90 protein-coding genes, 2 pseudogenes and 1 CRISPR repeat array (2 of these 93 cut by a window edge) are annotated in these 115,343 nt (G+C 47.5%); of the genes and pseudogenes, 70 read left to right on the top strand and 22 right to left on the bottom strand.

Annotated elements, in window-relative coordinates; translation table 11 throughout:
- Both spoVAD and spoVAE read left to right on the top strand, forming a co-directional pair.
- Positions 1-992, top strand: the 3' portion of a protein-coding gene (gene spoVAD, locus LG211_RS03430; RefSeq protein ID WP_148396660.1) for a stage V sporulation protein AD. Its footprint begins 91 nt before the window's first position; 992 of the gene's 1,083 nt are visible here — the last part of the coding sequence; the start codon falls outside the window, past its left edge; its stop codon occupies positions 990-992.
- Position 993: 1 nt separating this feature from the next.
- Positions 994-1,347, top strand: a complete 354-nt coding sequence (spoVAE, locus tag LG211_RS03435) for a stage V sporulation protein AE (RefSeq protein WP_148396659.1) — start codon at positions 994-996, stop codon at positions 1,345-1,347.
- 51 nt (positions 1,348-1,398) lie between these two features.
- Here the strand turns inward: spoVAE and LG211_RS03440 are convergent, their stop codons facing one another.
- Positions 1,399-4,371 (bottom strand): transglycosylase domain-containing protein, encoded by a 2,973-nt coding sequence (locus LG211_RS03440; RefSeq protein ID WP_148396658.1) that lies wholly within the window; start codon positions 4,369-4,371, stop codon positions 1,399-1,401.
- A 204-nt stretch (positions 4,372-4,575) separates the two neighbouring features.
- Between LG211_RS03440 and LG211_RS03445 the strand changes: the two genes are divergently transcribed.
- The 24 genes and pseudogenes from LG211_RS03445 (at position 4,576) to LG211_RS03555 (ending at position 37,942) form a co-directional block, all read left to right on the top strand.
- The gene (locus LG211_RS03445) at positions 4,576-6,876 is read left to right on the top strand and encodes a DNA internalization-related competence protein ComEC/Rec2 (protein WP_148396657.1); all 2,301 of its coding nucleotides are present in this window, start codon (positions 4,576-4,578) and stop codon (positions 6,874-6,876) included.
- 8 nt (positions 6,877-6,884) lie between these two features.
- The gene (gene holA / locus LG211_RS03450) at positions 6,885-7,952 is read left to right on the top strand and encodes a DNA polymerase III subunit delta (protein ID WP_148396656.1); all 1,068 of its coding nucleotides are present in this window, start codon (positions 6,885-6,887) and stop codon (positions 7,950-7,952) included.
- A 19-nt stretch (positions 7,953-7,971) separates the two neighbouring features.
- Entirely contained in the window at positions 7,972-8,853 is an 882-nt protein-coding gene (locus tag LG211_RS03455; RefSeq protein WP_148396655.1) for a DMT family transporter, read from the top strand.
- A gap of 637 nt (positions 8,854-9,490) precedes the next feature.
- Positions 9,491-10,003: an NADH-quinone oxidoreductase subunit NuoE gene (nuoE, locus tag LG211_RS03460; protein WP_148396654.1), complete on the top strand. Its 513-nt coding sequence runs from the start codon at positions 9,491-9,493 to the stop codon at positions 10,001-10,003.
- Positions 10,004-10,018: 15 nt separating this feature from the next.
- On the top strand, positions 10,019-11,767 hold the full coding sequence (locus LG211_RS03465; protein WP_269476999.1) for an NADH-quinone oxidoreductase subunit NuoF: 1,749 nt from the start codon (positions 10,019-10,021) through the stop codon (positions 11,765-11,767).
- A gap of 18 nt (positions 11,768-11,785) precedes the next feature.
- Positions 11,786-15,286: an FAD-dependent oxidoreductase gene (locus LG211_RS03470; protein ID WP_148396652.1), complete on the top strand. Its 3,501-nt coding sequence runs from the start codon at positions 11,786-11,788 to the stop codon at positions 15,284-15,286.
- Positions 15,287-15,549: 263 nt separating this feature from the next.
- Positions 15,550-15,729, top strand: a pseudogene (locus LG211_RS20195) (helix-turn-helix transcriptional regulator); the annotation flags it as partial.
- 30 nt (positions 15,730-15,759) lie between these two features.
- Positions 15,760-15,981 carry an AbrB/MazE/SpoVT family DNA-binding domain-containing protein gene (locus tag LG211_RS20200; protein ID WP_465250776.1) on the top strand — a complete coding sequence of 74 codons (222 nt, stop codon included), beginning with the start codon at positions 15,760-15,762 and terminating at the stop codon, positions 15,979-15,981.
- A 12-nt stretch (positions 15,982-15,993) separates the two neighbouring features.
- Positions 15,994-16,728 (top strand): ABC transporter ATP-binding protein, encoded by a 735-nt coding sequence (locus LG211_RS03480; protein ID WP_148396650.1) that lies wholly within the window; start codon positions 15,994-15,996, stop codon positions 16,726-16,728.
- Entirely contained in the window at positions 16,725-17,456 is a 732-nt protein-coding gene (locus tag LG211_RS03485) for an ABC transporter permease (RefSeq protein ID WP_148396649.1), read from the top strand. The genes LG211_RS03480 and LG211_RS03485 overlap by 4 nt, the downstream gene beginning before the upstream one ends.
- 169 nt (positions 17,457-17,625) lie before the next feature.
- Positions 17,626-18,576, top strand: a complete 951-nt coding sequence (locus LG211_RS03490) for an RpnC/YadD family protein (RefSeq protein ID WP_269477000.1) — start codon at positions 17,626-17,628, stop codon at positions 18,574-18,576.
- An 83-nt stretch (positions 18,577-18,659) separates the two neighbouring features.
- Complete coding sequence (locus tag LG211_RS03495) at positions 18,660-20,060, top strand: sigma-54 interaction domain-containing protein (protein WP_253019379.1); 1,401 nt, start codon at positions 18,660-18,662, stop codon at positions 20,058-20,060.
- A gap of 173 nt (positions 20,061-20,233) precedes the next feature.
- Entirely contained in the window at positions 20,234-21,109 is an 876-nt protein-coding gene (locus LG211_RS03500) for a dimethylarginine dimethylaminohydrolase family protein (RefSeq protein ID WP_227754893.1), read from the top strand.
- 20 nt (positions 21,110-21,129) lie between these two features.
- The gene (locus tag LG211_RS03505) at positions 21,130-22,848 is read left to right on the top strand and encodes a M20/M25/M40 family metallo-hydrolase (protein ID WP_269477001.1); all 1,719 of its coding nucleotides are present in this window, start codon (positions 21,130-21,132) and stop codon (positions 22,846-22,848) included.
- Positions 22,845-24,326 (top strand): amino acid permease, encoded by a 1,482-nt coding sequence (locus LG211_RS03510; protein ID WP_148396644.1) that lies wholly within the window; start codon positions 22,845-22,847, stop codon positions 24,324-24,326. Before LG211_RS03505 ends, LG211_RS03510 begins: the two co-directional genes overlap by 4 nt.
- Positions 24,327-24,450: 124 nt before the next feature.
- Positions 24,451-25,881 (top strand): type I glutamate--ammonia ligase, encoded by a 1,431-nt coding sequence (gene glnA, locus LG211_RS03515; protein ID WP_227754895.1) that lies wholly within the window; start codon positions 24,451-24,453, stop codon positions 25,879-25,881.
- A 178-nt stretch (positions 25,882-26,059) separates the two neighbouring features.
- The gene (locus LG211_RS03520) at positions 26,060-27,910 is read left to right on the top strand and encodes an NAD(P)-binding protein (protein WP_148396642.1); all 1,851 of its coding nucleotides are present in this window, start codon (positions 26,060-26,062) and stop codon (positions 27,908-27,910) included.
- Positions 27,904-29,628 carry an NADH-dependent [FeFe] hydrogenase, group A6 gene (locus LG211_RS03525; protein ID WP_269477002.1) on the top strand — a complete coding sequence of 575 codons (1,725 nt, stop codon included), beginning with the start codon at positions 27,904-27,906 and terminating at the stop codon, positions 29,626-29,628. The genes LG211_RS03520 and LG211_RS03525 overlap by 7 nt, the downstream gene beginning before the upstream one ends.
- Positions 29,629-29,725: 97 nt before the next feature.
- Positions 29,726-30,502, top strand: a complete 777-nt coding sequence (locus LG211_RS03530) for an epoxyqueuosine reductase (RefSeq protein WP_269477003.1) — start codon at positions 29,726-29,728, stop codon at positions 30,500-30,502.
- Between the two features lie 41 nt (positions 30,503-30,543).
- Positions 30,544-31,503 carry a (2S)-3-sulfopropanediol dehydratase activating enzyme gene (hpfH, locus tag LG211_RS03535; protein ID WP_269477004.1) on the top strand — a complete coding sequence of 320 codons (960 nt, stop codon included), beginning with the start codon at positions 30,544-30,546 and terminating at the stop codon, positions 31,501-31,503.
- Between the two features lie 4 nt (positions 31,504-31,507).
- A complete protein-coding gene (gene hpfG / locus LG211_RS03540) occupies positions 31,508-34,018 on the top strand; it encodes a (2S)-3-sulfopropanediol dehydratase (RefSeq protein WP_269477005.1) in 2,511 nt (836 codons plus the stop codon).
- Positions 34,019-34,038: 20 nt separating this feature from the next.
- Positions 34,039-34,857: a LytR/AlgR family response regulator transcription factor gene (locus LG211_RS03545; RefSeq protein WP_269477006.1), complete on the top strand. Its 819-nt coding sequence runs from the start codon at positions 34,039-34,041 to the stop codon at positions 34,855-34,857.
- Positions 34,854-36,131 carry a GHKL domain-containing protein gene (locus tag LG211_RS03550; protein WP_269477007.1) on the top strand — a complete coding sequence of 426 codons (1,278 nt, stop codon included), beginning with the start codon at positions 34,854-34,856 and terminating at the stop codon, positions 36,129-36,131. The genes LG211_RS03545 and LG211_RS03550 overlap by 4 nt, the downstream gene beginning before the upstream one ends.
- Before the next feature lie 146 nt (positions 36,132-36,277).
- Complete coding sequence (locus tag LG211_RS03555; protein ID WP_253019384.1) at positions 36,278-37,942, top strand: APC family permease; 1,665 nt, start codon at positions 36,278-36,280, stop codon at positions 37,940-37,942.
- A gap of 67 nt (positions 37,943-38,009) precedes the next feature.
- Here the strand turns inward: LG211_RS03555 and LG211_RS03560 are convergent, their stop codons facing one another.
- Positions 38,010-38,933, bottom strand: coding sequence for an AEC family transporter (locus LG211_RS03560; protein WP_269477008.1), 924 nt, complete (start codon positions 38,931-38,933; stop codon positions 38,010-38,012).
- Positions 38,934-38,949: 16 nt separating this feature from the next.
- Complete coding sequence (locus LG211_RS03565) at positions 38,950-40,983, bottom strand: sigma-54-dependent Fis family transcriptional regulator (protein ID WP_148396634.1); 2,034 nt, start codon at positions 40,981-40,983, stop codon at positions 38,950-38,952.
- Positions 40,984-41,344: 361 nt separating this feature from the next.
- On the opposite strand from LG211_RS03565, the gene LG211_RS03570 reads away from it, so the two are divergent.
- The 8 genes and pseudogenes from LG211_RS03570 to LG211_RS03610 all read left to right on the top strand — a co-directional run bounded on the left by LG211_RS03570 (position 41,345) and on the right by LG211_RS03610 (position 51,158).
- On the top strand, positions 41,345-42,361 hold the full coding sequence (locus tag LG211_RS03570) for a Gfo/Idh/MocA family oxidoreductase (RefSeq protein ID WP_148396633.1): 1,017 nt from the start codon (positions 41,345-41,347) through the stop codon (positions 42,359-42,361).
- Positions 42,362-42,367: 6 nt separating this feature from the next.
- Positions 42,368-43,786: an MFS transporter gene (locus LG211_RS03575; protein ID WP_269477009.1), complete on the top strand. Its 1,419-nt coding sequence runs from the start codon at positions 42,368-42,370 to the stop codon at positions 43,784-43,786.
- Between the two features lie 211 nt (positions 43,787-43,997).
- Entirely contained in the window at positions 43,998-45,236 is a 1,239-nt protein-coding gene (locus LG211_RS03580) for a M24 family metallopeptidase (protein ID WP_148396632.1), read from the top strand.
- A gap of 23 nt (positions 45,237-45,259) precedes the next feature.
- Positions 45,260-46,141: an NAD(P)-dependent oxidoreductase gene (locus LG211_RS03585; protein WP_148396631.1), complete on the top strand. Its 882-nt coding sequence runs from the start codon at positions 45,260-45,262 to the stop codon at positions 46,139-46,141.
- A 57-nt stretch (positions 46,142-46,198) separates the two neighbouring features.
- A pseudogene (locus LG211_RS20095) lies at positions 46,199-46,962 on the top strand (SDR family NAD(P)-dependent oxidoreductase).
- 24 nt (positions 46,963-46,986) lie between these two features.
- Positions 46,987-47,826, top strand: a complete 840-nt coding sequence (locus LG211_RS03600; protein ID WP_269477012.1) for a sugar phosphate isomerase/epimerase family protein — start codon at positions 46,987-46,989, stop codon at positions 47,824-47,826.
- A gap of 64 nt (positions 47,827-47,890) precedes the next feature.
- On the top strand, positions 47,891-49,825 hold the full coding sequence (locus LG211_RS03605; RefSeq protein WP_269477013.1) for an oxidoreductase: 1,935 nt from the start codon (positions 47,891-47,893) through the stop codon (positions 49,823-49,825).
- A gap of 10 nt (positions 49,826-49,835) precedes the next feature.
- On the top strand, positions 49,836-51,158 hold the full coding sequence (locus LG211_RS03610; protein WP_269477014.1) for a uracil-xanthine permease family protein: 1,323 nt from the start codon (positions 49,836-49,838) through the stop codon (positions 51,156-51,158).
- Between the two features lie 26 nt (positions 51,159-51,184).
- Here LG211_RS03610 and LG211_RS03615 read toward each other — a convergent pair whose 3' ends face one another.
- Positions 51,185-53,230: a sigma-54-dependent Fis family transcriptional regulator gene (locus tag LG211_RS03615; RefSeq protein WP_227754904.1), complete on the bottom strand. Its 2,046-nt coding sequence runs from the start codon at positions 53,228-53,230 to the stop codon at positions 51,185-51,187.
- A gap of 337 nt (positions 53,231-53,567) precedes the next feature.
- On the opposite strand from LG211_RS03615, the gene LG211_RS03620 reads away from it, so the two are divergent.
- From LG211_RS03620 to LG211_RS03640, 5 genes are read left to right on the top strand one after another with little or no spacing between them, the layout of a single operon-like run.
- The gene (locus LG211_RS03620) at positions 53,568-54,557 is read left to right on the top strand and encodes a thiamine pyrophosphate-dependent dehydrogenase E1 component subunit alpha (protein WP_148396625.1); all 990 of its coding nucleotides are present in this window, start codon (positions 53,568-53,570) and stop codon (positions 54,555-54,557) included.
- A 26-nt stretch (positions 54,558-54,583) separates the two neighbouring features.
- The gene (locus tag LG211_RS03625; protein WP_253019395.1) at positions 54,584-55,558 is read left to right on the top strand and encodes an alpha-ketoacid dehydrogenase subunit beta; all 975 of its coding nucleotides are present in this window, start codon (positions 54,584-54,586) and stop codon (positions 55,556-55,558) included.
- Between the two features lie 19 nt (positions 55,559-55,577).
- Positions 55,578-56,987 (top strand): dihydrolipoamide acetyltransferase family protein, encoded by a 1,410-nt coding sequence (locus tag LG211_RS03630; protein WP_269477015.1) that lies wholly within the window; start codon positions 55,578-55,580, stop codon positions 56,985-56,987.
- A 35-nt stretch (positions 56,988-57,022) separates the two neighbouring features.
- Positions 57,023-58,765, top strand: coding sequence for a dihydrolipoyl dehydrogenase (gene lpdA, locus LG211_RS03635; RefSeq protein ID WP_269477016.1), 1,743 nt, complete (start codon positions 57,023-57,025; stop codon positions 58,763-58,765).
- 27 nt (positions 58,766-58,792) lie between these two features.
- Entirely contained in the window at positions 58,793-59,806 is a 1,014-nt protein-coding gene (locus LG211_RS03640) for a lipoate--protein ligase (protein WP_269477017.1), read from the top strand.
- A 117-nt stretch (positions 59,807-59,923) separates the two neighbouring features.
- Here the strand turns inward: LG211_RS03640 and LG211_RS03645 are convergent, their stop codons facing one another.
- Positions 59,924-60,700: an enoyl-CoA hydratase-related protein gene (locus LG211_RS03645; RefSeq protein ID WP_148396620.1), complete on the bottom strand. Its 777-nt coding sequence runs from the start codon at positions 60,698-60,700 to the stop codon at positions 59,924-59,926.
- A gap of 165 nt (positions 60,701-60,865) precedes the next feature.
- Between LG211_RS03645 and LG211_RS03650 the strand changes: the two genes are divergently transcribed.
- The gene (locus tag LG211_RS03650; protein WP_148396619.1) at positions 60,866-61,420 is read left to right on the top strand and encodes a putative ABC transporter permease; all 555 of its coding nucleotides are present in this window, start codon (positions 60,866-60,868) and stop codon (positions 61,418-61,420) included.
- 353 nt (positions 61,421-61,773) lie between these two features.
- On the opposite strand, the gene gdhA is transcribed toward LG211_RS03650, so the two are convergent.
- A complete protein-coding gene (gene gdhA, locus LG211_RS03655) occupies positions 61,774-63,117 on the bottom strand; it encodes an NADP-specific glutamate dehydrogenase (protein ID WP_148396618.1) in 1,344 nt (447 codons plus the stop codon).
- A gap of 390 nt (positions 63,118-63,507) precedes the next feature.
- Between gdhA and LG211_RS03660 the strand changes: the two genes are divergently transcribed.
- From LG211_RS03660 to LG211_RS03680, 5 genes are all read left to right on the top strand, one after another.
- Complete coding sequence (locus LG211_RS03660) at positions 63,508-68,235, top strand: hypothetical protein (protein WP_227754908.1); 4,728 nt, start codon at positions 63,508-63,510, stop codon at positions 68,233-68,235.
- A complete protein-coding gene (locus LG211_RS03665) occupies positions 68,232-69,224 on the top strand; it encodes a lactate dehydrogenase (protein WP_227754909.1) in 993 nt (330 codons plus the stop codon). Before LG211_RS03660 ends, LG211_RS03665 begins: the two co-directional genes overlap by 4 nt.
- Before the next feature lie 31 nt (positions 69,225-69,255).
- Positions 69,256-70,326, top strand: coding sequence for a flavodoxin family protein (locus LG211_RS03670; protein WP_227754910.1), 1,071 nt, complete (start codon positions 69,256-69,258; stop codon positions 70,324-70,326).
- 164 nt (positions 70,327-70,490) lie between these two features.
- Positions 70,491-71,903, top strand: coding sequence for a magnesium transporter (mgtE, locus tag LG211_RS03675; protein ID WP_148396615.1), 1,413 nt, complete (start codon positions 70,491-70,493; stop codon positions 71,901-71,903).
- 10 nt (positions 71,904-71,913) lie between these two features.
- The gene (locus LG211_RS03680) at positions 71,914-72,168 is read left to right on the top strand and encodes a hypothetical protein (protein ID WP_227754911.1); all 255 of its coding nucleotides are present in this window, start codon (positions 71,914-71,916) and stop codon (positions 72,166-72,168) included.
- Here LG211_RS03680 and LG211_RS03685 read toward each other — a convergent pair.
- The gene (locus LG211_RS03685; RefSeq protein WP_148396613.1) at positions 72,165-72,875 is read right to left on the bottom strand and encodes a response regulator transcription factor; all 711 of its coding nucleotides are present in this window, start codon (positions 72,873-72,875) and stop codon (positions 72,165-72,167) included. The two genes, LG211_RS03680 and LG211_RS03685, sit on opposite strands and share 4 nt — an antisense overlap.
- Positions 72,847-74,586 (bottom strand): sensor histidine kinase, encoded by a 1,740-nt coding sequence (locus LG211_RS03690; RefSeq protein ID WP_148396612.1) that lies wholly within the window; start codon positions 74,584-74,586, stop codon positions 72,847-72,849. The genes LG211_RS03685 and LG211_RS03690 overlap by 29 nt, the downstream gene beginning before the upstream one ends.
- A gap of 124 nt (positions 74,587-74,710) precedes the next feature.
- On the opposite strand from LG211_RS03690, the gene LG211_RS03695 reads away from it, so the two are divergent.
- The 5 genes from LG211_RS03695 to LG211_RS03715 all read left to right on the top strand — a co-directional run bounded on the left by LG211_RS03695 (position 74,711) and on the right by LG211_RS03715 (position 79,148).
- A complete protein-coding gene (locus LG211_RS03695) occupies positions 74,711-76,180 on the top strand; it encodes a sodium:solute symporter family protein (RefSeq protein ID WP_227754913.1) in 1,470 nt (489 codons plus the stop codon).
- 138 nt (positions 76,181-76,318) lie between these two features.
- Positions 76,319-76,489 (top strand): hypothetical protein, encoded by a 171-nt coding sequence (locus tag LG211_RS03700; protein ID WP_227754914.1) that lies wholly within the window; start codon positions 76,319-76,321, stop codon positions 76,487-76,489.
- Positions 76,486-78,078: a sodium/proline symporter gene (locus LG211_RS03705; protein ID WP_148396610.1), complete on the top strand. Its 1,593-nt coding sequence runs from the start codon at positions 76,486-76,488 to the stop codon at positions 78,076-78,078. The genes LG211_RS03700 and LG211_RS03705 overlap by 4 nt, the downstream gene beginning before the upstream one ends.
- The gene (locus LG211_RS03710; protein WP_148396609.1) at positions 78,072-78,569 is read left to right on the top strand and encodes a hypothetical protein; all 498 of its coding nucleotides are present in this window, start codon (positions 78,072-78,074) and stop codon (positions 78,567-78,569) included. Before LG211_RS03705 ends, LG211_RS03710 begins: the two co-directional genes overlap by 7 nt.
- A gap of 84 nt (positions 78,570-78,653) precedes the next feature.
- Positions 78,654-79,148 carry a hypothetical protein gene (locus LG211_RS03715; RefSeq protein ID WP_148396608.1) on the top strand — a complete coding sequence of 165 codons (495 nt, stop codon included), beginning with the start codon at positions 78,654-78,656 and terminating at the stop codon, positions 79,146-79,148.
- A 443-nt stretch (positions 79,149-79,591) separates the two neighbouring features.
- Here LG211_RS03715 and LG211_RS03720 read toward each other — a convergent pair whose 3' ends face one another.
- A complete protein-coding gene (locus LG211_RS03720) occupies positions 79,592-79,963 on the bottom strand; it encodes a winged helix-turn-helix transcriptional regulator (protein WP_148396607.1) in 372 nt (123 codons plus the stop codon).
- Positions 79,964-80,072: 109 nt separating this feature from the next.
- Here LG211_RS03720 and LG211_RS03725 point away from each other — a divergent pair, with 109 nt between their 5' ends.
- The 6 genes from LG211_RS03725 (at position 80,073) to LG211_RS03750 (ending at position 86,724) form a co-directional block, all read left to right on the top strand.
- Positions 80,073-80,681: a lactate utilization protein gene (locus tag LG211_RS03725; RefSeq protein WP_148396606.1), complete on the top strand. Its 609-nt coding sequence runs from the start codon at positions 80,073-80,075 to the stop codon at positions 80,679-80,681.
- 110 nt (positions 80,682-80,791) lie between these two features.
- A complete protein-coding gene (locus LG211_RS03730) occupies positions 80,792-81,238 on the top strand; it encodes a C-GCAxxG-C-C family protein (RefSeq protein ID WP_148396605.1) in 447 nt (148 codons plus the stop codon).
- A gap of 517 nt (positions 81,239-81,755) precedes the next feature.
- Positions 81,756-83,402 carry a SulP family inorganic anion transporter gene (locus tag LG211_RS03735; RefSeq protein WP_227754917.1) on the top strand — a complete coding sequence of 549 codons (1,647 nt, stop codon included), beginning with the start codon at positions 81,756-81,758 and terminating at the stop codon, positions 83,400-83,402.
- Positions 83,403-83,651: 249 nt separating this feature from the next.
- Positions 83,652-84,650, top strand: coding sequence for a zinc ribbon domain-containing protein (locus tag LG211_RS03740; RefSeq protein WP_269477018.1), 999 nt, complete (start codon positions 83,652-83,654; stop codon positions 84,648-84,650).
- 552 nt (positions 84,651-85,202) lie between these two features.
- Positions 85,203-86,480 (top strand): DNA polymerase Y family protein, encoded by a 1,278-nt coding sequence (locus LG211_RS03745; protein WP_227754919.1) that lies wholly within the window; start codon positions 85,203-85,205, stop codon positions 86,478-86,480.
- Complete coding sequence (locus LG211_RS03750) at positions 86,464-86,724, top strand: hypothetical protein (protein ID WP_148396602.1); 261 nt, start codon at positions 86,464-86,466, stop codon at positions 86,722-86,724. The genes LG211_RS03745 and LG211_RS03750 overlap by 17 nt, the downstream gene beginning before the upstream one ends.
- A gap of 368 nt (positions 86,725-87,092) precedes the next feature.
- A CRISPR array of direct repeats spans positions 87,093-88,284; the repeat unit is 34 nt; unit sequence GTCGCATCCCTGTATGGGGTGCGTGGATTGAAAT.
- Positions 88,285-88,778: 494 nt separating this feature from the next.
- Here LG211_RS03750 and LG211_RS03755 read toward each other — a convergent pair.
- Positions 88,779-90,008: a MalY/PatB family protein gene (locus tag LG211_RS03755; RefSeq protein WP_269477019.1), complete on the bottom strand. Its 1,230-nt coding sequence runs from the start codon at positions 90,006-90,008 to the stop codon at positions 88,779-88,781.
- A gap of 238 nt (positions 90,009-90,246) precedes the next feature.
- Here LG211_RS03755 and LG211_RS03760 point away from each other — a divergent pair, with 238 nt between their 5' ends.
- The gene (locus LG211_RS03760; RefSeq protein ID WP_227754921.1) at positions 90,247-90,984 is read left to right on the top strand and encodes a hypothetical protein; all 738 of its coding nucleotides are present in this window, start codon (positions 90,247-90,249) and stop codon (positions 90,982-90,984) included.
- Between the two features lie 68 nt (positions 90,985-91,052).
- On the top strand, positions 91,053-91,217 hold the full coding sequence (locus LG211_RS03765; RefSeq protein ID WP_227754922.1) for a hypothetical protein: 165 nt from the start codon (positions 91,053-91,055) through the stop codon (positions 91,215-91,217).
- On the opposite strand, the gene LG211_RS03770 is transcribed toward LG211_RS03765, so the two are convergent.
- Positions 91,214-92,092, bottom strand: coding sequence for an AraC family transcriptional regulator (locus LG211_RS03770; RefSeq protein ID WP_269477020.1), 879 nt, complete (start codon positions 92,090-92,092; stop codon positions 91,214-91,216). The genes LG211_RS03765 and LG211_RS03770 overlap by 4 nt on opposite strands.
- Positions 92,093-92,291: 199 nt before the next feature.
- Between LG211_RS03770 and LG211_RS03775 the strand changes: the two genes are divergently transcribed.
- From LG211_RS03775 to LG211_RS03790, 4 genes are all read left to right on the top strand, one after another.
- Complete coding sequence (locus tag LG211_RS03775) at positions 92,292-92,957, top strand: response regulator transcription factor (protein ID WP_253019404.1); 666 nt, start codon at positions 92,292-92,294, stop codon at positions 92,955-92,957.
- A gap of 90 nt (positions 92,958-93,047) precedes the next feature.
- Entirely contained in the window at positions 93,048-93,962 is a 915-nt protein-coding gene (locus tag LG211_RS03780) for an ABC transporter ATP-binding protein (protein ID WP_148396597.1), read from the top strand.
- Complete coding sequence (locus LG211_RS03785) at positions 93,955-94,776, top strand: ABC transporter permease (protein ID WP_148396596.1); 822 nt, start codon at positions 93,955-93,957, stop codon at positions 94,774-94,776. Before LG211_RS03780 ends, LG211_RS03785 begins: the two co-directional genes overlap by 8 nt.
- An 11-nt stretch (positions 94,777-94,787) precedes the next feature.
- On the top strand, positions 94,788-95,678 hold the full coding sequence (locus LG211_RS03790) for a sensor histidine kinase (RefSeq protein WP_269477021.1): 891 nt from the start codon (positions 94,788-94,790) through the stop codon (positions 95,676-95,678).
- Between the two features lie 296 nt (positions 95,679-95,974).
- Here LG211_RS03790 and LG211_RS03795 read toward each other — a convergent pair whose 3' ends face one another.
- The 5 genes from LG211_RS03795 to LG211_RS03815 form a co-directional block, all read right to left on the bottom strand.
- The gene (locus tag LG211_RS03795) at positions 95,975-96,571 is read right to left on the bottom strand and encodes a manganese catalase family protein (RefSeq protein WP_148396594.1); all 597 of its coding nucleotides are present in this window, start codon (positions 96,569-96,571) and stop codon (positions 95,975-95,977) included.
- 3 nt (positions 96,572-96,574) lie between these two features.
- Positions 96,575-96,829: a spore coat protein CotJB gene (locus tag LG211_RS03800; protein ID WP_148396593.1), complete on the bottom strand. Its 255-nt coding sequence runs from the start codon at positions 96,827-96,829 to the stop codon at positions 96,575-96,577.
- Positions 96,826-97,089 (bottom strand): spore coat associated protein CotJA, encoded by a 264-nt coding sequence (locus LG211_RS03805; protein ID WP_227754978.1) that lies wholly within the window; start codon positions 97,087-97,089, stop codon positions 96,826-96,828. The genes LG211_RS03800 and LG211_RS03805 overlap by 4 nt, the downstream gene beginning before the upstream one ends.
- An 80-nt stretch (positions 97,090-97,169) precedes the next feature.
- Positions 97,170-100,193: an EAL domain-containing protein gene (locus tag LG211_RS20020; protein WP_148396592.1), complete on the bottom strand. Its 3,024-nt coding sequence runs from the start codon at positions 100,191-100,193 to the stop codon at positions 97,170-97,172.
- Positions 100,194-100,206: 13 nt separating this feature from the next.
- A complete protein-coding gene (locus LG211_RS03815) occupies positions 100,207-101,646 on the bottom strand; it encodes an extracellular solute-binding protein (protein WP_148396591.1) in 1,440 nt (479 codons plus the stop codon).
- Positions 101,647-101,781: 135 nt separating this feature from the next.
- Between LG211_RS03815 and LG211_RS03820 the strand changes: the two genes are divergently transcribed.
- From LG211_RS03820 to LG211_RS03845, 6 genes are all read left to right on the top strand, one after another.
- Positions 101,782-102,456 (top strand): response regulator transcription factor, encoded by a 675-nt coding sequence (locus LG211_RS03820; RefSeq protein ID WP_148396590.1) that lies wholly within the window; start codon positions 101,782-101,784, stop codon positions 102,454-102,456.
- Positions 102,453-103,445, top strand: coding sequence for a sensor histidine kinase (locus tag LG211_RS03825; protein ID WP_148396589.1), 993 nt, complete (start codon positions 102,453-102,455; stop codon positions 103,443-103,445). The genes LG211_RS03820 and LG211_RS03825 overlap by 4 nt, the downstream gene beginning before the upstream one ends.
- A gap of 107 nt (positions 103,446-103,552) precedes the next feature.
- Positions 103,553-104,320 carry an ABC transporter ATP-binding protein gene (locus LG211_RS03830; RefSeq protein ID WP_148396588.1) on the top strand — a complete coding sequence of 256 codons (768 nt, stop codon included), beginning with the start codon at positions 103,553-103,555 and terminating at the stop codon, positions 104,318-104,320.
- Positions 104,313-106,268, top strand: a complete 1,956-nt coding sequence (locus LG211_RS03835; protein WP_269477022.1) for an ABC transporter permease — start codon at positions 104,313-104,315, stop codon at positions 106,266-106,268. Before LG211_RS03830 ends, LG211_RS03835 begins: the two co-directional genes overlap by 8 nt.
- A gap of 88 nt (positions 106,269-106,356) precedes the next feature.
- Complete coding sequence (locus LG211_RS03840) at positions 106,357-107,019, top strand: hypothetical protein (RefSeq protein ID WP_148396586.1); 663 nt, start codon at positions 106,357-106,359, stop codon at positions 107,017-107,019.
- Positions 107,020-107,260: 241 nt separating this feature from the next.
- Positions 107,261-107,824: a manganese efflux pump MntP gene (locus tag LG211_RS03845; RefSeq protein ID WP_148396585.1), complete on the top strand. Its 564-nt coding sequence runs from the start codon at positions 107,261-107,263 to the stop codon at positions 107,822-107,824.
- Between the two features lie 395 nt (positions 107,825-108,219).
- Here LG211_RS03845 and LG211_RS03850 read toward each other — a convergent pair whose 3' ends face one another.
- Genes LG211_RS03850 through LG211_RS03875 form a run of 6 tightly spaced genes read right to left on the bottom strand, consistent with a single transcriptional unit; the run spans position 108,220 to position 112,854 of the window.
- On the bottom strand, positions 108,220-108,633 hold the full coding sequence (locus LG211_RS03850; RefSeq protein WP_148396584.1) for a potassium channel family protein: 414 nt from the start codon (positions 108,631-108,633) through the stop codon (positions 108,220-108,222).
- 21 nt (positions 108,634-108,654) lie between these two features.
- Positions 108,655-109,683, bottom strand: coding sequence for a 1-aminocyclopropane-1-carboxylate deaminase/D-cysteine desulfhydrase (locus LG211_RS03855; protein ID WP_148396583.1), 1,029 nt, complete (start codon positions 109,681-109,683; stop codon positions 108,655-108,657).
- A 17-nt stretch (positions 109,684-109,700) separates the two neighbouring features.
- Complete coding sequence (locus tag LG211_RS03860) at positions 109,701-111,050, bottom strand: DUF711 family protein (protein WP_465250777.1); 1,350 nt, start codon at positions 111,048-111,050, stop codon at positions 109,701-109,703.
- 30 nt (positions 111,051-111,080) lie between these two features.
- Entirely contained in the window at positions 111,081-111,344 is a 264-nt protein-coding gene (locus LG211_RS03865) for an ACT domain-containing protein (protein WP_148396581.1), read from the bottom strand.
- A gap of 27 nt (positions 111,345-111,371) precedes the next feature.
- Positions 111,372-111,755, bottom strand: a complete 384-nt coding sequence (locus LG211_RS03870) for a GtrA family protein (RefSeq protein WP_148396580.1) — start codon at positions 111,753-111,755, stop codon at positions 111,372-111,374.
- Between the two features lie 7 nt (positions 111,756-111,762).
- Complete coding sequence (locus LG211_RS03875) at positions 111,763-112,854, bottom strand: elongator complex protein 3 (protein WP_148396579.1); 1,092 nt, start codon at positions 112,852-112,854, stop codon at positions 111,763-111,765.
- Positions 112,855-113,166: 312 nt separating this feature from the next.
- Between LG211_RS03875 and LG211_RS03880 the strand changes: the two genes are divergently transcribed.
- Both LG211_RS03880 and LG211_RS03885 read left to right on the top strand, forming a co-directional pair.
- Entirely contained in the window at positions 113,167-114,306 is a 1,140-nt protein-coding gene (locus LG211_RS03880; RefSeq protein ID WP_148396578.1) for a GGDEF domain-containing protein, read from the top strand.
- A gap of 22 nt (positions 114,307-114,328) precedes the next feature.
- Positions 114,329-115,343 carry the 5' portion of an immunoglobulin-like domain-containing protein gene (locus LG211_RS03885; RefSeq protein ID WP_148396577.1) on the top strand. 233 nt of this gene lie beyond the right edge of the window, so the window shows 1,015 of its 1,248 coding nt (coding positions 1-1,015); its start codon is at positions 114,329-114,331; its stop codon lies beyond the right edge, outside the window.

Genomic DNA, 115,343 nt, shown 5'->3' on the forward strand with positions numbered 1-115,343 from the left:
GGGAGGGGCCGCTTTCACAATGGTTTGATACGGTTCTTGAAGAGGACACATTCGGCGAGAAAACCTGGGAAAAATCAGAAAGCAAAATGCTTAAGACAGCAATGATGGAAGCCCTTCAAAAATCAGGCAGGTCCAAAGAGGATATTGGGGCTATGCTCAGCGGAGATTTACTAAATCAACTGATGTCATCTTCATTTATGGCCAGAGATTTGCACATTCCATTTTTAGGTATGTATGGAGCCTGTTCGACGATGACTGAATCTCTCATGCTGGGCTCTGTTTTGACAGATGGACAATACAGCGATAATGTAATTATCGGAGCATCCAGCCATTATTGTACGGCAGAACGGCAATTTCGAATGCCTCTGGAACATGGAAACCAAAGGCCGCCGTCCGCGCAGTGGACTGCAACGGCTGCCGGTGCTATGGTTATCTCTTCTGGAAAAAAAGAGGAAGAGGCGATGATCGCGGATGATGAAGGCAATACAAAGACACCAGCAGTGGTAAAAGTATGCTGCGGAACGATCGGCAAAGTGATCGACGCAGGAATAAAGGATGCAAATCAGATGGGAGCGGCCATGGCACCGGCGGCGGTAGATACGCTGCTCAATCATTTTGCCGATACAGGAAGAAAAATCAATTATTATGATTTGATTCTAACCGGAGACTTGGGTTATATCGGTAAAGATATTGCTAAAGATTTGCTGGTGGATGCTGGTTTGCCGAAGAAAGAAGTGGAGAGCCGTTATGATGACTGCGGAGCTATGATCTATGCGAAAGAACAAGATGTGCATGGAGGCGGAAGCGGCTGCGGCTGTTCGGCCAGTGTTTTTTCCAGCTATATTTATAAAAGAATGCAGAGAGGTGAACTGCACAAAGTTCTGATCGTTTCAACAGGAGCACTGCTTTCAACGATCAGTCCGTTTCAGGGGGAATCTATCCCAGGAATCGCACATGCTATTTCGCTTGAGATTGGACAGGAGGAACGCTAATATGGAGTATGTATATACATTTTTAATAGGCGGCGCTATCTGCGTCATCGGGCAGATCCTAATGGATGTGACCAAGCTGACAGCGCCGCGGGTTTTAGTTTTGTTAGTGGTGGCAGGGGCAGTCCTGCAGGGATTGCATCTATATGAACCTCTGGTTCAGTTGGCACAGACAGGGGCGAGAGTCCCGCTGCCCGGCTTTGGCTATGCGCTTGCAAAGGGCGCAATGGAAGGCGCTAAGGAAAGTTTTCTAGGAGCGATCACAGGCGGCGTGAAAGCAGCGTCCGGCGGCATAACGATCGCTATTGCATGGGGATATTTGATCGCCCTGATCTTCAATCCAAAGTCAATTCGATAACGGATTACAATAGAAAAGACTCCGCGCTGTGCGCGGAGTCTTGCTGTTCTTTTAATCTCCGTTGTTTTCGGTATTCGTCGTCGGAGCTTTGGTTGTTGGAGCTTGTGTTGTCGGTGCTTTCGTCGTCGGCGCCTGAGTTGCAGGCGGCTGAGTCGTGGCTCTCTCAACTTGTTTAGTAGTGCCTTTTTTCTTATCGGAGCTGGATGAAGATTCGCTCTCATCTGAGGTGGATTTTGGCTTTGCAACTCGGGAATAGGTGCCATCCGTATAGTATTCACCGCCAATCTTGCTTACATCATCCGGCTGGCTCGGGTATTTACCGCGAGGCTCTCCTGCGCATACCTGGCTCATAATCGTTCTCCACAGACGGGCCGCTGCTGCGGAGCCTTCCGCCAGTTCAATGTTAACATCGTTTCCAATCCAGACTGAAGCGGTGTACTGCGGGGTAAAGCCAACGAACCATGCGTCGAAGTTATCACTAGTGGTTCCAGTTTTGCCCGCTACCGGCTGTCCGCTGAAGGATGCGTTCGATCCCAGACCATTGGTGACAACGCTGCGCAGAATATCGGTCATAATGAATGCAACGCCTTTATCCAGTACCTGTTCTGTTTTCGGTGTCTTATCAAAGAGCACTTCGTCGTTGCTGTTGGTGATCTTGGTATAAGCAACTGGCTCTGTATAAGTTCCTTCATTAGGGAAGATGCCGTAGGCCGCAGCCATTTCAATTGGTTTGATTCCGCGAGTCATACCTCCAAGAGCAAGGGCGGCCGGATTCATATCATTGGTATTTCCATCTTCTACCAGAGTGGTAACACCCATCTTTTTCAGCTGGGAAGTCGGGAATTCCGGACCCATCTGCTGATAAACCTTAACCGCACACACGTTTACAGATTGCTGTACGGCTGAACGCAGCGTCATGTGTCCACGATATCCGGTATACCAGTTTTTCGGCCAGGTTCTGCCGTTTACCACCATCGGCGCATCGTTGATTACGCTGCCTGCGGTGATGTATTTTCCCCAGTTGCTTCCGTCCGAATTGGAAAGACTCATGCTCTCGCCTTTTTCAGCCGCATTATAGGAACTTTGCAGAGCGGATGAGTAAATGGCAATCGGTTTGATGGAGGAGCCCGGCTGACGAGGCTGTACAGCGCGGTTGTAAATCTGTTTTCCTTCGGTGCCCCGGCCGCCGACCATGGCTTTTACTCCGCCGGTCTTGTAATCCATAATAACGATTGCCGCCTGAGGCTGAACAACCTTTTGCTTTAAAGCACAGTTCTCGGAACTTACAATCAGCTTTCCATCTTTTTCTTTGAAAAATTTGGGATAATCCTTGAAGAACTTAGCGGAAATAATGCAGTTGCCGCTGGCGTCCTTGCTTTTGTATCCCTGCGGTACAGAGATGGCGCCGTCTTCGATAGTATAATACTTACCGTCCTTTTGCTGGTACATAGGCTTGAAGGTAAGACCGATGTCGCTCTTGCCGCTTACCGTTATATCGAAGAATTTTAACCGTTTATCTTTGTAGATGGTGATACTGCCGTCGCTGTTTTTCTTGTATTCATTCTTTTTGAGCACGAACTGATCTTTGCTGTTGAAATAATCGTCGTAATCATAAAGTACAATTTTTCCTGTTTTACTGTTGAGAATATTTCCGTCGCCGTCCTTTCGAACGTTGGTCACTCTCGGGAAATGGGAACTCTTTTCGAATTCCTTTTCAGCGATCTTTTGAGCACTCTTATTCATGGTCGTGTAGATCTTCAGGCCCCGTCGATAGATAAATTCTCTGGCTTCCGATTTGGGCCAACCATATTCTTCCATAATGTCAGCTGTAATCTGATCAATAGCATAATCGGTAAAATAGGAAGAGAAGCCGCTGCCTTTATCAGCAGAGATTTTCATGCTCTTCTTTAAATTTTCATCCAATGCTTTGTCTGCTTCCGCCTGGGTTATGTATCCTTGATCCACCATATTGCGCAGAGTTGCCTTACGCCGGTCACTGGACAAATCTCCATTGTATGCGTAGACGATACTGTCCGTTTCGGCCAAGATATTTTTCTTCTCTACTTCTACGGTGCCTACAGGATAGGATTTCACTAAAGCAAAAGCATCCGGTGATTGGGGGAGAGAAGCTAGTGCCGCGCATTCCAGCAGATCGAGCTTTTTCACACTCTTGCCAAAATAAGCCTGCGAAGCAGATTCTACACCATAGCAGTTGAAGCCCAGATAAATGGTGTTCAGGTAAGCCTCCACAATCTGTTCTTTAGACATACTCTTTTCGATCAGTACGGTATAATACGCCTCCAGAATCTTTCGATTGAGAGATCGTTTGCTCTTGGTCTCACTCAAATATACGTTTCGGGCAAGCTGCTGGCTGAGAGTACTGGTACCGCTGATCTGGCCGCCTCTGAAAACGCTGTCTTTAATGGCGCCCATAATTCGCACGAAGTTGAAACCGTGATGCTTCCAGAAGGTCTTATCTTCGATAGCCACGATGGCATTGACCAGATTTTCAGGCAGGTCTTCGTAAGCCACATTAGCCCGGTTACCCTCTTCAGAGAACACACTTTCAATCTCTTTGCCTTCATCGTCGTAGATGGTAGAACGCTGATAGAGGCGCGTATAAATATTATCAGCATCAATGCTGTGTGTTCCTGCGGTCAAAATGAGTGCGCCCACATAAATCACGCCAATCAGGATCAGAGCAAGAATCGCCAGTCCAATGATAGTAAAGACTTTTTTCTTTTTGCTCATGGGCTTTTTCTCTTTTTTCTTTCCTTTTTTCTTGCTTTTCTTTGATGATGCTTCGGAAGCTGCTTTTTCTTTGCTCCTTTTCGCACGGGAATTTTCCGCGGCGCGAGCGGTGCGCGAGGGAGCCGGTGTCGGTTCGCTTTCCGGGTTTTTCGGTTTTTCTGGTGTCTGCGGCTTTTGCGGCTGGGGATCAGCGGCCTCATCTACCTTATCAAACTCGGCGAAAAACTCGTTTATATCATCAGAGCTTGAATTTTTATTGAATTTATCTGCCAAAATCTTATCCTCCTGTAACCAATATATTCAGTCTGAATTATAACATAGAAGAAGGGAAAAGTTAAACGTTTTATCCGATTCTTTCGATTTCCGTAAGAGAAAATTAAGTTTATTGGGTTGTGAATTTCCATATTTTGTAATATAATAGGTCCTGTGTTACCGTAAGCAAAGAGTGAAGCCGAATGTCTTTGGGGGGAGAGACATTTGAGAAGACCGATGATTTTTATTGCCATCGCCTTCGGCAGCGGGATTGCAGCTGCCTTTTTTTCGCAAGCCCATCAGGCGATTTGGATCGGCATACTGGCCGCGGCCGCAGCGCTTGCGCAGGTGGGAAACCGGCTGCAGGTCCGCTTGCAGCTGACAAAGGTTTGTTTGTTCGTATGTGTGTTTTCCATGGGCGGATGGTGGAATCAGACCTGTGCAGACCAGCCTGACTCCATGGTGCAGCAGGTGGGAAGACAGGTCCGGATAGAGGGGCTGGTGACGGATATTCAGCAAAAGGACCAGGGGTATGCTATGACAGTAAAAACAGAGGACAGCCGCACCTTGGTTCACTATTATGGAAAGCTGGATGATTATCGGGATTTGACCGGGTCCTGGGCTGCATTTTGCGGCACGCCTGAATTGGCGCAGGAACGGAGGAATCCGGGATGCTTCGATTATAGACTATATCTTCAAAGCTGTGGGATTGGCACGGTTATGACGACTTCCAGTGTGGAACTGCTTGCGATAAAGTCGGCGGCGTTCCTGCGCCTTACGAGCCGGATCAAAGGCGGATTGGAATATAAACTGGAGCGCTTTACTGACCAGGAAGTAAAAGCAATGGCATTGGCCATGCTCTTCGGCGATCGTTCGGCTATGTCTGAGGATACTTATGAAGATTTTCAGAGAAACGGTACTGCTCACATTTTGGCGGTCAGCGGTCTGCACATTGGAGTTGTCTATGGATTTTTTGCATTTTTGTGGCGGGGGAGAAAAGGTGCTCTTTTCTATATTGGAGCATTGTTTTTCTTACTGTCTTATATGGCGCTGGCTAGTTTTTCGCCTTCCGTGGTGCGGGCAGGCACGATGATTATCCTTCATTTGGGGGCCGGGCTCCTCCACCGCCGGTACGATCTGCTTTCTGCGGCGTCCTTTACCTTTGTGCTGATGCTTTGTTATAATCCGATCCAGCTTTTTCATGTAGGCTTTCAATTGTCCTTCCTGGCCGTTGCCTCTCTGGGGGTAATCCTTCCTTTTGTTCAGCGGTTTTATCAGGGAGTGTTCCTTTCCTCGCTGGCCATTCAAGCGGGAATGGCTCCCTTTACGGCATATGTGTTCAACTATGTGTCTCTGGGGGCCCTTTTAGCCAACCTGCCGATTATTTTTCTGGCGGGAATCCTGCTGCCTGTGGGGATCGTCATGCTGGTTTTATCGGGCGTTTCGGACCGCATATTTGAATTCTGCGCCTTTTTCTTTGAACAGGGGTGCCGTCTGCTGGTATGGATCAACGACTTTTTTTACGCCGGAGGAAAGACTTCCTTTGATGTAGCAAGCCCGCCGGTCTTTCTTCTGGCATTCTATTATGGGATTTTGTTTTTCTTTGTTTGTGAAAAGGGCAGGATTCTGTTTATTCGAAGAAAGAAAGCCCGTCTTATAGCAGGCGCTGCGGTAATTCTTATTACAGCCATGACAGCGGCGGCAGCAGTGGATGACGGCTTTTCAAAAGCGCAGATTGTTTTTGTTGATGTAGGGCAGGGAGATTGCATCCATGTCCGTACACCGGAAGGGAAGAACTACCTTTTTGATGGAGGCGGGAGCATCCGTTATGATGTGGGGAAGAAGATTTTAAAACCCTATCTTCTCAAAAACGGCGTCAAAAAGGTAGATGCAGCTTTTGTGACCCATCTCCATGAGGACCATTATGGGGGAATCCGTTCTCTGGCAAGAGAGGGGCTGGTGGAGACCATCGGCGTTTTTGAAGGCAATCGCTTAAAAGAAAAAGAACTCAAACATGAAACCGGCGCCCGGATGCTTTATCTCTATGAGGGTCAGAGTGTAAAATTAGGCGAAGGCGTGTATGTGGATATTTTGGCGCCGGAGCGGGCCAGCGGGAAAGAATATGAAAAGCTGGCCGCTGATGAGGAAGACGAAAATGCTTCCAGTCTGATTATGAAGCTGCGATGGGGTCAGGTTTCCCTTCTCATAACCGGGGATATCGATCAGGAGGGAGAGCGCCTTTTGCTGGACCGTTATTCCGGCAGCACCACCCTTACCGCCACCATTTTAAAAGTGGCCCATCATGGCAGCAAATACAGCTCATCGGGTGATTTTCTTCAGGCCGTATCTCCGCGGGCTGCCGTGATTCAAGTGGGGAAAAATAATTTCGGCCACCCTGCGAAGGCTGTTATTGAAAAATGCGGGGAAAAGGATATAATGGTATATAGGAACGATACCTCCGGCGCCATTGGCATTTGCCTGGAAAAAGGCGGCAGGGGTATTTCTATACAAAAAATGATTGAATAGAGGGTGAAATGGCATATCAGAATTATAAGAAAAAAGAGCATGCTTTCCAGACGATCGGCAAGGATTTGAAAACGGGGGATATCCCCAATCTGGTGCTGCTGTGCGGAGAGGAGCAGTATCTGGTGCATTGGGCGACGGAACAGCTGCTGGAAAAATATATAAATAAGGCATGTCAAACGCTTGACTTTACCCGCCTGGAGCCGGAAAGCCTGACCATAGATTCGATTCGGGAAAGCTGCGAAACGCTGAGCATGATGTCTGAGCGGAGAGTGGTACTGATCCCGGAATTTCCGCCGGCCCTGGGGCAAAAGCTGAAGGGCTTTTCTGAAAGCGATGAAAAGGAACTGTTGGAATACCTGAAAAATATTCCCGATACCTGCCTGTTAATCATAACGGCAGGCGTACCCGACCCGAAGAATAAGAAAAAGAGCAAGCTTCTGACCGCTGCCGCTAAGCTGGGGCGGGTCTATGATTTCGGCCCTCTGAGCGGCGCCCAGCTCAAGTCGTTTATTGTGAAACGGTTCAAGGCGTCGGGAAAGCTTTGCCGCAATTCTGTGGTCGAGCTGCTGATCGAGGACAGCGGATACGGAAACAAAGAAATCGACTATAATTTATATAATCTAGAGAACGATATTAAAAAGATAATCGCCCACAGCAGCGGCGATGAGATTGTATCCGCAGATGTGGCCCTGACCATTTCCACCAATCTGGAGACCAATGTCTTTGCCATGCTGGATGCCATCAGCCGAAACCGCAAAGATGAAGCCTATCGCCTGCTGCACAATCTGCTGGTCAGCGGTGAAGGGGTCTATCGCTTGCTGGCTCTCATTTCTTCCCAGCTGGAGCTGATTTTGGAGGTGAAGGAAATGCGGGAGGAGGGCCTGGGCCTGGCTCAAATACAAAAACATCTGGGCATCCATGAATTTCGTATCAAGAAAGCCATGAGCGTGACAGAAAAGTATTCTACGGAAGGCCTGAAGCGGATTTTATCAAAGGCCTATGAGATCGATGGTAATATAAAAACCGGCCTTCTTGATCAGATGCTGGCTTTGGAGCTGTTTGTGGCTGAAATATGATGTATGGTGGGGAGTGGATATGACGAAGCAAGTAAAAGCGGACCTGATGCTGGTCCTGGTTACCCTGTGCTGGGGTGTTTCCTATTTTTTAATGGATCTGAGCCTGGGAGACTTAGGTCCTTTTACGTTGAACGCTTTTCGCTTTCTGGGCGCGTTTTTAATCGCCTTTGCCGCTGCGTTCCCGAGACTGAAAACGGTCAATAAAACGACATTGAAATACAGCTTGTTCATTGGGGTGGCGCTGGTGCTGGTTTACATAGGGGCAACTTTTGGTGTTATGCATACCAGTTTGTCCAACTCTGGCTTTCTGTGCGCGCTGACGGTGGTCTTTACTCCGGTTTTCGCTTTTTTCTTTAAAAAGCAGGTGCCGGATAAAAAGCTGGCGCTTGTGGTGGTCATGTGCCTCATCGGCATCGGCCTTTTGACGCTCAATGATCAGCTAAAGCCGGCGCTGGGCGATTTGCTGTGCATAATGTGCGCTGCCGCCTATGCGGTGGATCTGCTGCTCACGGAAACTGCTGTGGCAAAGGAAGAAGTAGATGCTTTTCAGCTGGGCGTCTTCCAACTGGGGTTTACGGGAATGTTTAATTTGATTCTGGCTTTTTTCGCAGAAGAACCCCATTTTCCCGCCAGCGGGAAGGTTTGGGGCGCGGTAATTTTCCTTTCGGTGTTTTGTACGGGCGTTGCTTTTATCGTGCAGGCCATCGCTCAGCAGTATACCAGCGCATCCCATGTGGGCGTCATCTTTGCCATGGAGCCGGTATTCGCCGGCGTCGTGGCTTTCCTTTTCGCGGGGGAAGTCCTCCTTCCGCGGGCTTATGCCGGAGCAATTCTTTTGGTCGGCTCCCTCTTTGTTATGGAGCTGGATTTGAAAAAGCTGTTTAAAAGAGATGAAGACTAAGGATTCTCATTGAGTACGGCTTCCCCGCAGAGTAGGCAGTGGTTCTTTGGGTCGTTTCCCAGTCCGCTTTGTCAAGTCGGGCATAACCTTGAAACAAATATCGGAAACAGTCCTTGCCCTGAGAAATTTTGATCGTTTACTGGCGCTAATACCGGATATTCCCGCAGGCTTCATACGGTAATGTCAGTACTGGAGAACCAAACTACCTTTTACCGATACTTTTTTATGCGAGTTTATGCGAGGCCGGGCCGCCGGGGAATGCCGCCCAAGAATGACATTCGGCACCTTTCCAAAGAGGCAGGAGCCGCACGCCGAAGAATCCCTCCGGCAGCGACAGACAGCCCACCAAATACTTTCCTTGTTAAAACCCTGTCACACCGCTCTTTTTTAGCTGGATTTCTCATACCTCAAATCCAATATCGTGCAGATTTGCACAGCATATTTCTTCCGATCAGTATTCCGTGTTTGATTCAATTTTCAACATTGTAACTGGTTTCCGAAAGAAAAGAGAAAAAATTGATATTTTTCTGACATTAATTCCAACTCTTCTAATTGCTTTTATGTCCTATCTTTGATACAATGACTATATTGCACGTTGTAAAGGTATGACGATGAAATTAATTAGGAGGTTACTAACATGAGTGAAAAAGGTTGCTGCTGTGGTCAGAATCAAGTCGACCAGTTTACGGAACTAGCACCGGTGCTGGACAAATACGCAAAAGTACCCGGCAGCTTAATCACAATTCTTCAGAAAGCTCAGGATATTTACGGGTATCTGTCTTTTGACGCTATCAATTACATATCCGAGGCAACAGGCATTAAACCGGCCAAAATTTACGGCGTTGCCACTTTCTATTCCCAGTTCAGGCTGAAGCCGATCGGAAAATATCTGATCATGCTCTGCAAGGGAACCGCCTGCCACGTAAATGGAGCGGATACCATTGAAGAATCGATCTGTGAATATTTAAATATCCAGGACGGAGAGACGACGGAGGACGGCTTGTTCACCCTGAACAACGTAGCCTGCCTGGGATGCTGCTCGCTGGCTCCTGTTATGATGGTAAAAAGTGCCGACGGCGACGAGACCTACGGCAATCTGACAAAGGATTCTGTCAAGGAAGTTCTGGCAGAGATTCGGGAAAGAGCATAGGAGGTGAAGAGTAGTATGAAGGTAATAATCGGACAGGGCAGCTGCGGCGTTGCTACAGGTGCCAAAAAGACAGCCGCTGAATTTGAAAAACAAATCGCGGATAAAAACCTGAAAGTAGACGTCGACATTACGGGCTGCGTAGGCACATGCTATTTGGAGCCGATCGTAGATGTATATGAAGATAACGGCGATTTGACCAGATACGTCCAGGTACAGCCGGACAAGGTAGAGGCTATCGTAGACAGCCACCTGGCAAAAGGCGAGCCTGTAAAGGACATGGCTATTTCCGACGAGGATAAACAGTTTGTGGAAAAACAGCAGAGAGTCGTGCTGCGCAACTGCGGTGTCATCAACCCGGAAAACATAGACGAATACATAGCGGTAGATGGATATAAAGCGATTGAAAAAGTCGTGACCTCCATGACACCGGATGAAGTAATCGAAGAAATCAAAATTTCAGGACTGCGGGGCAGAGGCGGCGCGGGATTCCCGACTTGGTTCAAGTGGAATGCTGCAAAACAGAGCCCTGGCACTGAGAAATATCTGGTCTGCAATGCAGACGAAGGCGACCCGGGCGCATTCATGGACCGCTCTGTTCTCGAAGGCGACCCCCACTCCCTACTGGAGGGGATGATCATTGCCGGGTACGCAATGGGCGCCAATGAAGGAGTTATTTACTGCCGTGCTGAGTATCCGCTGGCGATCAGAAGACTGGAAATCGCCATGGGTCAGGCCAGAGAAAAGGGATATTTGGGCAAGAACCTCTTTGGAAGCGGTTTTGATTTCGACATCCGGATCAAAGCCGGAGCAGGAGCTTTCGTATGCGGTGAAGAAACTGCTTTGATCGCTTCCTTGGAAGGCGAAAGAGGTATGCCGAGACTGAAGCCTCCTTTCCCTGCCGCAAAGGGCTATTGGCAGAAACCGACCGATATTAATAATGTAGAGACTTTGGCCAACGTACCGTGGATCCTCTTTAACGGCGGAGCTGCTTTCGGCGCGATGGGCACGGAAAAATCCAAGGGTACCAAAGTATTTGCTCTGGCCGGAAAGATTAAAAAAGGCGGACTGGTGGAAGTTCCCATGGGACTGCCCCTCAGAGAAGTCATCTATGGAATCGGCGGCGGTATCAAAAACGATAAGGAATTCAAAGCAGTTCAGATGGGCGGACCATCCGGCGGCTGTATTCCCGCCAGCCTGATCGATACACCGGTAGATTATGAAAATATCACTAAGACAGGCGCCATCGTGGGATCCGGCGGTATGATCGTCATGGATGAAACCACCTGTATGGTCGATATGGCTAGATATTTCCTGGATTTCACCAGAAAAGAATCCTGCGGAAAGTGCAACTACTGCCGGATCGGAACCAAGAGAATGCTGGAGATTCTGGAAAGAATCACAAACGGCGAGGGACGCGACGGCGATATCGAGCTTCTGGAAGAACTGGCTGTTAAGATCAAAGACGGTTCACTGTGCGGTCTGGGACAGACTGCGCCCAATCCTGTATTGACAACCATTAAGTATTTCAGAAACGAATACGAAGACCATATTTACAAGAAAAAATGTACAGCAAAATCCTGCAAGGCACTGATCACTTACGAGATCACCGATGCCTGCAAAGGATGTACTCTCTGCTCCAAGAAATGTCCTGTGGACGCAATTTCCGGAGAAGTTAAAGGAAAACACGTTATTGATCAGGATAAGTGCGTGAAGTGCGGCAGATGTCTGGAAAGCTGCAAGTTTGACGCCATTACAGTAGAGTAAGAGAGGAGGAAAAGACCAATGAATAAATTCAGATTAAATATTGACGGTAAAGAAGTTTTGGGCCTTCCGGGTCAGACGATCCTGGAAGTTGCCAGAGAAAACGATATCTATATACCGACTCTGTGTTTTGACGAACGGACCAAGATTTACGGCTCCTGCGGTCTGTGTATGTGCGAGGCTGAGGGGAATCCCAAGCTTCTCAAGGCATGTGCCACCGAGATCGCGCCCAACATGGTCGTTCGCACCAATACCAAGAGAGTCATTGAATCGAGAAAGACCAACCTGGAGCTGCTGCTTTCCAATCACGTGGGCGACTGCAGACCTCCCTGCGTTCTGGCATGCCCGGCTCAGACCGACTGCCAGGGGTATGTGGGACTGATCGCCAACGGAGAATACGGCGAGGCGCTGGAACTGGTGAAGGATAAGATTCCTCTCCCAGCATCTCTGGGCAGAGTGTGCCCTCATCCTTGTGAGGAAGAATGCCGCAGAGGACTCATCGACGAGCCTATCTCCATTCAGATGCTCAAGCGTTTTGCCGCAGACCAGGATCTGATGGAGGATGAAATGTTCCTGCCGGAATGCGAACCAGCTACCGGAAAGAGCGTCGCTGTCATCGGCGGAGGCCCCATGGGCTTGTCAGCTGCGTATTTCCTAAAGCAGATGGGCCATGATGTGACTGTATTTGAATCCATGCCCAAAGCCGGCGGTATGCTCCGCTATGGCATCCCGGAATATCGTCTTCCCAAGGAAGTGCTCGATATGGAAATCTCCGCCATTGAAAAGCTGGGCGTGAACATCATAACCAATACCAAAATCGGCGTTGATATCCCCTTTGATACCGTTCGTGCAGATCACGACGCGGTACTGCTGGGAATCGGAGCCTGGATTTCCACAGGCGTCGGATGTAAGGGAGAAGATGCTGACGGTGTAATCGGCGGTATCGATTTCCTGAGAAAAGTAGTTCGAAACGAAGAAATTGAACTGGGCGAAAAGGTTGCCATCGTCGGCGGCGGAAACACGGCTATGGATGCCTGCAGAACCGCAGTCAGACTGGGAGCCAAGGAAGTTTACAATATCTACAGACGTACCAAGGATGAGATGCCGGCCGATATGCTGGAAATTGAAGAGGCGGAAGAAGAAGGCGTTATCTTTAAAAATCTGACCAATCCGCTGGAAGTCGTGGCTGATGAAAACGGACACGTAAAACAGGTTGTTCTGCAGATTATGGAACTGGGCGAACCGGATGAGTCCGGCAGAAGAAGGCCGATTCCGGTAGAAGGAAAGACTGAAACCATTGATATCGATACGATGATTCTGGCCATCGGCCAGGCGGTAGATGCCAGCATCTTTGACTGCGATAAGACGAGAAAGAATGCCATCGCATACGATGAAGACACCTTCATGACCAGCATGCCAGGTGTATTTGCAGGCGGCGACTGCGGAAACGACAAGATTTCCATCGCAGTTGAAGCCATCGCTGACGCGAAAAAGGCTTCCGCTGTGATCGATGCTTACCTGAACGGCGAGTCGGTGAAATATGAAAAGCCGTACGTTGTGACAAGGGACGATATCACAGAAAAGACCTTTGAAGACAGAGAGCGCCAGTGCAGACCTAAATATGACGTTCTGCCTGCGGAAGAAAGAAAAGACAACTTCACAGAAGTCGTTCCCGTCGGTTTTACGGAAGAACAGGCGGAAGAAGAAGCACACAGATGTCTGGAGTGCGGCTGCCACGATTATTTTGAATGTAAGTTGATCGATCTGGCCAACCAGTATGATGTAAAACCGGATCGTCTGTCGGGTGACATCAATAAAATTGATTTCGAAGACGACCATCCGTTTATTGTCCGTGATCCCAACAAGTGTATTCTCTGCGGCCTTTGCGTGAGAGTCTGCGATGAAGTAATGGGAATCGGCGCCCTTGGATTGGTACATAGAGGATTTGACACGGTTGTAAAACCAAATCTGGAAAAGCCGCTGGTTGAATCCGGCTGCGTATCCTGCGGCCAGTGCGTCAGCGTTTGTCCGACCGGAGCGCTGCAGGAGAGAACGACAATGGTTAAAGAAGTTCCTCTGGAAAACGACGTGACGGAAACCACATGTTCCTACTGCTCGGTAGGATGCAGCCTGCTGCTGGAAAGCTATGGCGACATGCTGATCAAGGCCAATCCGGACAAGGAAGGTCCTGTCAATCAGGGTCTGGCCTGCGGAAAAGGTAAATGGGGATTCGACTGCTCACTGCTGGAGGATAAACTGACCGATCCGCTGATCAAGGATGCGGAAGGCTTTAGAGAAACCGATTATCACGAAGCGCTGGTGCTGGTAGCTAAGAAATGCCAGTCCATTGCCGCAAAATACGGCAAGGATGCGGTAGCGGTAGCGATTTCAGACAGATATACCAATGAAGAAGCTTACGCAATGAAGAAGATGGCCTCGGTCATGGGCGCTAAAACCCTCTGCTTTAACAACAGAGCCAGCGGCCTTGCGCCGGTGCTGGGATTTGATGCTTCTCCCAACACCATCGATGAACTGCTGTCTACAGATGTCATTCTGGCGACCGGATTTGATACCGTATCCAATCCGGTAATGCAGCTGAAGCTGAAACAGGCGGCGGAAAATGGAGCCAAAGTGATTCTGGTAAATCCGCAGGGCTATGAACAGCATTTTGACTTTGCGGAAAAGGTGATTTATGTAGATAACGAGCTGACTTTCTTAAAGGGCGTCGCCAAATCTCTGCTGGATATGGGCAAGACTTCCGATGCAGAAGGGTTTGATGCCTTCGCAAAGAGCCTGGCAGATGCGCCGACCTGCGACCAGTGCGGCGGTGTTGCCGAGCTGTACGCAAATGCCAAGAAAGCGATGATCGTCTTTACTCAGAACTTTGTGACTACCGAAGCAGCATCGATGATCGCGAATATCGCGATGCTTTCTGGACACATTGGTGCGCCTCGTGACGGCATCGTTCAAGTCAAATCCAAGAACAACTCACAGGGCCTGATTGATCTGGGCGTTCGTGCAGGAGCGGAAGCACTGGATGGCGTGAAAGCACTGCTGATCTTCGGCGAAGAGCCGCAGGCCGATCTTTCCGGACTGGAATTCCTGATGGTTTCCGACACACATATGACGGAAACGGCGGCTAAGGCTGATGTGGTGATTCCTGCCACTGGATTTGCCAGCACAGAAGGTACTTATACCAACACTGAAAGAAGACTGCAGCCGGTTGATAAGGCGATCTTTGAGGATGTGGACTTCTCCAACTGGGAGATCGCAGCAGAAATCGCCCATGTCTATGAAGTGGATTTCGACTGGGATGATGAATACGATATTTCTGATGAAATGGACGATATGCTGCCCAAGTATAAATATGCGGAAGCGGGCGAAATTCTGGGCGGAGCGCTGGCTCCTACCGATGACGCGGCCTTTGCCGTAATCGGCGACGCCAAATTCGTTGATCCGCTGCCTTGCACAGACAGCTTGATGAACGTGATTGCTGAAAGACTGCCTAAAATGGCTGAATAAAAAAGTTTCCTTTGGAAACGTTATTCGCGCTTCGCGCTCACTTTCACAAGGTGAACTTTTTTGAAATACAGGAAATGCTGCGCAATCGATATTTCCTGTATTATAAAAAAGGTTAGGATGGATTGCCGGACTTGAAAAGGTCCGGCTTTCTTTTTGCCTGCAGATCCGGGGCGCGCAACTACAAGTGGAATCCGTGTCAGCTTCAGTTGGTGGAGAATCCGGGGAATTCGCGTATAATAGATGGTATGAAAGGTAGGAAAAATATGATAAGTGCGAATTTACAAAGGCTTAGAAAACTCAATCAATATACCCAGGAAGAACTGGCGGAAAAATTAAATGTATCCCGCCAGGCTGTGGCAAAGTGGGAAAGCGGCGAATCCATGCCGGATCTGAACACCTGCAGCAATATTGCCCGGCTGTTCAATGTCAGCCTGGATGATTTGGTGAATTATCGGGAAGAAGACTCGGGTGTTGTGATTCCGCCCAAAGGCAAGTACCTCTTTGGAAGCGTGACCGTTGGAGAGCGGGGTCAGATCGTGATTCCCAAAAAAGCAAGAGAAATCTTTCATATAAAAGCCGGCGATCAATTATTAATACTTGGCGACGAAGAGCGCGGCATCGCCATTGTCGCTCAAACGGATCTGCAAAAATTCTTTGATGCCATCGCGCTTGTTCCTGATTTTCCGGAAAAATGAAGGAGGAAAAACATGGATTCGACAATTCAAATCTGCAGGCTTACCAAGACCTATGACAAAAAAGTCGCGGTGGATCATCTAACCCTGTCAATCAGGCGGGGTGAAATTTTTGCGCTACTGGGGGTGAACGGCGCGGGAAAAACGACTACAATACGGATGCTTTCGTGCCTGACCAGACCCGACGACGGCGATGCGTATCTCCTGGGAAACAGCATTAAGACTGGGGAGAAAAGGGTGAAAGGCTGTATTGGCGTATCGCCGCAGGAAACGGCCATTGCCAGGAACCTGTCGGTCAGAGAAAACCTGGAGCTGATGGCAGGCGTTCACGGAATTGGTAGATCCGATGCAAAAGAAAAGGTATCGGAAATGATCCGGCTCTGCTCCTTAGAGGAAATGGAAAGAAAAAAGGCCAAAACGCTTTCCGGAGGCTGGCAGAGAAGGCTGAGCATCGCGATGGCCCTGATCGGCGATCCCCAGATTCTGTTTCTGGATGAGCCGACTTTAGGTCTGGATGTTCTTGCAAGACGGGAACTGTGGTCGGTGATCCGCGGGTTGAAAGGCCGGGCAACCATCATTTTGACAACTCATTACCTGGAAGAAGCCGAATCTCTTTCTGATCGAATCGGTATTATGAAGGATGGAAAATTGTGCGCGGTTGGTACGGATGTGGAGCTAAAACAAAAATCCGGAACTTCCAATTTTGAAGAGGCCTTTGTACGCCTGGCCAAAGGAGGTGATCTGCAATGAAAGCGAAAGTGTTTGCTGACCGAACGGCTAAGGAAATCCTGCGCGATCCCATTTCTCTTATCTTTGGAATCGGCTTTCCCGTGGTCCTGCTCTTGCTGCTGACCGCGATTAACCGCAGCACGCCGCAGCCAATTTTCCCCCTGGACCGTTTGGCCCCTGGGATCGCCGTATTCGGCCTTTCCTTTATGGCGCTTTTTTCAGCCCAGCTCGTTGCCCGCGACCGGGAAACTTCCATGCTGGACAGACTCCTGACGACTCCCATGTCAGCAGGGGATTTTATTATGGGTTATACCCTGCCGCTGCTTCCAATGGCATTGGCTCAAAGTGTGATTTGCTATCTTGTGGCATTTCTTCTGGGAATGGAGGTGACGATCTCAGCCTTTGTTTCCCTGATTATGATGCTGCCGGTATCGCTGACTTTCATTGGTATGGGGCTTTTGTGCGGCAGCATGTTCAATGAAAAAGCGGCTACCGGCATATGCGGCGCGCTGCTCACCAATCTGACCGCCTGGCTTTCAGGAACCTGGTTCAGTCTGGATTTGGTTGGAGGAGCCTTTAAAACAGCCGCTTACTGGCTGCCCTTCGCCCATGCGGTGGATATGGGGCAGGCTGCTGCCAACGGGACTTACAGCGCAATGCTGCCGCATATTTGGTGGGTGGCTGGGTATGGGATTATATTGGTGGCTGCGGCGATCGCTGTTTTCTGGCGGAAGATGAAGACCGCCTGAGCCTGCTTGGATGCAGGAAAACCGATAGGTGTTTGTGATTGCATGAATTTTGTGGCTCTGATCAAAATTCATGCAATTTTTTGTGCTGTAAAAGATTGCACACTTGATAGTTTACAAATAATGTAATATAATGTTAAAAAATGTTATATTATATTCAAAAGGGAGAACTATGAAAAAAGCAAAACAAACTTATAAAGACAGCGTATTCCGCAAGTTGTTCCATGACAAAGAAAAAATCCTAGAGCTATACAATGCCTTATCGGGCAGGAACTATTCTTCGGACACCGAAATACAAATCGTCACCTTAGAGGATGTGATTTTCGGTGTCCGTAAGAACGACCTGGCCTTTATCATCGATGGGCGGCTGATCATCCTGATCGAACACCAATCGACGATCAACCCCAACATGCCGCTGAGGATGCTGGTGTACATCGCCAAAGAGTATGAAAAATTCTATTTTTCCAAGGCCATTTACAGTAAGCAGCTGGTCAAAATACCCACACCAGAGCTCTACGTTTTCTATAACGGAAAAGAAGACCTTCCGCTTGAAGAAAACTTAAAACTTTCCGACGCATTTCTTGAAAAATGTGCTACACTATCGGTAGAAGCAGTTGTAAAGGTCATCAATGTCAATTATAAACAGGGAGCTGAAATTCTGGAGCGCTGTAAGGTTTTGAACGAATACAGCAGATTCATATACCTGGTACGGAAAAACTGGGAGAAAACGAATGATCTGGAAGCTGCCATCAAACAATCCATAGACACCTGCATTAAAGAAGGAGTCTTACGAGATTTTCTAAAGAAGAACGGTGGTGATGTTATGAGTTTTTTGTATGATGAACTGAGCAGAGAAGAGTGCGAAACGATTCGGGAGCAGGACGGCTATCAGAAGGGGTTATCGGAAGGCATCGACAAGGGAATCAAACAAGGAATCGAACAAGGCATTGAAAAAGGAATCGAGCAGGGAATTGAGAAAGGTATCGCGCAGGGTATTGCAGCCCTGATAGAGCTCTGTCAGGATATGGAGCTTTCCAGAGCAGAAACGAAGGCTCGGATTGTGCGGAAATTTTCCCTTTCGGAAGAGAAGGCAGAAAGCTATATGCAGCAATATTGGAAATAACACCTGCGCAAAGGCTGCCCAGCCAAAGGGAGCTCTGCAGTTGACATTCTGGTTTTTGTAAAATAGACATGAAGGAGGCAGCAATGTTTGCCAGTTGTTTGGAACAAATGAGCGGTATCTACGATAATATGGATTCGATCCTGATTACAGACCGCAATGGAATCATCGAGTACTGCGCGCTGATCGATCTGGAGGACCATTCCATAACAAATGAAGGGTTCACGGGAAGGCCGCTGTTGGAGATTTACCCGGAGCTGACCGAAGAGGAGAGCACGATTTTTCGCGTTATGAAAACGGGAGAACCGATCATTGATGAAGTACAGACTCTTACGGACTGCAACGGGAAGACCTTGACTTTTTCCTGCAGCACCTATCCCATAGAGCTCAACGGCGAGATCATCGGCGCTGTGGAAGGGACCATTATGCTGAGCCCTGACGGCGAGCCGGCCAGCAAACGGATCAACAAGCGGGAAAAGCCGCAGGGCAGCGAGGATGGATACTACTGTCTGGATGACATGGTAACACAGGATCCCCATATGATAGAAGTTAAGGAGCAGATTCTGCGGGCAGCTGCCGGTGAATCCCCGGTCATGGTCATCGGCGATACGGGTACAGGCAAAGAACTGGCAGCTCAGGCCATTCACAGCCACAGCATGCGGGCAAAAGGACCCTTTGTTTCCCAAAACTGTTCGGCGATCCCTGCAGGACTTCTGGAAAGCACCTTGTTTGGGACGGTCAGAGGCAGTTATACAGGTGCGGAAAACAGAAAAGGGCTGTTGGAAACGGCCCACACCGGGACACTGTTTTTGGACGAACTCAATTCCATGGATATCGCCCTCCAGGGAAAAATTCTAAAGGCTGTGGAAGAACATAAGATTCGGCGGGTTGGAGAAGAAACAGAACGGCGAATCGACGTGCGCATTGTATCGGCGGTAAACCGGGAACCGAAAGATATTTTGGAAGCACAGGAGCTTCGCCGCGACCTCTATTACCGGCTGGGCGTAATTCAGATTCGGCTGCCGCTTCTGCGAGATCGGAAGAAAGATATCCCTCTGCTGGCGGATTATTATATAAACTATTACAACAGCCACAACGGCAAACAGATTCGAGGCTGCAGCGAGCTGGCGATGCAGATGTTGATGAGCTACCATTGGCCCGGTAACGTGCGGGAACTGCGCAATGTGATTGAATACGGTTTTCATATGGCAAAATCCGATGAGATTACGGTCCGGGATATTCCGGAACATCTCATCTATGATAAAAAAACGCCGGAAGCCGGAAGTGCGGAAACGAGCAAGTGGCGAAAAGAGCTGGCGCAAAACAGAAACATCAATGAGATTGTGGGCGATTTTGAGAAAGCCATTTTACATCAAATCCTCAGTGAGACATCCAGCGTAACCCAAGCGGCCAAGCAGCTCCATATCAGCAGGCAGGCGCTGAGATATAAAATGGAGAAATATCAAATTGAAAAGAATTCTTACTAAAACGAAAGAAATTTTGCGTTGATGCGCAAGATTTTTTTCGTTTTTGATCTTTCAAGATTTTGTTAAAGAGGAAAAAACCGCTATATTAGGGGAATTGGGGCTGTTTTGCAAGTGTGCGGATGTTGGCATAGAACTTGTATATAGTATATAAAAAAACATTTGGAGGTATAAAAATGAAATACGGTTGTCAATCTATGGTAGGAAAAATAGAGTCGATTTTAATTAAGAAACCAGAACAAGCCTTTATCAGCCAGGAAAATCTCAACAAAACCTGGGAGGAGTTCAAGTATTTCGGCTGTCCCGATTATGAAACAGTGTTGAAAGAATATGCAGTATTTGAGAAATATATCAAAGAAAATGTAGAAAATGTCTACTACCTTCCCCAGGATGATCGCACGGGATTGGATTCCATCTATACCCATGACCCGCTGAAGATCACCAAGAAAGGCGCCATTTATTTCCCGATGGGAAAAGCGCTCCGCAGCAAAGAATATCTGGCCACGAAGGCATATCTGGAGAGCATCGGCGTTCCCACTCTGGGCGAAATTAAAGCACCTGGAAAAATGGAGGGGGGAGATGTTCTGTGGATCGATGAAAAGACAGTCGCCATCGGCAGAGGCTATCGGACCAATGATGAAGGAATCCGCCAGTTCAAAGAACTGACAAAAGATCTTGTCGATGAATACATCATCGTTCCCATGCCTCATGGAGAAGGAGAAGATGCCTGTCTCCACCTGATGAGCATCATCAGCTTTGTAGACACGGATAAGGCCGTGGTTTACTCCAAGTTCATGCCTGTTTTCTTCAGAGAATATCTGTTGGAAAAAGGATTCATGCTCATTGAAGCCGACGATGATGAATACGATTATCTGGGGACCAATTTGCTGGCTCTGGAACCGGGAAAAGTGATCCTCATCAAGGGCTGTTCCAAAATAGAGAAAAAGCTCAAGGATCTGGGTCTTACGGTTATGACCTATGAGGGAAAAGAACTTTCCTATCGGGGTACCGGCGGTCCGACCTGCCTGACCTGCCCGATTACAAGACTATAAAAGAAAGGCAAAATTGCGTAATGGGAGATAAAAAAGACATTTTACAAGAAATCGATCAGGACATCCGCGATCTTCTGTATCGCTACATAAAGACACAAAGCTTTACTTGTACAGAGCGGGAAAAAGAGGCGGAACAATTCCTCATGGACTATCTATCGGAAATCCCATATTTTAAGACACATCCTAAGTATTTCGGCACCTGGCCCATACCGGGAGATTCCTTCGATCGTGCGGTATGCTACAGCATGGTCAAAGGAACGGGGGATGACACGGTTGTTTTCGTGCACCACAATGACGTGGTGGAGGTCGAGGATTTTAAATTGCTGAAATCCTATGCATTTTCCCCCGACGAGCTGGAACAGGAGCTGTATAAAATAAAGGATTCCCTGCCAAAGGATGCAAAAAAAGATCTGGAAGAAGGGACCTTCCTCTTTGGCCGGGGAACGGCTGATATGAAAGGCGGAGGCTCCATACAGCTTGCCCTTTTGCAGCGCTACAGCGAGATAAAGGACTTTAAAGGCAACGTGATTGTCATCGCAGTTCCTGATGAAGAAAACCTTTCCGCAGGGATGCGGGCTGCCGTAAAGCTTCTGGCTGAACTGAAGGAAACCTATCATCTCAATTATAAGATCATGATCAATTCAGAGCCCCACCAGCGGAAAGATTTCACAAAAGGGATTTTTTCCGAAGGCTCGGTGGGCAAGGTGATGCCTTTCGTTTATGTGCGGGGTTACCTTTCCCACATCGGAAAAGTATTCGAAGGCTTTAACCCATTGAACCTGATGAGCGAGATCGTAAGAAATACCGAATTGAATATGGACTTCAGCGATGTGGTAGGAAAAGAAAGCGCGCCGCCGCCGACCTGGCTCTACCTGAAAGACAGCAAGAAGCAGTACGACGTTTCCATGCCCCTTTCTGCATCTGGATGCTTCAGCATTCTCACGCTGAATCAGACTCCGGCGGAGGTGATGGAGAAAGTAGAGCATGTGTGTACGCAGGCGTTTTGCAAGGTTTTGGATGAGATGAACGAAAGCTATGCCCGCTTTTGCCAAGTGGCGGAGCCTGTAGCAAAAGAGCTGCCCTGGAACGTTCGGGTCATGGACTTTCACAGTCTGTGCGAAGAAGCGGCTGCCGCGTATGGCGACACATTCCGCGGTCATTATCAGAAAAAGGTCGCCCATCTTTCCCAGAGCATGCGGGAAGGAACGATAAATTTAATTGAAAGCAATTTCGCTCTGGTGGAATTCGTATTCGACTACATTGAAGATTTGTCCCCGCGGGTTGTATATGGCTTGATCCCCCCCTATTATCCCAATGTTTCCAACTTGTATTTTGACCGGCTGGACGAATCGGTGAAAAACCTGGCGGACGATCTGGACGATTACATCTGGAAGAACTATGGACAGCACTATACAAAAGAATATTTTTACACGGGAATATCCGATTTGAGTTATACCAGCATCAGAGAAGGCAGCAAAACATTGGAGGCCCTGGAGAATTCCATGCCCCTGCTGGGAGAATTCTACAGCATACCGGTGGCAGAGATTGAACAGATCTCCATGCCTTGCATGAACATCGGCCCCTGGGGCAAAGACTTTCACAAATTGACAGAGCGGGTCTGCAAAGAGGACCTGTTCCAGCGGACGCCGCGGATTCTCAATAAAGCGGTCTCGCTGATCCTGGATGATCCGTCCCTGGTGCAAGATGACGGGCTCTCACAGAAAGGAGAACTTATATGAGTGAGAACAAAGAAAACAACAAATTGCAGCGAAAGCTGAAGCCGAGGCAGATGAACATGATTGCCATCGGCGGAGCGATCGGGACCGGACTCTTTGTCGCCACCGGATCGTCCATCAGTACGGCCGGACCGGGAGGCAGCATGGTGGCTTATGCCATCATCGGAATCGCGGTCTACTTCGTAATGACGGCCCTGGGTGAGATGGCCACCTACCGGCCGGTTCCGGGAGCTTTTGAAACCTATTCCACGGATTACATCGACCCGGCCTTTGGCTTTGCCATGGGCTGGAACTATTGGTATTGCAGCGCAATGACGGTTGCAACCGAGCTGGTGGCTTCGGCGATCGTCATGAAATTCTGGTTCCCCAACAGCTCTTCTGTTATGTGGAGCGCGATCTTTATCGTTTTATTATTGGCGCTGAATATGTTTTCCGCCGGGATTTTCGGAGAAGCTGAATTTTGGTTCGCCGGAATCAAGGTAGTAACCATCATTATTTTCCTGGTCGTAGGCGTGCTGATGATCATCGGTGTATTTCAGTCTGAAAGCCCGGGCTTCAGCAACTGGACCCTGGATGAAGCACCCTTTGTTGGAGGAGGCTTTGCAGTATTCAGCATTTTCATGGTAGCCGGATTTTCTTTTGTCGGTGTAGAGGCTACGGCCATTGCAGCCGGAGAATGCGTCAACCCGGAAAAGACCGTTCCCAAAGCGATCAACAGTGTATTCTGGCGGATTCTGCTGTTTTACATAGGAGCAATTTTTGTCGTAGCGACATTGATTCCTTACACCAACCCGGATCTGCTCAATGCAGACATCGATAACGTAGCCGTAAGCCCCTTTACCATTATCTTTGAAAAGAGCGGCATCGCAATGGCGGCTTCAGTGATGAACGCAGTCATCCTCACATCGATCCTATCCTGCGGAAACTCCACGCTGTATTCGGCAAGCCGGCTGTTGTACTCCATGTCCGAGTCGGGCAAATCACCAAAGTTCCTGGGAAAGGTCAGCAAAAGCGGCGTGCCTGTATTTGCGGTGTTCTTTACTGCGCTTACCGCCTGCCTGTGTTTCCTCACTTCCCTGGACAGCGACAGCGCCGTATACACCTGGCTTTATAATGCCACCGGTCTGACCGGATTTTTAACCTGGTTCGGAGTCTGCATCTGCCACCTGAGGTTCAGGAAAGGATTCAAGGTGCAGGGAAAAGACCTGGCAGAACTGAAGTACAAGAGCAAATTATATCCTTTCGGAACCTGGTATTCGCTCATCATCTGCACGGCGGTTATTTTGGGTCAGGGCTACTATGCCTTTACTTCTTCCGGGGTCGATTGGTACGGAGTGCTGGTAGCTTATATCGGCCTGCCGATCTTTATCGCCCTGTATGTGATCCGCAAGATCGTGAAAAAGACCAAGATTATACCTGCGGACAAGATGGATTTGTCAAAGAACCCGATTCAGCAGGATGGGCAGCCAAAAGTAGGGTGAAAACAAAAAAGACGTGCTTCTGGCTGAATTATACACTGCAAAAGAATTGACAATCCAGGTTCAGGGAATATATACTGAAAGGGTCGGAAAAAATATGATAGATTAAGTAAAAGGAGAACTTTGCATGTTTAATTCACTCGTAGAAGCAAAACGATTTATAGAAGAAAAGCGAATTCAGATGGTCGATTTTATGATGATCGACTTAAACGGCAGATGGAGGCACCTGACAATTCCTGTAGATCGTTTTACAGAAGATACCTTTAAAAACGGTATTGGGTTTGACGGAAGCAACTATGGTTTTGCGCCGGTAGAAAAGAGCGATATGGTATTTATCCCGGATCTTTCGACTTCTTATGTCGATCCTTTCATGGAAATCCCGACTCTGGCCATGATCGGCGATGTATATGTGATCGATGTGCCCAACAACCGGCCCTTTGACCAGGACCCAAGAAATGTAGCCAAACACGCAGAAAACTATCTGATGGAGTCGGGCATTGCTGATGAGATGAAAATCGGACCGGAATATGAGTTCCATGTATTTGACCACGTAAGCTATTCCACCGCGCCCAATGAATCCAGCTATTATATTGATACGGAGCAGGCCGAATGGAATAAAGAGGACCGGGACTTTAACCTGGGATACAAGATGCCCCACAAGGGCGGCTATCACATGGCGCCCCCGCAGGACGTGCTTTATGATTTCAGAAGCAGGGTCTGCATGCTGATGGAAAAGCAGGGAATCCGCGTCAAGTACCACCATCACGAAGTTGGAGGACCGGGACAACTTGAGATCGAAGTGGAATTCGGTTCTGTAACGGAAATGGCCGATAAGACAATGATGACCAAATATCTCATTAAAAATGAAGCCATTGCTGAGGGAAAAACAGCGACTTTCATGCCCAAGCCAATCTTTGATGAGGCCGGCAACGGTATGCACGTCCACATGCAGCTGTTCAAAGGAGGAGAACCGCTCTTCTACGATAAAGACGGGTATTCCCAGCTTTCCCAGGAAGCGCTCTATTTCATGGGTGGTATTTTAAGACATATTCGCGCGCTGTGCGCCTTCACCAACCCCAGCACCAACTCCTTCAAGCGTCTGGTACCGGGATATGAAGCTCCGGTTACCATCGGTTTTGCCACAGCCAACAGAAGCTCGGTCATCCGTGTTCCTGCATACGCCAAGGATCCGGACAAAAAGCGCTTTGAAATCCGCAACCCGGACGGCACCTGCAACCCGTATTACGCCTTCTCTGCCATTCTGATGGCGGGATGCGACGGAATCAAGAACAAAATCGATCCGGTAGCGGAAGGGTATGGTCCATATGACATCAACCTTTACAATCTGACCGAAGAAGAAAAGAAAAAGATCAAGAGCCTGCCGAGAACTCTGGACGAAGCACTGGATGCTCTGGAAGAAGACCACGCTTTCCTCACCGAAGGCGGCGTGTTCCCGGAAAAGCTCATCGAAATCTGGCTGATCAATAAGCGGGCGGAGACCAAAAAGCACAGCTTAATGCCGACACCGATGGAATTTGACATGTATTACGATCTTTAATTTATAATCCGATCAACCCAAGCAGGGCTGCCGCTGGCAGCCTTGTATTTTTTTTCACAAAATCCAGAGAAAAATAAAAATCACTCTTTACATGAAAGAAAAAAGAAGATATGATATAAAGCAATATATTCTGATAATTATGTATTTTAGGAATAATGCGAAAATGAAAGGAGTTTTGATGAGCAGACTTGATATTAAAACGAGAGACCAGTCACAAATGGTAATAGAGGGCCTGTATCAGGACCTGGAGCGGAGAATTGTTGCCAGTCCGCCGGGACAGTGCCCGGTGGATATGGCAGCATCTTTTTTAAAGTTGTGCCATGCACAAACCTGCGGCAAATGCGTTCCCTGCAGAGTGGGACTGGGGCAGATGCTGAACCTGATCGATGACCTTCTGGATTTGAGCGAAGAAACTTCTTTGGATACACTGGATTTAATTGAAAATACGGCTGTCGCCATACGCGATTCTGCCGACTGTGCCATTGGCACGGAAGCGGCCAATATGGTGCTGCGGGGACTTTCTGGTTTTCGGGACGACTATGAGGAGCATGCCTTGCGCAACCGCTGTACCGAAGACATACAGAAGGGAAAACAGCCGGTGCCCTGCGTGGCTCTCTGCCCGGCCGGCGTGGACGTTCCGGGATACAGCGCGCTGGTACTGGAAGGCCGATACGAGGACGCAGTGAGGCTGATTCGGAAAGACAATCCCTTTCCCACCGTATGCGCATTGATCTGCGAGCATCCGTGCGAAGCCAGATGCAGAAGAAATCTGATCGATGCGCCCATCAATATCAGGGGCTTGAAGCGTTATGCGGTTGATAACAGCGGACCGGTAGAAGTACCGGAAAAAATGGACGATACCGGAAAACGGGTGGCTATTATCGGCGGCGGACCCACAGGACTTTCGGCGGCATATTTTCTTTCCATCATGGGGCATAAAGCGACAGTGTTTGAAAAACGCAGTCAGCTGGGAGGGATGCTCCGATATGGAATTCCCAATTACCGGCTGCCGAGGGAGCGTCTCCAGTATGACATCGATGCGATCCTTTCTGCGGGCGTTGAAGTCAAGACAGATTTTGATGTAAATGACGCAGAAAACATTCAGGCCATCCGGGCAGAATATGATGCCGTATATATCGGAATCGGAGCACATACCTATAAGGAAATGGGAATTGAAGGCGAATTCTCAAAAGGAGTCATTCCGGCCGTGGAGATGCTGCGGGGCATCGGCGATGATGCGATGCCGGATTTTAAAAACAAAGCGGTCGCCGTAATCGGCGGCGGCAATGTGGCAATGGATGTGGCACGGACAGCAAAACGGCTGGGAGCATCAGAAGTGACTATTGTATATCGGCGCCGGCGAAACGATATGACCGCCTTGGATGAGGAGATCGAAGGCGCCATTGCCGAAGGCTGCGATCTTCTTCAGCTGAAAGCTCCGGCAAAAATCGAATCCACCCAGGAAGGCAGAGTCAAAGCCTTGTGGGTAAAACCCCAGCTTGCCGGGGAAGCGGACAACTCCGGGCGTCCCAGACCTATCGACGCGCAGGCGGAAGAGGAATGTATCCCCTGCCAGATTATCATTTCCGCCATTGGACAAGGAATTGAATCGCACAGTTTCGAAAACTGCGGCGTTCCAGTAGCAAAAGGCAGTATTTCCGCCAGCAGCTCCAGCCAGATCGAGACCATGGAAGGGGTCTTTGCCGGCGGGGACTGCGTAACAGGACCATCCACTGCGATCAATGCCATTGCCGCGGGAAAAGTCGCGGCAGCCAATATCGATAATTATCTGGGTTACCATCATGAGATCGAGGTAGATGTTCAGATTCCGGAACCGCGGATCATGGACAAAAAACCTTGCGGAAGAATGGAACTGAAGCTGCGCTATGCAAGAGAACGGGGCAATGACTTCCTGGCGATTGAACAGGGTATGACTGCGGAAGAAGCTGCCCAAGAGGCATCCCGCTGCCTGCGGTGCGATTACTTCGGCTTCGGATCTTTTAAAGGGGGGAGAGTGGAAAAATGGTAAAATTGACGATAAACGACCAAAAGGTAACCGTGCCGGAAGGTACTACCATCATGCAGGCTGCCCGGGAAGTGGGCATTGAGATTCCGCACCTGTGCTACCTGAAGGATATCAACGACATTGGAGCATGCAGAGTTTGCATCGTGGAGCTGGAAGGCATGGAAAAGCTGGTTACAGCATGCAATACACCGGCAGAAGAGGGAATGGTGATCTACACCAACAGCCCCAGAGTCCGCGCGACACGAAAAATTAATGTGCAGCTGATCCTTTCCGACCACGACGGCAAATGCGCGACTTGTGTCCGCAGCGGAAACTGTTCTTTGCAGACAATCGCCAATGATTTGGGAATTTTGGAAATCCCCTACGAATTGATTGCGGAGCGCAACCGGTGGGACAAGCGGTTCCCCATGATCCGGGAAGCTTCCAAATGTATCAAGTGCATGCGCTGCATCCAAGTATGCGATAAGATCCAGGACATGCAGGTGTGGAATGTGTCGGGAAGCGGCTTTCGGACTACCGTGGAAGTGAGCGGCAATATACCTATTCAGGGAGCGGATTGCTCTCTGTGCGGCCAATGCATTACCCATTGTCCGGTGGGCGCGCTGCGGGCAAGAGATGATGTGGATAAAGTCTTTGAAGCTCTGGCGGATCCTGAAAAAATCACCATGGTCCAGATTGCTCCGGCTGTGCGCACAGCCTGGGGAGAAGGAATCGGACTGGGCAAAGAGGAGAGTACCACTGGAAAATTGGTCAGTGCGCTGCGCCAAGTGGGATTTGATTACATATTCGATACCGTCTACACAGCCGATCTGACGATCATGGAAGAAGGAAGCGAATTTCTGGAAAAATTCCAAAATAAGAACGACAATAAATGGCCCATGTTCACTTCCTGCTGCCCGGGATGGCTGCGTTTCGTGCGCAGTCAGTATCCGGAATTCGTGGAATACTTGTCAACGGCCAAGTCGCCGCAGCAGATGTTCGGAGCTATGTCCAAGACGTACATCGCCCGGAAGCTGGGGCTGGATCCGGAGAAAATATTCTGCGTTTCCATCATGCCTTGTGTTTCGAAAAAATTCGAATGCGATGTAAGGCAGGTTAACGATACAGGAATGGAAAAAGATGTGGATCTGGTGCTGACAACAAGGGAGCTGAGCCGGATGATCCGCGCCGACCGAATCAAAGCAGAGGATCTGAAAGACGAAACCTTTGATGAAATGTTTGGACAGGGAACAGGCGCCGGTCTGATATTCGGAGCCAGCGGCGGAGTCATGGAAGCTGCTTTGCGCAGCGCCTATTATCTGATTACCGGCAAAAACTCAAAGCCGGATGCCTTTAAAAGAGTCCGAGGCCCGAAAGGATGGAAATCTTCCGTCTTTGAAATTGAAGGCGTGCCGGTGCATGTGGCTGTTGTCAGCGGTCTGGGCAATGCCAGAAAACTGCTGGAACCCATCAAGAGCGGCCAGGTCAGCTACGATTTTGTGGAAATCATGGCCTGCCCGGGCGGCTGCGCCGGCGGCGGCGGTCAGCCGATTCAAGACGGTGCGGACATGGCTGCGGACAGAGGAAAAATTCTTTACGGCCTGGACAGTGTGGCTGATAGCCGTTTTTCCCATGAGAACCCTGCAGTACAGATGACGTACGAGGAATATCTGGGCAAACCTCTATCCAAACGGTCCCATGAATTGCTCCATACAAGTTTGGAACAGTGGGAGATCGAGTAAAAAAACCAAAAATGAAAACCAGTATTCATAATAATGACAAAGCGAACCTTTCGCTTTGTCATATTTTTTGGTAAAATAAAGGGCGGAGGTGCCATAAATGAAAAAATTTCTCAGGAATGAAATCCAAGGATTCATCCGTCGTTATGAAAAAAAGATCGAGACAAAATGGGGAGAGCCGCTTGCAGGCTTCGCGGATGCGGATCTGAGCCGGCTCAAGCAGGTAATTTCGCTGCAGCATGCCTCCGGAAGCGACGTGATCCCAAATCCGACGGTGATCCTGGCATATTTTGTTCCCTTTCAAAAGGAAATGGCAGAGACCAATATTGGACATGGAATCGCATCGCCCCAGTGGGCCCTTGCCTACGAAGAAACCAACGCCATGTTTGTGGAACTGAACCGCTATCTGATTAAAATTCTGGCGGATAAAGGCTATCGGGCCGCCGTTTCCCAGGAAGCGGGAGCATTCAACCGGGAGCAGCTGATCAGCAATTGGTCGCAGCGACATATCGCCTATGAGGCTGGCCTCGGTACCTTTGGGCTCAACAATATGCTGATCACCAAAAAAGGCTGCTGCGGCCGAATTAACACGATTGTCACCGACCTGGACGTCCCGCCTGACCGTCCGATGGAAGAAGAACTTTGCCTTTACAAACGATCTGGAAAATGCGGGCTTTGCACGGACCGATGCCCGTCGGGAGCTCTGACCCGGGAAGGATTTGATCGGGAGCGGTGCTTTCAAGTCTGCCGGGAAAACGCCCAAATCTATACTGGATACGGAAATTCCTACGCTTCCGCCGCCGGACAGCCTGCTGAAGATACAGGCAGCGAAGTCTGCGGAAAATGCGTAGCAGGCATGCCTTGTGCGTTTCTCTAATGAGCGGCTTTACAGACTGAAAATAGAAAGGTTAGCAGTGTATGACGAAAAAAGCCATTGTCTTTAATATACAGCGTTTTACCATCCACGACGGCCCTGGAATTCGCACAGAACTGTTTCTGAAAGGCTGCCCGCTGTCCTGCAGATGGTGCGGCAACCCGGAAAGCCAGTCGGGATCCATTGTTCCGGGAGTCTATGCTTCCAAATGTCTGGGAGCTGACAAATGCGGGTTTTGTGAAAGGGTTTGTCCGGTTCCGGGCAGCCTGGTATTCAAAGAAAACAAACTGGTTTCCATTGACCGCACCAAGTGTATCAACTGTATGGAATGCGGCGGCCAGTGTCCGGCGGATGCCATCAAGCAATGGGGACAGGAAATGACCGTGGATGAAGCCATGGATATCATTCTGCGGGATGAAGAGTATTACCGCAGTTCCCGGGGCGGGGTGACGGTTTCCGGCGGCGAGCCCCTGCTCCATAGCCAATTTGTTGCCGAACTCTTTGAGCGCTGCCATGAAAATCAGATACATACCTGTCTGGAATCCACTTTTTGTACGGACTGGAGGGTGATCGAAAGGGTTCTGCCCCATACGGACCTGGTGATTACCGATCTCAAGCATATGGATGCCCGGATTCACGAGCAGCATACAGGAATTTCCAACGAAAGGATTCTGGAAAACTTAAAAAAATTGTCTCAGCAGGGAAAAGAACTGATAATTCGTATTCCGGTGATCCCGGGAGTCAATGACCATTGGGAGAATATTCGAGCAACCTGCGATTTTATACAAAATGAGCTGGGAAACCGGGTCATGCTGCTCCAACTGCTGGCCTTCATGCGCCTGGGAGAAGAAAAATACGCTTCCCTGGGCAGGCCTTATCCCATGAGCGGTGTGGATTTGGACCGGAATCAGTTCCAGCAGCATATAGAAGAATTAGCGAAGTATTTTAATGGCAGAGGCGTCAAATGTATGGTCGGATCGACTGCCAAAGAGATAGGAGAATGATAAAATGAACCAAGTGAAACCGTGCGGTACAGAGCGCTACGACCAGAGCTACGGAGTTGGCTACCGGGTAGGCCACGACGATTTTTCCCCTTACGGACGGGTAAACCGGCTCCGGAAACAATTCCTCGACCGGGAATTCAATATCGATATACAAAGGGCCCGGCTGATTACAGAAGTATACAAAAACAACCCTGATATGTCCGCAAAGCTGAAAACCGCTTATGCGCTGGAAAATATACTGGAGCATGTGGCCATCGATCTTTACGATGAAGAACTGATCGTAGGGGAAGTAGCCGCTCCAGCCAAAGCAGCACCCATTTATCCGGAGTTTTCCGTAAAATGGATCATCGATGAATTGAAGCATCACCCCTTCGACCAGCGAGCCCACGATAAATTCTATATCACAGACGAGGACCGGGACGAGCTTCTGGAGATCCTGGAATTTTGGAGAGGCAAAACGGTAGAAGACTTGGTGAATGCCCGTCTGACCGAGGATGAGAAAAAGGGCAGCGAGCTGGGCAAAAAGGTTTACATGACCAATCTTTACCACTTTGCGGGAGTAGGTCATTTTGTTCTGGATTATCCTCAGCTTCTGGAACAAGGTTATGACGGTTATCTGGCCCAGGTACGGCAGAAACTGGAAACCCTGGACTCCGGCGATGCCGATTTTGAGGAAAAACGTGACTTTTACCAGGCCATGGAGATCGAGCTGAAGGCGGCCTGCGCATATATTAGGCGGTACGCCCAATTAGCCGCCTCACGTGCGGAAAGGGAGCAAAACCCTGGCAGAAAACAAGAGCTGCTGCAAATCGCGGAAAACTGCAATCAGATCGCGGGCGGACCGGCCAGGACCATGTGGCAGGCCGTCCAGCTGTGGCATTTTGCTACCACTATTACCCAGATCGAATCCAACGGCCATTCCATCTCCTATGGAAGAATGGACCAATGGCTGTATCCCTACTACAAAAAAGATATGGAGCAGGGTGTGATCACCAAGGAATTCGCCCAAGAGCTTTTGGAAACAGCCTATGTTAAGACCGGAAATCCGTCCAAGCTGAAGGATAAGATGACGGTAGAGGTGAGAAGCGGCCGCGGCTGGGGCGGAGAAAGCCTGACCATTGGAGGCGTAAACGAGGATGGAAACGACGCTTCCAACGACCTGACCTTCATGCTTTTGGAGGCATCGGCTCACACCAGAATGATGAACCCGTGGGTATGCGTTAGAATGCATGAAAACACACCGTATGAGTTGAAAGTAAAGGCTGTGGAATGCATCCGGGCCGGATATGGACATCCCAAGCTCTTCAATGACGTGCCTACCATTGAGGTCATGCTCAAAAAAGGCATGACTTTGAAAGAAGCGCGAAATTATGAAGTGGTGGGATGCGTGGAGCCGGATCTGCCCGGTTATGAATACGGATTCCATGATTCTGCCTATATGAATATCGCCAAAGTCATGGAGCTGGCTCTCAACGGCGGAGCCTGCATCGATTGCAGCGACCAGTGTCCCAGATATGCCAAATGCGCTGCCATAGGAAGGACCCTGGGGCCCGATACCGGCAGCCTGGCGGATTTCCAGAATATCGGCCAAGTGCTGGAGAGCTTTGATAAACAGATGAAATTCTGGACAGACCAGATGTGTCAGGGAATTAATGTGATCGACGAGGCCCACAGAGAGCGAAAGCCGCTTCCATACGCGTCGGCATTTTTCAATGATTGCATTGATAAGGGCAAAGACCTTTCCGAAGGGGGAGCCAGATATAATTTCACCGGACCCCAGGCCAGCGGAATCGCCACTTGCGCCGACACCCTGTCCGTAATCAGCCAGCTGGTCTTTGATGAAGGCAGATATACCGGCCAAGAGCTGCTGCAGGCAATCCGGGATAACTGGGACGGCCACGACGTGCTCTATGCCCTTGTTAACAGCAGCAAGGTTCATCACTATGGCAATGATGATGATTATGCGGATAACTTCTTTAAAGAAGTATTCAACTGCTACTGCCGCAACATTGAAGGGCGGAAAAATCCCAGAGGCGGAACCTTCTGCCCGGGCGTATATACGGTAAACGCCAACGTGGGACTGGGCCTGGATCTGGGAGCATCTCTGGACGGAAGAAAAAGCCGGGAACCTCTTTCCGACAATATGGGGCCGGTGCATACCAGCGCCGCTTCCCACGATATCTACGGACCCACCGCCATTTCCAACTCGGTGACAAAGGTGGACCACAGCAGAGCCACCAACGGGACGCTGCTCAACTGGAAGTTTCCGCCTGAATGCGTGGCGGGCAAAACAGGCCGGGAAAACCTGATCAGTTTTATTGATACCTATTTCGCCAAAAAAGCCATGCATTGCCAGTTCAATATCATGAGTACGGAAATGATGAGAGCGGCGATGAAAAAACCGGAGGACTACAAGGATATGCTGGTTCGGGTAGCCGGATACAGCGCATACTTCGTAGAGCTGGGAAAACCGCTTCAGATGGATTTGATCAATCGGACGGAGCTATCGTTTTAAGCCGGTGTGAAGGACAAAGTATGAGGAAATCGGAAACAGATCAAACCGCCGCCGGGGAAAGAGCAGCACTAAATCTTTTGGTGGTAGAAGATAATTACGATGATATGGAATATGTATGTGATAGTTTGAAAGAACTGGACACGGGGCTGAACATTTATAAAGCGGGAAAAGCCTTTAAAGCGCTGGAAATGATCCACGAAAGCCAGATCGACCTTGTTCTGCTGGATGTGGAACTTCCGGATATGAACGGATTTTCTCTGGCCAACCGAATCAGAAATATGGAAGAAGGCTCGCTGCTGCCAATCGTATTCATTACAGGGACCGACGCCAACCCGCTGATGGCCCACAGAAAATACCACTGCTATGATTATATTAAAAAACCCTTTATGCGGAGCACCTTCAATCAGGTGATGAAACCTCTGCTTAAAGGGCTCGTCCGGCAAAAGAACAGAAATAGTAGGCCGGCTTTGGAGAAAGAGAAAGTTGTTTTTCTCGAAACAAAAGAAGATATTTTTATCGTAAAATACGATGATATTTTATTCGCAGAAATAAGCGGGAGGACGATCACTGTCTATCTGGCGGATCGAACGATAAGCGGCGTCAAAATGAAATTTGACGCTTTTATCGAAACGGTAGATTCGCCTGATTTCCTGCGATGTCATAAATCCTATGCGGTGAATATCCGAAAAGTTGATCAAATTAAAAAGATCGATTACCGGTCCTGGGAGATCCTTTTTAAAGATATCAAACAAACAGACAGCACGAAATGTATGCTGTCAAAGACTTATAAGGACAGTGTTTTTGCTGCAATAAATGACAGAAAGGATGATGAAGGATGATCGACCTTTCTGTCAGCTGGTGCATTTATTGGCTGCGCTCCTTTTTAGAAGTGTTGTCCATCTTCAGTTTCAGCAGCATCCTTGGCGGGGAAGGCCGGATAAAAGTCAGGATCCTGCTGCTAGGGAGCCTGTGCGTATCATTTCTTGTTTCTGTTTTGGACTATTTTGAAGCTTCTTTTATCCCTGTCATTTTTTTATTTCTATGCGTAGTTATGCTCAAACTATCATCACCGGCAAAGCTTTCTGAGCTGGTGGGCAATTTAATATTTGGGACTGCCGCCACCTTTTTACTGGAATTGATTGTTACAGGCATCCTCTGGCTCCTTGGCAGAAATTATGACATGGAGGGAATTTCCTATGTCATGTCGGGCCTTCTTGCCATAATAATCCTCTGCAACTTGATTCTGCATACGGATAACCGTCTTGCCAGGAAAGTCAGCGCCACCCTGCAGAACAAACGAAACTATGTCATGATCGTCTCCATAAGCATGGCTGTCCCCATCGTGATGCTGTCAAATATATTTTTAGACAACTCGATGATGTTCTGGGAAGGGTATTATAAAACCTCGTTTTTAGCTGTTCTCTACTTTATCATGAATTTGTTTTTGATCAAATATTTTGTGGATATTTTACATAAAGAGAAGGAAATCAAAGTCATTCGTGAGTACGGGGAGCATTTGAAAGACTTGGCGGAAGAGCTGAATAAACGGGAGCATGAGTACAAAAACCAACTCAATGCAATCATCGGCATCGCAGAAAGAAACGGCCCTGAATGCAGGGAGCAGATTATTGAATACGCGGAAAGCATCACTGAGGCAAATAAAAGCCGCAAAAGCCGAAGAAGCATTATCAGCGATAATTCCGTTGTTGCCGCGTATATTCTGAAAATGTCAAGAATTGCCAAAGCCCGCGATATCAAGTTTGATTACTATATAACAAGGCCTTTTCCCGTCTATGATCTGTCCGAAAGCGAGCTGAACCAACTGTTGGCAAACCTTTTAAACAACGCCTTTGAAGCGGCAGAAGAATTAACGGGATATAAAAGGTATGCAGCAATTTGTCTGGAAGAGGACTACCTAGAAGTAACCAACTATGTCAAGGATGATTTCAGCAAAAGCATGATAAAGAAAGCAACTAAACAGGGGTTCAGCACAAAGGGCCGCAATCGAGGCTACGGGATGGCCAATATTTGGGATATTGTGAAAAGGCGCAATCTTACGTTGGAATCTTACTTGGAGGATGATTTACTTACCTTTATGATCCATATGAAATGATGTATTTATTGATGAAATGTGATTTTTAAATTAGAATCAACATTTAAAAGCGCAATATATCATCATATGAAAGAAATATTGTCAAAAAATTTTGAAAGCTTTATAATCCTATTGTGTTTTAAATATATTGTCAGGAGGTTAGAGCTATGTCGGAAGTTCAAAAAAAGATGGCAGCTGAAGTGGGAGATCATGGGCTGAAGAAACATGACATAAAAGTTTCGACGGTGGTATTTATGATTTTTTGCTTAGTGGCCGCCGGGTGCTATGGAATTGAGGAAATCATTCCCGCCTGCGGTCCGGGCTTGACGATTGTAATCCTTTGTGTTCTGCCTTTGATTTGGGCGCTGCCCTTTAGTCTTGTGGCATCGGAGCTGGGTTCGGCCAGGCCCCAGGAAGGCGGGTATTACAAATGGGTACAGGAAGCCCTTGGAGAATTTTGGGGGTTTCAAGCAGGTTGGTGGAGGACGGTTTCGATTTATATTGATATGGTTTCTTATGTGGTGCTGGCCGGCGGCTATGCCTCTTCACAATGGAATTTCAGCAGGCCGGAAGAATTTTTATTGAAAGCCACAATCATTCTTGTTTTCGTTTATATCAATATCCGAGGTGTGAAAGATATCGGAGTTGTAAGCACGATCCTGTCCATTCTGGTCATGGCAGCCTTTGGACTGGTTGCGATCTGTGGATTCCTCCATTGGGGAGAGGGAACCGACGTTTCCTTCCAGATGACGGCCACAGAAACAAACGGTATCAGCGATTGGTTTTTCCTGATTGCCGGAGGCATTTCCATCGGCATGTGGATGTATTCGGGCTATGAATCCATGTCAACCATTGCGGGAGAAGTTTCCAATCCACAGGTCATTCCCAAGGCAACCTTGATTACAGTGCCGCTGATCGCGGCCGTTTATATCATCCCTACGATTGCCAGCCTGGGTTCGCTGGGACAGTGGCAAAACTGGACACCTGACGGCGACGGCGTCGGATACGGTGATGTGGTGGCGACTTTCTGGGGACCGGCCTTTGGTGTAATTTTCGTCATCATTGCCATTTTAGCCCAGTGTTCCATTTTCAATACATACATCGCATCCGGGTCGAGGGGATTTTTCTCTTTGGCAGATGACTATCTCGCCCCGCAGATACTGGTCAAATGTGACAAAAAGCATGGCGTTCCATATGTTGCGATCTCGACCGTTGCTGTTGTGTGCCTGCTTCTGTGCATGCTGCCCTTTGGTTTTATTATCATATTGGACGTGACCATGCTGGTAGCATCCTATATCCTGGTTTATATCTCTGCAATTGTATTGAGAAAGAAAATCCCCCAGGAAGACTATAAATTCAAGATTCCGGGCGGATCGGGCTTATTGGCGGTCATCTGTATCGTGCCGATCTGCGTCGCTGTGTTCTCCTTCTTTATAAACGGGTCTGATTGTTATCTGGCCGGCGCCATTGGAATGGTGTCAGGAACGATTCTGTACTACATTTGGAGAAGGCGGTACGGCGGGCTCACCAAGAAAAATCCCCAGCTGTTCCCGGCAAACAAAAAGACCAAGCTGGCTGTCGGTGATACGAGAAAGATAACCTTTATGCTTCTGTTGTTATCCATCTTCAATGTGATTGCCTGTTTCTTCATGCCTTGGTATGAGAACGGCTGGGAAGCCGGCGACTATTTCGATGGAATGCTGCCGGATGCCAATGTGGATACGATTACCACGATTATCGATACAGGTCTTCACGTATTTACAGCAGTATGCGCCATTGCGACCGTAGTATTCTTCGTTATTTCTAAGAAGGTAGAGCCACAGAGAAAGTAAAGAGGGCAACAAATTTTTTTGAAAATTCAAAGACCATGAAGCTATATTAGAAAGCTCATGGTCTTTTTTACAAAAGAATGCTGGCATAAATGGGGATCGTTACCAAGCTGATCAGCGTGGACAGGCTCACCAGATTGGAAGCGTACTCTCCCTCCAGATCGTAATATTCCGCCATGATCGCGGTCTGTGCGTGGCATGGCAAGGAGGCGGTGAGAATGAACACCTTCAGCGGCAGCCCATCGATGCCCAGCAGGGAGAAGGCTCCCCAGATGATCAACGGGTGAAGGATGAATTTCCCCAACAGAATGACCACTTGGTCCTTGGTGACTTTGGCCACGCCCCGCGACACGGACTTGGCGAGATTGGAGCCGATGACCAAAAGGGAAAGGGGCACGCAGATATCTCCAAGATAGGTGAGGGACGTCTCCAGAATCACAGGAAGATGCCATTCCATTTCCACCAATAAGCATCCGATCAAAACGCCGATCAGGCCGGGGCTGAAAATCTTTTTTACGGAAAAAGATTTTCCACCCATATTAGATGCTTTACATAATGTATAGGCGCCTAAGCTCCAGAAGAGAACGATGGTCACCAGATAAAAGGTGAACAGATAGGGCAGCCCCTCATGGCCGAAGACGATTTGGTTGATAGGCAGACCGATAAACATGGTATTGTTGAAGGTAAAGGTCGTCTCAAAGACTGCCCGTTTTTTTGGAGGCAGTTTTAACAATCTGGACAGAAGTTTCCCCAAAACGTACATAAAAAACAGGCTGGCGGCGATTATGAGCAGGTTCCAGAATGCCGCCCGCAGCATGTCGGGCGTAAAACGGTTCTCAATGCTGACAATAGCAAGGGAAGGGGCTGCGATCTGTACGACCGTGGTAGAGAATACTTTATTGGTGTTATCGGGCCACTTTTTTCTTTTTGTAAAATAAAAGCCCACGCCTAAAATAATAAATACAACTAATACACTGATAATTCCATTTAACATGACTTCTCCTCGAATCTTACCATTTTCTATAATCCTCCAAATCTAGATTGTATTTTTTGATTTTGCGGTATAAGGTACGCTTTGGTATCTGCAGACGTTCGGCAGCACTGGCCACATGGCCGTGTTCTTCACGAAGGATCGCTGTGATACGGGAATATTCTTTTAATGGAGAGTTAGAAGCAGCCGGAAGTATAAAAGCTGCTTCTGAGGCTCTTTCGTCAGCGCGAAAGTCGGAAACATTTTTTTCCGTATCTAATCCTGCAGGAAGCAGCTGATCCAGCAGATGTTCAGCCTGAAATGCGTCGTCGCCAGCCGTGATGATAACGCGCTCTACAATGTTTTCCAATTCCCGTACGTTACCGGGCCAGGAATATTGTGCAAACCTTCTCAGGATCTCAGGCGTAAAAGGATCCGATACGATTTCTTCAGATCCATGCAGCTCCATAAAATACCGGATTAGCGAGGGAATATCCTCAATTCTCTTGCGTAATGGGGGCATTTCGATCGATAAAACATTGAGGCGATAATACAGGTCGCTGCGAAAGAGCTTGTCCCGAACGGCCGCCGCCAAGTCGGAATTGGTAGCGGCAATAATCCTTACGTCAATGGCTTTCGGTTTTTTTCCTCCGATACGGATAATTTCTTTATTCTGCAGGACTCTCAATAGCGTAGCCTGCAGTTCTAGCGGCATATCGCCGATTTCATCCAGAAAAAGAGTTCCCCCATCAGCCAACTCAAATTTTCCGGGGTTGCCGCTTTTATTAGCGCCTGTGAAGGCTCCGGTTTCATAACCGAATAATTCGCTCTCAATCAGACCTTTAGGAAGGGAGGCGCAGTTAATTGCGATAAAGGGGCCTTCTGCGCGGCGGTGGGCATTGTGCACTGCCTGTGCGAGAACATCTTTTCCCGTTCCGCTTTCCCCAAGGATCAAAAGATTTGAATCATTTTTAGCAGCAAGGCGTCCCAATTTTTTGATTTCTTCCATGCACGCCGAATGGCCCACAATGGAATTAAAGGTGTATTTTGCAGTAAACCCTCCAATTTTATTTACCAGTTTGTGTACAGTCTTAGTGCGGTCAAATTTCAAAATAATATTTGGCGAATCATGTGAATTGCAAACCACAGTAAGCATTACTGTATTAGCGCGTTCCGAAGGATCGTTGATCGTCACTTCCTTATTATACACACTGGACTTGGCGTAGATAATATCTTCTACGGTATTCATATCAGAAAAAATTTCATTTATATGGACATTCAGTAGGTCGTAAGTAATGTTCAGGATTTCGCAGGCTCTTTCATTATACTGTGTGATTCTTCCTTGGCGGTTGATCAAGAGGATGCCGCTGGAGAGCGAATTGAGCGTAAACTGAAGCTTTGTATTAATTTTTGACATTTCTTCATACGCTATTTTCAGTCTCAGCTCTTTTTCCACACCATCTGCAGCTGCAGTGATCATACCTAAAGAATGGGCGGGAGCCAGTTTGTAAGGACCGATCAGAGCAAGACAGCCCAGCAGCTCCTTTTCTTGATTATAAATCGGAGCGGCGCAGCAGATATAGTCATGGTGTGATTGGATAAAATGTTCCTTTCCATAGACTGCATAAGGAGCGCCAATCGCCAGGCAGATGGCAATGCCTGAAGTGCCGACAATCTTTTCGGAACGAAGGCAGCCCAGTTCCAAGCCGCTGTTATGGGCCTTTTGCTGGATCAGCGCATCATCGGCAAGCAGATCGATGACATACCCGTCTTTATTGACAAGCGCTAAAGCAAAATTTGTGCCTTTTACATAGAAATAGAGCTTTTGCATGTGGTCATGGGCAATGGAGATAAGTAATTTATTTTCATCTAATATATAGTTTAATTCCTGTCCGCTCAAAATGGAATGTTCAAGCTCAAATGGAGATATCCGATATTCCAGGGATCTTCTCCAGGAATCGAGAATCTCCGGGCGGATCGTACCAAGACTCCTTGGAAGAGGCTCCTTATCCCGAATGTACTTATCCCAGTAGGTACTGATCATATCAAAATAATTATATGTAATATTTTCCATAAACGCCGCCTTTACTATGCTTAGTAGATCTTTTTGCTAAAATATAAAGCAAGATTTGTGCCAGATAAAAGAAAAGTCAAACACACATAATGGATATGACATGAAAACGGCACGCTGTCAGAGAAATGACAATTAAATGGCTCAACTATAACCTTACCATAAGATGGAACTAAAATGGAACTGGAAATAAAATGAAATAAAACACAAATAAATGGGTAAATTTCAATCAATTTAATGGAAGTGTTAAAAAATTTCTAAAAATTTTGGCATGGGGATTGCGTTATATAAAAGCGAACATGCATTAATAAAGGCGCCGAAACGTATTTCAGTTATCATGATTGAGCATTGAAAGGAGAACGTAATGAAAAAAGTAAGAATTGGTGTAGTTGGTTTAGGTAATTTGGGGGAACTGCATGTACGGCATTTGCAGAATAAAATTGCCGACTCTGAGGTCGTTGCCGTATGTGATGTGTTTTCGGAGCGGGTAGCGGCAATTCAAAAAGAATATGAAGTTCCTGCAGGGTATACCGTTTACGATGAGATGCTGGAAAAAGAAGACTTGGACGCCGTAGCAATTGTAACAAATGTACAGACACACAAAGAGCTGATCATAAAAGCCTGCGACGCCAAACTGCACATTTTCTGTGAAAAGCCGCTTTCTTTAGTACCTGATGAATGTAAAGAAATTGAGAAGAAAGTAGAAGAAAACAATACTAAGATCTTTACCCTTGGATTTATGCGGCGGTTTGACCCTTCCCATGCAGAGGCGATGGAGCGAATCCGTAGCGGCGAGATTGGAAAACCCATACTGTTTAAAAGCACCAGCTTGGACGGCGTATCAGTCATCGATGAGCTGCTGGATAAATGTAAAAAAGGCGCTTTCCACCCATGGTTTTTTGAGATGGGGATCCATGACTGCGATCTTTCAAGATGGTTCCTGGGCAGTGAGGTCGCCTGCGCATATGCAACCGGAGGCGCATACGTGAGGGAAGAATTTGCAGATTACGATGATTATGATAATGGCGTTGCACTGGCGACGATGGAGAACGGAACCTGCGCAACGATCCACGTGGGCAAAGCCGCGGCATGCAGCCACGTAGAGGCCGAGATCATCGGTACGAAAGGATCGCTGCGGATCAATGCCGTACCGAGGAGAAATCGGATGCAGATTTATAAAGATGGTTATATTGCAGAGCAAGGTATCGTCGATTTCCTCGAACGCTGGGAAGAGGCTTTTTACCTGGAAATGAGCAACTTTATTGACTGCGTGCTGACTGGAAGAAAGCCCGAAATTACGGTTTATGACGGAACTAAGAGTTTGGAAATGGCGATCATTCTCCATAAATCCTATATGGAAAAAACCTTGATCAAGAAATAGGAGGAAATGATGAACAACTTAGAGAAAAAAACGGGAGAACGGCTGCCGAGCAAGTCTCACGACAGTCAGCGCGTGCCTCTTTACGAAAAGTTTGCTTTTGCCTCCGGAGACGTAGCCTGCAATTTTGTCTTCGGTTTTACCGGGAGCCTGCTGACGCTGTTTTATACGGATTATGCGGGCGTATCAGCGGCAACGGTTGGTCTGGTCATGCTGGTATCAAGGTTTTTAGATGGAGGTTCAGACCTATTATTTGCCTGTATTGTCGATAAAGTCAAATCAAAACACGGCAAAGCAAGGCCGTGGGTCCTATGGATGTCGGTGCCATTTGGGATTACTTACATATTGCTGTTTACTGTGCCGGCCGATAGTACGCAGTTGATCAAAGGGATTTACGTTTTTGTAACCTATAATCTGTGCACAACTGTGGTTTACACGGCGCTGAATCTGCCATATGGTTCCTTGAGCTCTCTGATAACCAGAGATACAAGACAGCGTGAGTTTTTACAGGCATTCCGCATGGGCCTTTCTCCAATTGGCAGAATTTTGGTAACAGCAGTATCCCTGCCGATCGTACAGGCCTTTGGGGATGGACAGGGCGCTTGGATCAAAACATCCTTCATCTTTGCTACGATTGCAATTATTCTACTGCTCTTCTGTTTCTTCGGTACAAAAGAGAGAGTTGATTTCCGTGAATTAGAGCAAAAGCAAGAGAAAAAGAAGACGAACAAAGAAAGCTTTAAGGTCATGATCAGAAATAAGTATTGGGCTCTGTGCCTGGGACTGTGGGGCGTAATGGTACTTACCTCAACTGCCAATAGCACCATCCTGGGGTATTATGCAAAGTACGTCCTCGGAGACCAGATCTATGTATCGCAAATTTATACGGCAGAGCAGATTGCAATGATTGTGTGCATTCTCTTCGTTACTCCGGCGCTGGTCAAATATACTGGCAAGCGAAATCTAACCATGTACGGAATGTTTGTCGTCGTTGCGGCGCAGCTGATCCTGCTGATTGATCCGACAAATGTAACCTTAGTCACGGCATTGGCGGTAGTCAAAGGCTTTGGATACGGGCCGCTGTGGGGAACTGTTTTTGCAATGTTGGCGGATGCCTGCGAATACGGCCAGTGGAAATTCCACGTGCGCAACGATGCGTTCCTGTTTAGCGCAGGGTCAATCGGTTCCAAACTTGGCGGAGGCATCGCAGCCGGAATGGTAGGCGTAGTTCTATCTATCTGCGGATACGACGGCACTGCTGCGGTACAGACCACTCAGTCCTTAAACGCCATTTATTGGGTATATGTGTTCCTGCCAATCGTACTGGCAGCTGTACAGATCGTATTCTGTCTTCTGTATAAACTGGATAAAATGCTGCCGATGATAACGAAAGAATTGGCAGAAAGGGAAGCAAGAGGAGAAATATAGGAAATCGGCAGAATTCATTGTAAATAACATTCCATAAAGCGAGTCAAAAATGTGCCATATTTGTGCCAAGATAAAGCCTGATGACGCAATAATGGCACTTTTGGCTACTTTATAGGCAGATATTTGCCGAATCGTGCGCAAATTCGTTGGCACAGAAGTTGCGCTATAAATATAGACAAGAAAATATGAAAGCCTAAAGGAGGAAAACAATATGCCAAAAGCGGGATTTAACGGGGTTGATTTTGAATCAAACGTTAATTTTGACAGATTAAGGAGGAATCGTTTAGCAAGGGCAAAGGAAGGTTTGAAGAAATCAGGCCTTGGTGCGCTGCTGTGTTATGATTTTGACAACATCCGTTACATTACAGGAACTTATATTGGAGAATGGAATCGAAACAAGATGAACAGACATTGCCTTCTCATTGACGGAGTGGAAGAGCCGATCTTATTTGACCCGGCCTGCCCGTCTAAAAGACAGAGGGTAGACTGGATTAAAGCAGAAAATATCCTTCCTGCCGTAGGGTCCATGAGAGGCGCAATTCCCAAAGAAGCAGGGATGATCGAAAAGGAAGCGAAAGAAGTCGTAGATTTTTTGAAAAAATACGGTGTAGAAAATAAACCGCTGGGATTGGATATTACAGACGTATCGATGATTCGATCCCTTGAATCCCATAATATTGAGGTTGTCGATGGACAGGATGTGATGGTGGATGTGAGGATCATCAAAACGGAGGATGAGATCGAGCTTTTAAAAAAATCCGCATCTATGGTTGACGGAGTCTATTACGACCTGGCGAAAGCCCTGCGCCCGGGTATTATGGAAAACGAATTATCCGCGATTGCCCATAAAAAGCTGATTGGCTGGGGAGCGGAAGTGGTGGAATTTGTCAACGTCATATCCGGCCAGAGAGGGAACCCGCACTCCCATACGACGTCCAATCGTATGATCCGGCCTGGAGAAATCGTATATTTCGATATCGGTAATACTTACAACGGTTATAAAACCTGCTATTATCGAACCTTTACCTGCGGAAAACCAACTGCGGCGCAGGTAAAAGCCTATGACAAAGCGTTAAAATGGATCAACGATTCCATTGCCGTGATCAAACCAGGAGCGACATCTGCTGACGTTGCGGCATGCTGGCCGTCAGCAGAAGAACTGGGTTTTAAAAATGAAGAAGAAGCATTCTTGCTCCAGTTCGCACATGGAATTGGGATCGGCCTGTGGGAAAAACCGATCATATCCAGGTTATTTTCTCTGGATCATCCGTTCAAATTGGAAGAAGGCATGGTATTTGCTGTTGAAACATGGTGCCCTGCGGAAGATGGGACCGGCAGCGCGAGAATCGAACAGGAGATCGTCGTAACAAAGGATGGCCATGAGGTGATCACGAAATTCCCTGTGGATGAAATTACAAGCTGCGGCCTTCCCGGGTGCCAGTTCCTGTAAACGATAAACAATTGGAGGATGACATGAAACATATCGGATGGATCGGATTGGGCAACATGGGAAATCCCATGTGTAAAAATCTCATTAAAGCAGGACATCGTGTTACAGTATGGAACCGTACAAAATCCAAAGCCACCGAGGTTTTGGAAATGGGCGCCCAGTGGGCAAGCTCACCCGAAGCTGTTGCCAGACAAGCGGACTATATTTTTACAATGGTCGCAAGCGGAGCGATCCTGCAGAAGGTTGCATTAAGCGAAAATGGCATTGTTCAAGGCATTACGGCAGGCAAAATCGTGATTGACATGAGCACGGTTTCGCCCGCGGAATCAGAAAGCGTAAATCAAACAATCCAGGAGAAAGGCGGCTATTTTCTGCGAGCGCCAGTAACTGGCAGCATAGTGCCGGCAGCAAAGGGGTTGCTGGGGCTGCTTATATCCGGCGATCGAAAGGTGTTTGAAGAGGCAAAACCTTACCTGCGGTCGCTGGGAAAAAACATGTATTGGCTGGGGGAACATGAAGAAGCGAGAGTCATGAAAATCGCTTTGAACACGATGGTCGGTAATACGACGCAGCTTTTGGCCGAGGCAGTCACACTGGCGGAAAAAGCCGGGATCTCTGTTGATCAATGCATGGAGGTCATAGCTGGGAGCGCGGTAGGCAATTTGATCGTCCAATCCAAGGTTGAGGCGATTAGCAGCAATCGATATGACCCGGCTTTCAGTGTACATATGATGTTGAAAGATTTCGACCTGGCGCTGGAGACTGCCAAACTGTATGAATCTTCGCTGCCGCTGACTGCTTTGACACGTCAATTTTACGAAGAATCCGTGGCTCTTGGGAGAGGGCATGAAGACTATGCGGTGCTTGTAAAGCGTCAGGAGGAGAATGTCGGCATAAACAGATAAATGCAGAGAAGATCTGTATTATATAATTAAAACTTAAGATAACAGGAGGAGAACATTATGATTAAGAGAGTTGCACTAGTAACAGGAGCGAGAAAAGGATTGGGACAGGAAACAGCAGTAGAGCTGGCAAAATTAGGCCATGATGTGGCGCTGGTAGCAAGGAACGCATGTACAGAAACGGAAGAGAGAATTAAAAAAGAAGCACCTGGAGTAACAGCGATATCCTACCAGTGCGATATCAGCGATCCAAAACAAGTAAACGCAATGGCCGGCAAGGTGGAACAAGAGCTTGGTTCGGTGGATATTCTTATCAACAACGCCGGGATCTATCCGTTCATGATGTTTGAGGATGTGACATACGAAGCATGGAAAAAGTATTTTGCGACAAACGTCGATGGCCCGTTCAACTGCTGCAAGGCTTTTCTGCCGCATATGAAAGAACAAGGCTGGGGCGGGTTGTGAGCATTGCGTCCAACTCTTTCTTGAACGGCGCGGACCCAAAACTTTCGGGCTATATTTCAACAAAAGGAGCAGTAATCGGTTTAACAAGGGCCTTGGCCAGTGAATACGGGGAATATGGCATTACCGTAAACGCAGTGGCCCCAGGGCTGTTCGTCTGTGAATCTACCATCAAAGAAATCGGCGGAAAGCCTGGTGATGAGGGTGCTGGAAAATGGGATCTGATGTATAACCTTCAGGCAATACCAAAATACCCGTATCCGGCGGATTTCGTAGGAGCCATTAAATTCTTAGTATCAGAGGAAGCCGGGTTTATGACTGCGCAGACCATGTATGTGGACGGCGGCCTGGCAAGAGCTTAATCATGCGGTTTCAGGAGGAAAATAATGTGCAATAATAAATTAATTGCCAGCCACTGGGCAATTGCAGGCAACCATTACTGCGGCGATCATGTGGAAGTCGCGGATACAGATTTTAGGCAGCGCATGGAAACGATTGGAAGGATTGGTTTTAGCGGCGCGGGGTTTGTGGAATTGGACCTTTTAAAAACAAAGGAACAGTACGGATATAAGGAAGCAAAGCGTATAGCCGAAGCAAACGGGATCACGGAGATAGAAGTCGAGGTGCTGGACAAATGGTGGGATTACGAAAACCAAGAAGCGCAGCAGACTCGAAAAAATGTCTTTGAAGCGGCTGAACAGCTGGAGGCGAGACATATTAAAGTATTCGGTTCCGATGGCGATATTGAAAAAGACCAATTCATCGAGGAATTCGCAAAACTTTGTAAAGAAGCTGAGGATATTGGTACCAGGATTGCAATGGAATTCATGCCTTTTAAAGCGGATATGGACTGTATTAAAAAAGGCCTTGAAGTGTTCAGGACGGCAGGCATGAAGAATGCGGGTTTTTGTCTCGATTCGTGGCATACGTTCATGGGCCCCAGCAGTTATGATGATATTGCCCTAATCAGGCCGGAAGAAATTGTCACAGTCGAACTGGAAGATGGTTACTCCGAACTGGTAAGCGGAAGTATGTGGAGGGATACTTGTGACTATAGGCTTCCTGCAGGCGAGGGGGATTTTGATTGTAAAGACTTTATTGAAAGGGTGCTCGCACTGGGGTATGAGGGTACCATTGGATGTGAGATCATTGCGATCGACCATCGCCAACTGCCGCTAAAGCGCGCTGCTGCCAGAGCCTACGCATCGATCAAACAATATTTATAAAAAAATGATGGGCAGAGAAAGGGAGACCTTTCTCTGCTATTTAAAAGTAAATGAGAGGTTATTTATGTCAGGATTTAAAATCTTATTAAAACCGATACGGCTGGGACCAGTCCAATTAAAGAACCGTTTTATTGTTTCGCCAATGGTAATGAACTGCTGCAATGAGGATGGGACCGCTACAGAACGGTTTATCGCATATCACGAAGAAAAGGCAAAAGGCGGATGGGGACTGATCATTACTGAAGACTACGCTGTTGATGCGACCGGCAGGACATACCAGTATCTCCCTGGGCTTTGGAACGACCGGCAGATCGCTTCACATAGAAAACTGACGCAGCGAGTCCATGCGGCAGGGGCGAAAATTTATGCACAGATTTTCCACGGCGGGAGGCAGACAGAGTCAAGGATTACAGGCCGGCAGGTATGGGCCCCGTCACCAATCCCCTGTCCGGTTAAAAAAGAAATGCCCCATGAAATGACCACCGAAGAGACAGACGAAATGATTGAAAAGTTTGGAGATGCTGCCCAGCGCGCAAAGAAAGCCGGATTTGACGGCGTACAGGTGCATGGCGCCCATGGGTATCTGATCAGTGAATTTACATCTTCTTATTCCAATAAACGAGTGGATAAATATGGCGGGAATCTAATGAACCGTATGCGTTTTCCAATAGAAATCATCAAAAATATCAGATCCAAATGCGGAGAGGATTTTGGGATCGACTACAAAATTTCGGGTGAAGAACGGACACAAGGCGGTACGAGCATTGAAGATACAAAGGCGATGGCCATCATGCTGGAGGAAGCGGGCATCGATTCCTTGAACGTTTCCGTAGCAGTATACGAGACTTGGTATATGCAGGTACCACCCGCGGTCATGGGACATGGCTGGATTGCTGATTACGCAGAAGAGATAAAGAAAGTCGTAGACATTCCCGTTACTACAGTCGGTAGGATCAATGACCCTTATGTAGCAGAGAGCATTGTCAGAAGTGGAAAAGCCGATGCCTGCTACATGGGAAGAGCCTCTCTGGCCGATCCCTTCTTGCCAAAAAAAGTCATGTCTGGCGCAGTCGAAGATATCATTACCTGTATCGGATGCCTTCAGGGCTGTACTTCAAGGATCGATTCCGGGTTAGCGGGCAAATGCGCCTTGAATCCGAGAACGGTGCGGGAACAGGAAACCAGGATTGTGCCTGCAAAACGCAGGAAAAAGGTTTATGTTGCAGGAGGAGGCCCGGCCGGAGCAGAGGCAGCCATGGTTTTAGCGCAGAAAGGCCATAAAGTGAAGCTGTTTGAAAAAAGAGACAGGCTGGGCGGCATGTATGGCTGCGCGGCTGTACCCCCTTGGAAAGGTGAAATATCCTCGTTTCTTGTATGGCAGCGTACGCAGTTGGAAAAGCTGGGCGTAGAGATCTGCCTGCAAACGGAACTGACCGCAGAGCAAATCGAGTCAGACCTCCCGCATATAGTCATGATAGCGACAGGGAGTCGTCCGTGGGTACCGCCCATCAGGGGAATAGAAAATGCGTTTGTGATAAGCGCGGTCGATCTTCTGGAAGGCAGGGCAAAAGCAGACGGACGGGTCGCAGTAATCGGCGGAGGGCTTGTCGGCGGGGAAACTGCAAACTTTTTAGCTTCACACGGAAATCAAGTGACAATCTTGGAAATGGCGGCGGAGATTTTAAAGGAGGAGCCGGGCAATATGAAACGATTCTTACTTCAATCGTTTGAGGACCGCGGCGTAAACGTTTATGTTGAAACAGAAGTAGCGGCTATTGAAAAAGACGGGACAGTCATGGCCATGCAGAAAGGCCGTCCTGCTGAGGCGCTGGGACCCTTTGACCATATCGTTACAGCGGTGGGTATGCGGCCTACAAGAGAACTATATGATTCATTGACAAATAGCGATGTTGAACTGGTTTGCGTCGGTGATGCAAAGAAAACGGGAAACGCACTGGATGCCATCGAAGACGGATATATGGCCGCACTGCGTATTTAGGTGCTTTCGCATGAAAGAAAAGTTGAAATACGGCCTTGAAGATCACGTTCCCAAGGGAGAGTTTTTTGTCTATACACTGCAGCATATTATATATTTTGCGGCAGGTACCGTAGTGCTCCCTATTGCGGTGGGAATCCATCTCGGGCTTGAACAGATACAGATTGCAGAACTTTTACAGCGCACTTTTTTTCTATGCGGTGTTACTACGCTGCTGCAGATAAAGCTGGGGCACTTGTATCCGATTATCGACGGTCCTGCAGGGCTGTGGGCAAGCATGATGATCGTGATGGCTGTGTCAACTGCGGATATGGGCGGCCAAATGGGGGATTTGCGGCGAAACCTGGAACTGGGGATACTGATTGCAGGCACCATCATCATGGTTTTGGCGGCAACTGGCCTGATGCTGAAACTATCCCGGCTCTTTACGCCGATTGTAAATGGCCTCATCATTACGCTGATGGTCCTACAGATGAGCGCCACGTTTATGAAAGGAGGACTGGGGATCGATGATGAGGTTCAGGAAATCGAAGTGAAAAAACTAATTGTGTTTATGGCCACCATGCTAACCATTATTTTTGTTTCGGTTTATCTGAAGGGGTTCATACAAAGCATTGCAACGCTGGTCGGTGTCACTTTGGGATGGATACTGGCAATTTTGTTAGGGCTTTCAGAAAATAAGATGACAATAGGTGCACTGGCCAGAGCACCGGAACTGTTTGCCTTTGGCGCGCCTTCCTTCAATCCGGGGGTTGTAATATCCTGCGTTCTCAGCGCGCTGGTGCTGCTCTCCATGAGTTTTGCAAGTCTTTTCAGTATGGCAGAGGCTGTCGGAGAACAAGTTTCCAAAGGCAAGCTTTCCAAAACGGTTTTCTTACACGGATTATCGACCCTATTGTCCGGGCTGTTTTCCGTCGTTCCGTTCATGCCGTTCGTATCCTCTACGGGAGTGGTACTGATGACAAGGGTGGCGGCAAGAAAGCCTTTTATGGCTGCGTGCCTGTGCATGGTCCTATTTGGTGTTTTTTCTCCGGTCGCTGAATTCTTTGCGTCCATGCCGCATACCGTCGCCTATGCTACGAGTATGGTCGTATTTTCGCTGATCTTCGGACAGGGTCTGAAGGAGTTTAAGAAAGTTACAATTGAAAACAGAGAAAGCTATGTAATCGGTATTTCCATGTTATGCGGGATGGGAGTTATGTTTCTTCCGGACAGTGTCTTTTCGGTACTGCCCCAGTCCATCCGCTTTATTCTCTCTAATGGACTGGTAGTGGGGACTGTGATGGCAATGATACTGGAGCAAATTTTTCGAAAAGGTAGTGACAAACTGTCATGAAATAACATGACGAGATGTCATAGGATCTACGTTCGGTAGAGGGAAAGGTCAATCTGATATTTATCAAGCTTGCGATATAACGTCCGTAAATTCATTTCAAGAAAGGCTGCGGCTTTTGTCATATTGCCATTTGTTTTTCTCAGTGCTTCAATAATGAGTATTTTTTCCGTTTCTTTCATATTGAGAGGCTTTCTCGCCGGCAGGGCGGAGGCCTCCGACTCAATGGCAGTGTTTTTAGCCCTTGGAAGAACGTGCACGATATCCTCGGGAAGCTGCTCCAGTGTAATGGCTTTTTCTTTTTCTACCAAGTTAATAGCTCGCTCGATGACATTCTCCAGCTGCCGGATATTTCCCGGCCACCAATAGGCTTCAAGGAGCGCATATGCATCGGGTGAAATTGTAATATTGTCTTTTTTATCATGGTTATACGTTTTAACAAAGTAATCTGCAAGTACACGGATATCCCCAGGTCCTCTGGTTACTAAAGAGGGCGTGTTAATAGTAAACACATTCAAGCGGTAATAGAGGTCCCTGCGGAACGTTTTGTTATCAATTGCCTGGGGCAGATCTTGGTTTGTGGCCGCGATAATGCGCATATCAACGGCTTTTGGATATTTTCCGCCGATACGGACAACTTCTTTGGTCTGGATAACGCGAAGCAAAGCAGCCTGTATATTCAGAGGCATATCGCCGATTTCATCCAGGAAGATCGTACCACCGTTTGCCATTTCAAATTTTCCTGGACGCCCGTTTTTATCAGCGCCTGTGAAAGCTCCTTTTTCATAGCCGAACAGCTCGCTTTCAACCAGACTGTTTGGTATGGCCGCGCAATTTATAGCGACAAAGGGGCCGCTTGCAGAAGCGCTGGCGTTATGGATAGCTTGGGCGACTAATTCTTTGCCGGTCCCGCTTTCCCCTATAATCAATACGTTTGAATCACTTTTAGCCGCCTTTTTGCTGGCAGCGATCATTTTTTTCACCGGTAAGGAATCACCAATAATGCTTTCAAAGTCATAATGGGCATGATATCCTCCTACGTTTTTTACTAATTTATGGATCAGCTCTGTCTCATTAAAGCGGAGCAAGGTGCCGGTCACAGCTCCAGCATGATCTTTTATGAAATGAACGGACAGGCGGAATTCTTTCGGCGGCTTTTGGGCGCCGATCCATTTTATAGAAGCTTCTTCATTATATCGTTCTTTTTCAAGGAACACATAGCGGTCATTGCAGCAGATATTATCGTCGATACTAATAAATTGAAACAAATTTTTTCCTATGATCTGTTCATAGGATAGGTCCAGCAGTTTCAGTGCATATTTGTTGACCTGAGATACACGGTAACTTTGGGTTAACAGAAACAGGCCCGAACTCATATTTTCGATAATTGTATTTCTCTGGGCGCTGATGCGTTCGATGCTGCGCATTGCATGTGTTAGTTCCATTTCTTTTGCAATGCTGTCGGAAGCGGAGAGGGCCATGCCCAAGGTATGAGGGTGGGCGTTTTCTTTCAGGACAGTAATGTTAATGGCCCCAATAATATTGCTGCTGCTATCAAAGATCGGAGCACAGGAGCAAGTGTATTGTTGGTGTTTTTCACAGTAATGCTCATTTCCCCACAGCTGCACGGGCTTTCTCAGATAGAGGGCGGTACCAATGGCATTGGTACCAGCGATCGTCTCCTGCCTGCAGGCGCCGGGAACAAGACGGGTCAGGGTCTGGCCGTCAATGACAATTTCACTGTCACCCAGGTAATCCAGTATATATCCATCCTTATCGGAAAGTAAGATGTAAGAATTGGTATCTTTGATAATGGAGTAGAGCCGTTCCATATAAGGGTGGACGATTTCGATCAGTTTCATATTGTTATTAATCCTGAGGTTTAGTTCTTCCGCCGAAAGGATCTTCGTAACGATGCCAAAAGGATCTACATTGGCCGCCCGTGAGCGTTCCCAGGATCGGAGGATATCCGTCTGGATAAAAGAATAATCATAGTCCTCCTTCTTTATAAAATGGTTCCAGGCTTTATGGAGTTTGTTTTGATAAGCTGCCGTGTTCGAGAAAAATTCTTTCATATGGATACCTCTTTTAACCTCGGTAAAACGATAATCGCCGTATTTAGGATACAAAATATCGTGACAAAAAGCAAATGTAATTGTCATTTTTTTATAAAAAGTGTCAGTCTTATGCCAAAAACATGTAAAAATGTCATGGTTTAATGAACCGACGAAAACAAAACCATCTCTGCGCGATAGGGATTTATGGTTCTAAACGTTGAAATTCCAACAATAACAACGATGAGTGTGTTGCGCGCTTTATAATTGGCACGCAGATTGCTCTTTAATAATATGACGAGAGCAGATGTGGCATGTTCTACAGTGCAAACAAAATAAACATATCAGGGAGGTTATTATGAAAGTAAAGGATTACAGCAAAGAACAGCTCATGGCGTTCTACGAAACCATGTTCAAAATGAGACGATTTGAAGAAGAGACCTTTGAGTTTTATAAGAAGGGTATGATGGCAGGTCTTGCCCACTTGTATCTGGGTGAAGAAGCGGTGGCTACCGGCGTGTGCGCGGCATTAAAGGACGACGACTACATCGGAAGCACCCACAGAGGTCACGGACACCTGGTGGCAAGAGGCGCGGACATTGATCGAATGATGGCGGAGATCCTGGGCAAAGAGACGGGCTACTCCAACGGCAAGGGCGGCTCCATGCACATCATGGCCATGGATAAGGGTATTTTAGGGGCCAACGGTATTGTGGGCGGGGAGATTCCCATTGCCACAGGCGCGGCCTATACAATCAAGTATAAAGGAACCGACCAGGTAGCCGTTTCCTTCATGGGCGATTCGGCTACCAACGAAGGAACCTTCCACGAAAGCATTAATATGGCGGCAGCATGGGATCTGCCCTGTGTTTATGTCATTGAAAACAACCTCTACGGTATTTCCGTAGATATCCGCGATGTAACCAATACGCCGGACCTGGCCGTGAGAGCCAAGGCCTACGATATCCCGGGCGTGGTCGTGGACGGAATGGATGTTACCGCCGTTTATGAAGCAGCAAAGAAAGCGGTAAAACGCGCGAGAGACGGCAAAGGCCCGACCATCATCGAATGCAAGACCTACAGATGGCAGGGACATCACGTGGGCGATCCGGCGGTCTACAGACAGAGAAGAAGCAAAACAGAAAAAGAAGACTGGATGGCAAGATGCCCGGTAGCAAACCTGAGAAAAGAAATGATCGAAGCGGGCAAGGCGGAAGAAGCAGAAATCGCAGCACTGGAAGAGCGGATCGAAGCAGAAATTCAGGAAGCAGTAAAATTTGCGGCAGACAGTCCATATCCTGACGCAGAAGAAGCATATACCGACGTATTTCAGCAGGGAACCCTGTAGAGGATTGTAGGAAGGAGAATAGAACCATGAGAGAAATAAGATACGCGCAGTTGATTGCGGAAACATTGGATAAAGAGATGGAGCGGGATGAAAATATCGTTATGCTGGGAGAGGATATCGGCTTCATCGGCGGAAACTTCAAATGTACAGAAGGACTTTTGGAAAAGTACGGCGACTTGAGAGTCAAGGACACCCCGATTTCGGAACAGGGATTCGTGGGAATGGGCGTTGGAATGGCGCTGACCGGCCTGCGGCCCGTTGTTGAGCTGATGTTTTCCGATTTTCTGCTGGTAGCGGCGGATCAGGTGATCAATCAGATGGCAAAAATTCGTTATATGTCGGGCGGACAGTGCAACGTACCCATGACCATCCGATGCCCCATCGGCGCCGGAAGATCTTCGGCCGCTCAGCATTCCCAGTCCATGCAGGCTATGGCGGCTCAGTTCCCGGGAACAAAGATCGCCATTCCTTCAACCGCGCAGGAAGCAGCAGGCCTTCTGATGACCGCAATCCGGGACGATGATCCTGTTTTATTCCTGGAGCACAAGATGGAATACAATAAGACGTTCAAGGTGGACGATGTCATCGAACCGATTCCTTTCGGCAAGGCCAGAATCGCCAGAGAAGGAAAGGATATCACCATCGCGGCCACATCCTCCATGGTCATGAAATCGGAGGAAGCGGCAGAAAAGCTTGCCAAGGAAGGCATTGACTGTGAAATCATCGATCTGCGGACCATCGTGCCTCTGGATACCCAGACCATCATTGAATCCGTGAAAAAAACAGGTAAGCTGATCGTAGCCGACGAAGCCCACGAACGCTGCGGAATCGGCGCGGAAGTAGCCGCTGCTGTAGCCGACGATATCTTCTATTATCTGGATGCTCCATGCGGCAGAGTAAGCAACCCCAACGTACCGCTGCCATTCAGCCCGGCTCTGGAGTTCCCGCTGATTCCATCGGCTGACAAGGTGTATGAAAAAGTAAAGACCTATTTCAAATAAGGAAGAGAGGAGCGGTAACATGGCAGAAATCATCATCATGCCCAAGCTTGGATTCAATATGAACGAAGGCAAGCTGGTAGAGTGGTATAAAAACGAAGGTGACTCCATCGCAAAAGGCGAGCCCCTTTTCTCGGTGGAGACAGACAAGACCAATATGGATATTGAAGCTACCGGAGACGGCATTGTAAAAGCCCTGCTCATCGAAGCAGGAGATGCGATCCCGGTAACCCTGCCCATCGCTGTGATCGGCGCTGAAGGAGAGGACGTTTCCGCGGCCATAGCCGATGCGAAGGCACAGCTTGCGGGCGGCGGAGCCGCGCCTGCGGAAAAAGAAGAAGCTGAGGCTCCTGTAGAAGAGAAGAAAGCAGCCGCGCCGGCGCCAAAGGCAGAAGGCGGCAGAATGAAGATCACGCCGAGAGCAAGAAGAGCGGCAGCAGAAAAAGATCTGTCTCTGGAAGGGCTGGATATTGTCGGTACCGGATGGCAGGGCGGTATCTGTGAGCAGGATATTCTCGATTATCTGGAATCCAGCAAGATCAAAGCTACACCAGTGGCAAAGGCTATGGCCGGCGCAGAAGGCATCGATCTGGAATCAGTAACCGGAAGTGGAGCAAACGGTAAGATCATGAAAGACGATGTGGAAAAAGCCATCGCGGCCAAAGAAAAAACAGCAGCACAAGAAACGGCCTGCGCCTGCGAGGATGGCGAAAAGAAATTCTCGCCGGACGGAAAAGAAATTCTGGAAGAAATACCTTATGCAGGAGTGCGTAAAGTCATCGGCGACCGTTTGTCCGAAAGCAAATTCACAGCGCCCCATCTGTACTTTACACAGAAGGTCAACCTGGAAAAATTGCTGGAAATCAGAAAACAGGTCAATGAGGCACAGGATAAAAAGACTTCTGTAACCGATTATATTGCAAGAGCGACCATCATTGCCCTGCAAAAGTATCCGGAGATGAACTCCTCTCTGGTGGGAGACACCATTGTGAAATACAAGAGCGTCAATCTGGGGATCGCGGTGGCATCTCCGACTGGTTTGATCGTACCCAATATCAAAGACTCGCAGAACATGAGCGTGGTAGAGCTTTCCCAAGCTTCCTCGCCGCTGTTTGAAAAGGCAAGAGCAGGAAAACTGGCTATCCATGAATATACCGGAGGTACCTTCACCATCTCCAACCTGGGAATGTTCGGGATCGAAAACTTCACGGCGATCATCAATCCGCCGGAAGTGGGCATCTTGTCCATCAGCTCCACCAAGGACGAGCCGGTGGTTGTGACAAAGGCTGACGGCAGCAAAGAAGTAGCCATCAAGCCGATGATGAACATTCAGGTGTCGGTTGACCACAGAATCATCGACGGACTTCTGGCAGCCCAGTTTGTAACAGAAATCAAGAATCTGCTGGAAAGCCCGATCAGTTTGCTGGTATAAGTATGTATGATAGAAGTGTAGAAAGGAACAGATAAATGGCCGAAGTAATCATTATGCCCAAATTGGGATTTAATATGAATGAAGGAAAACTGGTGGAGTGGTATAAAGCAGAAGGTGATACCGTTTCCAAGGGAGAACCCCTGTTTTCCGTAGAAACCGATAAAACAAACATGGATATTGAGGCGACAGGCGATGGAGTGGTAAGAAAGCTTTTCATCAATGCGGGAGATACCATTCCTGTAACCCTGCCCATCGCCATCATAGGCAGCAGGGAGGAGGATATAGCGGCAATGGAAGCGGACGCGCTGGCCCAGCTTAAAGGCAATGCTCCGGCCGCTGAGGCTGCCGCACCGGCCCAGGAAGCGGGTGAAACCAAAGAGACAGTTCCGGCAGCAGACAACGACTCTGTCTATGACTATGAGATCGCAGTGATCGGCGGAGGCCCGGGAGGTTATGTTGCGGCCATCAAGGCCGCCCAGATGGGAAAAAAGACCGTAATCATTGAAAAAGAACATTTTGGCGGTACATGCCTCAACGTGGGATGTATCCCGACGAAGGCCCTGCTGAGAAGCGTAGAATCCCTCAAAGAAGTGAAAGAAAGCGCAGACTTCGGCGTCATGGGCGTGGACACAAGCAATGCTGCTTTGGACCTGAAAAAGGTGCAGGAGCGCAAAAAAGGCGTTGTGAGCCAGCTGGTAGGCGGAGTACAGGCGCTGCTCAAAGGCAACGGCGTTGTCATTGAAAACGGCCAAGGCATTTTGAAGGACAGCCATACCATCGAAGCGGCAGGAAAGACGATCACAGCGGAGAACATCATCATTGCCACCGGTTCCCAGGCCAAGAGCCTGCCCATCGACATCGATCCCAAAGCGACCGTGCTCACCAGCACAGAGATGCTGGATCTGGATGAAAAGCCCGAATCCATGGCAGTAATCGGCGGCGGAGTCATCGGTGTTGAATTTGCTTATTTCCTGGCAGCTATCGGTGTGAAGGTTACGGTGGTGGAATTCTTAGATCGCATTCTGCCAATAGTGGATGAAGAGATTACCGCGCAGGTTACCGGACATTTGACAGAAATGGGAATTGACATCCATACAAGTGCAAAAGTGACTACAATTACAGCAGACGGCGTGAAGTTTGAAAAGGACGGCGCATCTGAGGAAGTTAAGGCGGATCAGGTACTGATGGCTGTCGGAAGAGGCCCCAGCCTTGACGGCATCGATACAGACGCTCTTGGAATCAAGACGGAGCGGGGAGCCATCGTAACCGACAACACGTTAAAGACATCGGTTCCCAACATCTATGCCATCGGCGATGTAAACGGCAAGGCAATGCTGGCCCACACCGCTTCTATGGAAGGGATCATAGCAGTGGAAACGATCTGCGGTAAAAAGGTATCCATGGATTACGACAAGATCCCCAGCGCGATCTACATCCAGCCGGAAATTGCCTGCGTCGGCCTGACGGAAAAGCAGGCGGCTGAAACGTACGGTAAGGTAAATGTGGGCAAGTTCCCTCTGCTGGCAAACGGTAAAGCAAAAGTCGCAGGGGAGGAGAGAGGCCTTGTGAAAGTGGTCGCAGAGCCCAAATACGGTGAGATCGTAGGCGTACATATGTACTGCATCCATGCGACCGATATGATTGCCGAGGCAGTCGCGGCCATGAAGCTGGAAAGCACGGCCGAGGAAATCGCAATGTCCGTCCATCCTCATCCGACTGTTTCCGAAGTTATGCAGGAAGCGATGCATGCGGCAGGAGGCAGAGCGATCCACTTTTAATTCGGTTTAAGGCTCAGGAGGTGAAATATGATCAATCGGATTTCCCATATTGAAAGCGTATCAACGGATCCGCGGCAGAATCTGGCGCTGGAGGAAGCATTGTTTTTTCACTGTGCGGAGGATGAGTGCATCTTATATCTGTGGCAGAACCAAAATACGGTTGTGATCGGAAAGAATCAGAATGCCTGGAAAGAGTGCGATGTGAACAAGCTGGAGGCAGAGGGCGGCGTGCTGGTTCGCCGGATGTCCGGAGGCGGAGCAGTATACCATGATACGGGCAACTTGAATTTCACCTTTCTCTGCTGCAAGGAAAATTACGATGTAGATCGCCAGCTTAGGGTGATCATCTGCGCGCTGAAAAAATTGGGCATTGACGCAAAAAAGTCGGGGCGAAACGATATCACTGTCCATGGGCGGAAGATTTCGGGGAATGCTTTTTATGAGAGGGGCAGGCGCTGCTATCACCACGGCACCATCATGATGGATGTGGATATGGAAAAGCTTTCCCGCTACCTGACCGTTTCAAAACAGAAACTGCAGTCCAAAGGTATCGATTCGGTAAAGTCCAGAGTGACAAACTTGAAATCCCATGCCGCCGGCATTACAGCAGCGACGCTGAAGCTTCGTCTGATAGAGGCCTTTGAAGAGGTTTATGGGAAATCGGCAGAGCCTTTGGCGCAAGAGGCGCTGGATCAGGCGCAGATCGCAGAATTGACCCGCAAATATGGCTCATGGGATTGGACTCTTGGACGAAAGATCGATTTTCAGTATGAGATTTCCAAAATGTTTGATCTGGGCCAGCTGGCGCTGCAGATCCGGGTGAACGGGGGAATGATCGAAGACATTAACGTGTTTTCAGATTTCATGGACCCCAACATCGCCGAGGGGATCGCGGCAGGTCTTACGGGTCTGCGGCATGATAAGCACCAGGTGTACGACGCGCTGAAAAAGATAAGCGCCGGAAGCAGAAGCGGCGTATACGGTGAGGCGGGGGAAGCTGTAATGGAAGAGATATTTTCATGGATCGCAGAAGCGGTCTGAATTTCAGAAGAAAGCAGCCCGCGCTGAAAAAATAGAACACCTCTTAATCAATTGGGGACATAGCCCGAATTTGGTTAAGAGGTGTTTTTCATTTAGAAATCGATTTCCTCAAATGATTTATTTATTCTGGAACTTGGCTTCTTTCTTTTCCAGGAAAGCGGTCATGCCTTCGGTCTTGTCCTGAGAAGCAAAGGTGGAGGCAAATGCTTCGATTTCCAGTGCGCTGGCAGCGCGCATATCCAGGTCATAGCCGTTATTGATGGTTGTCTTGGCGATACCAATGGCGATGGGAGCTTTGGACATGATCGTCTGAGCCAGCTTTTCGCAGGCAGGGATCAGTTCTTCCGGCGCGACCACTTTTTCCACCAGACCGATGCGGCATGCTTCTTCAGCGCCAATCATCTCTGCAGTCATGATCATGTATTTTGCCATTCCTTTTCCAACCAGGCGGGGCAGTCTCTGGGTTCCGCCAAAGCCCGGGATGATGCCCAGGTTTACTTCCGGCTGACCAAACTTGGCTTTTTCAGATGCAATACGGATATCACAGGCCATAGCCAGCTCGCAGCCTCCGCCCAGAGCAAATCCGTTTACTGCTGCGATAAAAGGCTTTTCGATGGATTCCATGTAGTTCATTACTTTGTGGCCCTTGGCGATCAAGGCTCGGCCTTCAATAGCATCCAGCTGGTTCATCTGCGCGATGTCGGCGCCGGCTACAAACGCTTTACCTTCTCCGGTGAGGATCACAGCTTTTACCTGCTCATCTGCGGCCGCTTCTGTGAATGCGGCGTAGAGTTCGTCCAGAACCTGGCCGTTGAGGGCGTTCATTGCTTTTGGTCGATTGATTGTTACGTATCCGATGTTTTCAGACACTTGGTATTTGATCGTTTCGTACATATCCTTTTTTCCTTTCTTTTAACAACATTCCATAAAATAATCATAACACTTTACTGTAAGAATTTCCATATCTACATTGTAATAAAATCGTTATTTTTCCGAAATGATTTGGTTACTTTTAGGCGGTAAAATGATGGAAGAAAGAAGGAAAGCGGGGGAATAGGCATGGAAAGAATGTGGACAGGGCAGGTGGAAACGAGGCAAAGTGTCTTGCTCTCGGTTCAAGTGTATTGTGCGATGTTTTTAATGTGTTCGGTGGTCGGCTGGATGTGTGAAGAAGTGTTTTGCAGGGCCATCGATGGGTATTGGGAAAACCGGGGCTTTCTCTATGGGCCCTATCTGCCGATTTACGGCGTCGGCGCGGTGATGATGAGCCTGCTCCTCAGACGTTACCGCCATCAGCCGGTAAAGCTGTTTTTTCTGGCCGGCGCATTTAGCTGTGTGTTGGAATACATAACGAGCTGGGCGATGGAAAGTATCTGGGGGAGAACCTGGTGGGATTACAGCCAGGCGTTTCTCAATATTCAGGGAAGAGTGTGCCTGAGGGGAGCGGTCCTCTTTGCCATTGCCGGCATCCTGCTGGTGTACCTGATCGAACCCGCTGCCAAAAGACTGATCCTTAAATGTATTGATACGAGGAAAGGGCAGATCATGTTGTATGTTCTATATGTGATCTTTACTGCGGATTTGATCTTGACAGTTGGGGGCAGGTATAGCTAGCAGCTCTGCTTCTAAATCCAAAGCCGGGAAATTTTTCATAAAAAATTGTACTTTTTACGCAAAGCTGTGGGTTTGCGGGGCCTCTTATTGAGAATAGGAGGCTTTTTTTGATTTGAGACCGGGTTGGGAGGGCGCAAGCGTTGGAAAACGCGTAAATTTTAGAAACTTTTCCTGATTTTTTCCCGTAGAGCGCCATTCTGCCCAAAGCCGTTAAACTTCAGTGCAGCCCATCCCGGCCATCGCCGCATGATCGGAAGGCGATATACCTTATACTAAAAAATACGAAAAAAAGGACGCCTGCACGAAGCGAAGCGTCCTTTAAAATAGTAATCAAACTTTTATGTAGGCTGTGTTTAGCAGATGCCCTGAGCCATCATAGCGTCAGCAACCTTCAGGAATCCAGCGATGTTAGCGCCGGCAACCAGATTGTAGCCGAATCCATATTCTTCAGCAGCTTCCTGACAAGCCTTGTGGATACCAACCATGATATCTTTCAGCTGAGCGTGAACCTGATCTGGAGTGAATACAGTCTTTCCAGCGTTCTGGCCCATTTCGATGCAAGAGCAAGCAACTCCGCCAGCGTTAGCAGCCTTGGAAGGTCCAACGATGATTCCGCCGTCCTGCATGATTTTGATCGCTTCGTTTGTGGAGGACATGTTGGATCCTTCGCATACGAACTTAACGCCTCTTTCTACGAAAGATTTTGCGTCGTCTTCTCTGATTTCATTCTGAGTAGCGCATGGGATGTACAGATCCGCTTCAACTTCCCAAGGTTTCTTTCCAGCGTAGAAAGTAGCGCCAGGGAACTTGTCAGCATAAGGTGCGCAGATGTTCTTGCCGGATCCTCTCAGCTCGAGCATGTAATCAACTTTTTCGCCGGAAACGCCGTCTGGATCGTAGATATATCCGTCAGGACCGGAGATTGTGATAACTTTTGCGCCCAGCTCGTTCAGCTTCATTGCTGTACCCCAGGATACATTACCGAATCCGGAGATGGCAACCTTCTTATCCTTCAGAGATTCGCCGTTTGCTTCCAGCATGCACTGTGCATAGTAAACGATACCATATCCAGTAGCTTCTGTTCTTCCGTTCAGGCCGCCCCAGGACAGACCTTTACCAGTCAGTGTACCTTCAAATCTGTTAACGATTTTCTTGTACTGTCCGAACATGTAACCGATTTCTCTTCCGCCAACGCCCAGGTCACCGGCAGGAACGTCAGTAGAAGGTCCGATGTGTCTATATAATTCTGTAATAAATGCCTGGCAGAAACGCATAACTTCAGCATCGGATTTTCCGTTAGGGTCAAAGTTAGCTCCGCCTTTACCACCGCCGATAGGAAGACCAGTCAGACTGTTCTTGAAAATCTGCTCAAAGCCCAGGAATTTGATGATTCCAGGATATACGTTTGGAGCGAATCTCAGACCGCCTTTGTAAGGTCCAATTGCACTGTTGAACTGGTATCTGTATCCTTTGTTAACCTGTACTTTACCAGCATCGTCAACCCATGTTACCTTGAAAGTGATTCCTCTTTCAGGTTCAACCAGTCTTTCGAGAATAGCAGCTTCCTCGTATTCAGGATGCTTTGCGATTACTGGTTCCAGGGAATGAAGAACTTCCTCAACGGTCTGATGAAATTCAACTTCGCCAGGGTTGTTCTTTTTGCAGTTTTCAATTACTGTTTCGATGTAATTTGACATTTGATTTTCTCCTCTTTTTCTCTTATATTCTCGCAATAAATATAAAGCCTTTAACACCTTAAAATATAGCACTTTGGTAAATTGTAGTCAATATAATTCAATCTTTCCATGCAAAGTTTTAATTTTCTGAAAAATGAGCAAAAGGTTTCATATGTGAGAAACTGTTTCTCGAACACGAGAAAGCAAGAAAAACTTGTAAAAAAGTCACAAAAATAGCATAATAAACGTATATGGGAGGTGGAGCGTTTGGTGAACAAGACGGCGTTGCAGTTATACAAGAAATTAGAGAAGAATTTAACAGAGAAACAGTTTCTGAAAAGAATAAAACTTTCAAAAAAAACTATGAATAGCCTGCTGTCGCAGAACAATTGGAAAAAGAAGGCTGAGCAGATGGCGGAAAAGAAAGGAATCAGCTGCTTTAGCGTGCTTGTTCTGGCTGAAGCGACGATGGAAGAATTAAGCCCGAAGCCGGAAGAAGGGTGGCTTGCTTATGTATATGAAGATACCATAGCAGAGCTATTTCCCGGAAACGATTCTCAAAATAGAAAAAATGAAACCTACAAAGCGGCAAAATTGTTTTATCTGGAGGTGCTGCATACGGTTTTTTCTTACAGGAGAGACAAAGACGGCTTTTCCCCTCTTTTGCATATGGAGCTTTTAAATCCTGAGGAGGTGGATACCTGTCCGGCCAGGGAGGAATACTTGAATTTTCTGGCGTATTTTCGTTCTAATTACCTGCTGGAGTTCATGCGCATCGGCAAGGAAATCACGCCCTTTAATACCGTTGGGCATATTTGCGGGGTGCATCATGTGGCCCTGCATGTGGCAAGACAGCTGGCCGAGGCGGGATCACCTGTGGATCTGGCGCTGGTATCCGGGGCTGCGGCAGGCCATGATATTGGTAAATATGGCTGTAAGGGAGCAGACGCCAAGCGGATCCCATACTTGCATTATTATTATACGGATGAGTTCCTGAAAAGAAACGGCATGCCCTTAATCGCCCACATTGCCAGCAACCATTCTACCTGGGACTTGGAACTTGAAAACCTGTCCATTGAATCGCTGATCCTCATCTACGCAGATTTTCGGGTCAAGAGCAGCCGGGAGGAAGACGGTACTGAGAACGTTCATTTTTACACCCTCAAACAAGCCTTTCAAGTAATTCTGGGTAAGCTGGACAATGTGGACGAAGCTAAGACAGTCCGCTATAAACGGGTTTATGCCAAACTCAAGGACTTTGAAGAGTATATGATCAGCAGAGGCGTAAGCACAGATCTGGATTGCAGCCGCCTCAGTCCGCCGGAACGCAAGGATCCGGCGCTGCTGTCGCCGGTCGAAGTGATCGACCAGCTGAAATATCTGGCCATTGAGCATAACATTAGTCTTATGAACAAATTTAATAATCAGGCTGCTTTTGGAAATCTCATTGAAGCGGCTCGCAGTGAAAAACAGTGGAAAAATCTGCGGGCATATATCAATATTCTCGATGAATATTCCACTTATATGACACAGAAACAAAAACTAATGACCTTGCATTTTCTCTACGATCTTCTGACTCATAGAGAAGGAGATATTCGAAGGCAGGCTGCGTTTTTGATGGGCGAATTAATCGCCGGTTACGATGAAGAATACCGCAAGGAGCTGCCAGAAGGCGTAAAAAGCGGCCGTAGAGAGGCCGACAGTCTGGGCCTTTTTCGGACTTATCTGCAAAAAATTATCTTTCCCGACCATAAGGTTACTGATCAGCATAAGCGATGGATCGGCTATACCTTAAAAATTGTACTGCGTTCGGCACTGGACAACTGCAGAAAGGATGAATGCGAAGCATATCTGAAAATATTTTTGGACTTTTTCCGCAATCTATATATAGATGATTCGGCGATGTTTGTTCTTTTGGATTCTATGCTCAACATTCCCATGGACATGTGCGGCGAGGATGAGAAGGAGCGTCTCCTCAAATTTGTCCATCAAGCTTCCTTTCGTAAATCTTTAGAAATCAAGATCGCTGCCCTGCGATTTATAAATTACATGACGCAGACCGAACAAGATCAGCGGACTTGTGATCAAGCAGAAGCGATTATGAAGAATATGGAGCTCGAAAAAGTACCTTTGAGTGCTGTTTATCTGAAATTTAAAATCAAAGAAAATCTGCATATTTTTGATAAGGAAATGACAGAGTATGAAGAGCTTTTATATGAGAGCGAGGATGCGGCATCCGATATTTTTCTGGAAAATCTTAAGGTAGATACACCGTGGGTCATTAAAGAAGTAAATATTGAATTTTTGCTGGATGAGGTCAAAAAAGGCAATGTTAGCGAAGTCCTTCACGTGGCCACCCACCTGTCCAATCTGATTAAGGTCAGTGAACGGGTCACCGTGCGCCATATCGCCGGCAAAGGCTTGCAAGAAGTGATTCCTCTGCTGCCGCTGGACCAGAGGAACGAGTTGGTTATCGAATTGACCAAAGGGCTGGAAATCGGTGAATATCAATTTTCCAAGTATATCCCTGAATATTTGGGGGCATTGGCTCTCTATCTGCACCCCAATGAGCTGGATGAGCTTTTGGGAGATTTTAGAAAGCTTCTGGAAAACACCAATGAAAAGGTGGCATCTGTCACTTTGGATACGGTTGGAGAGATCATCAAAAGATTCCCGGAATATCAGAACCGGTTTCCACAGTCCGGTGAAGAATACAATCGCAGAAAACAGACGCTCTTGGGCATGCTTTTGCGCGGTCTTGCAAATTACAATGAAGTTGTCAGCCAAGAAGCGTTCATGGTCATTGGTCAGCATATTTTCGGCAGTCCCATGCTGGATTTGGAAAGAAAACATAATATTTTTCAGAGGATCAGCAAGAAAATGCTGACGCTGATCATCGATCAGAAAGAAAATGAACTGACCTTTTTCACCAGCGCTGCGGCCTTGAACCATATTTACCGTTTTATTTCCGAATATATTTTGGAAAATGGAAGCTTCAGCCCCATGGAGCGGAAAAAAGTGGCCTTTTTTCCAGGAACCTTCGATCCTTTTTCCCTCAGCCACAAGGGGATTGTCACATCCATCCGGGATCTGGATTTTGAAGTTTATCTGGCGCTGGATGAATTTTCCTGGTCTAAAAAAACACAGCCGAGAATGATCCGCAGGAAAATCATCACCATGTCTGTGGCGGATGAAGGAAATGTGTACATTTTTCCAGACGATGAACCGATTAACATCGCCAATCCCAAAGATTTGGAAAAGCTGCGACGAATGATGCCAGATAAAGAGCTGTATATCGTTGTCGGCAGCGACGTGGTTATCAACGCTTCTTCCTATAAAGCAGCTCCTTCAAAAAACTCCATTCATACCTTCAATCATGTGGTGTTCCGCAGGGAGAGCGCAGAAGAAGGAGAGGAGAAGAAAGAGGATTTGACGGAGGCTTATCGCATGATCTCAGGGAAAGTGGTAGAATTGACGCTGCCAGTTCATCTGGAGGATATCAGCTCTACCAGGATCCGTGAAAACATCGATTATAACCGGGATATTTCCAATTTGATCGATCCGGTGGCTCAAAACTATATTTACGACAACAGCCTCTATCTGAGAGAGCCTCAATATAAGAGTATTCTTCAGACGAAAATGATTCAATTCGAACCGCTGGATCACAGAGGGAGCGCGATCCTCCGGGATTTGGAAGCTGAGATCAAGGCGCGGGGACATAATTATTACAGACTAAAGGATTACCTCAACCGTCCGGAGGTGAGAACGGTCGCGATCCGTGACGGTGGAAAGAACGACCAGGTTTGCGCTATGGCAGCAGTGAAAGAAATTACCACCGCCCGCCTGTATGAAGAGTTTAAAAATGCAAAAATCGCTGCTTATCTGCGGGAAAAGGCCACAGGAAGAATTATTGTGATTGGCGGCATCTACTTTTCCCATGATACGACGATCCGCGATATTGTGCAGCTGGTCTTGACTGAAACAATCTCCCAGGCTCTGCAGGAAGATGTAACTTATGCGGTTTATCACCCAATCGTGGGGGAGGATAAAAACGATGCTATCCTTTCTGTTCTCAAGCGTCAGGGGTTTGAAGAAATTGTAATAAGCGGAACAGGAACCGGGATCTACGAAGTAGATATGAAGAGCCCGCTTTCGGTGTTCCAGAACATGGATACGGTTCTGAAAGATCCCTTTGATAAAAACGAGAAGATTTTGGAAGTCATGGGGCAAGCTCATATTGATCTGCAAATGGCTTTGACCAAGCTGTATCCCGGCAACTTGGTACTATCTTTCAATTCGGGCGTTATGCATCATAAGATCATCAACATGGTAACCGCAGACAACGGTGTTCCCTCGGAACCGACGAAAGTCAGAAAGCTGGGGCCGTACATGTGCGTGCCTTTCGGGAAAATTCTCCGCGGCATGGCGGTACCCAATACCGTGACCAAGACGATTCATACGGAAAAACGGTTCGATCCGGATTTGAAGGATTTTAGCATTGAAGAATATCCTTATTATTCACCCATTGCCAATCAGGTTAAGACCATCAAATCTTTTGGGCGTCCGGTGATCCTGGTGGACGATCTGCTGCATAAGGGTTATCGAATGCAGGAACTGGACCCGGTGCTGAAAGATAATCAGGTGGAAGTGAGCAAACTGGTGGTGGGATTGCTGTCGGGCAGAGGAAAGGATCTGATGACCATCCAGGGAAGAAAGGTAGACAGCGCCTACTTTATTCCCAATCTAAAAAGCTGGTTTGTAGAATCCAGCCTCTATCCCTTCATCGGCGGAGACGGCGTGAAACGGGAATATGAGACCGAATCCAGCCTTCAGGCATCCATCAACCTGATCCTGCCTTACGGGGCGCCCACCTTTCTCTCGGATGCTTCCAGGGAAGCGGTCTATCAGTTTTCCATGGTTTGTCTTAAAAATGCCAGAAACATCTTCCTGGCTCTGGAAGAAGCTTATCAGAATGTGTTCGAACGCAAGCTGACGCTTCAAAGACTTTCGGAAGCTGTCATTTCGCCGAGAGTGCCCGATTTGGGAAGCTATATGAATTACGATATGAACCTGGCGCCGTCAGGATATCTGCTCAACGGAATTGAAAAACTCATCAGACTGGAGAGTGTAATAGTATGAAACGATTAAGTGAGTTGTTCGAGGAACCAGCGGTAATCAATGTGAAACAGGAAACCTTTTTTATCAGACCAGATGGGCAAAACCCGTTTGCTGCAGCTAGAAAAAAACGGGTCAATCTGCTGGCTTTGGGCGATGTGGGGAGCATGCTGCTGATTGGGCTTCGGCTCTTGGGCGGCGAACAAATCGCTTCCATCGGCATCTGCGATCTGGATCCCAAGGTAGCTGCACGTTTTGAAATGGAGATCAATCAGATCGACCAGCCTTTGGATCACAGTCATCTGCCGGAGGTTGAGGCGGTGGATGCGAGACATCTTTTCGATTGTGATGTAATGATTTTCTGCGCATCCAAAGGAGTGCCGCCTGTGGGAGGCGATACAGCCGATGTGCGGATGGCCCAGCTTTCCGCCAATGCAGAGCTGGTGGGACAGTTTGCCCGGCAGGCGGTGCAGTGCGGGTTCGGCGGCCTTTTTGCCGTTGTTTCCGATCCGGTGGATCCCCTCTGCAAAGCGGCACTTAGCACCGGGTTGAAAAGGGAACAGGTCCAGGGCTACGGCCTTGGTGTGATGAATGCGAGGGCCCTTTATTTTGCCCGCAGGGATGAGCGGTTTGCTTCCTTTTTGGCAGAGGGCCGGGCGTTTGGGCCCCACGGCGAAGATTTGGTGATTGCCAACAGTTTGGAGCACTACGATGATCTGCTTTCAAAAGAGCTGACCAGGCTGGCGGCAGAATCCAATCTCAAGACCAGAGAGCTGGGATTTAAACCATTTATCGCACCAGCTCTGTCATCCGGATCCCTTTCCATTCTGGCTGCGCTCAGTGGGAATTGGCATTACAGTTCGGTCTATTTCGGCAAGGAGGACAGAGGTGCTTTTTTGGGAGTGAAAAACAGAAGGACGCCTTATGGAATCGAGGTAGAGGATCTTCCTCTGCCGGAGGCGCTGTTTTTGCGTATCAAATACGCTTATGAACGTTTGAGCGAATTACTCTAACATTGGATCAGATTATAAGGAGGGATTTTTTGTGGGACAGTTTGTACTAGTCAACCCGCTGTGCAGTGAGACCAGGAAGGCGCAAAGGCTTCAATCTATTTTGGATGCCAGCTTGAAGGGATACAGCTATGATGAGATTGTAACGATGGAGGAATTCGAGAAGGCGGATCTGCGGAATAAAAAGATCTTGTTTTCCATTTCTCTGGGTGAGTCAGGAATCAATTTGGAATACTATAACATGCTCAAGCAGATTCGTCTGCGTCGGGATTGCTTTGAAGGCAGCGTAGGGGGCGTGATCATAGACGGCAACAGTGAATTATTCACAAAATCCATCTCCCGAGAATTTGTGTTCAGCGCCAACCGGTCAGGCTGCACCTTTCCGGGCCGGCCTCTTGTAGAGGGAACCCGATCTCTTAAAAATTTCAATATACGCGCCCAAAATCTGCATATGGATAATCTGGGGGCCTATATCGTGGCCGGTCGGCAGCTGGTATTTAACATCCTTGAATACGCGGAAAAAAAGAAGGAGCGGCCTAAGATTTTGATGCTTCATGCCAGCGATCGAAAAACTTCTAACAGCTTGAGTCTGTGGGAACTGGTCAAAGAGCATCTGGGCTGCTGCGATATTCAGGAGATTTCTCTGCGCAACGGAAAGGTTCTCGATTGCCAGGGCTGCCCTTATGAAACCTGCAAGCATTTTGCTGAAGAGGAAAAATGTTTTTACGGAGGGCCCATTGTGGAAGAGGTTTATCCGGCGATCCTGGAATCGGACGCGCTGGTTCTGGTCTGCCCCAATTACAATGATGCGGTGGGGGCCAATATTGCCGCGTTTATCAACCGTCTGACCGCTCTGGTGATGACCCACAAGTTTTACGACAAAAGCTTGTTCGGGATCGTCGTTTCCGGCTACAGCGGCGGCGACATCGTTGCTCAGCAGATGATCAGCGCCCTCAATATGAATAAGACGTTCCGCCTGCCGGGTCACTTCGCGCTGCTGGAAACGGCCAACGATCCCAGATCCATTCTCAAGTCCGATGGCATTGAAAAGCGGGCACAAGCCTTTGCTGAAAACATTTTGAAAAACCTGAAAGGGACAGAGTGAGTTCGGGGTAGTCTCCTGGGTTTATTAAATACTGATATTCTCTATGATTGAAACCTGGCAGGGACCAAAAATTCCGATATGCAGCGGGGCTGAAAGATGCTCGACACAGCTCGCATCTTGTGGTAAAATGAAGCCGCTATTTCGTGAAGAAAGGAGGAACGCCTATGGACAGTGAAAAAGACTTTGACCAGGTCATAGAAGAAATTCTGGAATATATTGAAAACAAACAATATTTCAGGGCCAGAGATGAACTTTTAAAGAACAATGAAGTGGATATTGGGGAGATTCTGGAGGAAGTCCTGGAAAAGCTGGATGTGGAATCGACGATCATCGTGTTTCGAATGCTTCCCAAGGATGTCGCTGTCGAGGTGTTTTCTTATCTGCCTTCCGAAGACCAGGTGGAGATCATTCACGGGATCACGGACAAGGAAATCAGCTACATTATAAAAGAATTGGACTTTGATGATAAGATCGACGTTCTGGAAGAACTTCCGGCCAATCTGGTGGATAAAATTCTGGAAAAAACGCCGAAAGAAGAACGAAAGTTGATCAACACCTTTCTCAACTATCCGGAGAACAGCGCCGGCAGCCTGATGACGCCGGATTATATCAGCCTGCAGGATAATATGACCGTCGGTGAAGCGCTGGCTTATATCAAAAAAGAAGGAATGGACAGCGAGACGGTCTACACTTGTTATGTTAAAGAAAAAGGACGCAAACTGGAGGGAATCGTATCCCTGCGTTCACTGGTGATTAATGATGATGACGTGAAGATTTCCGAGCTGATGGGGACTGATTATGTCTATGTAAACGTATACGACGACCAGGAAGAGGTTTCGGAAGCCTTTAAAAAATACGGGTTTCTAGCCATACCGGTGGTGGATAAAGAACATCGGCTGGTGGGAATCATTACCGTAGACGATATTCTCGATGTAATCGAGGAAGAAACCACGGAAGATATCGAACGTATGGCCGGCGTCATGGATGATTCGGATACGGAGTATCTGGACATGAGCGTGCTGCGTCATGTGCGCAACCGCTTGCCGTGGCTGTTTATCTTGATGTGTTCCTATATTATAACTGGAGGTATTATCGCCAGCTTTGAAGCGACTCTGTCGCAGGTGATCTGTCTGGTGGCTTATATGCCCATGCTGATGGGAACGGGAGGCAATTCGGGTTCTCAGTCGGCGACTTTGATCATTCGAAGCCTGGCGTTGGATGACATTGATTTTTCCGATATCGGACGGGTAATCTGGAAGGAATTCCGAGTGAGCGTAATCATTGGAATCGTTTTGTCCTCGCTCAATTTTATCCGCATCTGCTGGCTGGATCCGGGCGGAGCTGGAGCCGGACCGGGGCCGGCAGGATGGGGCTACGGGCCGATGATCGCGGCTACGGTTTGCGGATCCATGCTGCTCATCGTCATTGCTGCGAAAATTATTGGCAGCGTGCTGCCGATGGTGGCGAAAAAGATCGGCATCGACCCTGCGCTGATGGCAACGCCAATGATTTCATCCCTGACCGATATGGTATCGGTGGTTACTTATATGCTGATGGCGACCGCTCTGGTTCTGTGACAGGATATCTATGAAGAAGATTTGCCTGAAAAAAAAGAATTGCAGAAAAAAAGCGATTCTCATATGGGTACTTTTACTTCTTGGATTTTGCGCCATCGAATTTCCGGGGATTCTATTTGTAAAAAATCGGGTATACCCTTTTATTCTGGGTATGCCTTTTCTTTATGGTTATGCAATCTGCTGCTGGGCCTATCTGGTTTGCGTATTTTTCTTTGCCTGGCGCACCAGATGGGGCAGACAGGCGTTTTTTAAAAAGAACCGCTAAAGGGACTGATTGAATTTATAACCGACTCCCCGCACACTGATGATGTATTTGGGGCTGTCCGGCCTTGCTTCCAATTTTTTTCTAAGGGTGCTGATGTAGACCATGACCGTCCTGGCGTCATTTTCCATACAGTTGGTCTTCCAGATCGTTTCAAAAATTTGCTGTGCGGAAAAGACCTTCCGCGGGTTTTCGATTAACAGCTTTAGTATTTCAAATTCCTTGGTAGTAACGCTGACCGGCTGGCCGTCCACAAAGAGTTCATGGGCATCCAGATCCACGGTCAACCCTTCAAACTCATAGAGACTGCTGTCCTGAGTCTGGAGCGTCTGGGCAGTGAGGGTGTTCTGCCTGCGCAGGTGGGCCTTGACCCTGGCAACCAGCTCACCGGGCATGAACGGTTTTGTCATATAATCGTCACCGCCTGCGGAAAGGGCAATAATCTTATCGATTTCCTGGGTTTTGCAGCTGAGGAAGATGATGGGAGCATTGCTGATCTTGCGGAGCTCCAGGCACAAATCCGTGCCGTCTGTGTCCGGGAGCATGATATCGAGAATGATCAGATCCGGATTTTCTTGTCTCAGAATATCCAGCGCCTGCCTGCCGTTATATGCGGAAAAAGCAGAAAACTGTTCTTTTGCCAAGTAGGAGCAGACCAATTTGTTGATCGGCTTTTCATCATCAACTACTAATATTTTTTCCCGTGCCATTTGAATCCTCCTTGTATAATGGAATCGTAAACGTAAATGTGGTGCTTTTTCCTTCTATGCTTTCTGCAAAGATCATGCCTCCGTGGGACTTGATGATTTCTTTCGAGATGGTCAGCCCCAATCCCCGTCCGGGACTTTTCTCTTCCGGAGCTGCCGGAGCTGCCCGATAAAAGCGGTCGAACACATAAGGCAGATCCTTGCGGGAGATGCCTCTGCCGGTGTTGGTCACTGATGTTACAAAAACATCTTCGGTTTCATCGATCTTGAAAACGATGGACAGAGTGGAATCCTGATCTGAGTATTTGATGGCGTTGCTCAGCAGGTTGGAAAATACCTGACTGATTCTGGCTTCATCAGCAACGAGCCAGTGCCCGTCCAATTCTCTGCGGCTATATTTGATGGAAGCGGAAAGTCCGGATGTCCGCAGCTGTAAAAAATATTCTGAGAGAAGATGGTCCACCAACTCTTTAACGGTACAGGTCATGAATTCAAAGGAAAACTGATGGGTTTCCAACTTGGAGAGCTGGTCCAGATCATCGATCAGCTTTTTTAAAATCAGAGTCTTGGAAGTGATGATTTCCATAGCTTCCTTTACTTCACCCTCTTCATGAATCACCCCGTCCTCCAGTGCGGTCAGATAGCCGGCGATGGAAGTAACCGGCGTTCGCAGTTCGTGGGAGATATAGGAGAGCAGCAGATCGCGGGAATGCTTGGCCTGAATCTGCTCAAGCTGGGCGGATTTCATAACCGTGATGTCCCGCAGGATCCCTTCTACGGCTGCTGGTTTTTTGCTTGTACCGGTAATCACCGTGGCTTTGATTTCGCCCCAGAAGCTTTCGCCGTTTTTTTTAATGATTTCTACTACCTGGCCTTCATCGTGCTGGATCTTTCCATTAAAAATATCTTCAATTCCATCCAAATACTTTTCTTTCACCAGATGTACGTAAAGCCGGGGCGCTTCATAGAACATTTTCGGGCTGTAGCCGGTGATGGCTTCCACCGAAGGCGTTACATAGGCAAAGGCGTGATAGGGTGTTAAACGATAGTAAAAGATGGCGTCGGAAGCGTTTTCAACCACAGTTTGATAGAGATGTTCGGTCAGGCCGGCTTCTTGCCGAGTGTACTGAACGTAGATGGTCAATATACAGAAATTGAGAATATTAGATAGCATGATTTCCGTCATATAGAGGTTGAAGATGGGTGTGTAATACAATTCCATAATGGAAAGCAGCGCCTTTGCCACACCCCACATAAAAAAGACGACGGTTGCAACATATTTTTCGACGCTGGCTACACTCCAATAGCGGGCTACGTTGTAACAGATGACCATAGCTGTGGCAATTTGAAAAAGGCTGATCGGCAGGTAATAGGACAAAAGATCAAGCCGGTATATCATACAAATGCCTGCCAGCAGGATCATATAGAGGGAAAAGCGGTACCAGTAAGTGGGGATGGCTACATGCATAAATGCAAATACGCCAAAGAGCAGGAGGAGGATATTGAACATATCGACCACTTTGCGTATTTCCAGCAGAAAATCGCTGCCTGTGTTGATAAAAATGATCAGGAACAGCAGGCTGAATGAATAGGCAACCCAGGAAAACCCCCAGAATTTCATAAAGCGTTCCTGTCTGCGGGAAAACATATAAAAGTATGTAAAGGAAATCGCCAAGGTTACCAGGGCAAAGGCTAAAAGTATGCTGAAATACATCAAACTCCCCCAATCCCGCTTTTTACGCTCAAAATGCACATCTGCAAATCGAAGATCTATCTTTATTATAATCCATCTTTATGATAGAATAAAGGAAATTTTATCCAAGGAGGAGTTTTGCCTCATGGCTGCCAATTCAATGGTGATGCTGATGATCTGCATCTTTGCCTTTATTCCCCTGCTTTTAGCAGAAATCGCAAGGAACCGATCACTGCCGACAATCGCGGATTTTTTTCTTCAGGGACGAGGTCTGAATATATTTCCTATGTACGCGACTGTGTTTGCTACCTGGATGAGCGCCTTTGCTTTTATGGGGGCAATTTCCTATTTTTATGAACAGGGCCCCATCTATATGACTACCATTGGCTGGGACGCTCTTTTTGCGGTACTGTTTTATGGCTTGGGGAGGCGAATTTGGTTTTACGGAAAATGCCGCGGATATGTGACACCTGCGGATTTTTTCGACGATATCTACGGCTCCAGAGCGCTGAGCTTGACTGTGACCGGTATTACAATCGTCTTTACCATGATCTATGTTCAGGTGCAGATGGTAGGCGGCCTCTTTCTGATTCAGATCGCCACCGAGGGTTATATATCCTGGCAGGTGAGCGGACTGATCTTTTTCGCCATTCTCGTCATTTATCTTTGGGCGGGAGGTCTGCGGGCCGTGGCATTGACAGACATGTTTTACGGGGCGCTGATCATCATTACCATCCTTGGCTGCGGGGTCTTTTTAATGCGGACAGCCGGAGGGATGGAGGAGATGTTTTTGGCAGTGGTAGCCCACGACGTGAGCCATGTGACTCTGGGCGGGGAGGAAGGACCTGCCAGGATCGGCCTCTGGCTGACCTTGTTTCTGGTGGTGCCTGTGGGCGCGTTCATGGGCCCACAGATGTGGATTCGCAATTTTTCCGCCGGATCGGTAAAACATTTTGAGCTGCTTCCGCTGCTTCTGTGCGCATCGTCGATTATCTGTATCGGCACTCTTTTCGCGGGAAGCGCCAGTATTCTGCTCAACGAGAACAGCGCTGGAGGCGATACCCTGATCGCCAGCCTGATGCTCCGTTATGCGCCGCCCCTATTGTGCGCATTCGTTTTTATTGGTATTGCCGCGGCGATTTTATCCACGGCCAATTCCCAAATCCATGGGCTGGCTGCCATCTATACCATTGATATCCATAAAAAATATGTCAACCCCAAGGTAACGGAGCGCAACCTCCTTTCGGTAGCCAAATGGTCCGTCCTTTTGATCTCCATAGCCGCCTACATCTTGATTCTGGTTATCCCCCAAAGTGTTTTTTCCCTGGGCGTGGTTGCACTGGGCGGATCCATGCAGCTGATTGTTCCCGTCTTAGGCGCTCTTTTTTGGAAACGCTCTGCGGCCAGAGGGGCTCTCTTCGGCCTTTGGAGCGGGATCCTGGCTTTTTTCCTCACTGCGGCGCTGACCAGCTTTGAAACCAGCTATTGTGCAGTCTTGGGGCTGGTGGTCAACGGACTGGTGTTTATCACAATCAGTCTGCTCTGCCGGGGCGATAAGACGACGTCGGAGAAAATACAAGCCTATCGGGATTCTTTTTTTACCCACCTTAAATAAAGTTTAAATCTACTTAAAAGCCATCTTAAATTTCATTAAAATGCGACTGCTTTACCTCGACAAATTGTTTGAATATTATTACAATTACCTTGTAATTATTTCTACATGTGCAATTTTTACTGAGAGGAGGAGTGTTTTATGACCATCATAGGAATGCCTGCGTCGACGTTTTTCGCAACGCTGAGCTGGCCCTTCATTTTCATTATTCTGGCCTTTGTTGCATACGGAATCATGAAAAAGCAGGATGAACAGATCGATGATTCAGAATTTGAAAAAAGTGTCAAAGGAAGGGGAGGTGCGGCTAAATGAGAGTGGAAATCGTTGTGCTGGCCATTTACTTCATTGGTATGATCGGCATGGGGCTTTTCTGGAACCGCCGCGCCAAGAGTTCTGAGGACTATATGCTGGGCGGCAGGTCGATGGGGCCTCTGGTAACCGCACTGACGCTGCAGACGACGGCCATGAGCGGGTTCATGTTCATGGGAGGCCCGTCAAAGGCTTATCTGCTGGGCTATTTCGCTGTTTTCTACGCCGTAGGCGATGCCGGCGGCGGGTTGATCAATATATCGGTGCTGGGAAGAAGAATGAGAAGATTGTCCCAGCTGTTGGATTCCATTTCGCCCATCGAATATCTGGAAAAGCGGTACGAATCCATACCAGTTAAAGTCATCGCCTGTATTATCGCCGTATTCGGCCTGGGATGCTATGTGCTGGCCCAGTTCCTGGCAACGGGAAAAACGCTGGTGAGCTTATTCGGATTCCCGCTGTCCGTGGGCCTGATCGTAGGCTGCGCAGTTATTCTTTTTTATACATTTGTAGGCGGATATTTTGCAGTAGCGTGGACAGATGTGATCCAGGGCTTCATCATGATCGGTTCGCTGATTACGATTTTGATTCTTTCCCTGATCAAGGTGGGAGGCTTCACCGGGCTCAACCAGTCTCTGGCAGCCATCGATCCTACCTTCCTGAGCATCTGGGGCAGAGGAGGCGAGTATGAAGGCGCCTGGGGCGTAATCGCAGGCGCGGTGCTGGTTTATCTGATCGGCTATATGGGCCTGCCCCACTGCGTTAACAAGCATATGGCCATGGCCAATCCGAAAACGGCCAAGACCACAGTGGTATACGCGACCATCTGGACACAGCTGTTCTGCTTTACGCCGTATATCCTGGGCCTGTGCGGAGTAGTTCTTTTGACCAAGGAAGTTGCGCCGGGGTTCAATGATCCGGAAATGGTCATTCCTACATTGGCTAACCTGATGTTCCCGGGCGTTGTATCAGCCATTGTTCTGACCGCTATCATGTCGGCGATTATGAGCACGGTGGCGGCGCTGCTGCTGCTGATCGGAACCATCGTTTCCGTCGACTTTTACAAGAGATGGCTGCGGCCGGATGCCAGCGATCGAAGCGTGGTATTCGTATCCAAAGCAGCGATCATCATTACCGGCGTGGTTGGAATCACGATTGCGATTCTTGAACCGCCAGGTGTGTTCGATCTGGTTGTAGACACCTTCAGCTTTATGGGCTGCGCCTTCCTTCCCAGCTATGTGTGTGCGGTTTGGTGGAAGAAGGCCAATGCCACCGGTTCGGTCGCTTCGATGATTGTGGGCGGGGCTACGGTACAGATCTGGTCCTACGGGGGATTGGAAGCTGTCACTGGTTTCCACCAGTTCTTTGCCGGCGTTATCCTTTCCTGGATTGCGATGATCATCGGCAGCCAGTTCGGAAAGCCCACCAGCAAGGAGATGCGCGATCTGATGGAACGGGCCAAAGGAAAGAAGGCCAATGTATCGAAGAAGGTGCAGGTGGCCACATCCAAACACCTTTCAACAGAGAGCAAGGCAATTTCACAGTTTGTTTTTCAGGGAACTTATGCAAAGGAACTTAGTGCCACATGTTAAACAGTCAAATTGTTAAAAATGGATACACGGCCGAGGATGCCAAGACCATTCTCTGGAACTGCGACGGCGACGCCAATATCGTAGATGTGCGGGAGGTTTATTATCCTTACGTGTTTCTCCGGTATCAGATCAACGTCGGCAGGAGATCCTGGTCAAAGCTGAATAAGCTGTGCGACTGCATCATTGATCTTATTTCCGGTTCTGCGGCCGAAGGAAAAGGCACTCCGGAATTTGAGAAGGTCATGATCCAGGAGGAACTGACTTTGGATGAACAGATCACAGAGAAGGATTGGCAGCGGATCGGCCACGATTTTGTGCTGAAGCAGCAGCTGAGCAAGGCCAAACTGCTGACTCCGCCGGAATTCTCCATCATGGAAAAGGAGTACTTTCACAAACAGTTTTACATTCTTCATTGTCTGGATGATGAGGAGAACGATTATTATATCATGGTGGACGCAATCGACGGAGGCATCTCCATTTTGGATCATTAAGCTGAAAAGCTGCTGGTAAAGCAGGGGCTGCCGCATCGGCGATCTGCTCGGTGGGGCAGTCCCCAAGCTTAAAGGAGGAACATTATGAGCCGCAATAAATTTATCTTATTGTTTGCAACGATTATCGCTTTGTATTTCTTGCTGCCCAATGAAGGCTTCGGGCTTGTGGTGAAGGCCAATATGATGGCGGCAGCGCCTTTTATCATGGCCTTTGTCATCATATATCTGGTCATCACCATCAATGTGCTCAAACGGTCGTTGAAAAAACTGGATGCCCAGTTGTCCGACGAGACGGTCATCAATGCGGCAAAGATTATGAACATCACGTTCGATGTCAAGCGGATGATGGGACCGGATAGTTTGCAGGCGATGTATAACCGGGTAAACTTTTCCCGTTCTGTGTCTCTGCACGCCAAGACCGTGCTTTACGACGCGCTGCGGAAAAAGCGCCTCGATGTTCCGCCGCCATCTTCCGGCAAATCGGCCAAAGACTTGTATGCGAGAAGCGCAGAGGAAGTCAAAGCTGACAGAATCGGCATGAATAAGAAAAACCGCAAGAAAAAAAGGGCCAGAGCCTGAGAAGGGAAAGCGGACCCGTCGGGGCCGGAGGACCTTTTATACACATGCTGGGAACTCCGCACAGAACAAAATATCAGGATTAATCCTTAAACCATTGGATCCTGATATTTTTTTCATTGGTTTTCAAAAAACGTATCAGAAATGATGCCGTTTTGTTTAGATACCGATATTCCTGTTTTCGGCCCTCCAGGAAACCCGCCGGCTTTTGCTGGAATGCAAGGGCAGCGGACTGCGGAAAATTTTCGAAAGAATTTAATGTTTTTTCGCAAAGCAGTGGGTTTGCGGGACCTCATCTGGAGGAAAGGAGCAGCTGACTGCTGCAAAGCAAATTTGTGAAGGCTCGATCATTGAAAAATGCGTAAATTCCATATATTTTTTTAGTTTTTACACAAACCCGCCCATTCCCTTCAAAACGCCCATCTTTGCCCCCGCCGGACAGGATACTATCTATCGTCAGTCAGGGACTGAACCCGTTCCATTTCAGCCTGCCCCCAATCTTTGATCACTTCCAGAGCGGGAATCAGCGCTCTGCCATGGTCGGTCAGGGCATATTCCACATGAGGCGGTATATGTTGGAGCTCTTTTCGGATCACCAGCCGGTGCTCTTCCAAGGACTGGAGGGAGCGGGTCAGCATGACATTGGTGATGCCCTCCAGCTCCCGCTTTAACTCGTTGTAACGCAGCGATTCTTTTTTTGAAAGCTTCCATATAATCGGTAGTTTCCATTTTCCGCCGATCACTTCTAAAGCATAGATAACTGAACATTTTTCGCCGGCCAGCTGGGGGATTTCTTTTCCCGAATAGGTGGTTTGCATGAAAACGCCTTTCTAAAATCTAAGGTACAAAAATGTGCGTACTTGTATATTTGTTTCTTACGATTATAATATAAGAAAACGGGAAATGCAATTTGAAAGGAGCAGCTATATGAAAATTGAAACGGTAATGGAGGCACTGATTAAGAATGGTTATTCTGTGCGTTATTTTGCTTCCGGCAAAGAAGCGGCCGATTATCTGGATGTCAGTCTGGACGGCCGAATCATTGGCTTTGGTGATTCTGCTACCATGAGCAAGATGGAGCTTTATCAAAAGCTGTCTGCTCATAATACGGTCTACGATCCCAACCAAAGCAAAGATAATGATGCATTTTTGGAAATCGCACAAAAATGTCTGACGACCGATATCTATCTGACCTCCGTCAATGCCATGTCTGAAACAGGCGAACTGGTCAATATCGACGGTACCGGCAACCGGATCGCCGGATCCTTATTCGGACATAAAAAGATTTATTTCATCATCAGCACCAATAAGATCGAGCCGACTTTGGAAAAAGCTGTGTGGCGGGCCCGCAACATCGCAGCGCCCAAGAATGCGAGGCGCTATAACCTGAGAACTCCGTGTGCGGTCAGAGGCGACCGTTGTTACGATTGTTCCAGCCCCGACCGAATCTGCAACGCACTGACAATTTACATGAAAAAGATGAACGACATTGAAGATGTGGAAATCGTTTTGATCGGTGAAGAACTTGGTTTCTAAAAGCCCCAATATCCCCGGCTTTCCGGCTGCTGCAGAAAGGTTCATCTTGAAAAACCTCTTCAACCTGTGAGATAATAACAGATAATTGAAAAAACAAAGGAGGCACGGCTATGATCGAAACGAACCTGACGGAAGAAAAGGCACTGGAAAGTTACATGAACGGGATTGATTGTTCCCAAGTTGTTTTAGCAGAAACAGCTCCCCAACTGGGGTTGGATGAAACTACGGCCCTGAAAATCGCGGCAGCTTTCGGTGGCGGTATGTGGAATGGGGAGCGGTGCGGATGTGTCACGGGCGCACTGATGGCCTTGGGACTTCGATACGGGCACTGCGAGCCGGGCGATACGAAAGCGAAGAACCTGCTGTTGGAAAAAAAGAATGAGTTTGAAGCGGCTTTTAAGGAAGCCCATGGCTCTTTGCTCTGCAAGGAACTGCTAGGATATGATCTCACAGTTCCCGAGGAAAGGGATAAGGTTATGGAAGAAAACTTATTCGCAACCCTCTGTTCAAAGCTGGCCTGTACAGCGTGCGAGATACTGGAAGATATCATCGATTAGCAGCCCTGGCGTTAATTTGGAAAAGCGGAAAAGGGCTGATTGCTGGAGCAAATTGCTTTTCATGCAGCAGCCCTGTATTTCTGGAGTGCGTCCAGCAGCGTATGTTTCGTTCAAATCCTAAACGCCATAGGTTTTTCGGAAAAAACTCAAAATGGATTTAAGTTTTTACGCAATTTTCAACGATTGCGCCCTCTTAAAATCAGCCAGAAGCAGCAAAGTCTGCTTCTTTTCAATATCAGGCCCTGCAAACCCACAAGATTGCGTAAAAAATAAAATCTTTCAATAGAATTTTCCCGATTTGAGTCAATACGCCGCAGAGGTGGTTGGAGGAGAGGCAGGAGCTTCTCGGGGCGGCCGGTCCGCGCATCGAAAAAAAGCAAGATAGTAAAAAATAAGTATGGTACAATAACAAATGAGTAAAAAACAGTTTATGGCAAATATGGGCGGCTTAACCACCTGCTTATTGTGCCGTTTGTTTAATCAAGTTTGTTTTATATGGTAAAGAAGGGAAGAAGCGATGCATTTGATAAAGGATTATGTGCAGGATTTGAAAACGGAATTTACAGGGTATAACGGGAAGCGGCTGGGCCGGGATTTGATGGCCGGAATTACTGTTGCGGCCGTTGCGCTGCCCCTGGCACTGGCCTTTGGAGTCAGTTCGGGAGCAACAGCAGCAGCCGGCCTGGTGACGGCGATCATCAGCGGTGTGGCCATCAGCCTGCTTTCCGGAGCATCCTTTCAAATTTCCGGACCTACCGGAGCCATGACCGCCATATTGGTAACCCTGGCAGCCAAATACGGCATGCAGGGGATTTTGATCTCCTGTTTTTTTGCTGGAATTATCCTCATTGCTGCCGGCGTGCTCAAGCTGGGTAGAATCATCTACTATATTCCGTCCTCTGTGATTACCGGATTTACATCCGGGATTGCAATCATCATCGCATTGGGACAGCTGGACAATTTCTTCGGCGTCACATCCAAGGGGGATCTGGCGATTATGAAAGTTCTTTCTTACTTCACCTCTGGATTTTCCCCTAATTTCGCAGCTATGGGCATCGGCTTGGCGGTGATTCTGATCATGATTGTGTGGCCGGCCAAATGGAACAGCAAAGTGCCGTCCTCTTTGGCGGCTTTGATCCTGGTCTTGCTTTTCAACCATTTTGCAGGACTGAACGTGGCTGTGGTGGGAGAAATTCCAAAGACTTTGTTTTTAGATGAACGTTTGACACTGGCCGGCCTGGACTTTGCACAATTTTGGGATTTTTTTGTACCGGCTCTTTCCATCGCGGCTTTGGCAATGATCGAATCTTTGCTCTGCGGCGCTTCGGCCGGAAAGATGAAAAAGGAGACGATCAACGGCGACCGGGAGCTGGTCGCACAGGGTGTGGGAAATATTTTGATTCCGCTTTTCGGCGGAGTACCGGCGACTGCGGCCATCGCCAGGACCAGCGTAGCCATCAAAGCCGGGTGCGAAACCAGATTGACCGGTGTTTTCCATGCGGTGATCCTTCTTCTTTCCATGTTCATCCTCTCACCGGTCATGTCGGAAGTGCCGCTGTCCGCATTGGCGGGAATTTTGATCGTTACGGCATGGAGGATGAATGACTGGGAAAACATTCGTTTTATTTTCAGCCACAAATTTAAGACCGGAATGCTGAAGTTTTTCATCACAATGGCGGCTACTGTTGTGCTGGATTTAACCCAGGCGATTATCATCGGCGTAGCGTTTTCCGCCTTTATGATCGTGGTAAAGCTGACGGACATCGACATTACAATCGCGGACATAGAAAACGATCGGCTGGAGGAAATCGGCATTCACATTCCCAAAGTATCCAAGACCATCCGCATGGCCTATCTGACGGGAACGATTTTTTTCGCGGTTACGGATAAATTGAAAAAACAGCTTACGGAGCTGGGTAATACAGAAGTTCTGATTTTATCCATGCGAGGCGTTCCGGCCATTGATTTATCAGGGATACAGGCGCTGCTGGAATTGGAACAGGAGCTGGCCGAGGAAGGGGTCACCGTTATGCTGTCCAGCGCCCAGCCTAAGGTCCTGGAGGGACTGAGACGAGGCGGGTTGATCGACAGAATCGGTGCGGAGCATGTATTTGACAGTGCGGAGCATGCCATTGTCCGTGCGCAGAAGGAAGTGGAAGCATAGGTTCTCCGGGTTACGGCAAAAGACCGGGCCTCAGGTAGAAATATGATGAAATTCGGTTTATTTGGTTATAATCGTTTCAAAGATACCGTTCAAATATTTACGAAAAGACTATGGCGTGCCACGGTAAAATCCCTTAAAACTTACTGCGACGCAGCCTGGAAGTTGTGGTATAATAGTTTTCGTGGATATGTGAAAGCCATGGCAGATTGCAGACTTTCATACGAGGAGCGAGATAACCGGAGGAAATCGATGTATTGCAACCAATGCGGAAGCGAGATGAAGGAAGGGGTTAATTTTTGCAAGCGATGCGGAGCCCCTGCTGATAAGGTGGACGAGCCCGTTTCAGAGCGGAAACGCCGAATCGTTCGTTTTTTGTATACATACAGGAAGCGGATTTTGCTGTCAGTGCTGATCGGCCTCATTCTATGCGGAGCCGCTGTTTGGGCCGCTGTTTTCTTTATGGGCAGCAGCAACACCGGCGATGGAAAAGATAAACCGGCGACCGCAATAAAGTCGGCTCGTGAAGTAGACCTCAAGGATGATTATAAGATTGAAGACGGCAGATTGGTGCTGGATCCCCTGCATGCTACTTATGAAGACGGGTCTGTTCAAGAACTGACAAATTACGCCGTATATATTGATACGGCAAACTACGAGATAAAGGACGGCGCTGTCAATGCGGCGGAGCTGTACGACGGCAAGCATCTTTTCAAGCTGGAATGGACCAAAGACGGTAAAAAATATCAATATGAAAAGACGGTAGGAACGGAACATAAGAAAGATACCTGGGAAAAATACGTGGACCTGGTGGGGATGACAGGAAAAGCCATCGCGGATGCCTATGGTTCGTTGGGAACGCCTGAGTTTGGTTCTCTGGGGTCCGGAGATTGGGGTGTGGCATATGTGAATGTGGAATCGGTGTCTTTGCAGGCCGTCTTTCCGGCGGGTCTTTTGGACAGGCCGGACGACTATTCCACTTCCGATGCAGTCTGCATGGAGATGTCGGGTACGCTCAATACCCTGTTTTACAACATGGAGCCAGAAATGACCCGGGATGATCTGGCAAACACCCTTGGAATTTCGCTCACCGACAGTGAGGGCGGAGGCTGCATGGGGACTTTGGAAAACGGAAAACTCATCTATATCGGCAGCGGCCAGGTGCAGGACGGTACCTATACGCCGGATACAGCCGTCCGGGTTACCGTCAGTGAAGAAGAAAAGGGCAGCCTTTTGGAGCGGTTGTTTTAGAAGATAAAAATATGAAGGAACAAAGCAGGCTTCGCGATTCTTAAAAGAAGTAGACTTTGTTGATATGCAGGAAATATTGCCGGCGATATTTCCTACGTAATAAGAAAAGAGTCTCTTATATGGTGATAAGGGGCTCTTTTGCTATTTGGGGGCAGCGGGGGAAGATGTCGGTTTGAGGGGAATAAGGTTTTTACGAAAAAGGGGAGTAAAGTGTTTTGCGAAAAAATTGAAAAAAATATACGGAATTTACGCAGTTTTCAACGATTGGGACCTCTCAAACTTGTTCGCCGGAAGGCAAGCGCCATTTTTCTCAAACATGAAGCCCCGCAATCCCATAACTTTGCGTAAAAATTACGAAAACTTTTAGAAATTTTTCGGATACCAGGTCACGCAGCAGTCAGGTCCATGATCATTGGATGCCGGATGCCCAGCCCGGCAAGAGGTACTGGTGCCTGGCTCTGCACAGATGCATCGCAGGCCGAAAACTGTTTTCAAAAAATACAAATAGTTACCAGTTGAAAAAAGAACATATGTTCGGTACAATGAAGACAGATGGAGGAGGTGAAAAAAGTGGTTGTCTTTCATGTGGATGCCAACAGCGCTTATTTAAGCTGGACTGCGGCAGCGATGCTGGAACAAGGTTATAAGACGGATATTAGAACGATTCCCGCAGTAATAGCAGGTGATCCTGAAAACAGGCATGGTATCATTTTGGCAAAATCCCAGAAAGCAAAAGCCTGCGGCATACGGACCGGCGAAAGTTTGATGGAAGCAAAGGGGAAATGCCCAAATGTTTCTATCTTCCCGGCGGACTACGATCTCTATTTGTTGTGCAGCGATGCCCTGTATCGAATTCTCCGCCAGTATACGCCATTGGTGCAAAGATATAGCATCGATGAATGTTTTATGGACTGCACGGGCTCTGCGCAGGTCGTTGAAAATCCGGTAAAGTGGGCCTCTCACATAAAAGGCCGGATTGAAAAAGAATTGGGATTTACCGTAAACATCGGCATCGGACAAAACAAGCTGTGTGCGAAAATGGCCGGAGAGCTGGAAAAACCCAACAAGGTCATAACCCTATGGCCCCATGAAATCAAACAAAAGCTGTGGCCGCTGCCAGTAAGGGAGTTGTTTATGGTCGGCCGGGCTACGGAAAAAAAGCTTCACAAAATGAATATTTATACCGTTGGAGAACTGGCCAATGCAGATCGGGATCTGCTCAGAGGCGTGCTTAAAAGCCATGGCGCTTTAATTTGCGATTATGCCAATGGCATTGATTCAGAGCCGATTTTCATCAATGAAGATATTTTGCAAAAGGGAATCAGCAATAGCCTCACGCTTCCGTTTGATGCGGAAAAAAGAGAAGAGCTGCTGCAGGAATTGTTGTCTTTATGTGAAAGGGTGGGCATGCGTTTAAGACAGCTGAAAAAGCGGGCCTCACTGGTTTGCGTTACCCTAAAGAGCAGCAGCTTTTTTTCCCGCAGACATCAGGTGCAGATGCAGGGATACATCAATACAACGAGTGAAATATACAGGATCGCATCCCAACTGGTGGACGAAATTTGGACGGGAGAACCGATCCGGCAGATCGGGGTAAGGGTATCCAATTTTATAGATGAAGAGGAGGTGCAGCTGAGCTTTTTTGATCCTGTGGATCAGATGCGGCAGGAAGAGCTGGAGCAAGCAGTGGATAAAATACGCACCCGGTTTGGTACCCGAAGCATCATCAGGGGCTGCTTCGCAGGGAGTGCCATCGATCCGGTGCAAGGGGGAATCAATGATGGAAATTATTTGACGATGGGAGGTTACGGCCATGAAGATCGTTGCTAAGAAAATTCGGATGATTGCCGTATTCTGGCCGGATCAGAAGCCAATCCCTTATAAATTTAAAATGGAAGAGGACGGCGAGATGGTAACGGTCAAGGTGGATCGGATTTTGTATGCGCACAAATCGAAAATAGCGGGAATTGAAACCATTATCTATGCCTGTCAGAGTGTCATCAGAGGAAAAGAGACTCGCTATGAGTTGAAATATACAGTGACGAATTGTCAGTGGCAGTTGTATAAGATATGACGGCAAAGGCGAAAGTCAAAGCATTCGGGTCCCGGGAATAAAAATAGGATAATCTGATCTCCTTTTTAGAAAAATGAAAATATTATAGTGAGTAAGGATGGTAAGGAGAAAATAAAATTTGAAATTATAATGATTATGGCTCGTATTCTTGATATAATCAGGGAAGAGGATCCTGATTGGGAGGAGAAAGCGGCTTTTCTTTATTCTGGTGCGAAAGGTAAGCACACATAGAATCTCCGGATCTTTCGCACCAATAAAAGACTGGCTTTGGTCATAAACGTAGGACGAATTAAGAGTATGGCACAAACACTAGCAGGTGAATAGCAAACTAGTGATCAAAAATAGGGATTTTTTTTAATAGGTTTGCAGTCGCATCCCTGTATGGGGTGCGTGGATTGAAATGAGGAGTATATCAAGGAGGTGGCGCAAAAATGGGGTCGCATCCCTGTATGGGGTGCGTGGATTGAAATGAAAAACACAATTTAGGGAATAGCTTTGAGGTCGTCGCATCCCTGTATGGGGTGCGTGGATTGAAATAACCTATCGATCAGCATTCTGATATCAGCCGGAGTCGCATCCCTGTATGGGGTGCGTGGATTGAAATCTTTTTGAGGCTGATCTGCTACTTTGATTTCAACGTCGCATCCCTGTATGGGGTGCGTGGATTGAAATGATTTCGCTCCCTCATAATACTAATTATTACTAAGTCGCATCCCTGTATGGGGTGCGTGGATTGAAATTTTGAAGTCTTTCAAGATGGCGGTCCACTGTCTATGTCGCATCCCTGTATGGGGTGCGTGGATTGAAATCGTTTGTCCTCTTCCGTTGGCTCCCTATGTCCGAGTCGCATCCCTGTATGGGGTGCGTGGATTGAAATACGTTAAATGCAACGCCATTACCAACACCACTCTTGTCGCATCCCTGTATGGGGTGCGTGGATTGAAATATAAGCCTTTTGGATACATTGCCAGAAGACAAACAGTCGCATCCCTGTATGGGGTGCGTGGATTGAAATATCCCAATCCCAGGTATAACCGTTGTTGCTGTCTGTCGCATCCCTGTATGGGGTGCGTGGATTGAAATCTGCACAGCAGTAAAATTATCGTCATCACATTTCGTCGCATCCCTGTATGGGGTGCGTGGATTGAAATACAAACGAACAAATATTACTGCGGGGCGGAAGAAGTCGCATCCCTGTATGGGGTGCGTGGATTGAAATACCAGCATGCTTGCCGTCCTTATACTTGGCGATGTCGCATCCCTGTATGGGGTGCGTGGATTGAAATGGTCTAACCAGTATGCATAAAAGGAGGGAATAAAGTCGCATCCCTGTATGGGGTGCGTGGATTGAAATCCTACTGCTGTCCCATCTTTCAAAAGGGCGATTTGTCGCATCCCTGTATGGGGTGCGTGGATTGAAATCACCTACAACGCCGGACGGTACGTGACACATGTTGTCGCATCCCTGTATGGGGTGCGTGGATTGAAATTACAATCTTTCTTGCTTCTTCCTTGCTGTGAGCTTTGTCGCATCCCTGTATGGAGTGCGTAGATTGAAATCGCCTTTTTCCACAAGGAAACCCCGAAATGACCCACTTATCGGTCCTTTTTGCTGCATCCTATATGAGGACGCTGTAATGTCGCCGAGACATTCAATCCTTCGATCAGTTATTGCTGATTCCATACCAGATTGGAATTTAAAGTTGTTAATGCTGAAGGTTTTGGTGAGAAATCTTTTGATTAAATAAGTACCAGATTGGAATTTAAATGTGCGTAGCTGCGAGGATGTGGATGAAGCAGCGCTTTATTAAATAAATACCAGACTGGAATATAAAGGTTCATAGCACCATAACAGTGTGGTTTTTCTCTATTCATTAAATAAGCACCAATTGCAATATACCGCTGCTCCGCGGTAGTCAGATCAGGACAGCAGGGCGAATGAAATAAAACCGATTGGTAGATTTGAAAAATATCTGCCATCATTCCGTAGCACGATGGCAGATCAATGAGGACCGCATACTTTTACAACGGCTATATGAGATGTGAACAAAGATTTATTTATGCAATGGCAGTTTTTTCTTGATCGGATCGGGAAGACCTGTCTTTTCGTAATGCTCGATGGCGTTCTTCATGCGATTCATGCACTCTTCGATGATACATCTGGGGGCGGCCACGTTAATTCGTTCATAGCCTGCGCCTTCTTCGCCAAAGATATATCCTTCATCAAAAGCCAGCCCGGCCTCCTTTTGCATTAACGTTTTCAGCTGTTTGGCATCCGAGCAATAGCCGCGAAGGTCGATCCAAACCAGATAAGTAGCTTGGCAATCGATCACTTGGGCTTTTGGAAGATGCTCAGCCACAAAAGCTTCGATATACTGAATATTGCTGTCAATGTATGCTTTGACCTGGGTGAGCCAATCGTCACCCTGGGTATAGGCGGCGAGAATGGCTGTCAGCCCAAAGGGGTTGCAGAATCCAAGAGAAAAACGGTTGGAAACGAAATGATTCCACTTTTCCTGGTATTCTTTATTGGGAATGATAATATTGCTGAACTGTATTCCGGCCAGATTGAACGTTTTGCTGGGGGCCGTGCAGGCAATAATACGGTGGCTGTATTCCGGCGCCAGTTTTAGAAGAGGCGTGTGGACAATATTGCTTCTGGTGAGGTCGGAATGAATTTCGTCGGAAATAATCCACTTGTCATATTTCTTAGCGATTTCCACAACCTTGCAAAGCTCATCCTCGGTCCAAACGCGGCCCACAGGATTATGGGGGCTGCATAGGATCATACCTTTGTTCTTTTCCTCAGCAAATTTTTCATCAAGATCAGCGAAATCCATTACATACGTGTTTCCGCTGCGGAGCAGGGGGCTGTTGACAACTTTGCGGCTGTTTGCCTCAATGGTGTCGGTGAATGGATAATAGACAGGCCGCTGAATAATGATGCCGTCTGCCTCTTCAGTCAGACAATTGATAAGAAAAGCGATGGCAGGAACCACACCAGGGCTGTAAAAAAGATCGCTTTTATCGATGATCCAGCCGAAATGCCGCTGATACCAACCGGTAACAGCATCTTTTAATTCGTCGTTTTCGTAAAGGGTATAGCCAAAGATTTTGCGGTCAATTCGTTGATGAAGGGCATCGAGAATCGGCTGCGCACAGGGCAGATCCATATCCGCTACCCACAGGGACAACGCGTCCTGCGGTACGCCCGAAGGCATTGCGTCGCATTTCACTGAATGAGTGCCCGTACGGTCTATCGGCTTATCAAAATCGTATTTCATGATTGAAACCTCCTTATTTTCATCGTTGTGCTGCATTTTACACGTATGCCACAGGATAAGAATAATTGGTTTTGCTTTTTTCGTCAATAGACTCGCTGCATTGCCAGTTGAATATCTTTGTAAATGTTGCCAAAGTAACCCTAGGAAACGGATTCTGATTGCGATATAATAGATTCAATTAAACGTAGCATATGCCAAGGAATGATTGGTTTTACATGTAGAGGAGGTGCTTTTGTTTTTGGAAAAAAAGACGAAATATAAAAAGTCAATCGTATGCTTTATCGATATTTTAGGTTTTAAGGAATTTGTTCACGATGAAAACAACATTTCCGCTTTTGCAACCATATTAGGGAGCGTGAACCAGCTAAATCAGTTCGATTTGCCGAGTATGCATTTGAAGGATATGCGATTTACGTCTTTTTCGGATAGCATTGTAGTATCTGTTCCTTGTAAAAAAGCAGCCTTTGGAAAAATCATCAGGACCATGGCGGTAATCAGTCATATCTTATTGGAGGATAAAATTTTGTTTCGTGGGGCGCTTACTTGCGGATCCTTGTTTCATGAAAATAATATTGTCTTTGGCCCAGCACTAGTAGAAGCTTATTTATTAGAAGAAAGCGCGGTATACCCGAGGATTGTTACGAAAGAAGAGACTTTGAACGCTTGTCTAAAGACTTGCGGTGTCTGTGACCAGGAACTATATCCCAAACGATTTCATCAAGATGAGGACGGCTTACTGTCGTATGATTACTTATATGACTATTTTAAGTTTTTTTACCATCAGGATGCGGAACATTTCGAGGCGCTGATCAATAGTCTGAAACATATCAAAGGGTTTCTCCGACAGGAGGAAATCAAAGAATATCCATCTAATATCATGATGAAATATCGATGGATGAAAAGCTATTATAACCGCACTTTGGACAAATTGGGTGAGCATGAAGCGTTTGATACGGCTTCCTATAAGCTTGTATAATCGATTGACCGATCCATACAAATATTCCTAATCTGATTATAACTTCCTCTGGCATCAGGTATGTGTTTATGGAAAGAATCAGGATCAAAAAACATCTGCTGTGCAGATGTTTTTTGATGATGTTAATCGTCGTTTCTCTTTCAGAAGGCATTTACATGATCATTTCCATTAAGCACAGCGCTGCCGAGGGGTATCGATCATCAGCCGGAGATGCCTATAAACAAGTGCATTAGTCTTTTTTTACAACCGGAATCCAGACTTCGCTGCGAGTGTCCGCCTTTGTTCCATCTTCATCATAGTAGACCTCGATATCCGGCGCGCTGCCGTATTCGTATCCGGAACTTGGAAGCCATTCAGTGGCAATGCGCTTTTGCATTTCCTGAATTGCACCTGGCATGGGGCCTATGCATTCAAAGATTGCCCAAGCAGCCGCAGGCACGATGAATTCTTCCGTCCCTTCTGAGACAGCCTGATCGGTCGGCGCGGCAATATAATAATCGAAATCAAAGTTGCTGTCATTGGAAAACGGATCAGGACAAACGCTAAGACCAAGCATTCCAAAGGGCTCCTTGTTGATCTTGGGCCCCAGTGCCCCGATCTTCCCGCTCATCGCGAGCTCCTTCCAGAACGAAGGAATCTCCCGATAGCAAGCATCGTCCTTTAAAGTGGTGGAAAGTTTAAAACCAACAATCCGAAACGCTTCTTTTTCTTCAATTTTGTAATTCATAACAGTTGCTCCCTTAATAGATACTTGAAAAGTGATCGGCGGGTAGGCTTTCAGCGAGGCGCCCTGCTTGCGGGCAGCGGCCGGCGTAATGCCGTGCAGCTTTTGAAAAGCCCGTGTAAAAGACGTCGGCGAATCATAACTGTACTTGAAGGCGATATCGATGACCTTATCCTCTGTGTTCTGCAGATCGTAAGCAGCTTTCGTCAGCCGTCTGCGGCGGATATATTCGGACAGCGGTACCTCTGCCATGTATGAAAACATCCGCTGGAAGTGATAAGAGGAGCAGCACGCTTTCTGCGCCAAGAGCCCGTAATTTATCTTCCCATTCAGATTGTTTTCAATATATTCAAGTGCTTCGTTCATTCGTTTCAGCCAGTCCATGTGATCTCCTTTTCTGTAAAAACAGCTTATCATGAATCTACCCAGGGTTCCTCTCAATTGATGCCCGATTTTGAGAGGTGAGACTCTTATTTTAACAGATTTTTTACAAACATACTTACCATTACATAAAAATTTTGTTGGCAGTAACGTTTGATGGTATACTAAATATATTGGAAAATACGATCCGGGGGGAATTTTAATGAAAGAGATTTTGATCATTGACGACGATGTAAATATTGGAAATATGCTCGAAGAAGTTTTGCGAGGGGAAGGGTACGGAATATCCAGGGCGTATTCCGGTACGGAAGCGCTGCTCGTACTTGAGTCCCAAAAGCCGGACCTAATCCTTCTCGACCTGATGCTTCCGGGAATCAGCGGCGATGAAGTGCTGACGAAGATCAAGGGTATTCCTGTGATTGTGGTCAGCGCCAAAGTGGATGTGGACGACAAGGTCAAGCTGCTGCTTGGGGGAGCCGCGGATTATGTAACCAAACCCTTTGACACAAAAGAACTTTTGGCGAGAATTGCCGTTCAGTTTAGATGGAATGAATCACCAGCGGCTGCGGAGATTTTGACTTTTGACGATATCAGGATGAACACGCAAAGCCATACCGTGCATGTGAGCGAGCGCCCGGTCAAGCTGACTAAGACCGAATATGCGATCTTAAAGCTTTTGATGAGCAATCCGTCCCAGGTAATCACCAAGTCCTCCATGCTGGACCGGATCAGTGAAGACACCATGGATTGCATGGAAAGCTCTTTAAAGGTACATATGAGCAATTTAAGAAAAAAGCTGCGGGACGCCGGGAAAAAAGATTATATCGAAGCAGTTTGGGGAATCGGCTTTAAAATGAAAGAAGATTAAATCTTTACGATTTCTTAACTTTTTTCTTAACCGCTTTCTTAACCTTTCCGGTTTAAAATGTCCGTATTAAAGAAAAGGAGGTTTGTGTTTATGGATTATATTTTGACCGCCAACGCATTGAGCAAACATTACGGACATTTTAAGGCGCTGGATGGGTGCACAATGCACGTTCCTAAGGGGGCGATTTACGGTTTTGTCGGAAAAAACGGCGCAGGTAAGACAACGCTGATTCGATTAATCTGCGGGCTTCAGGAACCGACAGCAGGAACATATCAGCTGTATGGGATTGGAAATGATGACGAAGACATTAAGAAATCCAGAAGAAGGATGGGGGCTGTCGTGGAAATGCCGTCAATTTATTTGGATATGACGGCGGAAGACAACCTGAAGGAGCAATATCAGATTTTAGGTCTGCCGTCTTTTGCGGGTATTCCGGAACTGCTGGAGCTGGTTGGTTTGGATAGAACTGGAAAAAAGAAGGCCAAAAACTTTTCCCTTGGTATGCGTCAAAGACTGGGGATTGCCATCGCTCTGGCCGGTGATCCGGATTTCTTAGTTCTGGATGAGCCGGCTAATGGGCTGGATCCGCAGGGAATTATAGAAATGCGGGAATTGATCATTGAGCTGAACCGCAAGCGGCAGATAACCGTGCTCATATCCAGCCATATACTGGATGAGTTGTCCCGTCTGGCGACGCATTACGGTTTTATTGACAACGGACGTATGGTGAAGGAAATCAGCGCCGGGGAATTGGAATCCGCCTGCAGGAAATGTACCCGTTTAGAAGTTACGGATGTAAAAGCGCTGGCGCGGATACTGGACCGCATGAATATCAAATATCAGATCCTTTCCGATCAGCAAGCGGATGTATTTGATAAGATTCATATTACGGATCTGACCTTGGCTTTGGCTGAAGAGCATTGTGAAGTGCGTTCGATCGATCAGCGGGAGGCAAGCTTGGAGAGCTATTACATGAATTTGATGGGAGGCGGGGAGCATGAATAAATTGATGGCGGCCAATTTGGCGCGTTTGAAAAAGGATAAAGTTTTTTGGCTGGGAATAGCGTTCTTGTTTGTGTTCTGCGTAATCATTCTGATTAAAAATTATCAAGATTCAGCCGGTTCAGTGGCAGTTGATAATTTTTTCTTTGGATATACCATGTTTGTTAGTATTGTTTCAGCAATTTTTTGCAGCCTGTATCTGGGGACGGAGTACAGCGACGGAACTATACGCAACAAACTGATAGTTGGTCATCCAAGAGGAAGCATTTATCTGTCCAATTTAATCGTATGCATCGTGGCTAATCTGCTTATGATGCTGGCATGGCTGATCCCGGCCGTAGCATTGGGATTTCCGCTGTTTGGCTCGTTGACCATAGATATTAAGACATTTTTGCTGATGTTTACCGGAAGTTTGATCATGATTGCCGCACTGGCAGCTGTTTTTACCCTGATATCCATGTTGGTTCAAAACAAGGCATTTGCTGCTGTAGCGGCAGTGGTTGGAATCTTTGTGCTTATCTTTGCAGCGACCTATATCGCCAATGCGCTTGATGAGCCTGCGAGCTATCCAGGGTATGAAATGGGTGCTGACTCCAGTGTGGTGAGCAGCGAAGAAGTCCCCAATCCAAACTATTTATCGGGAACAAAACGGACGGTTTATGAGACGATCCTGGATATTATACCAACCGGACAAGCCTTGCAGTATATGAGTTTAACTGCTATTCACCTATGGCGGATGCCGCTTTACTCACTGGCTATTTTGATAATAACGACAAGTGCTGGGATTTTTGTTTTTCGGAAAAAGGATATTAAATAGAGGAGCTGATTATGGAACTTTGGTTATGGGCCCTGATCGGGCTGCTTGCATTGATCATCCTATGTCTGGTCATTAAAATCTATTTGCTGCGCAAATCGGCAAAGGAAATTAGAGAAGCGTTCGCAGACAGGCTCATGACGGAAACCAACACGCTCATCGATCTATCCAGCAGGGATAAGGCTTTGCGCCAGCTGGCGGACAGTATGAATGACCAGCTTCGCCAGCTGCGAAAAGACAGGCTTCGTTTTCAGCAGGGCGACTTGGAGCTGAAGGAAGCGATTACAAATATTTCCCACGATCTGAGAACACCCCTTACAGCCATCTGCGGCTATCTGGAGCTTTTGAAACGGGAAGAAACAACGGATGCGGCCGCCCGCTATCTAGATGTCATTGAAAACCGAACGCAGGTTTTGAAGCAATTGACAGAGGAACTTTTTCGCTATTCCATCGCAGCCTCTGCTTTTGATGATATGGCCTGCGAAGAAATCGCGTTGAACGATGTGCTGGAAGAGAGCGTAAGTGTTTATTATGCTGCATTGAAGGGCTGCCAAATCTGTCCACAGATTTCGATGCCAAAGCAGAAGGTGAGACGGACTCTTAATAAAAATGCCTTGTCTCGCATTTTTGGAAATATCGTTAGCAATGCTATTAAATACAGCGACGGAGATCTGCAAATTGTTTTGCAGGAGACTGGGGAACTGGTATTTTCCAATCATGCGTCAGCTCTGGACGAAATTCAAGTAGGGAAGATGTTTGATCGGTTTTATACAGTAGAAACCGCCAATAAATCTACCGGCTTGGGGCTTGCGATCGCCAAAATGCTTACAGAACAAATGAACGGGAGTATTCGTGCCGCGTATCAAGATAATATATTGAATATTTTTATCTTTTTTCCAAAATAGAAAAAAGGTAACATAGAGTTTTGCATTCTGCTTAAACTGGGTGCATCGAACGATTTAGGGCACCAGGGGTGAATAACGGAGTGATTACTGGTTTGTAATACACATAGCAGCTGCCAATTTAGTGAAGATAATAGAAAGACTGATAAGAAGCGGCTTTTAAATTAGCCACAGCTTATCAGTCTGTTTACGTCAACTATTAAAAGTGCCAGATACGCGCACCATATTTCTGGTGCTATGAGAGAAGGGAGTTAGTCGCTCCCCTACTCGATTAAATTACTTAAATGGTTGATAATAGACTATTTGTCAAATTCAGGATTAAAGGCATAAAAGTTCTTGCAGTCCAAATTATCCTGAACCACTCTCAGCGACTCTCCAAATCGCTGGAAATGAACGACCTCACGCTCTCTCAGGTAGCGGATCGGATCGATAACGTCAGGATCGTCTACCATTCTTAAAATATTGTCATAAGTCGTTCTGGCTTTCTGTTCAGCAGCCATATCCTCTACCAAGTCCGTAATCGCATCGCCTTTGGATGCAAACGAGAGGGCGTCAAATGGGAAACCGGCTGCAGCCTGCGGATATACTCCGGCTGTATGATCTACGAAATACGTTTCAAATCCGGCTTCTTTGATCTGCTCAATTGTCATGTTTCTGGTCAGCTGATGAATGATTGTGCTGACCATCTCAAGGTGTGCCAGTTCTTCGGTACCTACATCCGTTAACGTTGCAATGGCTTCGTTAAATGGCATGGAGTAACGCTGAGACAGATATCTTTGCGAAGCAGCAAGCTCGCCATCCGGTCCGCCAACCTGACTAATAATAAATTTTGCCAGCGCGGGATTCGGATTCTTAATGTTGATTGGATATTCCAATTTCTTTTCATACGTCCACATAAACTAATCCTCCACTTCCCATGGCCATGGCTTCTGGATCCAGGACCATCCGTCTTTTTCCGCATTGATACCGTTATAAGTCAGAGGTCCGTAGGCCTCCTCATATTCCTTCTTTGCCTGTGCATGCAGTGCCTGATACTTATTGAAGAGGGCCAGGGCTGCCGGACTGTCAGGCTGATTGTTCAAATAAAGGCCGACGTCAATCATGACGAAATTCAGCTGCTGGACCTTTTTCAGCATTTCAGTTCTTCTGCTCATCGTCTTTTACCTCCTAAAAAAGGCAGGTCAAGACTTGGAAAAATAGTTCCTGCCTGCAGTGCTTTAGCAGGTTCGTAGGTTTCCTCCCACGGCTGCATCGGAACATAGGCCATGGCTACCGGCCAGTTTTCGAAATCGCGTCCGGTCATGCACGGCGGTTCCTGCGGGCTGCCGCCAAGGATATCGTCCATGATATCATCGCAGTCGCAGTCATCTAAATATATCGGCATACCTACATAAGGTTCTTTGTTACCACACAAAATAAGATTCCCCTTTCTTTTTAGTATAGTTCATACTATGAAAGAGGAATCTGTTTTGTTAATCAATCATAAAAATCGCGCTATGGACGATGAGGGCTGATTGAAGTAATCAGCTTTAGAACCGATGGATCCGGCTTGGGCGGAAGCAGGGCCGGTTTTGCCAGATAATAGCCTTGCAGATAATCAACGCCAAGGCGGATTACTGTGTCAGCCTCTTCTGGGCTTTCAATTCCTTCTGCAATGATTTTCATGTTCCGTTCGTGGCCATACGAAACGATGTGATGAACGATCTCCTGTTTATTAGTATCCTGGTCAATCGAGCGAATAATATTCATATCGACCTTGATATAATCAGGGGAAAGATCGAGCAATGCTTTTTCACTATTATAGCCGCTGCCATAATCGTCCAGAGCAAGGCCGCAGCCCCATTTCTGAATAAACTTAGATTTTTCAGTTTGCAGCTTTTTACTGAGATGTTCTTCCTCTGTTATCTCAAAAACAACCAAAGGCAAATAGTCGGCATATAAAGTTTCTACTTGTTTGATATCAGCAGGAGAGAGTCCCTGGTTAGGCAGCGAGTTAAAGAACAGCTTGCAGTTTGAACCGATGCTCCCTGAACGCATATGACCGGCAAAAGCTTCAAAGGACTTATAAACGGTCAGACTTTCAATCTGAGAGAGCTTTCCCTCCTCTTTGGCAACAGACAGTATTTCATTTGGACTGCGCAGAGTGGGCATATTGGCCCGCATCAGAGCTTCATAAGCAAAGATTTCTCCAGTAGTAGTGGAGACGATGGGTTGGAAATGATATTCGATCAGCCCTTTGGTCAGGATTTCATTTAATTCAGTTTTGCTCTGCATCATATAAGCTGCCTCGTTGTAATCACCGATATCAAAATCGCTGAAATGTCCCTTTGACGCGCGTTTGGTCTTGTACATGGCAAAGTCCGCATAGCGAATCAACTCTTCATAAGAGGTGCTATCTTTCGGATACCAGGCGATACCGCCAGTAACACGAATTTTTGTTATCTGCCCATCCGGCAGCATGAACTGCGAACTGTCAATGGTCTTTTTCATAGTATCAAAGGCCTGATAGATTTCTTTTTTATGACTGTACCCGTAAAAAAACAAGTAAAATTCGTCTCCTGATATGCGGGAAATAATCGTTCCCGAAGGCACTGCAGAGACAAAACACTCGGCAGCACTCTTTATGTACTTATCTCCGCAATCGTGTCCATACGTATCGTTGGTATATTTTAAGTTATCCAAATCCATCATCACCATAGCCGCTGTTTTGAGAAGGTGAGAATCCCTGGTAAAGAGACGGTTCATTTCTCTGTGGAACGCGCGCCGGTTGATCAAACCCGTCAAAAGATCATGATCGCGTTCATGCTCAATCAGCCTGCGCTCCAGGATGGAGTGGGTGATATCCTCTGCCAGGCCGATGTGATGGTTACCGGCATTTATATATTTCAGCTGAATATACGAGGTACCGGAATTGGTAGGAATCTCATAGAGAAATACCTGGTTTCCGGAATCTTTATTAATATAAGGCTCACACTGTTTCATGCAATTCTGGAATTCCAGAATAGAGAGACCCTCCGTATCAATATTAGGCATATTAAACAAATCGAAGAAATGACTTGTGATATAGATTGTGTTGCTGGTAACATTGATATCAAACCCAGCAAGGCGAACGCTGGCCATCGTAAGGATTTGCGTAAACTTATTACTTGAATCGATCATATCGCGGCTCAGCTGCTCGATAGAAGTGCTGAGCTGATCGATTTCGCGAATGTTGGTTCTCATGAGCGAAATTGGTTTTTGAGGATCAATAACGTCCATCTCGTGGGAAAGGGAAGTAATCGGCCGTGCGATCAAATAACTGATCAAAATACTGCCGCCGATTCCCAACAGTAGGGTAATGATAATCGCTACGGTGAGAATGAATTTTACGTTATGGGATGCAGAGAACAAATCCGATGTTTTAACAGATCCGATTAAAACCCATTGGTCATTGGAAAAAGCCGTATTAGTATTATAAAGGTTAAGAGGATTTATGGCACAATAAAACGTCCCGCCCTGTTTCCCGGTATCGAGGAAATAGGAGAGATTGCTGTCATCGGCTTTACGGATATCGGGATCGCTGATATCCTGAGTAGCTTGAGAATAAACAGGTCCGTTGACAAAAAGATCTGTAAATTGAAACGATGTCCCTTTTCGAAGCGCTAGGAGATAGGCGCCCTGTTTATCAGCCGTGAGCTCATCGTAAGGCAGCTGCTTTTGAAGATAATCCAGTGTGATATCAGCCCCTAAAACACCGTAGACAGTGCCGTCGGAAAGACGTAAGGGTACTGAATAACTAATAACGCTATGCCCGTCCATGTCCGAGCTGGGAACAAAAGGAAGGCTCCAGTACCCGAGATCAGATACAGAGATATCGCTGTCGCTTACCAGAGCGTTTTGATAAGGTTTATAAAAAAAGGCAGCATGATGATAGCTGGTTTCGGTAAAGTCAAATTGCGGTTTCCAATCGCTGTCTGTGGGGATCGCCAGTTTATTAACTAAAGAGATCGGAGCGCACTTGAGCAGCAGATCACCATTATTGATGGAAGTCGCGGATACTGGATCCAAGTCACGAAAATATAGTCCGGGTTTTTTGCCAGATGATGCTTTAGACAAATCCTCCGTATTAAGAATAATGAAAGCTCCAGTCACATGATTAGTACGCATCATCGAAATCAGATCGTCCGCCACCGCATCCAGAAGAGGAGCTGACTGTTCTGAACTGTCGTCGATTTTTGAAAGGTCAATTGTCCCTTTCTTGTCCAAAGCCTGTGCTTTCGCGTTAACGCTTTCTACTGTGAGCCCGACATTAGACCAGCTTTCCACCATTTCGTTCTGTAGATAGGTAGCCCTGCTGGCAACTTTTTGCTGAAGGATATCTTTGGCATTTTGATCCAGACTGGAAGTCAATCCTCCTGCAAAGATGCTGCCTACCAGCAGTAGAATCTCCAATATGACAAGAACCCCCATTGGAATAATAAGCCGTTTTACCAAGGGAGACTCTGTATTTCTGATTTTGCTGAACGTCTTTGTGACCACAAAGCAGCCTCCTCTATTGCATCAATTGTTCCAGTTCGTTCAAAGTCTTCGTATACCAATTTTTAAAATTTTCATCGTTATCAAAATCAGCGGCGGCCTCATCCAGGCTCATACCCTTTTTTAGATTAGCTTCCACAGTCTTACGATCGGCAGAGGCTTTATCAGAAAGGGAATACTCCAGTATATCCCGCGCCTGAGTCCCATCTTTAAAGGCTTTCGTCGTGTACAGCGTGCTATTTTCCACAGTTTCGATGGCTGTGGAAACGATGGCTACTGTTTTTTTGTCCGTTTCATCAGATAAATTGAGCGCGTCCCGATCATTTCCATCCTTAGTTACAGGCAAGTAGCCGGATGCCAGGGAAAACTCAACATTGTTTTCCGTGTTTGTAAACCATTTTAAAAATTCTACGGATGCATAGATTTCTTCATCGGAAGCGTTGGTTACAACCATACCCGCTCCTTGCTGCACGGCATATTTCTCTCCGCCTTTAAATTGGGGTGCCTGATAAACCTCCATGTCGATCGGATAACTGTTGTTATCATCAGCGATAACTTCCTTGGGGAAGAAAGAAGCACCGGAAGAGGAGCCTACGAAGGAGATAATATTGCCAGTTTTAATGTCATCGCTCCGGAATCGGCCGGATGCAGAAAAATATCCCTTTACATAAGGAACATAGTAATTATCCCATAGTTTTTTCATGACATCCTTATCAAAATTGAGAACCGGCTTGCCGTCTTTAAGAGAAAAAACTTCAACTCCCAGCTGTTTTGCACCGATAATAAAATAGTTGGCCATCGCATCGCGGCCGAAAAAGGCTTTTCCATCACCAGCCTTTGGAGTCTGGCTGTCGGTCCATTCATAATAGGCCTTAGCCGTTGCTGTTAAGCCCTCCAGCGTTTTCAGATCGGAGATATCCGCTCCGGTTGCCTTGGCAAATTTATCCCAATCTGTTTTGTTGATCATAAAGATTTCCGTAGACTTGGCAATAGGGAAAATTTTCAATGAATGATCGTCTGAAAAACGGCCTTCTTCAATATAGCTATCTATGTATTGATCCAATTCTTTTTTAGAAAAATAAGGGGAGAGATCCGCTACAAGCCCCTTGCGGTCGACAGCATAGGCCGTATCCGAATAGGCGGCAAAGATATTTGGAACATCGCCGGCACCCACTTTTCCATCTGCCGCCGCAAGAACGTTGTCTTCCAAATCCTTTACGGCTCCCTGACTGGATGCTTCCACAACAATTCCTTTTTCTTTGCCCTGCGTCTGGTTGAATTTTTCAATCAGGCTGTTGAATGAGCTCTGTTGATCTCCGTTATAGTAGTGCCAAACCGTAATCGTCGTAGGGTTATTTGGATCAAGGTTGGCTGTTTTTGTTCCTTCGGCAGTGCAGGAAGCGAGCAGTAATGCGAATGCTAACGTTAAAATAAGAGCGATGATTGATTTCTTCATTGGAAAACCCTCCCTGTTTTTCTGTTTATCTTCTAAAGATATCACATTTTAAAGAGCAGGACAACCGCAGAAATGGTTCCCAAGTCTACGAATAATGTGATAGAATTAGGACAAACCAACGACTAGGGGGCTGAAATGTATAAAATATTGATTGTTGAAGATGATAAAACGATCGCTAGAGTACTGAAAGAGCATTTGGAAAAATGGGGATACGCAGTAGAAACGATAGAAGATTTCCAGAACGTTTTAGAAACCTTTATTACTTTTGATCCGCAGATCGTACTGATGGATATCGGGCTGCCGTTTTTTAACGGCCATCATTGGTGCTCAGAAATACGGGCCATATCCAAGGTGCCGATTATCTTCATATCCTCTGCGGATGATAATATGAATATTGTTATGGCCTTGAATATGGGGGGCGATGATTTTATCACCAAGCCGTTCGATCTCAACGTGATCACTGCCAAAGTACAGGCACTGCTGCGAAGGACTTATTCTTTCAAAGAACAGACCAATTTGATCGAACATAAAGGGGCGGTCCTCAACCTGAGCGATGCCACGCTGGCATACCAGGATCAGAAGATCGAACTGACGAAAAACGAATATCGAATTCTGCAAACCCTGATGGCAAACGTAGGAAAGATTGTATCAAGGGACGATATCATAACCGCTTTATGGGAAGACGACAGCTTTGTAGATGACAATACACTTACTGTCAATATGACCCGTCTGCGGAGAAAGCTGTCTGAAGCAGGACTGAGCGACTTTATTAAAACAAAGAAAGGCATCGGATACGTGGTGGAGTCATGAAACTGATTGGGGACTATCTCAAATTTCATAAAAAATCTGTGATCTTGTTTGCCAGCTGTCTGCTGATCTTTATGCTGGTTTTTTTTCTCAGCAATGTCCCTTTGGATATCATTTTATATGCGGGACTCCTCTGCCTTTTGACTGCTTTCTTTATCGTTTCCTATGATTTCGCCCGTTTTCAAAGGCACCACAGAGAGCTTCGGCGGCTGATCGAACCCATTGACTCCCAGATCGACTATCTGCCTGAACCGAGAAACATGATCGATGAAGATTACACGGAAATCATCCGCGAGCTTCATCGGCAGAAACGGGAGTCGGAATCCCGGTCCTATCTGGGGCGTAAGGAGTTGGTGGACTATTTCACCTTGTGGGCCCATCAGATCAAAACTCCCATCGCGGCCATGGGCATGATTTTGCAGAATAAAAACGAGGACAGGCATCCCGAAGACCGGGAGCTTTCGGCAGAGCTGTTCAACATCGAAGAATATGTAAATACGGCCATGTCCTATATCCGCCTTCCCGACATGTCTTCCGACCTGGTTTTCGAACAAGTATCGCTGGATGATCTGATTCGCAGGACCCTAAAAAAATATGCCAGGATGTTTATCAGCAAGAAAATCAGCGTTGACTTTACGGAAACCGGTTATACGGCGATCACTGATGAAAAGTGGCTGTCTGTCGTGCTGGGCCAGATTTTCGTCAATTCTCTCAAATATACCCAGGAGAGAGGAACGGTGTCCATCTATATGGAAGGCGACTGTCTGATGATCGGCGACACTGGGCCGGGCATCCCTGCCGAAGATCTTCCACGGGTCTTTGAAAAAGGCTTCACAGGCCACAACGGGCGGGTTTTCGGAAAATCGACGGGCCAAGGGCTGTATCTGTGCAAGTCGATCATGGACAAATTGTCCCACGGCATTGCCGTCCGCTCCCAGCAGGGGCAGGGCACAACGATGATTCTCGATCTTCATCGGCAAACCTTTCAATAATGTAAGATTAAAAGGGCAAATGTAAGTCAAAACTATGGCAGAAGATTTGCCTTTTTTTTATGATACTTACAGAAGCATTTGAAAAGAGGGAAAGGAGAAGACAGAACATGTCATTACTGGATGTAAAAAACATTGAAAAGATCTATACGACCCGATTTGGAGGGCAGAAGGTGCGGGCGCTGAAAGATGTCAGCTTTACCGTGGACCGCGGCGAATATATCTCGATCATGGGGGAATCCGGATCCGGAAAGACGACCCTGCTCAATATTCTGGCTGCGCTGGATAAACCGACAAAAGGAGAAGTACTCCTTGAAGGAAAGAGCATTGTATCCATTAAAGAAAAAGATATTGCTGAATTCAGACGAAATAATTTGGGGTTTGTGTTCCAGGATTTTAACCTGCTGGACACCTTTTCCGCAGAGGACAATATCTATCTGCCGCTGGTGCTTGCAAGGACCGATCACAAAGAAATGGAAAAACGACTGGAGCCTATTGCCCGGAAATTGGGAATCAGCGATATTCTAAAGAAGTATCCTTATGAAATATCCGGAGGACAAAAACAGAGGGTTGCCATCGCAAGAGCACTGATTACAGGGCCAAAGCTGATCCTTGCTGACGAACCCACCGGCGCGCTGGATTCCAAGGCATCGGACCAGCTGCTTAACCTGTTTTCCCAGCTTAACAAGGAGGGCCAGACGATCCTGATGGTTACCCACAGCGTTCAGGCAGCCAGCAAAGCGGGAAGAGTCCTGTTTATCAAGGACGGACAGGTTTTCCATCAGATTTACAGAGGCGATATGTCGGGCGACCAGATGTATCAGAAGATATCGACGGCGCTGACCGCTCTTTCCACGGGAGGTGGCAGCCGTGAATAAGTCGTTCTATGGAAGTCTGGCCCTGAGCAATATTAAGAAAAATGCCAAAAACTATGTGCCTTATATGCTGACCTGTATCATCAGCATCATGATCTTTTATATCATGGCGGCCATCGTTCAGAACCCGGATGTGACCAAGCTGCTGGGAGGAACGACCCTTAAAGGGCTGCTGGGCTTTGGCTGCGGCATCGTGGGCATTTTTTCCGCCATTTTCCTCTTCTATACCAATAGTTTTCTCATTAAGCAGAGGAAGAAGGAGCTGGCGCTATACAATATTTTGGGAATGGCCAAACGCCACGTGGGAAAAGTTTTCTTCCTGGAAACGCTGATTACATCGCTCGTATCGATGGCGGCAGGCCTTCTTGGCGGCGTTATTCTTGGAAAGCTGGCTTTTCTGCTGGTTCTCAAAGTCATGCAGGTAACCCTTCCCATGAAATATACTTTTTCCCTTTCCGCTGCGCTGATGACCATTCTCGTATTCGGTATCATCTTCTTTGTCGTTCTGCTGTGCAATCTGGGGCGGATTCGCCTTTCCAATCCGATCGAGCTTTTGGCAGGGGGCAGGCAAGGCGAAAAGGAGCCTAAGACCAAGTGGATTCTGGTTCTGCTGGGGGCGGCTGCTATGGGTACGGGCTATTACCTGGCCCTTTCCATCGTTTCACCGCTGCAGGCGCTGATGAACTTTTTCGTCGCTGTCATACTGGTGATCGCAGGCACTTACCTGCTCTTCACGGCAGGCAGCATCGCCTTATTGAAAATGCTGAAAAAGAATAGGAAATTTTATTACAAAACAGAGCATTTTACGGCGGTTTCCGGTATGCTCTATCGGATGAAGCGCAATGCGGCGGGGCTGGCCAGCATTTGCATTCTCAGTACCATGGTGCTGGTGACCATCGCCACCACCGTGTCCATGCAGGTGGGCGTGGAAAACGTAATCGACAAGAACATGCCCAATGATATTCAGATCAGAAGTTACGAAAAGATGAACAAGAAGCAGCAGCAGGAGCTGCAGTTCCAAGTGATGGATAAGATGAAGGAATACAACATCGATGTGGATCAGATGATCGAGTACGACTACTTATCGGCTGCCGGCGTTAAAGAGCCGGGTAATTTGACACCTTCGCCCCAGGTGGCGCTGGATAAAAAGATCGTTGAGATGTATGTAATACCAATTGAAGGGACCTCTCTGGAAACAAAATATGGGCCTCTGGCTGAAGATGAAATTATCGTCGGGGGCGACGAACCGATCACCGAATCCACCATCAAGCTCAACGGAGTAACCTTTAACGTCAAAGATGGTGAATCCAGCTTTGTAACTGCGCCGGAGCTGGGAACGATGGCAGAGCTCTATTATGTACTGGTGGCAAGCGAAAAGGTGAAAAAACAAGTTTTCAAGAGCAGCAATGATCAATCCCTGATGAACGAAGGCTACTATATCGGCTTGGATGTATCCGATTCTTCCAAAGATCAGGCGGCAGCGGCGGCTAAAAGCTTATCGAAAGAAACGCCCGGCGGCATCCGAGTGGAAGAAAAAACGATGGCCGCTGCCGATTTTCACGGAATATACGGCGGACTGCTCTTTGTGGGCATCTTCCTGGGCTTCCTCTTCCTGGTGGCCACGGTGCTGATTATTTATTACAAACAGATCACCGAGGGTTATGAGGACAGCGAGCGATACCATATTATGCAGAAGGTGGGCATGAGTCAGGCGGAAGTGAGAAAATCCATTCGCAGCCAGATTCTGCTGGTATTCTTCCTGCCGCTGATCGTGGCCGTAGTCCACGTGGCCGGTTCGTTCAACATGATGAGCAAGCTGCTGCGGGCATTGCAGCTGACGGATATCTGGCTTTTCGTGATCTGCACGGCCGTGACCATCCTGGTGTTCATCGTGATCTATGTAATCGTGTACAGCCTCACTGCGAGGGAGTACTATAAACTGGTAAAATAAAACTGAATAAATGGAAGCTTCTGACTTTTTGTAGTATACTTATATTATCAAAGTGAACGTGTGTTACAGATAAAGGAAGGAGCTTCATATGAAAAAGAAAATTTTTGTGATTACAATGATGGCTGCTTTGGCTTTGGCAGCTGCGGGATGCGGAAGTTCTCAGGACAATGGGAAAACGTCCACCTCTTCCCAAGAGCCGCCGCCGCAGGTAGTCGCCCAAAAAGAATTAACGCAGGAAGCGGCCCACGCACTGGATATGGCGGGGCTCAATGGATCAAATTCAACGGGAATTTTGCACTACCAGGGGCCAGTGGCCGCTGGTCAGCAGATAAAATCCGTCACCTTTAAACTTATGGAATACAGCGCTAAAACGCAAAAGTGGGACTGCATCAGGGAATTTCCTTTTGAAGCAGGCGAGAGCGGTGACATTTTCGTTTCCTTCTCATCGGACGGCAAAAGGATCCAGATAAAGGTTACGACCAGCGGCGACAATTCAACAGAGCAAAGAACTTCCGGGATTAAGGCAATTCCGGAAATGGCAGAGGCTGTTACGGAAACGTCGGAACAGTTAGAGTCGGTTCCTCTGGAGCTGAATAAGGATATCGCCCTGCATATGACCGTGCAGGCAAAGGCGGACGATGATCTAAAGTCGCCCGATCTCAAGGCCTATCCCGATACGGACGCATATAAAGATTATTCCTACATCCGGGCTGTTGCAGCCAATTTCAGCACCGAGCCGATAGAGCAGTAGGTCAAGAATCAGGTGACCATCAGGAAAAAAATGTACTTGCATCTCCAGGCAAAATCGATTAAACTAATCTTTAAGTAAGGGAGTAGTCAGCGCCGCGGGCGTGACCAAGTCAACATACTGGAAGGAATTCCTGGCTTCGTATTAAATGACGAGACTTATCTGTATTTTGATATGCAGATAGTCTCGTTTTTCAGTTGGAGCGCAGAAGCCTTCCTGTATCACCAACATAGGAGACAAGTTTATGAGTTTATGGGAATTATTTGTGATTGCAGTTGGTTTGTCCATGGATGCCTTTGCGGTATCCATTTGTAAAGGACTTTCCGTAGGCAGGATTAAGATGAAGCACGTGATCATTGTTGGCTTATATTTCGGGGGCTTTCAGGCTCTGATGCCTGCTGTCGGATATTTTTTAGGAAGGCAGTTTCAATCCTTAATCACCAGCATCGATCATTGGATCGCATTTGTGCTGCTGGTTTTGATCGGACTCAATATGATTCGGGAGTCCCGGGGGAAGGAAGAGGAAAAGTTAAACGCTTCTTTCAACTTTCTTACCATGCTGCCTCTGGCGGTTGCTACCAGCATCGATGCCCTGGCTGTCGGCGTCACCTTTGCTTTTTTGAAAGTCGAAATCGCGGCAGCAGTATCTTTTATCGGCATCACTACCTTTATACTTTCCGCTATAGGCCTGAAAATCGGCAACGTGTTCGGCACAAAATACAAAGCTAAGGCGGAGTTCTTCGGCGGTGCGGTGCTGATTCTAATGGGAATCAAAATCTTGCTGGATCATTTGGGAATCATCGGATAAAATGTGCACTATTTGACTTCTGGTTCTGATATGGCCCAGGCAGCTTGAAGGGAGCATGGGAAACTGCCGGTTACAGAAAACGGGAATTCTTCGTTTTTTGTATCAAAATTACAGCCTGGCAGGGGCTACTGTCAGGAATTTTCCAATGAGAAAGCCATTTTAGGGAAATTGTCACAGGCTTTGAGAAAATTAGCCCTTATAAGTGTTGAAAACAGATACAAAAAAATATTTGCCGGTTTTTTTCCAAGATTTCAGAAAGTAATGTGAAGTGACCTACTGGAGCCCCCCGCTGGGAAGGCAGAACGCTCCTTACAACATTTGGCGAATTTTGCACGAAAAAAGGCTGATCGCATTCATCACTCACTTGATGCGACAGCCCCAGGTAATATCACCAGTTATTTCAATTTCTTTACTTTTTCCGCGATTTGCCGCAGCTCTTCTTGAGAAAGCTCCGGAAGATGTTCCAGCTTATCGAGAAATACGGTTACGGTTTCTTTTTCACGCCGGGTGACTACTTCCATGTAATAGCTGACAATAACGCCCGGGATAAGGGCAATGACCAGGATCGCGTGTAAGGACAAATAAACGGTCAGCAGCCTGCCAAAAAAGGTAACAGCTACGATGTCCCCGAACCCAATGGTGGCAATGGATACATAGCAATACCATAGACTGTCTCGATAAGTATGGATCGCGGGTTCTGCGATTTGAATCAAAAGCGCAACTACGAATAAGTTGATGATAAAGGTAAAGAGAATTTTTTCCGCATGAGTCCGCTTGAGGATCATCCATAACATTCTCAGCTTTTTCATAAGTATGTGCTCCTTTGGCGTTTACAAAATTTTGATTCCATCGGACAGTTCCCGTTCAAACTCGATTCGATGGTGCGGTGTATTAATTCCAGGCTGCCCGCCAGTATGTATAAAGATAATTGTTTCGCCTTGTTGGATTTTCCGATCGCGGACCATCTGGCAGATGGCATTGAAGGCTTTTCCCGTATAACATGGATCGAGGATGATCGCCTCTTTTCTGGCCATCTGGTAGATCGCTTCCCGGACTTGAGGCACGGAATTGTTATACCCTTTATAGAAATAGTCTTCGTCAATATGAAAATCGGATTTTTCCGCATCAAACTCCAGGCCGTAGCCCTCTTTCACTCGATCAAAATAGTCCTTGGCAAAAGCGCGGACGCTTTCTTCGTAAGGCATGATTAAAACACCGGTGAGGGAAAGGGGGGATTGGATATCCCGCAGGCCGCAGAACAGTCCCATATAGGTACCCATACTGCCCACCGCCGTGATGACCCGGCTGTCAGAGATTCCCATTTCAGCAGCCTGGACGGTCAGTTCTTGAGCACAGTCATAATAGCCCAAAATTCCCAGTTCATTGGAACCGCCCATGGGAATATAATAGACTTTTTCACCTTGCGCCTCATAACGTTCTTTGACAGCCATGGCAGTTTCGTGGGATTGAACCATTTCAGAGCGCTGATGATCGTCCTCTTTGAGAATCACTTCTGCTCCCATAATCCGATCCAACAAAATATTGGAAGACACCTCTCCCGGATATTCATCGATGGCGACAATAGCACACTTGAGCCCATATTTGGCAGCGACGGCCGCGGTCAGCCTGCCATGATTGGACTGGGTCCCGCCGACGGTCAGCAGCATGGTAGCTCCCTGCTGCTGAGCATCGAATAAAAAGTATTCGAGCTTTCTCAGCTTATTGCCGCCCATTCCATAGCCTGTCAGATCATCCCGCTTGAGGTATAAGTTGATCCCCAAATCGCGGGAAACACCCGGCAGGTACTCTAGTGGGGTGGGTAAGTTCAAAAACGGTACTTTCTTACATCCAAGTGACATTGCAATAACACCTCTTTTTAATTTTTCAGACTTTGCAGCGGTGCGGGGATTCGGCCGCCGCGGTCGATCATTTTAGCCGGAGATTTTGTGTTCAGTTTCATAACCGGGCCGTTGCCGAGAAGCCCGCCGAAATCCAGCTCCTCTCCTTCCCCAAGGCCCACGGCCGGAATGACCCGTACAGCGGTGGTTTTGGAATTGACCATGCCGATGGCTGCTTCGTCGGCAATAATGGCGGAGATCACCTCTGATGGAGTATCACCCGGGATGATAATCATATCCAGACCTACCGAGCATACGGCAGTCATGGCTTCCAGCTTTTCAATGGAAAGCGTTTTGTTCCTGGCAGCGCTGATCATACCCGCATCTTCGCTGACCGGAATGAAAGCGCCTGACAAACCTCCCACATTGGAAGAGGCCATGACGCCGCCTTTTTTGACCGCATCATTGAGCATGGCAAGAGCAGCCGTTGTTCCGTGGGCGCCGCACTGTTCCAGGCCGATTTCTTCCAGGATGTGTGCCACGGAATCGCCGATGGCCGGTGTAGGGGCTAGCGATAAATCAATAATCCCGAAAGGAACCCCCAGCCGCTGGGAAGCTTCGGTGCCGACCAGCTGCCCTACACGGGTTATTTTAAAAGCAGTCTTCTTAATTTTGTCGGCTATCTGCGTTAGATCGGCATCCTCCGGCATTTTGGAAAGGGCAGAGCGGACAACGCCAGGGCCGGAAACGCCTACGTTGATCACACAGTCCGGTTCGCCTGGGCCGTGGAAGGCTCCTGCCATAAAGGGATTATCTTCCGGAGCATTACAAAATACAACAAGCTTGGCAGCACCGATGCACTGATGATCTTTCGTCAGTTCGGCAGCTTCTCGCACAACGCCGCCCATCAGCTTTACCGCATCCATATTGATTCCGGTTTTGGTGGAACCCACATTGACCGATGAGCAGACGTAATCCGTTTCTGCCAGCGCTCTTGGAATGGATTCAATCAGGTCTTTATCCCCTGGAGAAAATCCTTTCTGGACGAGGGCGGAATAGCCGCCGATAAAGTTGACGCCTACATCTTTGGCCGCCCGATCCAGAGTTTTCGCGTATTTTACAGGATCACCGCCGGAAGCGCCGCAGAGCATGGCGATGGGTGTGACGGAGATCCGTTTGTTTACGATGGGAATCCCGTATTTCTTCTCAATATCCTCGCCGGTTTTGACTAGGTCCTTGGCGCAGCGGTAAATCTTGTCATAAACCTTCTGGCAGGAACGGTCGATATCGCCGTCGCAGCAGTCCAAAAGGGAAATCCCCATAGTAATGGTTCGTATGTCTAAATTTTCTTCCTGTATCATGGTGATGGTTTCCATGATGTCATTCATATTGATCAAAGTTTCATTCCTCCAGTAGCTTTAGATTCTGTGCATGGAATTAAAAATGTCCTCGTGCATCACATGGATCTGCATGCTGGGAACATTTTCTTCCAGTTTTGCCTTCAGCTTTTCCAAATCGCAGTTCATCTTTTGAATATCAATCAGCATGATCATGGCAAAGTAGTCCTGCAGGATGGATTGGGTTACTTCTACTACATTGGCGTTAACATCGGCGCAGGTACCGCTGACCTTGGCCAGGATGCCCACCATATCTTTTCCGATTACTGTGATTACTGCTTTCATAATTCCTCCTAAATTCAGTTTATTCGCTCATCGCTCCAAATATTTCTTGCGGGTGAAGAAGTTATAAAAGGAAACGATGATGCCGGAAACAACTTTTGACAGCATATAATAGAGACCGGCCTTGTCCACCAAAAGCCACATCAGCAGCTGGGTCATCAAAAGACCGATGGCGCTGAGTATGAGAAAGACGGTAAAGGCTGCCGGGTTCAAGCTTTTATCCCTGGTATCGTAGACCCATTTGACGCTGATGCTGTAATTGATACCGGCAGCAGCGCAAAAAGAAAGCCCCGATGCGACCAGGTAGTGAACGCCGAAAACTTCTTTCAAGAAAACCATCAGACCGAAATCAATGGTAAAGCAGGTCACTCCCGTTGCTGTAAAACGCAAAAATTGTTTGATAAGCTCTTTCATAACTTCCCTATTCTACCACAATATGATGGCCGTCTGCAACAGCAATGGCAATCGAACCATCCTCTAAATCGTGAGTCTGATAATGAAAGCCCCAGCCGGGATATTTCTCTGCCAAATATGTCTTGTTGCAGCCCTTATGGCCGATCATATTGGAAAACCATTTCTGATTGCTGAAAAAGGTTACTTCTCTGGGGGCAAGAGGCTGACAGCAGGGCGAAAAGGGCTCTGAAAACGAAGAAAGGGCAGCCGTTTTTTCCAGCAGCTTCTCCATCTTTTCCCGGGCAATGGCCCCCTCCACCAGCTGGCGGAAGGCAGGGTGGAAGGTATGACCGCCCACCTGACCGTCGTCCCGGATCAAATCGGAGCTTTTCAGACCTACCCGAATAATCCGGATTCCCGCACCGGTGAGGATTTGATACATATCTTTGGTAATGTCCACAGCTTGATCCGTAGTCAGAGGCGTGTAAGCGCCGCTTGCGTACATGTTCATCAACTGGGTGCCTTCGATGACCACGGTGGGATAGAGCCGGGCGATGGAAGGGCCGATGGCCGCGGTCTCCTTTGCCGAAAAGAGGCAGGATTCCCTGGAATCACCCGGAAGGCCGATCATCAGCTGGATGCCCAGCTCAAAGCCGTACTCCTTGATCAAACGGCTGGCCTGGTAGACAGCGATGCTGTCATGTCCCCGCCCGGAAGCTGTTAGAACCTTATCGTCAAAGGACTGGACGCCCAGCTCGATCACATCGGTTCCATAAGCCTTCAGATTGTCCAAAATCCCTTCGTCGATGTAGTCGGGCCTGGTGGAAAGGTGAATCTTGTCCACCAGCCCCCGATTTTTGTAATGGCTGGCAATGGCAAGGTATCGGGATTGCTTTTCCATGGCAATACCGGTAAAACTGCCGCCGAAGAAGGCGATTTCCACCGTTTCAATGCCCGGCCGTCCGGTTAGCGTGGAGAGCCAGGTTTCGATTGTGTTTATGATTTCCCCTTCGCTCATGTCCGGCTGCCTGGCAGTGATCGCCTTTTGATTGCAGAAAACACAATCATTGGGGCAGCCCTGATGAGGAATGAAAATCGGTATAATTGCATGCTTTTTCATAATAATTATATTTTAACATAAATGGAGAGTATGATATAATGAATCCAGCGTATTTTTTGAAAAGTGAGAACTTATTCGAGGAACCGGAGGTGCACCGAGAAGGCATGGAAAAGGCACCGACTATCGGGATTGTTGAAAAAACACTTGTTTTCTGACAGTTTCCTCATTGGACAGCTCTGATCGAGGCAATTTGAGCCATAGACTATCAAAATCAAAAGCTTAACAGTGAGTTTTTGATAGTTTTCCGACTCCCAGGATCGATACAGTTCGTATCTTAAAAAATCTGCGCAGGGTAAGGGGGATGATCTACCCATGAAAAGACAAGTATGGATTGGACCTAGAATTTGGAAGTCTCTAAAAGCCTTTCAAGTGAAGAACCGTAAATACATAACGGAAAATCGTGAGGATATTGCCGAAAAGAATCGCACCATCTTGAAGCGTATCAGCCTGCTCTACTCAATGGTTTTGATCGGCTATGCGATTATGGCATTTTTCGTATTCAAATCGCCGGAATTGGATTATGTGTATTTGTTCTATATTTCGCTACAAATCTGTTTTGACCTTGTACTCATTTATCAGGATCGGAGTAAAAAACTGAAATACCGGACAGTAAGTTGCCTTTGTGTGATTTTTTGCCTGTTAGTTATGGCTTTTATAATAACGGTCAGCATCTACCCATTCCCTGAAAAGCCCGCGATCTATTTTCCAACAGCTCTGGTGGCACTATCGGTTTTATTTGTTTTTACCTTTGCAAAGCTGGCGATGATGCAGATTGGATTTGCCGCTGTTTTTTTGGTGATTGATCATGGGCTGAAAACTGCTGACGCATACAGTTATGATGCCTTTGCTACGGCTGCAGCGCTTATCATCGGTCTGATTTGTGCATATATCGTTACAGACTTGAGATTGAAAGAATATAAAGTAAAGGTGCAGCTTCAGCGTCTCAGTTCGATTGATAGTTTGACGGGTTTGTATAATAAGAGGATGACACAGCAGCTATGCAGTCAATATCTGAAACAGAAGGAGGGCCAGCCCCAGGGCGTTTTGTTTATCCTTGATCTGGATGATTTCAAGGGGATCAATGACCAGCAGGGACATATGAAAGGGGATTTGGTTCTGACGAAAATTGGCAAATGTCTGCGGGAGTGTTTTCGCGAAGAAGATATTCTGGGGCGGATCGGAGGCGATGAATTTCTGGCCTTCATGGTAGGAACCAGCGATAGAAAGGTTGCAGAAATAAGGGCAGAGCTGGTGATCGATGCGGTTTCAAAGGTGAAATTTGACGCCTCGTCTCTGCAGGTGACTTGTAGCATCGGTATCGCTGTTTGTGGCGGGGAAGCAATGGATTTCAACCAGCTGTTTGCCAGGGCTGATAAAGCGATGTATTATGCAAAGCTGCGGGGGAAGGACGAATTTGTAGTTTGGCAGGATGAAGCGGAACAAATGTGTTAAGTGTGAATGAGAGGAAGGAAACATGAAAAGAAAAAAGACGAAAATCATTGTAATAGGGCTGGCCCTGCTGGTGATTCTGGCAGGAGCTGGAATTTTTGCCTATTATCAGACCCAGTATTTTCTAGTACTCAATGGAGATAAAAATGTAGAATTGAATCTTTGCCAGACCTTTGAGGACCCAGGGGCAGCTGCCAAGAAAGGCGGCAAGGATGTGAGCAGTCAAATTCAGATAAAGAGCGACTTGAACCTGGAAAAACCGGGGGACTATACCATCACTTACACCCTGGGAAACCTGGATATAGAACGGCACATTACCGTAAAAAACAAGATGGATCCAGTCTTAAGGCTAAAAGGAAAAGACCCCTTGAACGTTAAGCTGGGGGAAGAGTTTCAGGAACCGGGCTATACGGCTGAAGATCAGAACGGAACCAATCTGAAGAAACGGGTAAAGGTGGACATGCCCGATCTTAAAAAAGCGGGTAAAACGGAAATCACTTATACTGTTTCTGACGACAGCGGAAAAAGCACCACCGTTACAAGGCAGATCAATGTTCAGCCCAATACGGACTATCAGACTCCGGGACTACCCATCTGCATGTATCATTATGTTTATGACCGAAACGATCCGCCCGATGACCTCAACCATCGCTTTGGAAACTATATTGAAGCCCATGACTTGGAAGAAGAGCTGAACTGGCTCAAATCCGAAGATTATTACTTTCCCACCTGGCAGGAGGTGCGCGACTATGTGGACGGCAAACTTTTGCTGCCGGATAAGAGCATTGTTCTTTGTTTTGACGACGGCGCCAAAAGCTTTCTCAAAGTAGGTATCCCGGTACTGGAAAAATGCCAGGTTCCGGCTACCTGTTTTATGATCACATCGGGAGACGGCGCGAAAAAGGTAAAGAAGTATCAGAGCCAGTATGTCACCTATCAATCCCATTCGGACAACATGCATCGGCCGGGAGGCAATATCGGCCACGGCGGTATCTTTACCGCGCTGCCTAGGGAAGAGGCTTTGGAAGATTTGAAAGCGT

Source organism: Hominibacterium faecale (assembly GCF_020734085.1).
Taxonomy (GTDB): Bacteria; Bacillota; Clostridia; order Peptostreptococcales; family Anaerovoracaceae; genus Hominibacterium; species Hominibacterium faecale.

Bases quoted from the DNA above. Each gene is read 5' to 3' on its own strand.
- spoVAE (WP_148396659.1), top strand. From the start codon at position 994: ATGGAGTATGTATATACATTTTTAATAGGCGGCGCTATCTGCGTCATC.
- holA (WP_148396656.1), top strand. From the start codon at position 6,885: ATGGCATATCAGAATTATAAGAAAAAAGAGCATGCTTTCCAGACGATC.
- LG211_RS03455 (WP_148396655.1), top strand. From the start codon at position 7,972: ATGACGAAGCAAGTAAAAGCGGACCTGATGCTGGTCCTGGTTACCCTG.
- nuoE (WP_148396654.1), top strand. From the start codon at position 9,491: ATGAGTGAAAAAGGTTGCTGCTGTGGTCAGAATCAAGTCGACCAGTTT.
- LG211_RS03465 (WP_269476999.1), top strand. From the start codon at position 10,019: ATGAAGGTAATAATCGGACAGGGCAGCTGCGGCGTTGCTACAGGTGCC.
- LG211_RS03470 (WP_148396652.1), top strand. From the start codon at position 11,786: ATGAATAAATTCAGATTAAATATTGACGGTAAAGAAGTTTTGGGCCTT.
- LG211_RS03480 (WP_148396650.1), top strand. From the start codon at position 15,994: ATGGATTCGACAATTCAAATCTGCAGGCTTACCAAGACCTATGACAAA.
- LG211_RS03485 (WP_148396649.1), top strand. From the start codon at position 16,725: ATGAAAGCGAAAGTGTTTGCTGACCGAACGGCTAAGGAAATCCTGCGC.
- LG211_RS03490 (WP_269477000.1), top strand. From the start codon at position 17,626: ATGAAAAAAGCAAAACAAACTTATAAAGACAGCGTATTCCGCAAGTTG.
- LG211_RS03495 (WP_253019379.1), top strand. From the start codon at position 18,660: ATGTTTGCCAGTTGTTTGGAACAAATGAGCGGTATCTACGATAATATG.
- LG211_RS03500 (WP_227754893.1), top strand. From the start codon at position 20,234: ATGAAATACGGTTGTCAATCTATGGTAGGAAAAATAGAGTCGATTTTA.
- LG211_RS03505 (WP_269477001.1), top strand. From the start codon at position 21,130: ATGGGAGATAAAAAAGACATTTTACAAGAAATCGATCAGGACATCCGC.
- LG211_RS03510 (WP_148396644.1), top strand. From the start codon at position 22,845: ATGAGTGAGAACAAAGAAAACAACAAATTGCAGCGAAAGCTGAAGCCG.
- glnA (WP_227754895.1), top strand. From the start codon at position 24,451: ATGTTTAATTCACTCGTAGAAGCAAAACGATTTATAGAAGAAAAGCGA.
- LG211_RS03520 (WP_148396642.1), top strand. From the start codon at position 26,060: ATGAGCAGACTTGATATTAAAACGAGAGACCAGTCACAAATGGTAATA.
- LG211_RS03525 (WP_269477002.1), top strand. From the start codon at position 27,904: ATGGTAAAATTGACGATAAACGACCAAAAGGTAACCGTGCCGGAAGGT.
- LG211_RS03530 (WP_269477003.1), top strand. From the start codon at position 29,726: ATGAAAAAATTTCTCAGGAATGAAATCCAAGGATTCATCCGTCGTTAT.
- hpfH (WP_269477004.1), top strand. From the start codon at position 30,544: ATGACGAAAAAAGCCATTGTCTTTAATATACAGCGTTTTACCATCCAC.
- hpfG (WP_269477005.1), top strand. From the start codon at position 31,508: ATGAACCAAGTGAAACCGTGCGGTACAGAGCGCTACGACCAGAGCTAC.
- LG211_RS03545 (WP_269477006.1), top strand. From the start codon at position 34,039: ATGAGGAAATCGGAAACAGATCAAACCGCCGCCGGGGAAAGAGCAGCA.
- LG211_RS03550 (WP_269477007.1), top strand. From the start codon at position 34,854: ATGATCGACCTTTCTGTCAGCTGGTGCATTTATTGGCTGCGCTCCTTT.
- LG211_RS03555 (WP_253019384.1), top strand. From the start codon at position 36,278: ATGTCGGAAGTTCAAAAAAAGATGGCAGCTGAAGTGGGAGATCATGGG.
- LG211_RS03560 (WP_269477008.1), bottom strand. From the start codon at position 38,933: ATGTTAAATGGAATTATCAGTGTATTAGTTGTATTTATTATTTTAGGC.
- LG211_RS03565 (WP_148396634.1), bottom strand. From the start codon at position 40,983: ATGGAAAATATTACATATAATTATTTTGATATGATCAGTACCTACTGG.
- LG211_RS03570 (WP_148396633.1), top strand. From the start codon at position 41,345: ATGAAAAAAGTAAGAATTGGTGTAGTTGGTTTAGGTAATTTGGGGGAA.
- LG211_RS03575 (WP_269477009.1), top strand. From the start codon at position 42,368: ATGATGAACAACTTAGAGAAAAAAACGGGAGAACGGCTGCCGAGCAAG.
- LG211_RS03580 (WP_148396632.1), top strand. From the start codon at position 43,998: ATGCCAAAAGCGGGATTTAACGGGGTTGATTTTGAATCAAACGTTAAT.
- LG211_RS03585 (WP_148396631.1), top strand. From the start codon at position 45,260: ATGAAACATATCGGATGGATCGGATTGGGCAACATGGGAAATCCCATG.
- LG211_RS03600 (WP_269477012.1), top strand. From the start codon at position 46,987: ATGTGCAATAATAAATTAATTGCCAGCCACTGGGCAATTGCAGGCAAC.
- LG211_RS03605 (WP_269477013.1), top strand. From the start codon at position 47,891: ATGTCAGGATTTAAAATCTTATTAAAACCGATACGGCTGGGACCAGTC.
- LG211_RS03610 (WP_269477014.1), top strand. From the start codon at position 49,836: ATGAAAGAAAAGTTGAAATACGGCCTTGAAGATCACGTTCCCAAGGGA.
- LG211_RS03615 (WP_227754904.1), bottom strand. From the start codon at position 53,230: ATGAAAGAATTTTTCTCGAACACGGCAGCTTATCAAAACAAACTCCAT.
- LG211_RS03620 (WP_148396625.1), top strand. From the start codon at position 53,568: ATGAAAGTAAAGGATTACAGCAAAGAACAGCTCATGGCGTTCTACGAA.
- LG211_RS03625 (WP_253019395.1), top strand. From the start codon at position 54,584: ATGAGAGAAATAAGATACGCGCAGTTGATTGCGGAAACATTGGATAAA.
- LG211_RS03630 (WP_269477015.1), top strand. From the start codon at position 55,578: ATGGCAGAAATCATCATCATGCCCAAGCTTGGATTCAATATGAACGAA.
- lpdA (WP_269477016.1), top strand. From the start codon at position 57,023: ATGGCCGAAGTAATCATTATGCCCAAATTGGGATTTAATATGAATGAA.
- LG211_RS03640 (WP_269477017.1), top strand. From the start codon at position 58,793: ATGATCAATCGGATTTCCCATATTGAAAGCGTATCAACGGATCCGCGG.
- LG211_RS03645 (WP_148396620.1), bottom strand. From the start codon at position 60,700: ATGTACGAAACGATCAAATACCAAGTGTCTGAAAACATCGGATACGTA.
- LG211_RS03650 (WP_148396619.1), top strand. From the start codon at position 60,866: ATGGAAAGAATGTGGACAGGGCAGGTGGAAACGAGGCAAAGTGTCTTG.
- gdhA (WP_148396618.1), bottom strand. From the start codon at position 63,117: ATGTCAAATTACATCGAAACAGTAATTGAAAACTGCAAAAAGAACAAC.
- LG211_RS03660 (WP_227754908.1), top strand. From the start codon at position 63,508: ATGGCGGAAAAGAAAGGAATCAGCTGCTTTAGCGTGCTTGTTCTGGCT.
- LG211_RS03665 (WP_227754909.1), top strand. From the start codon at position 68,232: ATGAAACGATTAAGTGAGTTGTTCGAGGAACCAGCGGTAATCAATGTG.
- mgtE (WP_148396615.1), top strand. From the start codon at position 70,491: ATGGACAGTGAAAAAGACTTTGACCAGGTCATAGAAGAAATTCTGGAA.
- LG211_RS03680 (WP_227754911.1), top strand. From the start codon at position 71,914: ATGAAGAAGATTTGCCTGAAAAAAAAGAATTGCAGAAAAAAAGCGATT.
- LG211_RS03685 (WP_148396613.1), bottom strand. From the start codon at position 72,875: ATGGCACGGGAAAAAATATTAGTAGTTGATGATGAAAAGCCGATCAAC.
- LG211_RS03690 (WP_148396612.1), bottom strand. From the start codon at position 74,586: ATGTATTTCAGCATACTTTTAGCCTTTGCCCTGGTAACCTTGGCGATT.
- LG211_RS03695 (WP_227754913.1), top strand. From the start codon at position 74,711: ATGGCTGCCAATTCAATGGTGATGCTGATGATCTGCATCTTTGCCTTT.
- LG211_RS03700 (WP_227754914.1), top strand. From the start codon at position 76,319: ATGACCATCATAGGAATGCCTGCGTCGACGTTTTTCGCAACGCTGAGC.
- LG211_RS03705 (WP_148396610.1), top strand. From the start codon at position 76,486: ATGAGAGTGGAAATCGTTGTGCTGGCCATTTACTTCATTGGTATGATC.
- LG211_RS03710 (WP_148396609.1), top strand. From the start codon at position 78,072: ATGTTAAACAGTCAAATTGTTAAAAATGGATACACGGCCGAGGATGCC.
- LG211_RS03715 (WP_148396608.1), top strand. From the start codon at position 78,654: ATGAGCCGCAATAAATTTATCTTATTGTTTGCAACGATTATCGCTTTG.
- LG211_RS03720 (WP_148396607.1), bottom strand. From the start codon at position 79,963: ATGCAAACCACCTATTCGGGAAAAGAAATCCCCCAGCTGGCCGGCGAA.
- LG211_RS03725 (WP_148396606.1), top strand. From the start codon at position 80,073: ATGAAAATTGAAACGGTAATGGAGGCACTGATTAAGAATGGTTATTCT.
- LG211_RS03730 (WP_148396605.1), top strand. From the start codon at position 80,792: ATGATCGAAACGAACCTGACGGAAGAAAAGGCACTGGAAAGTTACATG.
- LG211_RS03735 (WP_227754917.1), top strand. From the start codon at position 81,756: ATGCATTTGATAAAGGATTATGTGCAGGATTTGAAAACGGAATTTACA.
- LG211_RS03740 (WP_269477018.1), top strand. From the start codon at position 83,652: ATGTATTGCAACCAATGCGGAAGCGAGATGAAGGAAGGGGTTAATTTT.
- LG211_RS03745 (WP_227754919.1), top strand. From the start codon at position 85,203: ATGGAGGAGGTGAAAAAAGTGGTTGTCTTTCATGTGGATGCCAACAGC.
- LG211_RS03750 (WP_148396602.1), top strand. From the start codon at position 86,464: ATGAAGATCGTTGCTAAGAAAATTCGGATGATTGCCGTATTCTGGCCG.
- LG211_RS03755 (WP_269477019.1), bottom strand. From the start codon at position 90,008: ATGAAATACGATTTTGATAAGCCGATAGACCGTACGGGCACTCATTCA.
- LG211_RS03765 (WP_227754922.1), top strand. From the start codon at position 91,053: ATGGAAAGAATCAGGATCAAAAAACATCTGCTGTGCAGATGTTTTTTG.
- LG211_RS03770 (WP_269477020.1), bottom strand. From the start codon at position 92,092: ATGGACTGGCTGAAACGAATGAACGAAGCACTTGAATATATTGAAAAC.
- LG211_RS03775 (WP_253019404.1), top strand. From the start codon at position 92,292: ATGAAAGAGATTTTGATCATTGACGACGATGTAAATATTGGAAATATG.
- LG211_RS03780 (WP_148396597.1), top strand. From the start codon at position 93,048: ATGGATTATATTTTGACCGCCAACGCATTGAGCAAACATTACGGACAT.
- LG211_RS03785 (WP_148396596.1), top strand. From the start codon at position 93,955: ATGAATAAATTGATGGCGGCCAATTTGGCGCGTTTGAAAAAGGATAAA.
- LG211_RS03790 (WP_269477021.1), top strand. From the start codon at position 94,788: ATGGAACTTTGGTTATGGGCCCTGATCGGGCTGCTTGCATTGATCATC.
- LG211_RS03795 (WP_148396594.1), bottom strand. From the start codon at position 96,571: ATGTGGACGTATGAAAAGAAATTGGAATATCCAATCAACATTAAGAAT.
- LG211_RS03800 (WP_148396593.1), bottom strand. From the start codon at position 96,829: ATGAGCAGAAGAACTGAAATGCTGAAAAAGGTCCAGCAGCTGAATTTC.
- LG211_RS03815 (WP_148396591.1), bottom strand. From the start codon at position 101,646: ATGAAGAAATCAATCATCGCTCTTATTTTAACGTTAGCATTCGCATTA.
- LG211_RS03820 (WP_148396590.1), top strand. From the start codon at position 101,782: ATGTATAAAATATTGATTGTTGAAGATGATAAAACGATCGCTAGAGTA.
- LG211_RS03825 (WP_148396589.1), top strand. From the start codon at position 102,453: ATGAAACTGATTGGGGACTATCTCAAATTTCATAAAAAATCTGTGATC.
- LG211_RS03830 (WP_148396588.1), top strand. From the start codon at position 103,553: ATGTCATTACTGGATGTAAAAAACATTGAAAAGATCTATACGACCCGA.
- LG211_RS03840 (WP_148396586.1), top strand. From the start codon at position 106,357: ATGAAAAAGAAAATTTTTGTGATTACAATGATGGCTGCTTTGGCTTTG.
- LG211_RS03845 (WP_148396585.1), top strand. From the start codon at position 107,261: ATGAGTTTATGGGAATTATTTGTGATTGCAGTTGGTTTGTCCATGGAT.
- LG211_RS03850 (WP_148396584.1), bottom strand. From the start codon at position 108,633: ATGAAAAAGCTGAGAATGTTATGGATGATCCTCAAGCGGACTCATGCG.
- LG211_RS03855 (WP_148396583.1), bottom strand. From the start codon at position 109,683: ATGTCACTTGGATGTAAGAAAGTACCGTTTTTGAACTTACCCACCCCA.
- LG211_RS03860 (WP_465250777.1), bottom strand. From the start codon at position 111,050: ATGAATGACATCATGGAAACCATCACCATGATACAGGAAGAAAATTTA.
- LG211_RS03865 (WP_148396581.1), bottom strand. From the start codon at position 111,344: ATGAAAGCAGTAATCACAGTAATCGGAAAAGATATGGTGGGCATCCTG.
- LG211_RS03870 (WP_148396580.1), bottom strand. From the start codon at position 111,755: ATGAAAGAGCTTATCAAACAATTTTTGCGTTTTACAGCAACGGGAGTG.
- LG211_RS03875 (WP_148396579.1), bottom strand. From the start codon at position 112,854: ATGAAAAAGCATGCAATTATACCGATTTTCATTCCTCATCAGGGCTGC.
- LG211_RS03880 (WP_148396578.1), top strand. From the start codon at position 113,167: ATGAAAAGACAAGTATGGATTGGACCTAGAATTTGGAAGTCTCTAAAA.